Source organism: Alkalimonas sp., from assembly GCF_020831925.1.
Taxonomy (GTDB): Bacteria; Pseudomonadota; Gammaproteobacteria; order Enterobacterales; family Alteromonadaceae; genus Alkalimonas.
Genome location: NZ_JAFIFQ010000001.1, coordinates 1 through 115,343, shown reverse-complemented (window position 1 = coordinate 115,343; position 115,343 = coordinate 1). Strand labels below are relative to the sequence as shown.

Annotated in this window: 103 protein-coding genes (1 of these 103 running past the window's edge); 27 read left to right on the top strand and 76 right to left on the bottom strand. The window is 51.4% G+C overall.

Going from position 1 to position 115,343, the window contains the following annotated elements; genetic code table 11:
* Positions 1–222, bottom strand: the 5' portion of a protein-coding gene (locus JJU14_RS00515) for a methyltransferase domain-containing protein (protein ID WP_228610466.1). It extends 906 nt beyond the left edge of the window; 222 of the gene's 1,128 nt are visible here — the first part of the coding sequence; it begins with the start codon at positions 220–222; the stop codon falls past the left edge of the window.
* Between the two features lie 145 nt (positions 223–367).
* Here JJU14_RS00515 and gspG point away from each other — a divergent pair, with 145 nt between their 5' ends.
* A complete protein-coding gene (gene gspG / locus JJU14_RS00510) occupies positions 368–766 on the top strand; it encodes a type II secretion system major pseudopilin GspG (RefSeq protein ID WP_228610464.1) in 399 nt (132 codons plus the stop codon).
* 48 nt (positions 767–814) lie between these two features.
* On the opposite strand, the gene JJU14_RS00505 is transcribed toward gspG, so the two are convergent.
* From JJU14_RS00505 to JJU14_RS00330, 36 genes are all read right to left on the bottom strand, one after another.
* Positions 815–1,756, bottom strand: a complete 942-nt coding sequence (locus JJU14_RS00505; protein ID WP_228610462.1) for a glycerophosphodiester phosphodiesterase family protein — start codon at positions 1,754–1,756, stop codon at positions 815–817.
* Positions 1,757–1,892: 136 nt separating this feature from the next.
* Positions 1,893–2,072, bottom strand: a complete 180-nt coding sequence (locus tag JJU14_RS00500; protein ID WP_228610460.1) for a hypothetical protein — start codon at positions 2,070–2,072, stop codon at positions 1,893–1,895.
* Positions 2,038–2,640: a zeta toxin family protein gene (locus JJU14_RS00495; RefSeq protein WP_228610459.1), complete on the bottom strand. Its 603-nt coding sequence runs from the start codon at positions 2,638–2,640 to the stop codon at positions 2,038–2,040. Before JJU14_RS00495 ends, JJU14_RS00500 begins: the two co-directional genes overlap by 35 nt.
* A gap of 133 nt (positions 2,641–2,773) precedes the next feature.
* Positions 2,774–3,382: an adenylyl-sulfate kinase gene (gene cysC / locus JJU14_RS00490; RefSeq protein ID WP_228610457.1), complete on the bottom strand. Its 609-nt coding sequence runs from the start codon at positions 3,380–3,382 to the stop codon at positions 2,774–2,776.
* Between the two features lie 20 nt (positions 3,383–3,402).
* Positions 3,403–5,130: an SLC13 family permease gene (locus JJU14_RS00485; RefSeq protein WP_228610455.1), complete on the bottom strand. Its 1,728-nt coding sequence runs from the start codon at positions 5,128–5,130 to the stop codon at positions 3,403–3,405.
* Positions 5,131–5,134: 4 nt separating this feature from the next.
* Complete coding sequence (gene cysN / locus JJU14_RS00480) at positions 5,135–6,568, bottom strand: sulfate adenylyltransferase subunit CysN (protein WP_228610453.1); 1,434 nt, start codon at positions 6,566–6,568, stop codon at positions 5,135–5,137.
* Positions 6,569–6,582: 14 nt separating this feature from the next.
* The gene (gene cysD / locus JJU14_RS00475; RefSeq protein WP_228610451.1) at positions 6,583–7,482 is read right to left on the bottom strand and encodes a sulfate adenylyltransferase subunit CysD; all 900 of its coding nucleotides are present in this window, start codon (positions 7,480–7,482) and stop codon (positions 6,583–6,585) included.
* The gene (locus tag JJU14_RS00470) at positions 7,479–8,180 is read right to left on the bottom strand and encodes a hypothetical protein (protein ID WP_228610449.1); all 702 of its coding nucleotides are present in this window, start codon (positions 8,178–8,180) and stop codon (positions 7,479–7,481) included. Before JJU14_RS00470 ends, cysD begins: the two co-directional genes overlap by 4 nt.
* A gap of 141 nt (positions 8,181–8,321) precedes the next feature.
* Positions 8,322–9,917: a hypothetical protein gene (locus JJU14_RS00465; protein WP_228610447.1), complete on the bottom strand. Its 1,596-nt coding sequence runs from the start codon at positions 9,915–9,917 to the stop codon at positions 8,322–8,324.
* Positions 9,918–10,080: 163 nt separating this feature from the next.
* Positions 10,081–12,114: a secretin N-terminal domain-containing protein gene (locus tag JJU14_RS00460; RefSeq protein WP_228610445.1), complete on the bottom strand. Its 2,034-nt coding sequence runs from the start codon at positions 12,112–12,114 to the stop codon at positions 10,081–10,083.
* Positions 12,098–12,685: a hypothetical protein gene (locus tag JJU14_RS00455; RefSeq protein ID WP_228610442.1), complete on the bottom strand. Its 588-nt coding sequence runs from the start codon at positions 12,683–12,685 to the stop codon at positions 12,098–12,100. The genes JJU14_RS00460 and JJU14_RS00455 overlap by 17 nt, the downstream gene beginning before the upstream one ends.
* Positions 12,685–13,281 (bottom strand): hypothetical protein, encoded by a 597-nt coding sequence (locus JJU14_RS00450; RefSeq protein ID WP_228610440.1) that lies wholly within the window; start codon positions 13,279–13,281, stop codon positions 12,685–12,687. Before JJU14_RS00450 ends, JJU14_RS00455 begins: the two co-directional genes overlap by 1 nt.
* The gene (locus JJU14_RS00445; RefSeq protein ID WP_228610438.1) at positions 13,278–14,447 is read right to left on the bottom strand and encodes a hypothetical protein; all 1,170 of its coding nucleotides are present in this window, start codon (positions 14,445–14,447) and stop codon (positions 13,278–13,280) included. The genes JJU14_RS00450 and JJU14_RS00445 overlap by 4 nt, the downstream gene beginning before the upstream one ends.
* A 145-nt stretch (positions 14,448–14,592) precedes the next feature.
* Positions 14,593–15,474, bottom strand: a complete 882-nt coding sequence (locus JJU14_RS00440; protein ID WP_228610436.1) for a hypothetical protein — start codon at positions 15,472–15,474, stop codon at positions 14,593–14,595.
* Entirely contained in the window at positions 15,471–16,196 is a 726-nt protein-coding gene (locus JJU14_RS00435) for a prepilin-type N-terminal cleavage/methylation domain-containing protein (protein WP_228610434.1), read from the bottom strand. The genes JJU14_RS00440 and JJU14_RS00435 overlap by 4 nt, the downstream gene beginning before the upstream one ends.
* Positions 16,184–16,606: a type II secretion system protein J gene (locus JJU14_RS00430; protein WP_228610432.1), complete on the bottom strand. Its 423-nt coding sequence runs from the start codon at positions 16,604–16,606 to the stop codon at positions 16,184–16,186. Before JJU14_RS00430 ends, JJU14_RS00435 begins: the two co-directional genes overlap by 13 nt.
* Positions 16,603–17,049, bottom strand: coding sequence for a type II secretion system protein (locus JJU14_RS00425; protein ID WP_228610430.1), 447 nt, complete (start codon positions 17,047–17,049; stop codon positions 16,603–16,605). Before JJU14_RS00425 ends, JJU14_RS00430 begins: the two co-directional genes overlap by 4 nt.
* Positions 17,046–18,245, bottom strand: a complete 1,200-nt coding sequence (locus JJU14_RS00420; protein WP_228610428.1) for a type II secretion system F family protein — start codon at positions 18,243–18,245, stop codon at positions 17,046–17,048. The genes JJU14_RS00425 and JJU14_RS00420 overlap by 4 nt, the downstream gene beginning before the upstream one ends.
* On the bottom strand, positions 18,245–19,942 hold the full coding sequence (locus tag JJU14_RS00415) for a GspE/PulE family protein (protein WP_228610426.1): 1,698 nt from the start codon (positions 19,940–19,942) through the stop codon (positions 18,245–18,247). Before JJU14_RS00415 ends, JJU14_RS00420 begins: the two co-directional genes overlap by 1 nt.
* Before the next feature lie 39 nt (positions 19,943–19,981).
* Positions 19,982–20,809, bottom strand: a complete 828-nt coding sequence (locus JJU14_RS00410; RefSeq protein ID WP_228610424.1) for a polysaccharide pyruvyl transferase family protein — start codon at positions 20,807–20,809, stop codon at positions 19,982–19,984.
* Between the two features lie 2 nt (positions 20,810–20,811).
* Complete coding sequence (locus JJU14_RS00405; RefSeq protein ID WP_228610422.1) at positions 20,812–25,875, bottom strand: glycerophosphodiester phosphodiesterase family protein; 5,064 nt, start codon at positions 25,873–25,875, stop codon at positions 20,812–20,814.
* 14 nt (positions 25,876–25,889) lie between these two features.
* On the bottom strand, positions 25,890–29,717 hold the full coding sequence (locus JJU14_RS00400; RefSeq protein ID WP_228610420.1) for a CDP-glycerol glycerophosphotransferase family protein: 3,828 nt from the start codon (positions 29,715–29,717) through the stop codon (positions 25,890–25,892).
* A gap of 20 nt (positions 29,718–29,737) precedes the next feature.
* Entirely contained in the window at positions 29,738–30,193 is a 456-nt protein-coding gene (locus tag JJU14_RS00395; RefSeq protein WP_228610418.1) for an adenylyltransferase/cytidyltransferase family protein, read from the bottom strand.
* 117 nt (positions 30,194–30,310) lie between these two features.
* Positions 30,311–30,856: a dTDP-4-dehydrorhamnose 3,5-epimerase gene (gene rfbC, locus JJU14_RS00390; RefSeq protein WP_228610416.1), complete on the bottom strand. Its 546-nt coding sequence runs from the start codon at positions 30,854–30,856 to the stop codon at positions 30,311–30,313.
* Positions 30,857–30,868: 12 nt separating this feature from the next.
* Positions 30,869–31,780, bottom strand: a complete 912-nt coding sequence (gene galU / locus JJU14_RS00385) for a UTP--glucose-1-phosphate uridylyltransferase GalU (RefSeq protein WP_228610414.1) — start codon at positions 31,778–31,780, stop codon at positions 30,869–30,871.
* A 32-nt stretch (positions 31,781–31,812) separates the two neighbouring features.
* A complete protein-coding gene (gene rfbA, locus JJU14_RS00380) occupies positions 31,813–32,679 on the bottom strand; it encodes a glucose-1-phosphate thymidylyltransferase RfbA (protein ID WP_228610412.1) in 867 nt (288 codons plus the stop codon).
* Between the two features lie 111 nt (positions 32,680–32,790).
* Positions 32,791–33,966 carry a nucleotide sugar dehydrogenase gene (locus JJU14_RS00375; RefSeq protein ID WP_228610410.1) on the bottom strand — a complete coding sequence of 392 codons (1,176 nt, stop codon included), beginning with the start codon at positions 33,964–33,966 and terminating at the stop codon, positions 32,791–32,793.
* Between the two features lie 84 nt (positions 33,967–34,050).
* Positions 34,051–34,929 (bottom strand): dTDP-4-dehydrorhamnose reductase, encoded by an 879-nt coding sequence (gene rfbD, locus JJU14_RS00370; protein ID WP_228610408.1) that lies wholly within the window; start codon positions 34,927–34,929, stop codon positions 34,051–34,053.
* A gap of 31 nt (positions 34,930–34,960) precedes the next feature.
* A complete protein-coding gene (gene rfbB, locus JJU14_RS00365; RefSeq protein ID WP_228610406.1) occupies positions 34,961–36,013 on the bottom strand; it encodes a dTDP-glucose 4,6-dehydratase in 1,053 nt (350 codons plus the stop codon).
* A 5-nt stretch (positions 36,014–36,018) separates the two neighbouring features.
* A complete protein-coding gene (locus tag JJU14_RS00360) occupies positions 36,019–37,224 on the bottom strand; it encodes a glycosyltransferase family 4 protein (protein WP_228610404.1) in 1,206 nt (401 codons plus the stop codon).
* Positions 37,224–39,008: a capsular polysaccharide biosynthesis protein gene (locus JJU14_RS00355; protein ID WP_228610403.1), complete on the bottom strand. Its 1,785-nt coding sequence runs from the start codon at positions 39,006–39,008 to the stop codon at positions 37,224–37,226. Before JJU14_RS00355 ends, JJU14_RS00360 begins: the two co-directional genes overlap by 1 nt.
* Positions 39,009–39,021: 13 nt before the next feature.
* Complete coding sequence (locus tag JJU14_RS00350) at positions 39,022–40,104, bottom strand: chain-length determining protein (protein ID WP_228610401.1); 1,083 nt, start codon at positions 40,102–40,104, stop codon at positions 39,022–39,024.
* The gene (locus JJU14_RS00345) at positions 40,101–40,763 is read right to left on the bottom strand and encodes an ABC transporter ATP-binding protein (protein ID WP_228610395.1); all 663 of its coding nucleotides are present in this window, start codon (positions 40,761–40,763) and stop codon (positions 40,101–40,103) included. Before JJU14_RS00345 ends, JJU14_RS00350 begins: the two co-directional genes overlap by 4 nt.
* Entirely contained in the window at positions 40,760–41,545 is a 786-nt protein-coding gene (locus JJU14_RS00340; RefSeq protein WP_300976115.1) for an ABC transporter permease, read from the bottom strand. Before JJU14_RS00340 ends, JJU14_RS00345 begins: the two co-directional genes overlap by 4 nt.
* A 21-nt stretch (positions 41,546–41,566) precedes the next feature.
* Entirely contained in the window at positions 41,567–43,291 is a 1,725-nt protein-coding gene (locus JJU14_RS00335; protein WP_228610392.1) for a polysaccharide biosynthesis/export family protein, read from the bottom strand.
* 54 nt (positions 43,292–43,345) lie between these two features.
* Positions 43,346–43,714, bottom strand: a complete 369-nt coding sequence (locus JJU14_RS00330; RefSeq protein WP_228610390.1) for a DVU3141 family protein — start codon at positions 43,712–43,714, stop codon at positions 43,346–43,348.
* A gap of 272 nt (positions 43,715–43,986) precedes the next feature.
* On the opposite strand from JJU14_RS00330, the gene JJU14_RS00325 reads away from it, so the two are divergent.
* Entirely contained in the window at positions 43,987–44,292 is a 306-nt protein-coding gene (locus tag JJU14_RS00325; RefSeq protein WP_228610388.1) for a DUF6170 family protein, read from the top strand.
* 41 nt (positions 44,293–44,333) lie between these two features.
* Here JJU14_RS00325 and JJU14_RS00320 read toward each other — a convergent pair whose 3' ends face one another.
* The 8 genes from JJU14_RS00320 to JJU14_RS00285 all read right to left on the bottom strand — a co-directional run bounded on the left by JJU14_RS00320 (position 44,334) and on the right by JJU14_RS00285 (position 50,830).
* Positions 44,334–45,239 (bottom strand): aspartoacylase, encoded by a 906-nt coding sequence (locus JJU14_RS00320; RefSeq protein WP_228610387.1) that lies wholly within the window; start codon positions 45,237–45,239, stop codon positions 44,334–44,336.
* A gap of 126 nt (positions 45,240–45,365) precedes the next feature.
* Positions 45,366–45,572, bottom strand: a complete 207-nt coding sequence (locus JJU14_RS00315; RefSeq protein ID WP_228610386.1) for a bacterioferritin-associated ferredoxin — start codon at positions 45,570–45,572, stop codon at positions 45,366–45,368.
* Positions 45,573–45,653: 81 nt separating this feature from the next.
* Positions 45,654–46,856 (bottom strand): ABC transporter permease, encoded by a 1,203-nt coding sequence (locus JJU14_RS00310; protein ID WP_228610384.1) that lies wholly within the window; start codon positions 46,854–46,856, stop codon positions 45,654–45,656.
* A complete protein-coding gene (locus tag JJU14_RS00305) occupies positions 46,856–47,662 on the bottom strand; it encodes an ATP-binding cassette domain-containing protein (RefSeq protein WP_228610383.1) in 807 nt (268 codons plus the stop codon). The genes JJU14_RS00310 and JJU14_RS00305 overlap by 1 nt, the downstream gene beginning before the upstream one ends.
* 223 nt (positions 47,663–47,885) lie before the next feature.
* Entirely contained in the window at positions 47,886–48,350 is a 465-nt protein-coding gene (locus JJU14_RS00300; RefSeq protein ID WP_228610380.1) for a hypothetical protein, read from the bottom strand.
* A gap of 178 nt (positions 48,351–48,528) precedes the next feature.
* Positions 48,529–48,978 (bottom strand): hypothetical protein, encoded by a 450-nt coding sequence (locus tag JJU14_RS00295; protein ID WP_228610378.1) that lies wholly within the window; start codon positions 48,976–48,978, stop codon positions 48,529–48,531.
* Positions 48,979–49,102: 124 nt separating this feature from the next.
* Positions 49,103–49,777: a hypothetical protein gene (locus JJU14_RS00290; RefSeq protein WP_228610377.1), complete on the bottom strand. Its 675-nt coding sequence runs from the start codon at positions 49,775–49,777 to the stop codon at positions 49,103–49,105.
* Positions 49,778–50,008: 231 nt separating this feature from the next.
* Positions 50,009–50,830 (bottom strand): DUF3025 domain-containing protein, encoded by an 822-nt coding sequence (locus JJU14_RS00285; RefSeq protein WP_228610375.1) that lies wholly within the window; start codon positions 50,828–50,830, stop codon positions 50,009–50,011.
* 153 nt (positions 50,831–50,983) lie between these two features.
* Here JJU14_RS00285 and asnB point away from each other — a divergent pair, with 153 nt between their 5' ends.
* Positions 50,984–52,648, top strand: a complete 1,665-nt coding sequence (gene asnB / locus JJU14_RS00280) for an asparagine synthase B (RefSeq protein WP_228610373.1) — start codon at positions 50,984–50,986, stop codon at positions 52,646–52,648.
* Positions 52,649–52,722: 74 nt separating this feature from the next.
* Here the strand turns inward: asnB and JJU14_RS00275 are convergent, their stop codons facing one another.
* Together JJU14_RS00275 and JJU14_RS00270 are read right to left on the bottom strand one after the other, a co-directional pair.
* A complete protein-coding gene (locus JJU14_RS00275) occupies positions 52,723–54,756 on the bottom strand; it encodes a S9 family peptidase (RefSeq protein WP_228610370.1) in 2,034 nt (677 codons plus the stop codon).
* Between the two features lie 68 nt (positions 54,757–54,824).
* Positions 54,825–56,348 (bottom strand): fumarate hydratase, encoded by a 1,524-nt coding sequence (locus tag JJU14_RS00270; RefSeq protein ID WP_228610368.1) that lies wholly within the window; start codon positions 56,346–56,348, stop codon positions 54,825–54,827.
* A 129-nt stretch (positions 56,349–56,477) separates the two neighbouring features.
* Between JJU14_RS00270 and pabB the strand changes: the two genes are divergently transcribed.
* The 7 genes from pabB to JJU14_RS00235 all read left to right on the top strand — a co-directional run bounded on the left by pabB (position 56,478) and on the right by JJU14_RS00235 (position 62,648).
* Positions 56,478–57,836 (top strand): aminodeoxychorismate synthase component I, encoded by a 1,359-nt coding sequence (gene pabB / locus JJU14_RS00265; RefSeq protein WP_228610366.1) that lies wholly within the window; start codon positions 56,478–56,480, stop codon positions 57,834–57,836.
* Positions 57,837–57,924: 88 nt separating this feature from the next.
* The gene (locus JJU14_RS00260) at positions 57,925–58,206 is read left to right on the top strand and encodes a CopG family ribbon-helix-helix protein (protein WP_228610364.1); all 282 of its coding nucleotides are present in this window, start codon (positions 57,925–57,927) and stop codon (positions 58,204–58,206) included.
* Positions 58,206–58,481, top strand: coding sequence for a type II toxin-antitoxin system RelE/ParE family toxin (locus JJU14_RS00255; RefSeq protein ID WP_228610606.1), 276 nt, complete (start codon positions 58,206–58,208; stop codon positions 58,479–58,481). Before JJU14_RS00260 ends, JJU14_RS00255 begins: the two co-directional genes overlap by 1 nt.
* A 56-nt stretch (positions 58,482–58,537) precedes the next feature.
* Positions 58,538–59,116, top strand: coding sequence for a CoA pyrophosphatase (locus JJU14_RS00250; protein WP_228610362.1), 579 nt, complete (start codon positions 58,538–58,540; stop codon positions 59,114–59,116).
* 129 nt (positions 59,117–59,245) lie between these two features.
* Positions 59,246–59,722 carry a YqhA family protein gene (locus tag JJU14_RS00245; protein WP_228610360.1) on the top strand — a complete coding sequence of 159 codons (477 nt, stop codon included), beginning with the start codon at positions 59,246–59,248 and terminating at the stop codon, positions 59,720–59,722.
* 112 nt (positions 59,723–59,834) lie between these two features.
* Positions 59,835–61,055: a dipeptidase gene (locus JJU14_RS00240; RefSeq protein ID WP_228610358.1), complete on the top strand. Its 1,221-nt coding sequence runs from the start codon at positions 59,835–59,837 to the stop codon at positions 61,053–61,055.
* Between the two features lie 216 nt (positions 61,056–61,271).
* Positions 61,272–62,648 (top strand): L-serine ammonia-lyase, encoded by a 1,377-nt coding sequence (locus JJU14_RS00235; protein WP_228610604.1) that lies wholly within the window; start codon positions 61,272–61,274, stop codon positions 62,646–62,648.
* A 59-nt stretch (positions 62,649–62,707) separates the two neighbouring features.
* Here JJU14_RS00235 and JJU14_RS00230 read toward each other — a convergent pair whose 3' ends face one another.
* Together JJU14_RS00230 and JJU14_RS00225 are read right to left on the bottom strand one after the other, a co-directional pair.
* Positions 62,708–65,878: an efflux RND transporter permease subunit gene (locus JJU14_RS00230; protein ID WP_228610355.1), complete on the bottom strand. Its 3,171-nt coding sequence runs from the start codon at positions 65,876–65,878 to the stop codon at positions 62,708–62,710.
* Between the two features lie 3 nt (positions 65,879–65,881).
* Entirely contained in the window at positions 65,882–67,084 is a 1,203-nt protein-coding gene (locus tag JJU14_RS00225) for an efflux RND transporter periplasmic adaptor subunit (protein ID WP_228610353.1), read from the bottom strand.
* A gap of 257 nt (positions 67,085–67,341) precedes the next feature.
* On the opposite strand from JJU14_RS00225, the gene JJU14_RS00220 reads away from it, so the two are divergent.
* Positions 67,342–69,396 carry an ATP-binding protein gene (locus JJU14_RS00220; RefSeq protein ID WP_228610351.1) on the top strand — a complete coding sequence of 685 codons (2,055 nt, stop codon included), beginning with the start codon at positions 67,342–67,344 and terminating at the stop codon, positions 69,394–69,396.
* Here the strand turns inward: JJU14_RS00220 and JJU14_RS00215 are convergent.
* From JJU14_RS00215 to JJU14_RS00205, 3 genes are all read right to left on the bottom strand, one after another.
* Entirely contained in the window at positions 69,345–70,478 is a 1,134-nt protein-coding gene (locus JJU14_RS00215; RefSeq protein WP_228610349.1) for a beta-ketoacyl-ACP synthase III, read from the bottom strand. The two genes, JJU14_RS00220 and JJU14_RS00215, sit on opposite strands and share 52 nt — an antisense overlap.
* A gap of 152 nt (positions 70,479–70,630) precedes the next feature.
* Entirely contained in the window at positions 70,631–71,803 is a 1,173-nt protein-coding gene (locus tag JJU14_RS00210) for a VWA domain-containing protein (protein WP_228610347.1), read from the bottom strand.
* Positions 71,803–72,642 (bottom strand): MoxR family ATPase, encoded by an 840-nt coding sequence (locus tag JJU14_RS00205; protein ID WP_228610345.1) that lies wholly within the window; start codon positions 72,640–72,642, stop codon positions 71,803–71,805. Before JJU14_RS00205 ends, JJU14_RS00210 begins: the two co-directional genes overlap by 1 nt.
* A 189-nt stretch (positions 72,643–72,831) precedes the next feature.
* On the opposite strand from JJU14_RS00205, the gene cysK reads away from it, so the two are divergent.
* A complete protein-coding gene (gene cysK, locus JJU14_RS00200; protein ID WP_091340962.1) occupies positions 72,832–73,800 on the top strand; it encodes a cysteine synthase A in 969 nt (322 codons plus the stop codon).
* 125 nt (positions 73,801–73,925) lie between these two features.
* On the top strand, positions 73,926–74,375 hold the full coding sequence (locus JJU14_RS00195; RefSeq protein WP_228610343.1) for a hypothetical protein: 450 nt from the start codon (positions 73,926–73,928) through the stop codon (positions 74,373–74,375).
* A 28-nt stretch (positions 74,376–74,403) separates the two neighbouring features.
* On the opposite strand, the gene JJU14_RS00190 is transcribed toward JJU14_RS00195, so the two are convergent.
* The gene (locus JJU14_RS00190) at positions 74,404–75,147 is read right to left on the bottom strand and encodes an enoyl-CoA hydratase (protein ID WP_228610341.1); all 744 of its coding nucleotides are present in this window, start codon (positions 75,145–75,147) and stop codon (positions 74,404–74,406) included.
* 14 nt (positions 75,148–75,161) lie between these two features.
* Positions 75,162–76,901 (bottom strand): gamma-glutamyltransferase, encoded by a 1,740-nt coding sequence (ggt, locus tag JJU14_RS00185; RefSeq protein ID WP_228610339.1) that lies wholly within the window; start codon positions 76,899–76,901, stop codon positions 75,162–75,164.
* Positions 76,902–77,010: 109 nt separating this feature from the next.
* On the opposite strand from ggt, the gene rrtA reads away from it, so the two are divergent.
* A complete protein-coding gene (gene rrtA, locus JJU14_RS00180) occupies positions 77,011–77,607 on the top strand; it encodes a rhombosortase (protein WP_228610337.1) in 597 nt (198 codons plus the stop codon).
* A gap of 44 nt (positions 77,608–77,651) precedes the next feature.
* Here rrtA and JJU14_RS00175 read toward each other — a convergent pair whose 3' ends face one another.
* The 4 genes from JJU14_RS00175 to JJU14_RS00160 all read right to left on the bottom strand — a co-directional run bounded on the left by JJU14_RS00175 (position 77,652) and on the right by JJU14_RS00160 (position 83,146).
* Entirely contained in the window at positions 77,652–78,452 is an 801-nt protein-coding gene (locus JJU14_RS00175; protein WP_228610335.1) for an NF038132 family protein, read from the bottom strand.
* 173 nt (positions 78,453–78,625) lie between these two features.
* Positions 78,626–81,097 (bottom strand): prolyl oligopeptidase family serine peptidase, encoded by a 2,472-nt coding sequence (locus JJU14_RS00170; RefSeq protein WP_228610333.1) that lies wholly within the window; start codon positions 81,095–81,097, stop codon positions 78,626–78,628.
* A gap of 138 nt (positions 81,098–81,235) precedes the next feature.
* Positions 81,236–81,907 (bottom strand): RluA family pseudouridine synthase, encoded by a 672-nt coding sequence (locus JJU14_RS00165; protein ID WP_228610331.1) that lies wholly within the window; start codon positions 81,905–81,907, stop codon positions 81,236–81,238.
* A gap of 75 nt (positions 81,908–81,982) precedes the next feature.
* Entirely contained in the window at positions 81,983–83,146 is a 1,164-nt protein-coding gene (locus JJU14_RS00160; RefSeq protein ID WP_228610329.1) for a DcaP family trimeric outer membrane transporter, read from the bottom strand.
* Positions 83,147–83,403: 257 nt separating this feature from the next.
* On the opposite strand from JJU14_RS00160, the gene acs reads away from it, so the two are divergent.
* From acs to JJU14_RS00145, 3 genes are all read left to right on the top strand, one after another.
* Positions 83,404–85,356, top strand: a complete 1,953-nt coding sequence (gene acs / locus JJU14_RS00155; RefSeq protein WP_228610327.1) for an acetate--CoA ligase — start codon at positions 83,404–83,406, stop codon at positions 85,354–85,356.
* Positions 85,357–85,459: 103 nt separating this feature from the next.
* On the top strand, positions 85,460–86,140 hold the full coding sequence (locus JJU14_RS00150) for a response regulator transcription factor (RefSeq protein ID WP_228610325.1): 681 nt from the start codon (positions 85,460–85,462) through the stop codon (positions 86,138–86,140).
* Positions 86,127–86,378 (top strand): DUF1289 domain-containing protein, encoded by a 252-nt coding sequence (locus JJU14_RS00145; RefSeq protein ID WP_228610323.1) that lies wholly within the window; start codon positions 86,127–86,129, stop codon positions 86,376–86,378. The genes JJU14_RS00150 and JJU14_RS00145 overlap by 14 nt, the downstream gene beginning before the upstream one ends.
* A gap of 65 nt (positions 86,379–86,443) precedes the next feature.
* On the opposite strand, the gene fabF is transcribed toward JJU14_RS00145, so the two are convergent.
* The 8 genes from fabF to yceD form a co-directional block, all read right to left on the bottom strand.
* The gene (fabF, locus tag JJU14_RS00140) at positions 86,444–87,682 is read right to left on the bottom strand and encodes a beta-ketoacyl-ACP synthase II (RefSeq protein ID WP_228610322.1); all 1,239 of its coding nucleotides are present in this window, start codon (positions 87,680–87,682) and stop codon (positions 86,444–86,446) included.
* A gap of 167 nt (positions 87,683–87,849) precedes the next feature.
* Positions 87,850–88,086 carry an acyl carrier protein gene (gene acpP / locus JJU14_RS00135; protein ID WP_091340984.1) on the bottom strand — a complete coding sequence of 79 codons (237 nt, stop codon included), beginning with the start codon at positions 88,084–88,086 and terminating at the stop codon, positions 87,850–87,852.
* Between the two features lie 127 nt (positions 88,087–88,213).
* A complete protein-coding gene (gene fabG, locus JJU14_RS00130; RefSeq protein WP_228610320.1) occupies positions 88,214–88,960 on the bottom strand; it encodes a 3-oxoacyl-ACP reductase FabG in 747 nt (248 codons plus the stop codon).
* 18 nt (positions 88,961–88,978) lie between these two features.
* On the bottom strand, positions 88,979–89,914 hold the full coding sequence (gene fabD, locus JJU14_RS00125) for an ACP S-malonyltransferase (protein ID WP_228610318.1): 936 nt from the start codon (positions 89,912–89,914) through the stop codon (positions 88,979–88,981).
* 41 nt (positions 89,915–89,955) lie between these two features.
* The gene (locus JJU14_RS00120; protein WP_228610316.1) at positions 89,956–90,915 is read right to left on the bottom strand and encodes a beta-ketoacyl-ACP synthase III; all 960 of its coding nucleotides are present in this window, start codon (positions 90,913–90,915) and stop codon (positions 89,956–89,958) included.
* Positions 90,916–90,921: 6 nt separating this feature from the next.
* A complete protein-coding gene (plsX, locus tag JJU14_RS00115) occupies positions 90,922–91,953 on the bottom strand; it encodes a phosphate acyltransferase PlsX (protein WP_228610314.1) in 1,032 nt (343 codons plus the stop codon).
* Between the two features lie 15 nt (positions 91,954–91,968).
* Positions 91,969–92,133 (bottom strand): 50S ribosomal protein L32, encoded by a 165-nt coding sequence (gene rpmF, locus JJU14_RS00110; RefSeq protein ID WP_091340992.1) that lies wholly within the window; start codon positions 92,131–92,133, stop codon positions 91,969–91,971.
* Between the two features lie 17 nt (positions 92,134–92,150).
* Entirely contained in the window at positions 92,151–92,675 is a 525-nt protein-coding gene (yceD, locus tag JJU14_RS00105) for a 23S rRNA accumulation protein YceD (RefSeq protein WP_228610312.1), read from the bottom strand.
* Positions 92,676–92,810: 135 nt separating this feature from the next.
* Here yceD and JJU14_RS00100 point away from each other — a divergent pair, with 135 nt between their 5' ends.
* Complete coding sequence (locus JJU14_RS00100) at positions 92,811–93,407, top strand: Maf family protein (protein WP_228610310.1); 597 nt, start codon at positions 92,811–92,813, stop codon at positions 93,405–93,407.
* 9 nt (positions 93,408–93,416) lie between these two features.
* On the opposite strand, the gene JJU14_RS00095 is transcribed toward JJU14_RS00100, so the two are convergent.
* Complete coding sequence (locus tag JJU14_RS00095) at positions 93,417–94,100, bottom strand: HAD-IA family hydrolase (protein WP_228610308.1); 684 nt, start codon at positions 94,098–94,100, stop codon at positions 93,417–93,419.
* Position 94,101: 1 nt separating this feature from the next.
* On the bottom strand, positions 94,102–95,055 hold the full coding sequence (rluC, locus tag JJU14_RS00090; RefSeq protein ID WP_228610306.1) for a 23S rRNA pseudouridine(955/2504/2580) synthase RluC: 954 nt from the start codon (positions 95,053–95,055) through the stop codon (positions 94,102–94,104).
* A gap of 495 nt (positions 95,056–95,550) precedes the next feature.
* On the opposite strand from rluC, the gene rne reads away from it, so the two are divergent.
* Positions 95,551–98,847 (top strand): ribonuclease E, encoded by a 3,297-nt coding sequence (gene rne, locus JJU14_RS00085; protein WP_228610304.1) that lies wholly within the window; start codon positions 95,551–95,553, stop codon positions 98,845–98,847.
* 239 nt (positions 98,848–99,086) lie between these two features.
* On the opposite strand, the gene JJU14_RS00080 is transcribed toward rne, so the two are convergent.
* Positions 99,087–100,496 carry a sodium-dependent transporter gene (locus tag JJU14_RS00080; protein WP_228610302.1) on the bottom strand — a complete coding sequence of 470 codons (1,410 nt, stop codon included), beginning with the start codon at positions 100,494–100,496 and terminating at the stop codon, positions 99,087–99,089.
* Positions 100,497–100,652: 156 nt separating this feature from the next.
* Between JJU14_RS00080 and JJU14_RS00075 the strand changes: the two genes are divergently transcribed.
* Both JJU14_RS00075 and galE read left to right on the top strand, forming a co-directional pair.
* Complete coding sequence (locus JJU14_RS00075) at positions 100,653–100,952, top strand: YciI family protein (RefSeq protein WP_091341008.1); 300 nt, start codon at positions 100,653–100,655, stop codon at positions 100,950–100,952.
* Positions 100,953–100,961: 9 nt separating this feature from the next.
* Positions 100,962–101,978, top strand: a complete 1,017-nt coding sequence (gene galE / locus JJU14_RS00070; RefSeq protein WP_228610300.1) for a UDP-glucose 4-epimerase GalE — start codon at positions 100,962–100,964, stop codon at positions 101,976–101,978.
* 56 nt (positions 101,979–102,034) lie between these two features.
* On the opposite strand, the gene rluB is transcribed toward galE, so the two are convergent.
* From rluB to JJU14_RS00040, 6 genes are read right to left on the bottom strand one after another with little or no spacing between them, the layout of a single operon-like run.
* Entirely contained in the window at positions 102,035–102,994 is a 960-nt protein-coding gene (gene rluB / locus JJU14_RS00065; RefSeq protein ID WP_228610298.1) for a 23S rRNA pseudouridine(2605) synthase RluB, read from the bottom strand.
* The gene (gene scpB, locus JJU14_RS00060) at positions 102,991–103,608 is read right to left on the bottom strand and encodes an SMC-Scp complex subunit ScpB (protein ID WP_228610296.1); all 618 of its coding nucleotides are present in this window, start codon (positions 103,606–103,608) and stop codon (positions 102,991–102,993) included. The genes rluB and scpB overlap by 4 nt, the downstream gene beginning before the upstream one ends.
* Entirely contained in the window at positions 103,605–104,432 is an 828-nt protein-coding gene (locus tag JJU14_RS00055) for a segregation/condensation protein A (protein WP_228610294.1), read from the bottom strand. Before JJU14_RS00055 ends, scpB begins: the two co-directional genes overlap by 4 nt.
* An 8-nt stretch (positions 104,433–104,440) precedes the next feature.
* Positions 104,441–105,061, bottom strand: a complete 621-nt coding sequence (locus tag JJU14_RS00050; RefSeq protein ID WP_228610292.1) for an L-threonylcarbamoyladenylate synthase — start codon at positions 105,059–105,061, stop codon at positions 104,441–104,443.
* A gap of 49 nt (positions 105,062–105,110) precedes the next feature.
* Positions 105,111–105,971, bottom strand: a complete 861-nt coding sequence (locus JJU14_RS00045) for a PHP domain-containing protein (protein ID WP_228610290.1) — start codon at positions 105,969–105,971, stop codon at positions 105,111–105,113.
* A 60-nt stretch (positions 105,972–106,031) separates the two neighbouring features.
* Positions 106,032–106,604, bottom strand: coding sequence for a hypothetical protein (locus JJU14_RS00040; RefSeq protein ID WP_228610288.1), 573 nt, complete (start codon positions 106,602–106,604; stop codon positions 106,032–106,034).
* Between the two features lie 449 nt (positions 106,605–107,053).
* Here JJU14_RS00040 and JJU14_RS00035 point away from each other — a divergent pair, with 449 nt between their 5' ends.
* From JJU14_RS00035 to trpA, 6 genes are read left to right on the top strand one after another with little or no spacing between them, the layout of a single operon-like run.
* Positions 107,054–108,640 carry an anthranilate synthase component 1 gene (locus tag JJU14_RS00035; protein WP_228610286.1) on the top strand — a complete coding sequence of 529 codons (1,587 nt, stop codon included), beginning with the start codon at positions 107,054–107,056 and terminating at the stop codon, positions 108,638–108,640.
* The gene (locus JJU14_RS00030; protein ID WP_228610284.1) at positions 108,637–109,230 is read left to right on the top strand and encodes an aminodeoxychorismate/anthranilate synthase component II; all 594 of its coding nucleotides are present in this window, start codon (positions 108,637–108,639) and stop codon (positions 109,228–109,230) included. The genes JJU14_RS00035 and JJU14_RS00030 overlap by 4 nt, the downstream gene beginning before the upstream one ends.
* On the top strand, positions 109,227–110,237 hold the full coding sequence (gene trpD, locus JJU14_RS00025; RefSeq protein ID WP_228610282.1) for an anthranilate phosphoribosyltransferase: 1,011 nt from the start codon (positions 109,227–109,229) through the stop codon (positions 110,235–110,237). The genes JJU14_RS00030 and trpD overlap by 4 nt, the downstream gene beginning before the upstream one ends.
* The gene (trpCF, locus tag JJU14_RS00020; RefSeq protein ID WP_228610280.1) at positions 110,230–111,615 is read left to right on the top strand and encodes a bifunctional indole-3-glycerol-phosphate synthase TrpC/phosphoribosylanthranilate isomerase TrpF; all 1,386 of its coding nucleotides are present in this window, start codon (positions 110,230–110,232) and stop codon (positions 111,613–111,615) included. The genes trpD and trpCF overlap by 8 nt, the downstream gene beginning before the upstream one ends.
* Entirely contained in the window at positions 111,602–112,807 is a 1,206-nt protein-coding gene (gene trpB, locus JJU14_RS00015; RefSeq protein ID WP_228610278.1) for a tryptophan synthase subunit beta, read from the top strand. The genes trpCF and trpB overlap by 14 nt, the downstream gene beginning before the upstream one ends.
* Positions 112,804–113,610: a tryptophan synthase subunit alpha gene (gene trpA / locus JJU14_RS00010; protein ID WP_228610276.1), complete on the top strand. Its 807-nt coding sequence runs from the start codon at positions 112,804–112,806 to the stop codon at positions 113,608–113,610. The genes trpB and trpA overlap by 4 nt, the downstream gene beginning before the upstream one ends.
* Before the next feature lie 6 nt (positions 113,611–113,616).
* On the opposite strand, the gene JJU14_RS00005 is transcribed toward trpA, so the two are convergent.
* Positions 113,617–115,224 carry a serine hydrolase gene (locus tag JJU14_RS00005; RefSeq protein ID WP_228610274.1) on the bottom strand — a complete coding sequence of 536 codons (1,608 nt, stop codon included), beginning with the start codon at positions 115,222–115,224 and terminating at the stop codon, positions 113,617–113,619.
* Between the last annotated feature and the right edge of the window lie 119 nt (positions 115,225–115,343).

Sequence of the window (115,343 nt, the reverse complement as noted above, 5' to 3'; positions counted from 1 at the left end):
GGCGCGCGCCTTTGCAATCAGTTCCGACGAAGGATCGGTTCCCAGCACACGTGCAGCACCGGAAAAATGCGCAAAGCCACACAAAAGGCCATCACCGCACATCAGGTGCAGCACCCGCAAGCCTTTTAAATCAGGCAAATGCAACAATTCCATGCGCGGCAAGGAGATACCCGAGTGTACAAAATCGCTATCCGAAGCCACCAGTTCAGGATCCAAACTCAAAGCTACCTCAACAAAGAAAACTGCCCTGCAGTGAAAGCGTACAGGCTCAACTATCAAACAAACGAACACCAAGCCAAAGCGGGGGTTACGATACCACAGGATTCATGTAAAATACCCGTATTGATGTTGAGATAAGGTCTATTTTATGCGTAACCACGGTGTCCGTTCGGGTTTTACTCTGATTGAATTATTGATTGTGATGGTCATTTTGGGCTTGCTGGCATCACTGGTTGCACCCACTATGTTTTCCAAAGTGGACTCCTCCAAACGCAATACCGCTGAAACTCAAATGCAGATGCTAGCTACCTCACTGGATGCTTACCGGCTGGACGTTGGCCGCTACCCAGAACGGCTGGATGAATTACTTCGTTCCGATGCCCGTAACTGGGATGGTCCCTACCTGCCACGCGAAGTACCGCTGGATCCCTGGGATAACCCTTACGTGTATCAGCGCATCAGCAACAACCAGTACACGCTAAAAAGCCTTGGCGCCAATGGCCGTGAAGGTGGCGAAGGCGACGACGCCGATATTGTTTACCGCTGAGTAGTTACCACAATGCACTTGCCAAACTTTGTTTAAACTTCGGGGCGCTCAGCGCCCCGCAGCATTCACATCATCGCCACAAAAATAAGCCACACCCCATTGCTGCAAACGCATTATCGCGGGTTGTGGTACCTTGCCACCCGACCAGGCGCAGAGCAAAATTCCGGCCGCCTTGCAGGCAGCCACGGTGTCCTTATTCACATCGCTATAATGCATAAACCAACCGCGCCCTCCCTGTTTGGCAATCGCCGCAGCCAGCTGCTGCACCGCCTGACCTGATTGCCGGAGTGGATGATGCTGTTCTGGCCAAAGCCCACCACCAAGCCGGGCAGCTTCAGTCAGGATCTGTTGCCGCCGGCCCGAAGGCTCTGGGGTAAGCGGATTGGCAGGTGTCAATCCAAGCCAGGGCAAAGGATGGCTGGTGTACCAGCGTGGACAGCGGCTGTGCTGCCCAAGCCAGTTCAGCGCATCCCAATGAAAACTGCAAAACACAGTCTGCGCCTCAGCATTTAGCGCTGTCACCTCGGCCAGCGCTTGACGTGCCAGCGGCAACCATGCCAGCGCCTCACGCTCTGGCACTGGCGTTTTTAACTCGGCCACACACAAAAAATCCGGCCGCTGCAGGCACAGCGCCAGCAACTCACGAAAGCGTGGAATTGGCGCATCCTCGATATCGGCCCGGCCTGGATGCTCTTTTGCATAGAGACTGCCAGGCTTTTGCTGACCAATTCGGTACTGCTGCAATTCGGCATAGCTTAGCTGATGAATAGCCGGCGTTGGGCCCTGCTCAGGCAACCAATAGCCCTGAGCATGACGGCAAAAACCCCGGTTTAATCGCCCGTCGTGGTGCAGTACTACAGCGCCGTCTGCGGTTAAACGCAAATCGCATTCCACACCGACACACCCGGGCTGCTGCAGGGCAAACTGAAAAGCAGCCAGGCTGTTTTCCGGCATCAGTCCGGCAAAGCCACGGTGAGCGATAGACTGCATGTAAACTCCTGAATGCATTGCGGACGACTTGCTTAAATGATTTATACAAGCAGAAATGAAAGGCGGGGTTTTGTTCCCTTGTTCTTAGGGAATTACCCCCGAAGATTGTTACCCCGAAAGTTGTGAAGGTTGACCGTTATGGTTCTGGGTTTGTCGGTTCAGGTGCATCTTGGCCTTCTATGATGAGCCGATCGGCTTGCCACATGACACTGTAATGCCCAAGCTTTTTCTTACGCTCTAGTGCCTTTTTAACCGCATTACGCAAAGCAGTATGGGTTTCTTCAACCGTGTATTTTTTTATCTGCTGGCTCGTCATAAGTAGCTCCCTGAACTAAATTATCAAAAAGGGTTGGTTCTTTAATGAAACGAGCGGAACCTCGCTGTTCAAAAATCAGCAGAGGTTCGGCATCGGCATTCATATAGCATTGGCAGTGGTCTACCAAAGAAGAGTAATGTAAAAGCAGATTGGCTAAGCTCTGGGGAAACCGACGTTTAATATCATTAAGCGGTATGTTATGACCACCATGCTTCACGCGCTCAGCCACACGCAACTGCGATACCTTGCTGTTTGGTAAGGCCAGATAAATCAATTCCACTTGCCACCCTTCAGCTTGTAGTTTTTTAACTAACTTTAAATAAGCGCGGCCTGCAAGAGTGGTTTCAAATGCAAAAGATACTTTTGCTTGAATACGGTTTTGTATCTCAGTAAGAAATAACCTACTGGCATTAAACAATTCTTTTTCTGGTGCCAATGGCGACAGACCCGCAGCAATTAAGTCTGCATTAATAAAGTTATGGCATTTAGCGACTGCAGGCAAAAATTCCAAAGCAAATGTCGTTTTACCTGCACCATTCGGTCCGGCGATGATCCAGCAAGTTGGCATGGGTGCTCCAGTTAATTAAACGTGCTGAAACCATAATATACGCAAAAGATTATAGCGATGAATCGATGTTTAAACCAGCTTAAGGCTTCGCAGCAAGGAGTGAACGGGCGCAATAAGCTGCATGCACAAGGTCCTATTCGGTTTCAATGGCAGGAATAAGCTGATGCTGTTCCAGCCACTGCACCACTTTGCTGGCTGCCTCATCAATGGATAACGATGCTGTCTGCAGATGGATTTCTGGCGCAACGGGTGCTTCATAAGGTGCGCTGATGCCAGTAAAATCAGCAATTTCACCAGCCCGGGCCCGTCGGTACATCCCTTTAGGATCGCGCTGCTCACAAAGCGCCAGCGGCGTATCGACATAAATTTCGACAAAGTAACCTTTGGCCAAAGTGCGAACGCGTTGTCGCTCAGCCTGGTAAGGCGAAATGAATGCGCACCCCACTACCAACCCGGCATCCAACAGCAAAGCAGCCACTTCGCCTACCCGGCGAATATTCTCACTGCGAGAGCCTGGATCAAAGCCCAAATCTGCATTTAGGCCATGGCGCACATTATCACCATCCAACAGATAGGTCGCACAGCCGCGCTCAAACAACAGACGGTCTACCGCATTGGCAATGCTGGATTTACCAGACGCTGATAAGCCGGTATACCACAACAGACAAGGATGGTGACCATACAGAGCCCTGCGCTCCTGGCACTTTACCGCGCTTGGATGCCACACCAGATTCGTTTGCATACATGACCTCAAAAACCGGATTAAAAAGGAAACAGCTGTGGGATTAACAGCAAACAGACCAGCAAATAAGTCACTGCCACCGGCAAACCAGTCAGCACAAAATGCCGCAAACGGTAACATCCGACATTAAATACCATCAGATTGGTCTGATAACCATAAGGCGTAATAAAGCTGGCTGAAGCGGCAAAAGCAACAGCCATGGCCATCGGCATCACATCGATGCCCATGCCAAGGGCCAGATTGTAAGCCACCGGAAACATCAGAGCAGCCGCCGCATTATTGGTAATCAACTCCGTCAACGCATAGGTTAGCAGCAAGACACCGGCAAAGGCCAGCCAGGCAGAACCCTGCCCCAAATGTTGCGCAGCCAGTTCACTGATGCTGCTGGCCAACCCAGTGCCCGACAACGCAGAAGCCAAGCAGAGGGCCGCCGTAACAATCAACCAAATCTCAACCGGAAAGCGCCGTTTCAGTTCGGCAGCACTCAGACAGCCGCTCAGCAATAATACTGCCAACAGAATGAAAGCCGCGGTAAATAAAGGGATACCAAGCAAAGCTGTGGCAGCCACCATGGCAGCAAAGCCCCACCAGGCCAGTTGCTCGCGCCAGCCACTGAGTACCGAATGCGGGCGAACACCGGAAATAACAAAAAAGTTGCGCGACAAATTCTGCCGACGGGAAAAGTCCGGTCCGGTGGCCAGCAACAACACATCGCCCGCCTTAAGCTCAACCTCGCCAAGCCGCCCCTGCAATGCCACACCATCCCGGCGAATAGCCACCACAGCCGCATCAAAGCGGGCACGAAAATCGGCACGTTTTAAAGTATCACCGACAATGGCGGCCTCCTGTTTTACCATGACCTCCGTCATGGCATCGGCGGATAAGCCAGTCCGTTCAGCATACAATTCCAGGCCGGCAAATTGGGTCAGGCGCTGCACCTGCCGGACATCACCGCTAAAAATAAGCCGGTCACCATCGGCCAGCACATCGTGAGGAGCTACCGGGCAAATCCGCTCCTGAGCGCGGACAATCTCCAGCAAGAAAAGATCTTCAAGATGCCGTAAGCCCGCTTGCTCCACCGTTTTTCCTGCCAGCGGCGAGCCAGCGAGAAGATGGGCTTCCAGCAGGCTGGCAGGTGCAGCCTGCTTGGCGGGTGTCAAAGCAGGCAACCAGGAGGCCATGATAAAAAGCACCAGACCGCAGGCCAGCACCAGGGCCAGGCCAATCAAAGTAAAATCAAAAAAAGCAAAGCCAGCATGCCCTCTGTCCAGCAGCATGCTGTGGACAATCAGGTTGGTCGAGGTGCCAATCAGGGTCAGAGTGCCACCCAAAATAGCAGCGTAAGACATTGGCAGCAGCAACTTGCTGGCCGGTTGGCGGGTATTGGCCTGGATGGTACTCAGCATAGCCGCCACCACAGCGGTGTTATTGAGCATGGAAGACGACAACGCAGAAAAGCCCAACACCCGCGTCAGGGAGCCCTTGGCTGAGCGACTGATTAACCAACGGGAAAGCCGGCGCAGCACACTGGTTTTTTCCAGCGCCACCGCAATCAGCAACAGCAGCACCAGACTGGCCAGGCCAGGGTTGCTGGCGCTTTGTAACAGGGTGGTAGCATCAATCAGACCAGTGAGCAACAACAGCACCATGGCCACCCCAAAAGCCCTCACGGCCCGCTCGGGCCAGCGTATCAGGCTCGCGACCAACAACAGCATCAAGGCCAGCAGCCCAAAGGCCGGAATGGTCATAGGCTCAGGATTTATCCAACCCGGAAGTGGGCTTGCCGAGCTCCGGATAGTGCTTACGCAGCAACGCAATGAACTCCTGCTCGAACGGGGATAGCGCCACCAGCTTGGTTTGTTGCGTTGGCTCGGCCTGTGCTAACAGGGCCGACTCCACCATGCCCGCCCCCACCGTTTGGTTGGTGAGGCGGTCGATCACGATAAAAGCTCCGGTCTGCTTGTTGCTGGCATAGGCATCAAACACTACGGTTTCAGACAACTGCACATCCAGCAGACCAATTTCATTCAGCCCCAGCGTGCTGGCTGGTGTTTCCTGCAAGGTGTTCACATCCATCCGGTAATGCAGCGTTTCTACCTGGCCGGTGGTCAGTTTGCAGCCAAACTTAAACCAGTACTCACGATCCGGCTGCAACGCCTGCTGGTGCAACCACACCATGCGGGCACGCAAACGGCTGGCCTGATGCGGCAGAGCATCTTTCGCCACCAGCATGCAGCCGCGGCTCACATCCACTTCATCCGCCAGAGTGATGGTTACCGACTGCGGGGCTTCGGCCACGCTTTGCTCACCATCAAAGGTCAGAATGGATTGCACCCGGCTAACGGTGCCAGCGGGCAATACCCGCAGCGTATCCCCTACCTGCACCGAGCCCGACACAATACGGCCCTGAAAACCACGAAAATCAGCATGAGGCCGGCACACCAGCTGCACCGGAAAGCGAAAATCCTGCGGCGCAGCACTGCTGGTCACATCCAGCTGCTCCAGATACCCCATTAAGGTGGAACCACGAAACCACGCCAGCTCCTTACTGGGATGCACCACATTGTCGCCTTTAAGGGCGGAAATAGGCACAAAGCGAATATCCGGAATATCCAAAGCGCCTGCCAATTGCAGGTAGTCTTGCTGGATCTCTTTGTAACGAGCTTGCGAATACGCCACCAGATCCATTTTATTGATGGCCACGATAACATGCTTAATACCCAGCAACGAACAAATAAAACTGTGGCGGCGGGTCTGTACCTGCACGCCATGGCGGGCATCCACCAAAATAATGGCCAGATCGCAATTGGATGCGCCGGTCACCATGTTGCGGGTGTACTGCTCATGGCCCGGTGTGTCGGCAATAATAAACTTGCGCTTGTCGGTGGAAAAATAGCGGTAGGCCACATCAATGGTAATGCCCTGCTCGCGCTCCGCTTGCAAGCCATCTACCAGCAGCGCCAGATCCAGCGCATCGCCCTGGGTGCCGACTTTCTTGCTATCGGCGGTAATGGCTGCCAGCTGATCATCAAAAATCAGTTGGCTATCATGCAACAAACGGCCAATCAGCGTGCTTTTGCCATCATCCACACTGCCACAGGTAATAAAGCGCAACAGCTGTTTGCGTTCATGCTGCTGCAAATAACTTAAGATATCGTGTTCAATCAACGGGGATGCGTGGCTCATCGGTGCTTTGAGTACTAAAAGTACCCCTCCATTTTTTTCTTTTCCATGCTACCACTGCTATCGCGGTCTATTACCCGCCCTTGGCGCTCAGAGGTTTTGGTCAGCAACATTTCCTGGATAATGGCGGGCAGCGTATCGGCGTCGGATTCAATAGCGCCGGTCAGAGGGTAACAGCCCAGGGTGCGAAAGCGGACTTTTTTCAGCTGCGGCACTTCACCTGGTAGCAGTGGCATCCGGTCGTCATCCACCATGATCCAGCCACCATCACGGGCCACCACCGGCCGCTCTTTGGCAAAGTACAACTCCGGAATGGGGATCTGCTGCTGGTATATGTATTGCCAGATATCCAGCTCGGTCCAGTTGGATAAAGGAAACACCCGGATGCTCTCGCCTTTATCGACTTTGGCGTTGTAGATAGACCACAGTTCCGGCCGCTGATTTTTTGGGTCCCAGCGCTGCTGCTTATCACGAAAAGAAAACACTCGTTCCTTGGCGCGGGACTTTTCCTCATCCCGGCGCGCACCACCAAAAGCCGCATCGAAGCCATGCTGCTTTAGCGCCTGTTTCAGTGCCTGGGTTTTCATCACATCGGTGTGCTTGGCCGAACCATGGCTAAAAGGCCCAATGCCCTGCGCCAGCCCGTCCGGATTGGTATGCACCAGCAGCTGAAAACCAAGCTCACGCGCCATGCGATCGCGAAACGCTATCATCTGCTGAAACTTCCAGGTGGTATCGATATGCAGCAGCGGGAAGGGAATTTTTGCCGGATAAAAGGCTTTGCGCGCCAGATGCAGCAACACTGAGGAATCCTTGCCCACCGAGTACAACATCACAGGGTTATCAAATTCAGCCACCACCTCCCGAAAGATGTGGATGGCTTCGCTTTCCAGCACAGCAAGATGCGATAGATTCATACGCTGGCACTCAGGGTGCGATTAAGCTGAAACGCCTGCATGCTTGCACGCAGCTCCTCGTTAGCATCCAGTCCCAGCCAGTTTAAAAAAGACGGGATAATATCGCCCTGCTGCTGCATCTGGGCATCGTAATCGATGATGGTAATGGCATCACTGCCAAAAGCCGCCGTGTACGCCGCAACTAAAGCATCGAAATCGGTCAGCCAGGTATCGTCTTCGACATAAAGCGCCGACCAAAAATCCTTCGATGGACGCCGCTCCGGTTTTTTTGCCAGCTGTGCCCGGTACGATGCCAGATACTGCGCTTTATCACGCAGATAGAGCACAATTTTAATGTCCTTAGAGACAACAGCGAGCAAATCCTTCAGCAGCACCAGCTCATCTTCAAAGCGCAGCAACGACAACCCCTCGGTGCTGATTACCTTATCCAGCCCGGGCTGTTCCGCCGCAAAAGCGGCCAGCCGCTGTTTCACCTGGCTGTAGTAATCTACCGGAAACTGTTTGATGGCCTGGCGGGCAAAGGAGTCGCGGGTCGGCCGCATGGTGGCCAGGTAACACTCAATGTGATTGTTCGGAAAATGCAGGCCACGGTAATAATGCCGCCCCTGCGCTGTTAACCAGCCACGCTGTGAATTCAGCCAGCGCTGCAGCGAGGTAGAACCGGTTTTATGGCTGCCAATGTGCAGATACAGCGTCATGCAAGAACCCCGGAAACAAAAACACTATTGTACGGTGCTTTGCCTAATTTTTACAGGCCTAAGGCCCGGCTATCGGACATAGCATAAGCGAACAGGCATAAAAAAAACGCCCCGCAGGGCGTTTTTATCACAACTTTGAAATTAAGGGTTCAAAGCGTCAATTTTAGCTTCTAATGCAGATAAATCTGCAGTCGCGCCGTTAGAATCGTTCACAACAACCAGACGGTCGCCGTTGCCACGCTGGTAAGCAGAGTAAACGGTCACATCTTCAGCTTTAACGTTGGTGATCAAAGTCAGGCCAACAGCAAAGTTACCTGGTCCAGACAGGTTCACACCTTTAGCAACCATTGCATTGCGGATAGCAGCGTTTAGTGAAGTTACAGAACGAGCATTCGACACGCCAACTTTACCCAATTCAATAACTTGTCCGCCAACAACAGCAGAAGCACTGATGTCGCCAGTCTGGCTGCCTTTGTTGGTCAGCTGAATGGTTTGCTCAGCAGTTGGTCCGTACAGCATGTATGGGATGTATACAGAAGAACCATTCAGAGTCCAAGAACCTGCACCAGCAGTCAGAGTCTTAGTGCCTTTCTTGCTAGTAGGAATACCGTCATAAGCAACTACTGCAGACAGGCTGAAAGTAGTGGTTGGGATTACAGAAGCAGAACCTTCTGCAACATCAACGTCTACACTCAGATTTTGAATGCCATTACACTCAACTACTGCTGAAGCAGCAGTAACTGCCACAGACACAGGAGTAGCACCATTACACTCGAACGACAAAGCATCGGCCAGCAAGGAGCCTACTGGCGCGCCAGGAGCTGCAGTAGTACGCAGTGCCCAGCTGAAGTCGCCAGTCAGCGTGTAAGTAGTTTTGGTTGCTGTAACACCCTGATTAATAGCTACCGGGGCTGCAGGAGTACCTGTTTTCTGAGTCAGGATGTTGAAATGGCCAGTTACGGTGGTTGCATCATCAACGAAAGTTTCGCGATCAGCGCCAACATCAATCACTGCACTCAGGTTGTCGCCTGCACCAACTGGCTCAACAGTTGCGAACTGGTCGAACAAACGTACCAAAGTAGCTGTCCGCGCCAAGCCACCGCCAGTATCCAACGCCTGGCCATTAGCAGTTTCAGCAGAGAAAGTAGCTGTCAGGTTACCAGTCAGGTTGGCTGAAGTCAGCGCATTAGCAGTAGCACTAAATAAAGTCTCAGTACGCGCTGAGATGGTAGTTTCGTTGATTGTGGCGTTAGTAACACGGTACACAGCAACCAACTGACCATCCACTGTAGAAGTAGAAAGCAAGTTCAAGCGGGCATCAAGCTCAGTATTAGCATCACCTTCATCCCACACTGGCGGCTCTGCTGGATCCGTTTCTGTATTAGAGTAAAGACGGACTACTGATTTTAAGTTAGCCGCTTTAACCGAGTTGTTTGAAAAAGTAATACGGATGATATCATTATCAGCATAGTTAGCACCAGCAACAATACGCAGGTCAACTGCATTTACTGCATCCGATGCACCTACCAGCTCGTTTGCCACGTTGCTAGCAGTTGCTTGCAGAGTAGCCGCTTGAGCTGTACCAGCAAACGCCAGTACTGCAGAAGCGATTAATGTTTTTTTAAACATGTTCGTCATGTCTTTCTCCAATTTCATGAAATTTGAGATGTCAGGCTTCGTGCCCTTTTTCTCTTTAGTAAAAACAACCGCTCTAGAACGGTGCGAATTGATTATCATGAATGCTTTTTACTATGTCAATCAAATAAAAAGCATTTTTTTATTATAAAGCAACAAACCTTAAGTAACTGCCGAAATTACCAGCAAAAGTTACACAATGTTCTGTTTGCGCTATCCCAAATACAAATTACTGTCAAAAAAGCCGACAGTGGGCGTGCTCTTTTTAATCCGAAAGCCGGATGCTTGTCAAGCCTTCCGCTATGGTAGCACGAATATACTGCCAGTCGTCTACACTATCGATGACTCGGGGTGTAATAAAAATCACCAGTTCCGTTTTTTCCCGGCGTTGTTCAGCACCTTTGAATAGTTGGCCGATTAGCGGCACCCTTGATACACCTGGAACATGACTATTACCGTCGGTATTACTCTCAGAAATAAGACCACCTAGCAGCACGGTCTGGCCGCTTTGCGCCAAAACTTCTGTTTGAATGCTGCGTTCAAAAATACTCGGGCTACCGGCGACTTGAGGGCCTCCGCTGCTGGTATTGGAAATAGTTTGATCGATCTCCAGCACCACCAAGCCCTGGGCATTTATCGTAGGTGTAACAGTCAGGCTTACGCCTGTTTTACGATACACAACACTGGTACTTTGCGTCTCAGTCCCAGGGTTGATGGTAGTACTTCCAATGGTTGGGATATCATTTCCAACCGTTATATTGGCAGAGACGCCATCACGAACTACCAGAGTCGGATTGGATAAAATATTTACCAAGTTGCTGCTGGCAGATAAGCGTGCTAATAAGCTTGATACACCATCGGCCCAGTTTAGACGAAAACCACCCATTTCACTGACACCCAAAGCACCTAGTGTACCTCCGGTTAAGCGGCCACTGCGAAAGGCAAACTCAAAGCCTTGGGCAAATTCATCGGTTAAGGTAACCTCGGCAATGGTGGCATCCAGTAAAATTTGCTTGGGCAGCACATCCAACCGCTGAATAATCGGCAGCAGCGACTGATAAGCAGTGCCGGTGGTATAAAACAATAAGGTATTGGAGCGCTCATCCACGGTTAAACGCATATCGCCATCACCAGATACCGCGGCACTTGCACTGCTGCCTCTATCAGTTGCTTGCGCACTTTGCGTATCACGCCTACTACTGGCGGTACCAGAAATATTGACACCGATTAATGGTGCCACCGAATTGCCTAAATCAGACGCTCTGGCATAACGCGGGTGGTAGATAAAAAAGCGTTTATCGTTGCCACGGCCCGGCCGATCGATTTGGCTGGCCCAGTACTCGGCTCTGTCCAGCACAAAGGCATCGCCGGCAAACAACGCCATGGCACCTATTTGTTTTATGGGCACCATTAATAAGGCCGGACCAGTGGATGAACGAGTGCTGACATTAAAACCTTCCGCCTGCATCAGCTCAGTCAGTTGATTGCTAAACTCATCCGGTGTCAGGTAAGTTAGCTGCATCAGACCGACATAGCGACCACGGCTGGATGGGATATCCAGTAGTGACAATAAATCCAAAGCCCTAAGCACTTCCGTGCGACTACCCTGAATGAAGTAAGCATTTTGTTCGAAGTCCGCCGTAATTTGGGCGCTGGTTAAACTACGTAAGGTGCGCTCTACACTGGTTTTGATGCCATAACGCAGTGGCACCACTTGCAGCACCTGCTGAATGGTATCGGGTACATCGCTGGCGCGGCGGCCAAAGCCCAGTACCACATTGGCACTGCCACTGCGCTCTTTGGGATGAATGTAGAACACATCTTCGCGCTGTGAAATTTCCAGGTTTTGCTCATCCAGCAACTGACTGGTCAGTAAAAACAACCGGCGCGAGCTGATGGGCTCTTGCACATTCATATTCAGCCGCTTGCTGCTACTGGCCTGATCGGCAATGACATAATTAACTTTTAGCACCTCACCGAAAATATGCTGAATAAATTCCGGCAGTGGCAATTGGTTTAACGCCAGTTGATGCTGATCGCGGCTGGAAAACTGTTGCGCTAAATCCGTTTGTTGCTGCAGTGCAAAGCCATCGGTGGTTAACGGGGTTAAACGGGTAAAACCGCTGGTGGCCTGGATGGCATCGGACTCTGGCAACTCGTCGGCCTGATAGTCGGGGGCAGGCCCTGCCATCCGGGATGGATTGACCGGGTACTCCGAAGGCGGCGTGGCGCAGCCGGTAAGCACCAGCAGGCTAAAGCCTGCCAGTAACGAAAAACCTTGATTACTGATCGGATGCATTGTTGGATCCCTGTTGCAAAGTAGAAGCACCGGCGAAAACCGGAGCAATAATGGCGGCTTGCTCTGGCTTTGCCGGATCGGTAAAGCGCAGCTGATGCACGCCTATCTGCGTAAGTTGAAAGCGGCCAAACGTGTCCTGCTCGCGGGATGTGATAAGACGTGCAGGGGCATCGCCTTGCTGCAGCTCGATCAAAGCCAGCCGTTGATTCAGCGAGCGGGAAATAAAGGTAGCACGCACCAGCAGCCGCATATCATCCAGTTCGGTGGCGCCTGGCAGCGCAGCCTGGCTGCCACTGGCTTGTTCGGTTTGGTCGGTCTGTGCATTTTGCTGAGCCTGACTGGTGCTGGTTTGTGCCAACCAACGCTGCATGGGTTCACTTACCCCTTGTTCACTGGCAGCTGCTGGCAACTGCAGGACGCCAAAGCGCTGACTGCTGCTGTCCTCAATCGGCGTGTGCAGGCGGTTTAGGTAGTCGCTTGCCAGTAGCAGCAAGGTGATAGCCAGCACCACGGCGGTTTTGCCCGGTTGGGCCAGCAGGGTTTGCCAGGCATGTTTCAATACAGCACCCATCAGCTATCGTCTCCGTGCATGGCGGCTTCCAGGGCAGCTGGTTGCAATACAATGGCTTGCACCAGCAGGGTCAGGGTCGCTTCGGGCTGGCTACGCCGGCCGCTGGGGCTGGTTTGGCGAAGCTCTGCATGCTGCACTGTCATACCATTTTGACCACTGAACAACGCCAGATAGCCCTGCATCAGTTGCTCCGGCCGGCCGCTGACCACCAGCCGCGCCTGGTTAACCTCCAGCCCAAGTTGGTCATCGCTGCGCTGCCCTACCCAGTCAAATACGGTAAGCTGCAATTGATGACTGGCCAGTTGCTGTTGGAATTGTTGCTGCATGGTAAGCCGCACCTGCCCCATCGACTGACCGGCTTGCTGCTGTGGGTAGCGGCTGGCTAACTGCTGCTGCAAGGTTGGCAAGTCTGCCAGTGCCTGTTGCAGTTCGGCTTCACTGGCCACCATGGCCTGCACCCTGGCTAACTGCTGGCTCACCTGCATCAATTCCTGTTGCAGCTGATTTTGCTGCTTGATTTTAGGCACCACCACAAATTGCAACAATGCCAATACAGCAGCGATAGCCAGTAAGCTTTGTTGTTTACTGCTGGTCATGCTGCCTCCGCCGTTGTTGAGTCAGAGCCAGGCTCGGCAATCGATTCAGACGGCTGCTGTGGCAACGTTTTTAACTCCACTACGATGGTAAACTGTTCACGGCTCTGCGTATCCCGGCGCACCGGCGCGGTAAAGTCGGCACTTTGCACCACCTCGCTGCTAAGCAACAACTGCAGCCAATCGGTAGCACTTGGCGCATTGCCTTGCAAACGCAAGGCGTCACTGTCGCCTTCCACCAGGGTTAGGCTGACATTGTGCAACTGCGCCAGGGCGATGATGGTCCAAAGCCCTGTGCCAGCCAGGTGATCTTGCTGGTAACGGCTTAACGCCAGCAACAGCTCATCGGCCTGTTGCAGCGATGAGCGAGCATCCAGTACGCCCGCGACTTCGGCATTGAGCCGGTTTAACTGCTGCTGGCGGCTATCCAGCTGCTGCGATAACACCGCACTGCTGCCATAAAGATACAGCAGCGCCACTGCGGCACTTAAGCCGGCGAAAGGCAGCCAGGAGCGAGCCGACGGATTGTCGCTGCGGCTATTGCTGCAATCAAGCCAGCTGCTGGCCGGTAGCTTCAGCGCAAACTGCCAGAGCCTGGCCAGCTCTGGACCTGCCCAATGCTGTCTTGCTACTGCGCTGTGGCCGCCTAGCAGCTGCAAAGCGCGTTCTTCCGTTGCCACTAAAGCACTGGCTGGTAAGGAATTAAACTCGCGGTCGTTCTGATTAAGCTGATAAAAATGACCATCGGGCATGGCAAGGGTATGCAGCCCCAATTGGCGGCTGGCAAACACCAGCAGACTGATGGGCAGTACCAGCCTGGCCTGACGGCAGCTGTCGGCTAGCTCCGCTTTGGGGGTAATGCTGATGACCCGGCGCTGGCCATTGTGCAATTCACCAATCAGGTGGTAACACAGGCGGCCTTGCTCACGCTGCTGCAGAATTTTTTTCAGCGCACTGCGCGAGGCGATCTGAAAGCTTTCGTGCTGCTCGTCGTAGCCATGGCGCGATAGCACCAGCACAGGGGCAACCGGCTGCTGCACTGGCTGCAGCTGGCCTTGCAGCCAACCATAACGGCGGCCGTCGCGGGCCAGGTACTGCAACTTACGTTGTAGCCAGGCCGGGGCTTTCAGCAAATAGGCAGAGGGTGTCGCAGTCTGCGTTTCAGACATACTGGTTCCCGGTTACTAAGGTGCCATTTAAAATCACGGCTGGATCTCTCCTATTATCACTGATTGCTATGCTGTCACGCGGTCTTTTCAACACCGTACCTTTGCCTTGACAGGCCGTGCTTGCCTGAAAGACGAAAACCATGCTTTAGTCTGCCCGCTGCTGTTGGCGGATCAGCACAGGGAGCTCAGCATTGGCATCAATCCGCAGCTGCACCGACCATTGCTGCTGTGCAAACCGCAGCTGCATGATCAGTTCACGGCCGGGGAAAAAAGTCGCGCCTTCATCGGGCTCGATACCGGTAAGCTCGGTAAAACGAAAGCGATCGACACTCCCTTGTTGCCGCCACTGGCGGAGTATATCGAACTGGGCGGGTGGGAGCAACGCAGCCAGCAATGGATCCGGTGCTGTCAGGTAATTGAATTCATCGCCCTGTACCCGACTGAGTTGCCACAAGCTACTGCTATCAAGCTGAGACCAGCCTGGTACTGCCATCACCTCGCTCACATGCTGTAAATAAAAGCCAGGGGCTGCAAAGGGTAAACGCGCAGCAGACTCTGGTCGCTGTGCATCACCTAAGGTGTTTAGCATGGTATTGGCGCCCAGGCTGTCGATGCCTTGTTGCTGCAACCACTGTAGATGCAACTGGGATGGAAAACGCAAATCCAGCAAGCCGTTGATATCCTGCAGCCGGACTTCGATGAACTGCACGGCATCATCGGTCGTGCTCTCGTCGGCATCCAAGCCTGGCGGCAGTGCCCAGTCAAAAGGGTAGCCGTAAAAATTCCAGCCATAGAGCTGCTCGCCGCTGTCAGGGCCTTGCCACTCTTGGGTAAGCAAGGCAAAACTTAGCTGGTTCATGGCTGAATACAGCTGCAATTGCTGCTGACTGGCATCCAACAACCGTTGCACCTGCCGCTGGTTTTGCTGAACCCCGGCTACCATCACCAACAGCAGGATACTAAAAATCGCGGTCATCAGTAGCACCTGAAAGAGGGCCACTCCCTGCTGCGCGCTTGCCCTGCTCATAAACCGGCATCCAGTTGCGACAGCTGCTCATTGCCGCTGTGATCAAAGCGCTGCTGCCAGCGCCACTCATCACTGCTGATGAGCAACTGCTTGGGTTGCAGCAGGGTTTGCATGCCATCGTACTCACTGAGCCAGGGCAGCGCTGCAGGTGCTTCGGCAAAATCATCCTGCATGGCCAGTCGTTGCTGAAGGGACGCATAGCCGCGGTAGCTGAAATCAAGCTGGCTTTGACCGGTCAGCAGCACACGGCGAAACTCAAAAGGCAGTTCCTGCTCGGCATAGGCCAGCAGTTGCTGGCTTAATAAGGCCTCTTCGTACACCAGCTGCCAAAGACCGGGCTGCTCCGGGTCCGGCTCTTTGAACAAGCGGTACACAGCTGCACTGGCCGGGTTTTGCATGCTGCTGGCGCTGACGGCGGTGTAGCCGTTGTCCCGACCAAGAAAGTAAAATCCTGCTCCAGCGGGCTCACCACGCTGTTGCTGCAAGGATTGTTGCTGCACCAGCTTGGGGTAGGTGTTCACCAGCACATCGTACAGCAGTTGCCACTGCGTATAGTACTGATGGCTTCGTTGCTGGCTGGCTTGATTGCGCTGCCAGTTTTGCTGCATAAAATCGTAGGCTATGACAGCGGAGAGCATTAACAGGCTAAGTAAGGTGATGGCCAGCAAGACTTCGATCAGGGTAAAGCCACGGCTATGAGCCGGCTTTGTTAGTCGATCCATGTCAACTCCTGATAAGCAAAAGTACGGGCTTGCTGCTGGTAATACAGTTCCAGTTGAATACGGTGCAAACGAAAACGCGCTTTATTGGGCCCTGCACCTACCTCCAGCTCATCGGCGAAATCAGGCGTTCCTGTCAGCGGACCAGGCTGATTGTCAAACCGGTAAGCCACCGACAGCATCGTGCCCTCGCCCTGGCTTTGAGTTGGCTGGCTCAATAATTCACTGCGGATCTGTTGTTTGATAAAGGGCAACGCCGTCAGCATCACCCTGGTTTGGTTGGCGCGTTCGCCAGCATTTAACGCTGTTTGATAGGCAACAAAGCCAGTGGTGACAACGGTAAACAGAATGGTCATGGCCACCAGGATCTCTATCAGGGTAAAGCCAGTGCCTGAAGTCGGTTGCGATCTCATGGCTGCTCCCTGTGCCCGGCTGGCAACCGCTGCCCAGCCGGGCGGCTTACCAGCGTCTCAAACTGCACTGCAGCTGGGTTTAGTTCCAACACCCAGTGCTGCTCTTGCTCGGTCCAGTACAATGCTTGTTGCTGCCAGAAGCCATTGCCATTGACCAGCAGGCTCTGTGGCTCGAACTGCAGGTGCTCGAACACCCACTCTGTGCTTTGGTCTCCTGCAGCTAACACCACTTTGTGCTGCTCAAAACTGAGTTGTCTGCTGCTACGGGCTAGCAGCGCTTCAAACTCCACGTGTTCAATCAGACGGTACAGTTGCTCGCGCTCTTTCAAGCGCTGGGTGCGTTCGTACTGGGAAATCGTGACCGGACCAACCAAGCTGAGCATAACGGCGCCTATCACCATCACTATCAACAACTCGATCAGGGTAAAGCCGCGCTGCATCATAATGGCATGTCGGTCACAGCAGTAATACTAAGCATCATCACCACCACGATGCTGCCGACCACCAGGCCCATAAACATGATCAGCAAGGGCTCGAGCAGGTTGGTAAAACGGGTGACCCAGTCGTAAAACACTTTGCGCGAGCGCTCGGCGATTTCCGCAAACACCCCAGCCAGGGCACCACTTTCTTCACCGATGGCCAATAAGGCGGCGTAATACGGCGGGTACAAGCGGGTTTCGCTCAGGCTTTTGGCCAGGCCATTGCCGCGGCGAATATGCTCCTGAGCACTTTGGACTTCGTAGCGCAAGCTGCGGGTGCGCAAGGTTTGACAGGCAAAACGCAGCGCCCTATCGATGGCGACTCCGGATGCGAGCATGGTGCCAAGGGCGGCATTAAAACGAATGCGCTCGACCAGCAGATTGGCACTGGCAAAGACCGGGGCTTTCTCGCGCAGGCTATCCAGCAGTTGCTGTACCCAGGGCGACTGGCGCTGCTGCCACAGCAGATAGCCGCCCAAGACCACAGCTGCCAGTAAATACCACTGATAGCTTTGCATAAAATGGGTAATGCTAAGCAGCGCTTGGGTATAACCCGGTAGCTCTTGCCCTTCGCGGAACATGCTGCTGAGGTTAGGGATCACAAAATTAAAAATAAAGGCCAGCGCCAACAGGCACACCACCAGGATCACCGATGGATACACCAGCGCTTGCTTGATTTTACCACTCAGTTCTAACTGGTACTTCATTTCAGCAGACAGACGATCGAACACGCCAGCCAAATCACCGGTTTCCTCAGCAATCTTCACCAGGCCGACATAAAGGCTGTTAAAACCAGGCTCGCCGTCCAACGCAGACGACAGCTGTTCACCTTGTTTGAGCTTTTGCAGTACCCGGCTTAGTAAGTCGCGCAGGGCCGGTTTTTGCACATTCTGGCGCAAAATCGCCAGACCTTTGTCGAGCTTTAAGCCCGAACGGAGCAGCAAAGCCAGTTCGCTGGTAAAAAATTCAACGTCCTGGGTGCTTAACCGGCTGCTGCCAAGTATCGGTGAACCGGCACTGTTTTGTTGCAGGCTCAGTTCAGCAATCAGCAATTGATCGTCCAGCAGGCGCTGACGCGCCTCGGCTTCCGTCGCAGCTTCAAGCGTGCCTTGCTGTTTGACACCAGAGCGGTTGTAAGCGGTATAGGCAAAACGTTGCATCAGCCGGCCACCCTGAGCACTTCTTCCAGACTGGTTTGGCCGCGCATGGCTTTTAAGGCACCATCTTCGAGCAAATTGCGGTAGCCGCGTTCACGGTTTAACCGAGCCGCTTCGCTTAAAAAGTTGCTGTGACCCAGCAAGGCGCGTAGCTCATTGTCGCAGCGCAGGTACTCGATAATGGCGACCCGGCCACGGTAGCCAGTATGGTTGCAGTGCTCGCAACCATGCGCTTTGCGGTAGTCCGGGGTAATGCCTTGCTGCCCGGCAAGCCAGCCAAGCCCGAGATGCCCCGCTTTTTCGGCCGCTGTGGGATCAGGCACACTGCAATGCGAACACAGCTGGCGGACCAGCCGCTGCGCCAACACCACTTTGACGGCCGCACTTAATAAAAATGGTTCGACGCCTAAATCCAGCAAACGGGTATAGGCCGATGGGGCATCGTTGGTGTGCAGGGTACTGAACACCAGGTGGCCGGTTAAGGCCGATTGCAGCGCTATGCCGGCAGTCTCTTTGTCACGGATTTCCCCGACCATGATGATGTCCGGATCTTGCCGCACCACGCTGCGCAGTGCATTGGCAAAGGTAAAGCCAATTTCGGACTGCACATGCACCTGATTGATGCCATCGAGCTGGTATTCGACCGGATCTTCAATGGTGATAATTTTGACACCCGGTTCGTTGCGGCGCGATAAAAACGAGTACAGACTGGTGGTTTTACCTGAACCCGTTGGCCCGGTCATTAAAATCACGCCCGAAGTTGCTTGTAGGTCTTGCAGCAGCAACTGTTCGATATCGGGTTCAATGCCTAAGGTGCCTATGTCGTACGACAAGGCATCCTGCAACAGGAACCGCATCACCACACTTTCGCCTTCGCCCACCGGCAAAGCCGATACCCGGATATCGACGGTACGGCCATCGACCCGCATTTCGATTTTACCATCCTGCGGCCGGCGTTTTTCTGCGATGTCCATTTTGGACAACAGCTTTAAACGGGTGACTACCGGCAACAGCAAATTCATTGGAATGGTTTCCGCTTCCTGCAACACACCGTCGATGCGATAGCGCACCCTGCCACGGCCTTTCCAAGGTTCGATGTGCATGTCGGAGGCACGGCGACGCAGGCCTTTGGCGATGAGGTTATTCAGCAGGTTGACGGTAGGCGCTTCGCTGGCAAGTTCCCGCAGCCGGTCTTCTTCCAGCACACTAAGATCACCATCACTGCTTTGGCTGGGTTCATCCTGCAGCCGTTGTTGCAGCTGCAGACATTGCTCTTCGGTGGCAACCAAGATGGCGGGCAGTTCATCACCAAACAGCAGGCTTACACGCTCCAGACCATCGATTTCAGCCGGGCTGGCGCTTAACAGCATCAGCGCTGCATCATCGGCAAGGCTTTTTGCGCAAACCGGTAACCACTGTTTTTCCAGCAGTGCGTTCAGTTGCTGCTGCGACAACTGTTGGCGGGTTTGCGCCGGCCAGTCGTTATCATCCAGTAACTGCTGATATTGGCTGTCTGTCAACAGGGGCAATTGCAACAAGCGGGCATAATAAGCAGGCAGCAGCTCGGTAGAAAAAGCGCCCATCCGTACCAGGATTTGTTCCAGCCGGCCGCCATTGCGCTGCTGATATTGCAGCGCTTTTTGGACATCATCTGCCGGGATTTGAAAGCTTTCCATCAGTGTTGCCGTTAACTCAGACATGCGGGCTGTATCTCATAGCGTTGTTGGGTGATCCTGCGGTTACAGGCCAATATCTGCCAGTGTAAACCTTGGCTGCTGATCAAGGAAGTCAAAAAATTCCTGGTACACAGCCGGGTTCTCTTTGGCCCATTTAATGGCGTTATTCAGCTGTCTGGGACTGTCGCAAATCGGGATCGGTAAGTTCGACATGCTGACAAAACCAGAAATTTTGTGCGTATTGCTCTCCAGCGCTACAAAAGGCAGCCTGGCTTTGCAGGCAGCAAAAACGGCATGATGCCGACCGGTCACCAGCAGGCTGGCGGTTTGCAACGAATGCACCAGCTCACTCCAGCTGAACTTTTTCATATCAAGGTAAGGCGAACGGGCTTTGCCTGCTCCTCCGGCAGTGAACTTGACCCAGCCACCAAAATCTTTCGAATAAAAATCGGTGATCAGCTCGGCTCCGGCAAAGTCGGTGACTTTGGCGGTGTCGTCGACCAAAGCTGAGTAGGATAAATCCAGCCTTACCGTGCTTTCAATGCCGTGATTCAAGCGCAAATCGCGCTGACTGGCAGCTTCTCTGACCACAATATGGGGAATTTGTTGCAGCACTTTGTCGTAACTTTTGTTGTTGTTCTGCCAGACGCTATTGATCAGGAATGCCTGCTTGCCTGCTTGCTGGGCCGCTTTGATGGCATTGAGCTTGGTTTTGTGATCTTTGGCGTTGTCGTGCATGGAGCCTTCGCCATTGACCAAAAGAATGTCATAGTCTTCGTCGTCACCGACCCGTTGATAACGACTATCCAACAGCTGGTGCAAATACGCCATGACCGCTTTGCAGCCACAGTGCAGGTTGGAATGATCGCCTAAAATACGTACTTTATTCATGGTTACCCTTGTATTGCGTGGTCAAGTTGACGAAGGTAGTCGTTCAGCGACATGGAGAGGATTTGGCTCAGCACAGGATCGGCTTCTATGATGCCATTTTGCCATGCGTTTTGCATAAAAAGAAAGTTTGCCGCTGGATCATGCCAAATAAATCGGGACACCGTATTACGGGCATATCCGACATGGTACCCGGGGATCTCGGATTGGCTTAACCACAGGTTGGCGTTGAAAACTTTAATGCAGGCTGGCTGGTACAAACAAAGATCCAAAATGACCTTTTGAATGGCATTGACCACCCCTTTGGACAATGGATTAAAATCCCGGTAGGGGAAGTTAAAGCGACAGTTTGCTACTGTAAATTCCTTATCCTGATTGCTTTCAGTATCAAACACTACCCAATCGAGTTGTTGCATGGCCAGGCGAATACTCTCGCTGCTCCCTTCGCCCCTTATCACATCGTTGGCGTAATAACTGACCTGTGTTTTGCTGCCAGCGCCATTGCCGGTTAAAGGCTCTACACCACGGTAATTGAGCCGGATGACAACATCAAATGCATCAATTTCAGCATCTTGTTGCAAGCCCACATTCACCGGACCAACCACCGCAACACGTTTGCCATGCAAATAGCTGGCAAAATCCTGCTGTTGGTAGTCCGCAAATGCAGCAGCAAATTCAGCATGCTTGCCATGCACTGCAAGTAGCGGCAACAGTCGCTTTTGTTGGGTACCAGGTAGTGCCTCTAATGGCAAAGAGGCCGGGATAACAGTATCGGCATAGCAGGGCTCATCGGAAGCAACGCCTTGCTCAAACCTCAAGGCTTTGAAAGCAAGCTCCCGGGCCAGGCTGTAGCAGCGAATATCGAACACCAACAAAAAAATGTTGGCGAGTGTTTTCCAACCGTTGGAGGGGAGCAAATCCGCACGCATATCGGACAGGTTTACTAAGGCTGTCAGCTGTTGGGCTACCGCCTGGATTTGAGGGTGTTGCCAGGCGTCTCTCTTGCAGAGATTGCCGCTGGTATGCAGTGACAATGCTTGTAAAGGCTGCAATGCCTGCAACATGGTTGTCAACCAGCTTGCCTGGCCTGCCGAGTCCGTGTTTTGTCGTTGCTGCAACATAAAACACAGATCGGCAATATCCTGTGGCATCAGGCGTGTTGGCTTGTCACTGCAAAGATACGCATTGAGTTTGACTGGATCGGTCTGCATCCAGCGTTCCAGCTCAAGCTTGTTTAATTGCAATTGCCAGCCCCTGAGTACATAAAGGTACGGCAGCGCATTGCGTTCCAGGATCTTGGTTTCAGCTAAATTCGAAAGTCGCTGGCAGGCTGTGGTCAGGGATCCCGACTGAGCCAGGCTGAGTACATCGAACAGCAAGTAGCAACTCATAAAAGCCTGGTGCTCTATCGCCACAGGCAAAGCGCGTGCTAGCAGCGCTCGGTGCCAGTCTTCAGGTGGAGCGGACAACGCATGCATGACGATCGCTCGAGCGCACCGCTGATAACTGTGCAGCGAAAATGCACCACCAATGTGAAAGGCTTGCTGCCAGAACACCAGGGCTTTGGACCAATTCTCGCGCTGATTCTCCAACACCGCCAATTCAATGTAGAGGTTATGATGATTTGGAAATGCCTGTAAGCCAGCAAGCAAAACCTGCTCCGAAGCATCCTGCTCGTCCAGTTTGCGCAAGGCGATAGCAAGCTGATAATACACTTCAAAAGCGCAAGGCACAGCCGCTTGGTACCAAGGCAAATAATGTTCTTTCAGGCGTTGCCATTGATGGCTCTTTAGTAAAAGGTTGCCCTCTTGTACCCAGGCGCGCCCTTCTGGGCTTAACCTAATAAAATGAGAAGCAGGATAGTCATGGCACAGTGCGGTGATGCCAGCTCGCTTTAAAGTACTGATCCGCTGAGGATCACGAAGATTATCTGCCCAGACAGCCAAGGGTAGTCCGTCTGTCACCAGGTGAACCTGATGTTCTAGCAGATCGCTGTAATGGCAAAGCCAGCCATCGCCCCCCGCTTGACGGATGGCCTTGGGGATGTCTTGCAAGCTTTGAGGTTGATGCCCTGCATACCAGGCCGCCTTGCCACTTTGCCAGCTTTGCCGCAGATCTGCTAGCAAGCGCGTATCGACAGGCAGGGCTTGATGTTCACTATAAGACGCCTCTAACCAGCCAAAAGGATGGGTTGCAAACCAGACAACGGCATCCGGGTGAGCGGACTTGATATAACCTAATGCTCTCCAGTCAAGAGATGTGAACGAAACACGGGAAAGAAAGGCTTCTTCGTGCAATACTTTCAGCAGTTGTCTGGCCAATGGTTGCCACTGCTCAGGCTCTTTTGCCAAAACATCCGTTTTCAAATCAAGCAGCAATGTGGTATCGGAGCTTGTCGACTGCAGCAGTTGGATCACTTGCCGCAAGCTTGGGATCCTTTGTCCCGGCACAGCCATCAGCCTGCGACGGCTTGCTTTGTAGTCGCTGGCTGGATTTGGCTCACCTAGCTGATAGTGCTGTAATGCTTGCCAACTTAGATCGCCAATTGCCACAGCGTCTGCAGGCGTTAACCAGTCACCTTCAACTGTGCGGCTGTGTCGGTAGTCCAGCCAGGCTTCATCGTGGATGACCAGTTCACCGTCCTGGCTAAGCTGTACATCCAACTCCAGCACCTTGCAACCGAGGCGTACCGTCTGCTCAATGGCTGCCAGTGTATTGCCAACAGCATACCCTGCTCCGCCCTGTCTGGCCCACTGCGCTGGTTGTTTCAGGTGCTCGTCGTCATAGCCCTCCGCAATAAAAGCGACATAGCGCTGTGTTTTGTAGCGTTCCTGCGCAGTCAGGATGCATGTTACCAGCTCAGCAAGCCATGGCTGCGGAGCTGATAGCGCCTGCCAATAACCAAGACCGGTGGGACACTGCGCAGTTTTAGGGAACAAGGCTTCCAGCTGGTTGGTTTCTCGATTTACTGCCACCAAGAGCAGCCAACCTGGTAGTGCACTGTGCAGCTCGAAGGCCAGGCAGACATCACCCAGCTGGCAATCCAGTACACAAAGAAATGGATGCTTCCACCATGCCTTGATGTCCAGCCCATGATTTGTAAGCTGTTCAGCAAGCTTGGTGCACAAGGCTTCCGGTTGGATAAGCGCGGCAAGGGTTTCCGGCACTTTTGATACCTGGTTAGGTTTTTCGGTATCTTGCAAAGGCCATGGCCATTCATGAAATTTATCTGGCTGCTGCCAGCCAACCCCATAACGCTCAACTAAAAAAGCATCGGTTTGCGCCGGGCAAGGAAATTGATAGTGCTGAAATGTTATCTGGGCCAGAGGCAGGATGATGTCGGCTGGCAAACTTCTGCTTTTCATCTTATCCATCAATAAGTGAACACCGCGTTCGTCCTGCCAGCATGGAAAAATATCCAGCCGTTTCAAGCCTTTCTTCGTTACATGGACATTGCTAAAACGGCTGTTGTGGTGCACACGATAGCCATGCTGCTGCAAAGCCTCCAATAAGGTAGCAAACTCGGCCTGCATCGCCGCTTCATCCTGCGCATTGAGCATCACCGCCAGATCGACATCATCATCGTGGGCCAAAAAGGCATTTTCCCGGCGCGCACCAAGCAAGGTGCCATAGCAAAGAAACCCTTGGTACCCCAGGGTGATTAAGGTAGCTAAAAAAGCCTCTATCGATGCAAGGTAGCGCTCTGAGTCTGCGATCAAATTTGCTCTGACCAAGCCATGCTTGCTCACACCATAATGCCCGAGGCCCAGCGCTTCAGATACCTGATTGACAGCAGACTCCAGCAACTCGATGGCTTTGGTGGTTTGGAGCCTGGCTGCCATTACCTTTAAACGGCTTTGCCCATGCTTTTTTGCAGTTATAGCGTAGGCCGCCAAAATGATGGCTTCATCCGGATGCAAAGGTTCAGCATCGTTCCATATATCCAGATAATTTAGCAGCGCACACCAATCCAGCGCAAAAATATCCACGATATCGCTTCGGATAGCATGCGCCATCAACGCCAGAGCAAGCTGTGGTGCGAGTGTCGACTGTTGCTGAAAGTAGTGCTCGCAAAACGAAGGGGCAATATCCGTTTTGTACACCAGGAGTTGACCTTGTGCGTCCTGGATGTGACAAACCAGGCCACTATTACGTCGTGCGTAGGTATCGTTACGGTTGATAAGCCGGATGGCATCAAGTCTGGTTGGGCTGGCAAACTCCAGCTTCCAGTAAGGCCGGACATCCTGCATGGTGTGAATACGTTTTTGCTTAAGCAGACGTTCCGGGCCTCGCTTTTTATGCACACTGCTTTGACTGACTCGCTGGTTGTCTGGCTCGGGTTTATACAACTGACTGTCTTGCCACAACTCTATGCCATCCAAACTTAAAAAGCGTGGCGCTTCATCATCAAATGTCAGCTCAATGGACACAACGTCCATCGACAGTTGTATATGGGCAGCGGTTTGTTGGCTATGGCCAAAATATCGCGATCCGCAGTAATGCGTCTGGTAATCCAGACCACTGCAACCGGCAGTCTTACTGTGCTGAATAAACTGCCACAAAGCGTCTTCGCGCTGCGGTTTGGATGAAGCAAGCCAGCTTTGACGGACAATAGCAGCCAGCGATTGTTGCGGCGTAAATCGTACTGGAATCCGCTCACCCGTTTCTGTCTCGTAATGGACACAAAGCGCGGCATTTCTTTTGGCAAACGCATCATGCCGGTTGAACAACCAGACTTCACTGAGATAAACCGGACGCACAAAGCGAATGCGCCAGAATGGAGCCAGCTCGCGCTGCGTATGAATTCGCTTTTTCTGTAACAAAAACTCCGGGCCGCGCTCACGATCCACCGAGCTCTGTTCAAGTTGGTAACTTGCCTGGCTAAATGCTACTTTCTCTCCTGCAGCATAAAATTCGATCCCATCCAGTGACAGATAGCGTGGCTTATCACTGGGCAAACACAATGTCAGGGAGCTTACTCTATCGCCGATCTTTACTTTGGCACAATCGAATGAGCTTGCGCCAAAGTAACCTGAACAACCTTGTTCTGGCGCCACTTGTTTATCCATGTAAAAACCCTTTATTATCCCTTTAGTTGACAGACTTTCTCATAAAACATGGCCAACGATTCACGTTGATAGCTACTAATATCATACTCGGACGTTTCTAACTGACCGACACAGAAACGCTGCATGGCAACCGTAAGCCCTTGCACCGAGTTCTCTACCAGACAACCTGATCGGCCTTCAATCGCACTACGCGAGCCAACAATATCGGTAGAAATGATAGGTTTTTTCAGGATCATGGCCTCAAAAAGTACCATTGGCTGACCTTCGTGATTGGATGACAGCACAAAGCAATCCGCCGCCTGCAAGAGTGGGAATGGATTCGTGCGCTGCCCAAGCAAATGCACGGCATGGCTGAGATTCAGACTTTGTACCAACTGATTCAGTTGTACTTTTAACGGACCATCTCCCAGGATCAACAGCTGGGTTGACGGATTGGCTTTCTGCAGCTGAGCAAAAGCACGAATCAACTTGCTGTGATCTTTTTCTATCGACAAACGCCCCATGGTGATAAAGGTTGTTTTGTTCTGTTGGAATAATTCCTGATCCGCTGCCAGCAAAGGCTCCGCCGCACGGCTTTGCACATCAGCCGGATTTTGCAAGTTGTTGCAAAAAATAAAGCGATCATCGGGCAACTGATAGCGTGGTGCCAAATTGTTCTTATTGAGTTCAGACGTAAGCTCAGAGACTGACACCAGTTGATCATACTTATGGTACAAGCTGAAGTTGACCTGCAAAAAAGGAAAACGCTCGGTGTGCTCGGCATAAAGATCATTGTGCAAGTAGATGCTTTTTTGCGTATTAGCAACACTGGCAAACACCTTGGTCCAGAATTCGTCATAACCAGAAAAGTGCACAATCCGATCAATTCGTGCATGCCCGAGTAACCGCAAGTACTCACGCGCATACATCCGGTCAAGTACCTCGTGTTGCTCTGGTGAAATGTCGTGATAGCGTCGCTGATCCGCATAAGAACGGATAGCTCGTTCTTCCAGTGTCATCAACACATTGCCAAAACGAGGCACAAAGTCATGCTGATAGCCAATACGATCGAACTGCTCGCGGCAATCCGCATTGAACTCAATGTTTCCTGGCGAAAAAATAATGACCGGATGTATCTTTTCAGATGAGAGGGCCCGAATTAAATTAATAAATGAGGTGGTGATACCATTGGGTATCATACCACCCGGAAAAATGAGCATATTCCCAATGGACTGGTCGGTATTTGGTGCAACAACATAGCTGTTGTCATCGTCTAAAAATAGCTGCAACACACGAGCACTGGCCTTGCCATCGTCGTGATGATTAAAGCGTTGCATCGCCGCTTCTGCACCATGCAACCCTGTTGTTTGGGCACTGAGACAAGCCATCAACTCAGCCTGAACCTCATCCATGGTACTGCAAACCCGCCCTGGCATCTGTGTCATCTCGAAGTACAGACCTCGCTCCGTCTGATACTCTTCCAAGTCGTAGGCGTAATAGATAATCGGCCGTTTGAGAGGGATAAAATCAAAGAAGATGCTGGAGTAATCTGTAATTAGAATATCGACAACGGATAGCAGAGCATTACTATCAATGTGCGCCGGTACCACGGTACAGCCGAGTTTGACTTCCGCAAGGCACTGCTCCAACAAGCTGTGCCCCCGGAACAGCACATGGCCACCTAATGAGGCCATCCTGGCGATGTCTTGTTCGAGTCTGCGGGTATCAAACTCGACTTCTTGCAAAGTACCACGCCAGGTCGGGGCGTATAATACGATTGGACGTTCATCCAAAATACCCAAAGCTTTTTTGAGCTCAAGCACACTTTGCGGATTTTGGTTAAGTGTCAGGTCAATCCTGGGGTAACCGGTTTCAGCCAATTTTCCCTGGTAAATACGACGAATGTCATAGCTATCGAACAAAATGTCTGTCGTGTGTTTATTTGGACTGATGATATGGGTAGATTGCAAAAAATTGCGTTGAGTGCGCTTGTGATCAAAAAATTTGTATTTTTGCTCTTTGCCCAAAGTTTTCAGCGGAGTTCCATGCCAGGTAGCCAGATAGCGCTGGCCTTCTTTACGAACATAGTATGGTGGAAATCCACTGTTGTTCACCAGGTATGCGCTTTCGGCGATGGCTCTTAAATAGCGATCACTGCCCCGCTCAATAAAGCTGACATTGAGCTTGTTTCGTAAGTTCAATGGGACTTTGTCGATGGAATCAATGACCCAGATGAACTCCCAGGACTGGTAGCGTGGATCGGCCTGCATTTCAAGAAATAAGGCGTAAGGATTGCAAGAGATCGACTTACCACTGAAGCTTTCAAAGAGTATGGTGTTCGATTGCAGTGGCAGAGTCTCATAATATTCCGCATACCGTAGTTGCAGTGCTGCACTTCCATTCAACGGCTTTTCAGAAACACCATGCGCCTGCCGCACCGGATGGCTGTGCGAAAACGCATCCGCGGCTTGCTGGAAAAAACCCAGCTTATACCTCACAAAGCCTAAGCGGAAGTACCAGTTTGGATTGTACTGATTACACCTTTTCAGTGCTTGCTGATACGCATCTCTTGCATCCGACCAGGCCTGTTGATACTCGTAAGCATTGCCCAGTGCATACCAGTCATCAGCCAGTGTGCAGTCTTTTTTCAGCACTTTTTGTAAGCGCTTTTGTTCGTTTTGCCAATGGGTTTTCTGCAATGTCAGCAATCTATCATGCAGCGCCATAGCTGCTTCATCGGCCACAAACTCAGCACTTTGGAACAGTTCAGGAGCTACGGATACATTCAGAAATGCCTGACATGCCGCTTGATACTCACCGGCTTGCAATAAAACGTAACCACAACGGTAATGCCAGTAGGGTGTATGTCGTTGGCGGTTTTTGGCCGCAAATTGATAGGCAACGGCGGCTTGTGAGAATTTCTTTTGACGCTCCAGTACAAAACCAAGCCGGAAATACCAGTCGACGTTATCCATTTTGGCCAACGCTTGGCAGTAATAATCTTCTGCTTTGGCCCAGTTGTACAAACGGTCATAAGCATAACCCAAGCGGTAAAGAAGCTCCGCGTCTTTAGGACGCTGTGCTAAGCGGTCTTGATAGCAGGCAATCGCTTCTTGCCAGTTGGCCTGCTGCTGGTGAAATGCGCCAATGCCAAACTGATGGCTTTGCAATGTCTGATCCAGCTCCATGGCTTTTTGAAATGCCTGCTGCACAGTAAGGGTATCCGCTTGACTGCGTTGCAATGCAAAACCAAGCCGGAAAAACCACTCTGGCTGGGAAGGATCAAGCTCAGTCGCTTGTTGGTAGGCATCGGCAGACTCGTGAAACTTCTGCATGACATCCAGCGCCTGCCCCAAACGGTAATGACGCAGTGCACTCTGGCTGTCCAGTTTTAATGAAGCCTGCAGCGCTTGCACCTCTTGCCAATACTTTCCTTGCCGCTGTAATACAAGAGCCAACTCATCGAACAGATCCGGGTTGTTCGGATCCATGCTAATCTGCAATTGCAGTTGCTGCTCGACTTCTGCTAAAGATGTTCGCTGGCTTTGGTCTTGATTCGGTTGGCGCCCTTCGCGACTGCCAAAACGCAAGAAGTGGATCAATGGGTTTAGTGCACTGGTGGCAACATCCGGGTATTGTTGTAAGTAGAAAGCAGTATCAAAACGGGGACTAGGTTGACGTAGCTCGTTGGCTCCATATTTCAGAAAATGTTCCGCCGCATCAAGGCCTGCAGCAGCTACATCCGGATATTGCTCCAAATAAAAACTTGCATCGAAATAATCCGATTGTCGAATTAGCGCAAGCTGCTGCTGAAACTTCTTTTTTTGTTGTTGTTTTTTTAGCAGTTGTTTGATCACGCGCATAGCAGGGATCCCAGTTTTTGTTAATTTAAGTCGGCTTTTAGCATTTCCAGAATTTCAAAAGCGCGCATAAATTCTTCTTTGTTGATGCTGGAAAAAGCACTTAATGCTTTTTTCAACTGAGTGGTGGAAATGCCTTCAGTACGTGGCAAGTACACCACTTCGCAGTACTCTTTTAAAAAGTCGAACTTGCCTTGCCAATCATCGCCTATCACAAAAGTATCGATATCATAGGTTTGAATATCTTTAATTTTTTGCTCCCAGCTGCACTCTGGGATCGCTTGGTGGACATAGCGACAACCACGAACAATTTCGATGCGCTGGTCAAAGGGGATAATGGTTTTTTTCCCTTTGCCTTCATTAAACTCGTCGGTTGATACGGCAACCGTTAACTGGCCCATTTCGGAAAGACGTTTCAGCAGATTCAAGTGGCCAATATGAAAAAGGTCGAAGGTGCCGTAAGTAATGATGTTTTTCATGCCTGAGTTCCTGACTGCGATCCGAGTGCTCGTACTGACAATTGAAAAACCGGAATGAATTCCGGTTGACATCGGATTGTAACATAGCCCTGTTAAAGATACTGACTGATTTTTGCTTTATGGGTAATACTCAGCACCAGAAAAGCTTTTGGCCTGCAAGTCTTTAGCAGACAGTGCTGGCGTGGTGGCATACTGCCAATCGATGGCCAGTTCCGGGTCGTCCCAGCGAATGGCTCGCTCGAATTCCGGGGCATAATAATCCGTGGCCTTATAAACAAATTCAGCAGTATCACTGAGCACAATAAAGCCATGGGCAAAACCTTCCGGCACCCACATTTGCATTTTGTTTTCAGCCGTCAAGAGCGCACTTACCCAGTGACCGAATGTGGGCGATGAACGACGCAGATCCACGGCCACATCCAAAACCTCTCCCTGCACCACCCGTACCAGCTTACCCTGTGGCTGTTTAATCTGATAATGCAAACCGCGCAACACGCCGCGCCCCGATTTGGAGTGATTATCCTGCACGAAGGTAAGGTTGCGGCCTATGGCCTGTTCAAACTGACGTTGGTTATAGCTTTCCAAAAAAAAGCCGCGTTCATCTGCAAATACCTTGGGGGTGATGAGCAGTACGTCTGGGATGGCGGTTGCTGTAATCTGCATGCGTTCGCTTTCTTAGTTGTTCTGTGGCGGGTACTTGACCATTAGTTCATGCATGGCAGCCGTGAAATCCTTCCCAAGAACCTGACTACGCAGACCGAACTCCACAAAGGTTTTCATATAGCCCAGTTTATTACCACAATCATGGCTGCGACCTTTGATATGGTAAGCATTGACTGGTTGTTGCTTCATAAGGATCGCAATGCCATCCGTCAACTGAACTTCGTCTCCAGCCCCAATCGGCGTGTACTGCAAAGCTTCCCAAAGATCAGCAGAGAACACATAGCGTCCGACCACCGAAAGATTAGAAGGAGCATCTTCCACCGCCGGCTTTTCAACAATGGCCGTCATTTTTACCGATTCGCCGCTGTGCATCTGATGGCCTTCCACATCGGCTACCCCATAGCTGCTAACCTGTTCCATCGGTACCGGTTCGACCATCACCTGGCTCACACCATCGCTCTCGAACAGTTTGATCATTTCAGCCAGGTTATCCTGCTTAGGATTGCAGTCGTAATGATCAATCAACACATCCGGCAATACTACGGCAAAGGGGTTATCGCCAATTAATGGATAAGCGCAAAGTACCGCATGGCCCAGACCCTTGGCTTCACCCTGGCGAACATGCATGATGGTGACATCTTTCGGGCATATCGCCTGTACTTCATCGAGCAGCTGACGCTTAACCCGCTTCTCCAGCATGGATTCAAGCTCAAAGCTTTTATCAAAATGGTTTTCTATGGAGTTTTTGGATGAGTGAGTCACCAGCACAATCTCTTTGATGCCAGCTGCAATGCACTCATTCACCACGTACTGGATCAGCGGCTTATCCACCACCGGCAGCATCTCTTTCGGAATCGCTTTGGTGGCAGGCAACATACGGGTGCCAAGGCCGGCAACCGGAATAACAGCTTTGGTGACTTTCATACAAATTCCTTGGTTTCGTCCTGAAATAGGGGCTAATCGACCAAATGGCGTAAATAGGCGCCATAGCCGGTTTTGGCAAAGGCACGGGCCCGTTTAAGTAAATGTTTATCGTCTACCCAGCCCTGGCGCCAGGCAATTTCTTCCAAACAAGCCACTTTTAACCCCTGACGGTGCTCGATGGTTTGCACATAATGGGCGGCATCGAGCAGGCTGTCGTGGGTACCTGTATCCAACCACGCGAAACCACGACCAAAACGCTCAACCTGCAAGGTGCCTTGCTCCAGATAAAGGTTGTTCAGGCAGGTGATTTCCAACTCACCACGTTCGGATGGTTTGAGCTGCCTGGCCAGTTGACTAACGTTATCGTCGTAAAAATACAAACCGGTAACTGCATAATTGGATTTAGGCTGCTTGGGTTTTTCTTCAATCGACAGAACTTTGCCGTCATCATCAAACTCAACCACACCAAAGCATTCCGGATTTTTGACCTGGTAGCCAAAAATGGTAGCTCCTTGCTGCTGCAAACTGGCCGCTTTTAACTGTGCACTGAAACTTTGACCATGGAAAATATTATCACCCAGCACCATGCAGACAGGCTGTTGCTGTAAAAAGTCTTCAGCCAGGATAAAAGCCTGAGCCAAGCCTTCCGGTTTGGGCTGGATGCAGTACTCAAAACGCACGCCAAACTGTTCACCACTGCCAAGCAGTCGTTTGAAACCAGGTTGGTCGTCTGGGGTGGTTATGATTAAAATATCACGGATCCCGGCCAGCATGAGCACCGAGATCGGATAGTAAATCATGGGCTTGTCGTAAATGGGCAGCAATTGCTTGGAAATCCCAAGCGTAATGGGATGCAAGCGTGTACCAGAGCCTCCTGCCAGTACGATACCTTTGCGCAAAACTGTGTCCTCTGCCCAGGCAATATGCCAGTCTAAATTGAATGGGCATCTTAAGTTTTTTAAGGACAAAGAGCAAGTCGGTTAGCCAAGAGTGAGCGCTGGCAGTGCCAGCTAATCACTGCCAAACAAGTCACGGGTATAGACTTTCTCTTCTACATCCGCCAGTGCTTCGGTGCGGCGATTGGCAACAATGACATCCGACAGCTGCTTAAACTCTTGCAGATCCCTGATCACCCGTGAACGGAAAAAGTGCGACTCCTTCAACTCGGGTTCGAACACCACCACTTCAATGCCTTTGGCTTTAATGCGCTTCATAATACCCTGAATGGCAGAAGCTCTAAAATTATCGGAGCCTGACTTCATAACTAAGCGGTAAATGCCAACCACCTTAGGGTTCTTATTGACAATCGAGGTGGCAATGAAGTCTTTACGAGTTTGATTGGCATCGACAATGGCTTGAATGATGTTGTTAGGTACATTCTGATAGTTGGCCAGCAGTTGCTTGGTATCTTTAGGTAAGCAATAGCCGCCATAGCCAAAACTGGGGTTGTTGTAATGATTGCCGATACGGGGATCCAGCCCTACCCCTTCAATGATTTGCCGACTATCAAGGCCATGACTTTCGGCATAGGAATCCAGCTCATTAAAAAACGCCACCCGCATGGCTAGGTAGGTATTGGAGAACAGCTTAATGGCCTCGGCTTCGGTGCTGTCGGTAAAAAGTACCGGAATATCCTGTTTAATGGCGCCTTGTTGTAACATGGACGCAAAAATTTCCGCCCGCCCTGAGCGCTCCCCCACAATGATTCTGGATGGATACAAGTTATCGTACAAGGCCTTACCCTCGCGCAGAAACTCGGGGGAAAATAGTAAATTATCAAGCTTTAGTCGTTGCTTGGTTGCTGCGGTATAGCCGACCGGCACGGTGGACTTAATAACCATCACTGCGTTGGGGTTAATTGCCATCACGTCGGCTATGACGGCTTCGACACTGCTGGTATTAAAGTAATTATTTTCAGGGTCATAGTCCGTTGGGGTGGCAATCACGACAAAATCAGCGTGTTGATAGGCCTGGTTTTTGTCGGTCGTGGCCGTAAAATTGAGTGCTTTATTGGTAAGAAACTCAGTAATCTCTTTGTCTTCAATCGGTGACTTACCGTCATTTAGTAAAGCGACTTTTTCCGGAAGAATATCCAAGGCAACAACCTGGTGGTGTTGTGCCAGTAGCATGGCGTTGGATAAGCCTACATAGCCGGTTCCGGCAATGGCAATTTTGTATTCCGACATAGCGTTCATTCCCTGAGTTTGACGTGCGGCTTTATGATACTTGCTGAGAGCTGAAGATGCTAGTGACCGCCGTGAAACGGCAGGTTACTGCTCGCTTCGCAAGTTATGAAACGCCTCCTGCCACTCGGGCATGCGAATGCCAAGGGCCTGCTCCAGTTTATCCACATGAAGCCGTGAATTCAGCGGCCGCCTGGCCGGGGTTGGGTAATCGCTGCTGGGTATGGGCTGAATCGACTCTGGTGACAGTGCCAGTGACTGCCCTTCTGCTATGGCCTGGCTCACAATAACTTTGGCAAAATCGTACCAACTGCAGCTGCCGCGCGGGGCCAGGTGATAGACGCCACCGGCGATGGCTGTACCAGCTTGCCAGCGCGACAGCGCTTGATGGCTGATGGCGGCAATCAGGCTGGCGGGTGTAGGAGCGCCGATTTGATCGGCCACGATACGCAGTTCGGTTTTCTCTTTCGCCAGCCGCAAGATAGTCTGCACAAAATTTTTGCCCTGCCGGGCATAAACCCAACTGGTACGAAAAATCAGCGCCGTCGGGCAGTGTTGTTGCACCGCTAGATCACCTTGCAACTTGCTGTGACCATACACATTCAGCGGGCCGGTGACACTGTCTTCCTGCCAGGGGGTGGTGCCGGTACCCGGATAGACGTAATCGGTGGAGTAATGCATCAGATAGGCCCCGCTAGCAGCGCAATAACGCGACAGCAACTCTGGTAGCTGGGCATTGAGCGCCAGAGCTGCTGCCTGCTCGGTTTCGGCCAAATCGACCGCCGTATAAGCAGCCGCATTGATAATGACTGCTGGATGATGCTGCGCTAAATAGGCCTGTACAGCAGATGCATCGGCTAAATCCAGCTCGGCTCGGGTTGGTGTTAGCAGCTCGGCCTGCCTTAGCAGTTGTTGTTTGAGCTCAGTGCCAACCTGGCCTGAGCTGCCGGTAATGAGTAGTTTCATTCAATGTCCACGTTACCGCCCGCTATGCGAGCTAGTTACTGCCGTTTTGTGCTAAAGGCCCCCACCAGCCTTCGTTGGCCAGGTACCATTGCACGGTTTTACGTAACCCGCTTTCGAACGTTTCCCGCGGTGTCCAGCCAAGTTCACGCTCTATCTTGCTGGCATCGATGGCGTAACGTTGGTCGTGGCCGGGGCGATCCTGTACGAAAGTTAGTAAACTTTCGTAGTGTTGAATGTTGAGTTTTGAATGTTGAATGGGGGCCAATTCTTCCAGAATTGTACAGATGGATCTGACGACTTCGATGTTCTGTTTTTCGTTGTGGCCGCCGATGTTGTAAGTTTCCCCAATCTTACCCTGCGTTGCCACACAGAGCAGCGCCCTGGCATGGTCGTCTACATAGAGCCAGTCGCGGATTTGCTGGCCATTGCCATAGACAGGCAACGGCTTGCCTGCCAGTGCATTTAAAATGGTGAGCGGTATCAGCTTTTCCGGGAAGTGGTACGGGCCATAATTGTTGGAGCAATTGGTAATAAGCGTTGGCAGACCATAGGTACGCTGCCAGGCCCGCACCAGGTGATCGGAGCTGGCTTTACTGGCCGAATAGGGTGAACTGGGCGCGTACGGCGTCTGTTCGGTAAAGAATGCATCGCTTTGCGATAGATCGCCATACACCTCATCGGTAGAAATATGGTGAAAGCGGAAGCGCGCTTGAGCGGCTGATTCCAATCCCTGCCAATAGCTTCGTGCCGCTTCCAGCAGAGTATAGGTACCGACAATATTGGTCTGGATAAAGGCTGCCGGACCATCAATGGAGCGATCAACATGACTTTCAGCGGCCAGATGCATAATGATGTCTGGCTGAAACTGCTGCAACAACTGCTGCATCCGGGCTTGATCGCAAATGTCGGCCTGCACAAACTGATAGCGTGGATGAGCAGCAATTGATTGTAGGGATGCCAGATTACCGGCATAAGTGAGTTTATCAACATTCAACACCTGATAAGATGTGTTGTTGATCAGATGGCGCACCAGCGCCGAACCAATAAAACCAGCACCGCCGGTTACCAAAATGCGTCCACTCATGCTTGTTAACTTTCTACCTTTGTTGGCTCTGCGACCGGTATGGTATTTAGATTCAGTGCAGTCATAATCTGTTTATTAATCTTAACCACATCAAACTTTTGCTCAGCCAGTTGTCGGCTGTGCCTTCCCATCCCATCAATCTGCTGAGGATTGTCAATAAAGTACCGCATTTGCTCTATCAAGGCATCGACATTGTGCGGTGGAATCAAGAAGCCGTTTTTTCCCTGCTCGACCGTTTCCCGACAGCCAGGCATATCGGTGGTAATGACCGGCAAGCCCACAGCCATAGCTTCTTGAGTACTTCGAGGAACCCCTTCACGGTAATAGGAAGGCAATACAAAAACGCTGGATTGCGCCAACCAATCCACCACATTGCTGACCAAACCCGGGTAAACAATCAAGCCACTGGCGACACAATCATCCAACTCTTGCTGGCTAATAGAGCCTTTAGCAGTATCTGGTTGGCCAACCACCACAAACTCTACTCCTGGGTATTGGGCTTTGATCATTGCAGCGGCTTGCAAAAAATATCGGATCCCCTTCTCCTGCAACAAGCGACCAACAAAGATAAAGCGGATAGGATCTAATTGCGGTGGATGATACGGATAGCGATGCAAGCAGGTACCAATACCGCTCAGCAGTGTCAGCCTGGGAATAGATATCTGATAATGATGAATCAGATCCTGATAATCATCCGGATTAAGCAAAAAAACTTGGTGCGTTTTCGGTAGCACGAAGCGGTACAAGCCGACCTGGACACGTCGGATCAGACGACATCGCAACCCCGCCCCTTGCGGTGGTTCAATGAAGGCACGGCCCAAGCCTTCTATTTTCGCGACACGAAAGGGTACCTTGGCCAGCCAGGCTGCCAGGGTGCCGAAAATAACGGGTTTGACGAAATAACAAAAGCTGATATCAATACGTAGTTGCTTAAACAAACGGTAGAGTTGCCAGCTGGTCCATAAATCACTGATTGGATTGTAGCTAAAACGGTTCAGCTTATAGGGCACCGGAATAGCACCAAGCTCTCGCACTGCCGCTTGGCTCTGTTCACAATAATCGGTGGCAAAGGCATAGACCTGGTGTCCAGCAGCCACCAGTTCACAAATTAAATCACTGCGAAAATTCAGCATGGCTTGGGTTAAAGAACCCACGACGGCGATACGCTTGCCATGGTTGCCAATGGGTTGGTTGTTGTCGCTTTGCTGCATTATTTTTTCCCAAACAACAGATTTAGCACCCATCGTAGGCATCTACGCACCAGCAGCATGGCCTTATCAATCGTGGTGGGCGTTTGCTGCCGCCGCTGCTCAATTTCCATTAAAACTTGTTCCGCCGAACTAAAGCCACCAGTTACATCGCTGATATAGCGCGGATACGCAATTAAAGTGGCATACACCAGGGTCGCCAAATCCAGCTGCCGGCCACGTCGTGGCGCTGGTAAGGTATCTTCGGTTAAGCCCCAGCCTGCGTAAAAGGGCCAGCCATAGCACACCACCTTCTTACCCCGCAGCAATGCTTCAAAACCAGTGAGTGACGTGATCAGATGCACCTCATCAACCTGTTCCAACAGCACAGCCATGCTGACATCCAGCACCAACTCATCACAATATGCGCTGGCTTCATCCTCGCCCGCCCCTTGCGCTCTGGCACCGGAATACACATCCGGATGTGGTTTGTAAATCACCCAGGCATCCGGGTTTTTCTCGCGTACCTGCATCAGCAATTGCAAATTACTGCGCACCTGGTTGGCTCCATATTCAATGGAGGCGTCGGTTTCTACCTGGCCAGGTACCAGTACAATTGTTTTGCTGGTATCTGGACGCTGCCACCTGGCCTGACCAACATTGTATTTGGTGACGCCTTGCGCGCATATACGCTCACGCAGCGCTTCTGCTCGTGTGCGCTGTTTATCAGTAAGTGTCAGCTCTTGCAATAGCTGCTCAAGATCCGAGGGCTGAGTGGCATCAAAATACAAACCACGCTGATCGAAAATCCAAGACATCGGCTGAGCAAACTCGGCACCGAGCCCAACTGAACGAATAAAACCATCTTCTAACCGAATAAGCCTTAAGCCAGCCTGAACAGCAGGCAAAGCTCTGCGGCCCCACACCAATAAGGTGCCCTGCGAAGGCAATGCGGCACCTTTTCTTAAAAAAGTAATCGAACTGCCTTGAGTAAAGCGCTGCAGTGTTTTGCGCCAGAAGCGGGAAAAGCCATACGCATAAATGTGCTTAGGCAAAGCCATTCGCATCCTGTGCTGTAACCCGGCCCAGCACAATAACTCTTCGACCGTGCAGGGCTGTTGCCGCTCAGGATGTAATGCGTGTTCCCCTGCTAAAATGGCATGATATATAAAAGCTGCCAGTTCGACTTTAGCCGTCACTGGTTGACTAAAAGGCCCTTGACTGTGCTCACAACTCACAAAAGGAGAGTCTTGCATGCAATGCAAAGGCTTTTGCCAAAGTAAAGCCTCGAGCGCCAAGAGCGATCGACTGCAAAACACCCGATAGGCTGTTCGCATTAAGTTAGCCGTATGACAAGCAAACTGAAAGTGCAGCCGGTCTTGACTTGCAGTAGCGGCGGCAAAATTCATCGCCTGCTGTTGCAATTGTTGTAAACGCTGTTGGTCCTCAGGCTCTGCTGATGCCAAACAAAGTATCAGCTCCGGATACTCCGCAGCCTGTTGCAGCATCTGACAAAACAGCTGATCACTGCATTGACTATCGACAAGAATCAACTGATAAGCTGCTAGGGGCTGTGTCGAAGGTCTTAAAAAATTACTGGCTGCCAACTCCAGTTGCTGCCATTGCTTAATAAAAATCAGACTAAGGCTATGCTGGCTTGGCGATAACGGTACTGAGACTTGCTGCCGCCAGCATAATAATGGTTCCGCCTGCCCAGATAAAGCGTGGCTAAAAACAGGCGCAGCAGTCAGTAAAGTCCAGCCTGCTCGACTGGTTTTTTCCTGCAAAACGGCAGTGGGTTTGCTCAATGAAAGTCTACCGCTAATCTAAATGGTCACGGATAATGGCACGCGTTAATTGCACAATAGCAGCCAGCAGGATAGCAAAAAAACAAACCACAGCGAAATTATAACTCCGACGCGGTTCCACCGAGTATTGCGGCATCGTTGGGTATTGCAGTACCGAGACTTGTTTTAGCTTGCGGGCGGCCTCAACCCGGGTCGTTTCGAGCATTAATAAGGAGTTCGAATACAGCTCAAGTGCGAATTGCGCCTGCAAGGCCAGTGTTTCAAACTCCGCAGAAATACGATTTAGTGCATCCCCATCAGCTGTCGCCAGCTTATTTCGCTCTTGTTGAATTTGGGTGTTCAACGCTTGGATTTGGCTGTCCAATCGCTGCATCTCTGGCGAGTTAGGGCTTTGAAAGCTACTGCTTGCTTTACGCTGTGCTTCCATCAGTGCTTTTTGTGCTTCCAACTGTGCGACGATCATCATGATGCTTTCTACCGATCCTGTTGGTGATACCAGTCCATGGGTATTTTGAAACGTCAGCAGCGCCTCACGAGCACGGTAAAGTCGTTGCTCCAGCACCTCTACCTGACCTTCAATAAAAGCAACTTGTTCTTCTGCCAGGCGCTGTCCCATACGATTCATGTGCAGCTCACCTTCCTGCAAGAGAGTTTGCGCAATTTTTTGTGCCATTTCAGGATTATAAGCCTGCACTCTCAGCCGAAGCACATTGGCGTAATCATCAAAGTGAACATCAATCCGCTTTAGCATATAGCGGTGAAATTTTTCTATGGGTGCATCCACACGGCTAAGGCGCGACCAACGATCAATGTCACTGCTGGCAAAGTGCTGGCGAATTTGCAGTCGCTCCTCCAATACATTCAGCATATCAACCGACAACATATGATCCCGCAACAGCAGCAGATCACCAGCACCGGAAGTACCAGACAATATCGATGAAAAGTTCAGACTTGCTGGTGATATTTCCGGACTTTTCAGCACAATATTGGCTTCTGAAACATAGCGATCGGTCGCCAACAGCATCCAGTAAAAAAATGATATCAGAATGACTGCCAGCGCAACGCCCCATTGTGGGTGCTGTCGGATTTTATTCATGTATTGGTACTCTCATTGTATGCTGCTATTGCGTCGTCCAGTTGGTCAAACCAAATCGCCTGACCTTGATGCAACCAGATACCGGCCTGACACAAATCCTGCAAGATGCCTACGCTGTGCGACACCATAATCAGACTGGATTTACCGATCCGGTCACGAAATGCTTTCTTCGCTTTCTTTTTAAAAGCCGTATCACCTACGGCGGTCGCTTCATCAGATATATACACATCAAAATCAAAGGCTAAAGATAAACCAAAAGCCAGCCGGCTACGCATACCGCTGGAGTACGTTTTCATTGGTTGATCAAAGGCTTTGCCTATTTCAGCGAAATCTTCCACATAGTCAATAATCTGCTGCATTCGATCTTCACCACCATGAATGCGGGCGACAAACTTCACATTTTGTCGACCGGTCATGCTCCCCTGAAAGCCACCTTTTAGGCCAATGGGCCAGGAAATCTTGCTGTTGGTGATAATTTCGCCTTTATCAGGTGTATCCATCCGTGCTAGCAGCTTTAATAGGGTAGACTTACCTGCACCATTGCGACCAATCAAGCCAACACTTACACCTTGCGGAATGACAAAGTTCACATCCTTTAGCACCCAGTCGCCACCAAAGGGACCATGGTATCGCTTGTAGAGATTACGAACGTCGATCATTGTGCCATCAACTTGGTTTTAAGACGGACTTGTAGCATCAAGCCTAACAGAATCATGCCAAGCGATAATGCCATCGGATACATCAATTCTATGCCATGGATACTGCGATAGGCAGGGAAAAACCCATAACGCATGCTTTCGAGGGCGTGCAAAATAGGGTTGTAAATAAGCACCTGCTGAACACTGTGCGGCATGAGCTGGACGGGAATAATGACACCCGATAAGAAGTACAGAGGAAACATCATCATACGAATGATTTTTTCGGACTCTTGTACAAGGGTAACCGCAATGGAGAACACAAGACCAAAACCCAGGCCGAGTAACCAAAGTGTCAACCAGGCAATAATAACCCTCAAAGGATCCATTGGCACAATATTCAGGCCAATGAATACCGCACCAACTACCAGCAACATAAAAACAATGGTTTTAAGAACGCCCTCTAGTGCTGCTCGAACAATAACGGTATCAACAGGATGAAGCTGCCTGTATGCGAATAAACCGCTGTTTGCATTAATTGCCGACATAGAGCGCGTTGCTGCATCCCGGAAGATGAAAAAACCCATCAAACCAACGATCAGGTAAGGAATAAAATCGGCTCCGGGAATAAAGCGGATCCGTCCCATAAATTCACGCACAGCAATCATCAACATAATGTGCGCGACTGGTTCCAGCAGCATCCAGGTCCAGCCAAAACGATCACCCGACATCCTGGCCATAGCTTCACGCATAAAGAGCGCATACCATACATGCAAGGTGACCTGTAATGAGCTGCGCTCTTTCATCCGTTTGCCGCCCTACTACCCTTAGATATCCAATGCCACTTTCGCAGCAATGGCAATTTGATAAATGATCTGAGTAAGCGTGGATGCAAGTTGCAGATTCTTGGTCGTTACTGCAGGCAACACCAGGATTTCATCCCCCGGACGCAGCTCGACATCGCGTGCATTTCTTACTTCGCCATTTTGACGCACAATCAGAATGCGGCGTTTATCAGCATGTTGGCTAAAACCGCCAGCGGCTTCAATGTAATCCCATGCACTCATACCAGGCACAAAAATCGAAGCTTGTGGAATGTACACTTCACCGCTGACTAAGATGGAGTCCGATTTTTCAGGAATAGTAATGACATCACCATCTTGCAGCCGTAAATCAAGCAATTGATCGCGATGGCTGACCACCAGTCGGCCATTAGGCTCCACTTCACGAGCCCGAGCTACAAAAGCACTGATTAGTTCAGCCTCGCGAACTCGGATAGCGGATTCTTCAGCAGTTGATGAGGAGGCTCCCAGGTAAGTGGTTTCCAAACGGCGCAAGGATTCCAATAGCGACTCGCGCTGCCGTTCGGCCACACTTACCCGCCGAATTGAAATACTGCGGGTTTCCGCAATCACCTGGTCAACCGGGATATTATCCAGCAGCTGATGCAAGGTCGCGTTTTTTGGCAAAATAAAGAATGATGGACCGTAATAGCTGCCTTCCAATTGAACGACGATGGTATCGGAATGTCGATCGGCAACAAAAACCACTTCATCACCGTTGGCAATAGCAAGATCCGCAAAAGACTCTAAAGCCTGATAATTGGCATATGGGCCACTAGCTCGCTGGCCTCGCACCAGAGCATGCGATACACCTGCATCCAACTGCGCTAGTTGCATCAATGTCGAACCATAAAGTACGTCATCGTTTAGTTCATAGAAATAAGCACGGCCAACCTCACCATGCACAGCAATTTGCGGGCCGCGTCGCTCCACCAGAATGGTATCGCCATTTTGCAGCTGGGCATGATGCAATTTGCCTTCAAGCAAAAAATCATACAAATCCATTTCTGCCAGGGTTTCTCCGTTTCGCAGTAAACGGATACGGCGGTAACTGCCTTGCTCCTCATCTATGCCGCTGGCTTGATCCAGAAAATACAACACAGAGTCATTTGGTACTCCGGCATAACGGCCGGGTTTATTGACAAAACCAGTCACAAAAACCGCAACTGGCTGAACGCCTTGCAAGTTGGTATACACATAGACGTTGTCTGGATACACCCTGCGAACAGCATTGCGTACTATGCCATCCAATTGGCTGTGACTCACACCCTGAACTTTAACCGGCCCTATGCCAGGAATAAAAATATTACCCTGCGCATCCACCGGTAAAATACGATCAATATCGATGGCTCCCCACACTCTCAAGGTAATCTGATCACCAGGCAGAATAAGGTAATCGGGGTTTAGACCATCGGCTCTGATGCCGCGAAAGCCACCGCTGAATAATTCAGCGCCAAAGGGGCGTATATCTTTGCTTACGCCCTGCTCCATCGAAGGAATAGGACCATAGCCGCCTTGCTGCCAATTGACGTTGGATTTAGGCTCTTGCAAAGCAGCTTGCTGTTGAGCCTGAACCGCTCTGGCTTGTTGCGTCTGAACCAGCTGCGATTGTTCTGTAAAGGGGTTCGCCAGTGCCGTCGTAGCACAGCACAGCAGACCAAACAAGGCCGTTGCCAATTTTCGACCCTGGCACATGGAATTTCGCTTCATTATTTCATCCGTCTTGTACATGGCCCAGTGCGGGCGAATTCATTCGTTGTCTGCTTAAAAAGCCAACGCCCGCCCCTGATACCATTGCCGGGCTTCGTTTTGACAGACCAATGCTGACTGGTTGAGCTGATCAGGCGCAACTTGCAAGGCCAAACACAACCGATTGCTGGCTGAAACATAACGATCTTTCACCCTGACTTGAATCGGGCTTCCCCATGGGGACTCAACTAACTGCACCAGATCGCCACTGTTGGCCATCGCCAGCGAATCGAAACTACTGACTGGCAACAATGGCACGGGCATGATCGAATCGGCAGCAAGGATCGACTGATTATGTTGATTGGTGCTGACACAGGCGCTGCTTAAAATCGCAGCTGAAGCTAGCAACAGCAGATGAAGAAAGTTGATTCGGGCGTTGAGCATAAAGTCCATCTTCTTTAGGCAGCGGCACTGCCGCGCTTGAGCCGCAGTCGTTGCTTGTTTTGGTGTTAATCTGATGTCCAGAACAGTGCAAAAATAGTATCACTTCAACCTGAGTGACGCCAGTATCAAATCCAGTACAAGGGCGTGTTTATCTCTACTGATTAGGTTTTGTTCGCTCTGGCGGCGTTTGGCTGGCATTTCTACTACGTTAGAGCTTGCTTCATGTAGAATAACTATTATTCTACCAGCAACAAATTCTGAAGAGGTCCCCTATGTTTTTCAACAGCCAACGCATCCCCGAGCTTGAAGGGCTGAATTTTGCCGAACGTATGCAAGTAATGCGTACTGCGGCCGACCGCCTGCCCGTGCCCAAAAAGTTTTTGCTGAACATCATCAAACTGGTGATTCTGTTTGTGTTCTTTTTGATGATGGCGCAAGCCAACGATTGGCGCATCATTCCCTACGCCATTGCATTGATTATTGTCTACCCTGCCGTGACCCGGCCATTGACGTATTTGTTGTGCCGGCCAGATTTACCGGCAATCCGCAAAGAGCTGGAGCCAGGTAGCAAGGAGTAACCATCACGCTGAAAGCGTTTGGCACTGCTTGCCACTGACAATTAATCTGTCGCCACAGGTGTTACCCGCAACGTGATTTTTTCATTCAACGACATGGCCAGATTGTTGTCGTAATAAGCGGCTTCGTTAATAAAGCTCGGGTAAACGACATCTGGGCCGTCGTAACAGATTTCTCCACCGTTAAACAGTTTAAAAATAGGATCGCCCGGATGGATGGGCTTGAAGTCTTTATCCTGCACATGGTTGTGCACCATACCAAGGCGCTCACCCTGCTCATTCACTGGCAGTTTAATGCTGTGCAGATAGCGATAGGCTTCTACTTCTTTCGGTAACTCTGGCAGCTGCCTAAGGTTGTATAAATCGGCAAAATCCAGAATGTGCTGGGTCATGCTGTGCATTTGTTCCAGCACATCTTGCCGGAGCACCGATTGCGGTTGTGGCCCCACTTCGACAATGACACCATAACGGCCTGTGGTGCAGAGCAGCTTATGCTCTTCGGCGGGCAGATGGTCTTCATCACAACTAATCACCGCTTCTGGCATCTTCATTTTGACGTAACCGGCCAGCTGATTGTAAAAATCCCCTGCCTGCGTCAGGATCAGAACCGGCCCCATATTGCTGGTGGTGTTGTGCAAGTCAATCACTAAGTCCACCTTCGGGTTGCCTTTAGGCCCAAGCACTGCGTCAATCACTTTAGCGCGGCTTTGCTCGTAATTGCTATGGCTGGGGTTATCCAAATCTTCGCGGCGGAACTGGCGGTTTAAATCAGCATCCAGGTAGCGCTTGTTGGCGCTATGCGCTTGTGGATTGGCAAACAGTGTCCAGGCATGAAAGCTCTGCCGCTGCAAAAGTTCAGGTTGACGCTGGTACTGACGGATTAAATAAATACCGGAAAACTCATTACCATGAGTACCACCAACGATGGCCACTTGCTGGATGGGCTGCATAAGAAACTCCGCTTTACTAAGATGTTATGCAGTATGCCGTAAAAGCCTTGGCTTGAGAACCAGCGCAAAAAGAAAAGAATAAAAATGCAGAAAAAAAGAATTTAAAAGCAGTTGGGATCTGTATTACTAGGCAACTTCGTGAGCTAAGTCAAAATCTTGCTGTGAGTGCAGCAAGGTTTCATTATGCAAAATTTGACTGGCTTGGCAGGTACACTGACCGCACTGGCTGCCTAAACCGCTGCAAGCACGCAGTTCACGCATGGAGCGCACACCATTGGCAACATGCTGCTTAATGGCTTTGTCGGTTACAGCTTTGCACAGACAAACGTACATAGGATCACCTCATCAGTTGATAGGGTGATCCTAATCTAATTAATAACTATTATCAATAGTATTTAGCGATTAAAGTTCTACCTAGCGAAACAACACCTTCTCTTGCTGGAACCAGTGCACGCAAAAAGCGACTAAAGCACCGGCCAGTACGACAGTGGATGCAAAGATCATCATCAGCAAACCATAATCAACAGTCCCTTTAATCAGCTCTTTGATAGCTAGCGCCACATTGGTCAGTGGGATCATGGCTGTGGTAGTGGTCAGATTGACACCTGGCAAAATAGCAGCCACCAATGGCATTAACACGATAAAGGACAAGGGACTCATGTAATTTTGTGCTTCTTTAAAGGTTTTGGCATAGATGGAAATCGCCAGCAATAAAGAAGCAAAAATAGCCGAGATGGGCAGCAGCATCAGGAAGATCAGCAGCAAATCGGTGATAGAGATACTCGACATCACATTAGCCACTACATCCAGACCAGCAAAAGAACTTATCACCGCTGTCCATACACCCAAACTGACGACTGTAATCAAGGTCGTCGCTAGACCTGTGGTCAATACCGTCAAAAACTTACCCAGCACAATGGCCGTTCGGCTAACCGGACAGATCAATAAGGTTTCCAGGGTACCGCGTTCTTTTTCGCCAGCGCCCATGTCAATCGCCGGATAGGATGCACCCATCAAGCAAATCGGGATCAGAATATAGGCAATAAAGGCGCCAATTTTCTCACCGATATTCTCCCGGGTATCCGCGGTATCAATGCGGCGCACTTCGACCGGCTTTAAAATAGCTTGTAACCGCTCCGGATCCACCCCAAGTTGACTTAGGTTGGTCATTTGCAGATCTTCAGTAAATTTACGCATCAGCTCATTAAAGTACTGGAACATAAAGTCCAGCTGCGAGGATTGATTGTAAATCAACTGCCACTCGCTTTGCTCAATCGCAGACTGACGCTGTTTGAAATCAGCCGGGATCACCAGTGCCATATCGAAATCACCGGCCCGGATCGCAGCAACCAGCTGGTCGGTTTCCGTCAGGTCGGAGTCTATCCGGCGAAAGTTTTTATGGTAAAACAAAGCTTCAGCAAACTGCGGTGCCTGATCGGCATTGACGATCACATAGCGGTGCTCTTCCTGCATCGCCTTACTGGTGGTGGTGCTCAGCACCAAACCCATAATACCAAACAGCACCGGGAAGATCAGGATAGGCAGCAGAATGACAAAAATCAGTGTTTTTTTGTCGCGCATCAACTCGGTCAACTCTTTAAAATAGACTTGCCACATCAGGCTGCTCCTTGTGCCGTTACGGTTTCCGGCTGATTAATCACAGATAAAAAGGCTTCGCGCAAATCGCCACTGTCGGTGCACTGCCGGAAGGCTTCGATGCTGCCGGAAAACGTGCTAATGCCTTTATCAATCACCACCACCCGATCGCACAGGGCAGCCACTTCGTCCAAGTGATGGGTAGAGAAAATGACCGGTGTTTTTAATACTTTGAGTGACTGAATAAAATCCAGTACCGTTTGCACCGTCATAATATCGAGGCCGGTGGTCGGCTCATCCAGAATCACCACCTTGGGGCTGTGCACCACTGCCCGCGCAATGGCAGTTTTTTGTTTCATGCCTGTCGACATGTTATCGGCCCGGCGATTGGCAAAGTCGTGCATATTGAGCAAAGTGAATAGCTCATCGATTCGCTGACGCAATTCGGCATCTTTCATGCCATGCAAGCGGCCAAAATAGGCAATGTTTTCAAAAGCCGTTAACTTGCCATAAAGGCCAGTATCGGCGGATAAGAAACCAATTTGCTGACGCGCTTTTAACGGTTGCTTTAATACATCGACGCCATTGATCAGCACAGTACCAGCATCCGGTTTTAACGCGGTAGATAGCATGCGCAAGGTGGTGGTTTTACCGGCCCCATTGGGTCCAAGCAAACCAAGCACTTCGCCCTGCTCGCAGTGAAAGCTGACATCACGCACAGAATGAAAAGCCGTCTTACTGTAGCGCACATCTTGCTTTTCACTTTCAGACAGTTTGGAGCCCTTGCCAAGCGCAAAGGCCTTGGCCAGGTGGTTTATTTCGATCATCCTCGAGTCCTTCTGGGGTGTGAAGTCATGAGCAGGGAGCAATGATGGCTGGTTTTCGCAACAACCTTGCTCGTTCTCAATGTAAAACAGCTCTGTATTATTCAAGAGAGACGCCGGAATAGCAATTTGCTTTGGATGTTTTCCACCTGCAAAAATGTAAGCAGATTTTAGAGGCTGCCTTTACTGGAGTTAAAAAGGTTTTGCTCTGACAATGCAGTCCTGCTTATCTGGTCCAGAGAATGGTGTTAATTTGCCAGTTTCCATCACCATCGTAATCAAAAAAAGTACAGCTGGGAGACGACCGGCTCAGAGGATTGTTGATGCTGTGCGCCTCATAACTTAGGGTTGCATAGCGTTTTGCATTATGTTGGCTGTATACTTTTGGAATTTCATCGGTATCGTAAAAGCGAACTTGAGCCAGCTGATAACTGATATCGCCATGACTTTGCCTGGCCCGCTCAAAGATCACTGCACGATCGGCAAGGAATAGCTCAGTCGTCTCTGCTTTTCGCTCTTCAGGCCAATCATCGGGTAAATAATCCCGCCATAAAGGAGCAATCAAGCTGATATCCTGCGTATGGTATGCAGTCCAGCCAATTTCGCACATGGCTTCCAGTTTCGCCTGTTCATCAGCCAACACTGACGTGGCAACGCCTAGCAGCATGGTTGCGTAGATACTATTTTTCACGTTGTTCCCTTGTTCCAAAATAAATAAACCTAAATCACAGGATCAACTGGCAATAGCCAGATGCTGTGCGCGCAAAGCCACAACGGATGCCAATATGCCCCTTCTCGTAGGTATACGACATTCACGTTGGCGATATGCTCCAGAGTGACGCCTGGCTTGGACAATGCAATTGAACGCGTTAATCGGAGGACGTGAGCGGGCAGGACACATCCGTACCGTTTTTCAGGGTTGCTAATAACGCCTGCTGACTGTCGACAAACCAGGCATCCGTCTCTTTGTCTTTTACTTTGGCACCGTGCAGCGTTTTGAGCCATTCACCAGACACCGGATCAAAGAGTGCATTCAAGTAGCTATCACCAGTAGAAATGGCGGTATTGATTCGCTTTTGGATCACCAGCACCAGCACTTCCTGATGGCAGATTTGACTGTAAAATGCCTCCGACAGCGTGGCGACCTCCCGGCCGGGGTGCTGGCCAATCCAGCTATCCACTTTAGCACCCGCCCTGTTTTGCAACCGCACATAAATATCCGTTTCATCGCCCTGGATAAAAAGCTCCGCTTTTTGCAAAGCCGATTCCGTAAGTTTGGGTGCTTGCTCGTAGGCATTGAAGACAAGAACCTCTGGCATAGCCTTATCGTGCAAGAAGGAGGAGGATACGAATGCGGATACCCTCATGCTCCAAAGTAAAATAACCAGATAAAACCAAATAGAAGGTGTCATCAGCATATCGTCTTATGAGTCCCGTATGACATTACATCTGCTGTATCGGATTATCCTGATAGCGACCCGTCCAATGCGTATTGGGTAATGCGATGCACCACTGCCAAAAGGCATCGTATAAAGCATCAAGCCGTCCATTGCTGTCTAAGCTGAAGTTGGGCGCCAAGGCTATGTAATACAGATGCAGATCATTCTCTAACGATTGTCCTTTGTTGGGAGCATACTTGTTTAGGTAAGCTTGATAGAGCTGGTGCCCATACTGCCTGACGGCTTCATCGTCAGCATCCTTCGAACCATGCAAATATGTGCTGGCCATTACTCCATCCGATTGCATCGTCGTTGTATGGCAGAGTTTTATTTGTTCAATCACATTCGTATTGGTTGTGAGGCTATTTAGACGCTGAAGCGACATCCGGGCCAACTGCATCGGGTCTGTGGTATTGAAAGAATCAAGTGGGAAATACAACATGTGGCGGCGATGGATATCATGTTGCTGTACTAACTGCTGAGCCGATGGTCCTGCTGCATCAGCTACCACCACGGTATCATCTGGACGACCATCAAGTTCCCAATGGTACTCATCATCAATAAAAGCGGATGTTTCGTTGTCCGGCTCGTAGTTGTCAAAAGTGGCATCGCTGCAACCAATCAAGATGAAGCCGGTACAAGCCCCCAACAGCATCATTACAGGAGTTGATAAAGACATGTTTGTATTCATTTTTGAACTCTGTCAGAGGTAATATGGATTTATTTGCGCAGTCTCAGTAAGGAAGTGGCTCCCTTTCACGCAAAAACTCCCTTCAAGCCGCAAAACGGCAACTATTAACAAGAACAGTAAATGCTATTACAAATGCAGCATTTAAGCAAAAAATTTATTGCTATGGACCAGTTGCAGTAGCCTGTGAAAGGGGCTTCGACACCTGCCGCTGGTATTGCGCTAGGGATGCCTTTTCGGGCGAAAATAATCGGTATTGCTGTAAAATGCCAGCTGCTGATTGTCCGCATGCCAGCCAGGCACGCCAAGCAATGGCAGTGGTGTCAATTGGGTCTTTTGCAGTAAGCACTCGGATTGCTGACTGATTTGCTGGCACAGTTGCTGATCCAAAAATGCATAACTTTTGCAAAGCGGTCTGTTAAAAAAGTCTTCCGGCACCTCAATAAACCAGCACTTGGCAGTGAGGCCGATAAACGGCTGCGTTGCCATTTCATAGATAGCATGGCCAAAAATCACCGGCCGTATTTGCTGCCACCAGAGCGGACGCTGGTGCCAGAACACCTGCTGCCATTGGTGCTGTTGCACCTGCTGCACCATGCTTTTCTGGGCCGGGGTATAAGCGATGAGCACCCCGCACTCATCCAGCAAAGTGATTTTGTTGCGCAGTACCGTGCGAGGGCTAAGCCCTGCCCGCGCTATCTCTTCAATATGCAGCTGATTGAGCAAAGCCTTGGTGTTTGGAAACAAGCACCAGATAAAGGCACCGAATAGATCGTGCCAGTTTTCTGCCCGGGTAGGAATTTGCTGCGTTGCATAAATATAGTCTTCGTAGTAACGGCCATCTTGCTCCAACAGCTCATTACCGACAAAGCAAAAGTCAGTTTGACTGCGCAACCTATTCAGCCAATCCGGTGAAGGCCAGCTGCTGCAACTGCCAGGCTGAAACAGCTGCTGCAGATCGTGGAAAATTGGGTTGCTTTGAAACAGCTCCGCCTGCCAATGAGCTGGTGGGCTAAAACGGGGTTTTATTCGGGTCGGTTGCATAAGCTCACTTTGTTGTCGTTTGCTTTGAAAGTTTACCATGAAACAAAGCTGCAAAAAGCACTTGCATTTTCTACTGGGCATGGCACATTCAAGGGGTACGGATAGCCGTACATACTGCCAAACGAAAATTCAATTAATTCTACAGAGGTGAACATGTGTTCGATATTTGGGGTGCTTGACATCAAAACTGATGTAAAAGCATTGCGCCAGCAGGCGCTGCAGTTATCTAAGTTGTTACGTCATCGCGGTCCGGACTGGTCTGGGATCTGGAATGACAATAATGCCATCCTTGCGCACGAGCGCCTGGCCATCGTAGATACTGAAAATGGTGCCCAACCTCTGATTAATGAGCAACGAAATCACATTCTGGCAGTGAATGGTGAGATCTATAATCATAAGCAGTTGGAAAAAGAGCTGGTATCGCCTTACCACTTCAAAACCAAATCGGATTGTGAAGTGATCCTGCCATTGTACTTAGAGCATGGTGTAAATTTTGTCGATAAGCTACACGGCATGTTTGCTTTTGTGCTGTACGATGCTGAGCAAGAGCGTTACCTGATTGCCCGCGATCACATCGGTATTATTCCGCTGTATTACGGCTACGATGAGCATGGCCAGTTGTTTGTCGCATCCGAGCTAAAAGCTTTGGTGCCGGTCTGTAAACAGATTAAAGAATTCCCGCCAGGGCATATTTTTGATAGCAAGGTGGGCAAGCTGGAGTCTTACTACCAGCGTGACTGGCAAAGCTTTGATGCGGTAAAAGACAACCCTGCCAATGAGGCTGAGCTGCGCAAAGCTCTGGAACAAAGCGTGAAAAGCCACCTTATGTCCGATGTGCCTTATGGCGTGCTGTTATCAGGCGGCCTGGATTCCTCGCTGATTTCTGCGATTGCCCAGCAATTTGCCAAGCGCCGGGTGGAAGATGACGATCAAACCGAGGCCTGGTGGCCACGACTGCACTCTTTTGCAGTCGGCCTGCCTGGTTCGCCTGACTTAGTCGCGGCACAAAAAGTGGCCGATGCCATTGGCACCGTGCACCACAATGTGCATTTCACGGTGCAAGAAGGCATGGATGCAATCCGCGATGTGATTTATTTCCTGGAAACCTACGATGTCACCACCATCCGGGCTTCAACTCCGATGTACCTGATGGCCCGTAAGATCAAGGCCATGGGCATTAAGATGGTACTGTCCGGTGAAGGCTCAGATGAAATCTTTGGCGGCTACCTGTATTTCCATAAGGCACCGAATGCCAAAGAGTTCCATGAAGAGACTTTGCGCAAAATCAGCCGCTTGCATATGTTTGACTGCAACCGCGCCAATAAGGCAATGTCGGCCTGGGGTATTGAAGCCCGGGTGCCGTTTTTGGACAAAACCTTTATGGATGTGGCGATGCGGTTAAACCCACAAGCCAAGATGTGTGGTAAAGGCAAAATGGAAAAACACATTTTGCGCCAGGCGTTTGATGGTCTGCTGCCAAATGAAATTTTGTGGCGGCAAAAAGAGCAGTTCTCTGATGGCGTAGGCTACAGCTGGATTGACAGCTTAAAAGCCCATGCTGAGCGCGAAATCAGCGATCAGCAAATGGCGACTGCCAGCTTCCGCTTCCCGGTCAATACGCCGGATACCAAAGAAGGTTACTACTACCGGGTGATCTTTGAAGAGCACTTCCCGCATGCCGGCGCCATTGCCTGTGTGCCAGGCGGTAAATCGGTGGCCTGCTCTACGCCAGAAGCCCTGGCCTGGGATGCTAAAATGGCCGAAATGACCGATCCATCCGGCCGCGCCGTGCGCGATGTGCATACCGAAGCCTATTAACACCAGGCATCGATAAATAGATAAAGTAAGGGCGCTGCATGCAGCGCCCTTTTTATTTTCTCGCGTGGTACAGTTTATTCCGCCGTAAAGCGCTTCATCCAGTCGAATACTTCGTTGTACCAACGTACCCGGTTTTCTGGCTTTTGGATCCAGTGGTTCTCGTCCGGGAAAATCACCAGCCGTGACTCAATGCCTTTACGCTGCAGGTTGGTAAAAGCACCCAGGCCCTGCGCATAAGGCACCCGGTAGTCTTTCAAGCCGTGGATCACCAGCATCGGTGTTTGCCAATTATCGGCGTAGGCCGCCGGGTTAAATTTGGCATAATCCGAGTCTTCATCCCAGGCGGTGCCGCCTAAATCGAACTCTGGGAAAAACAGCTCTTCGGTGCTGCCGTAAAAGCTTGGCATATCGTACAGGCCAGCATGATTAACCAGACAACGGAAAGCATCCGGCCATTTACCGGCAAACCAGTTCATCATGTAGCCGCCGTAGGAGGCACCCAACGCACAGGCCCGCTTGCCATCAATCCACGGGTAAGCGCTTTGCACGTACTCGAAGCCTTTTTGCAAATCAACCAGCGGCTTACCACCCCAGTCACGGCTGATGGAATCGGTAAAGGCCTGGCCATAGCCGGTGGAGCCATGAAAATCGACCATCACCACGGCATAGCCCTGCGCTGCCCACAGCTGCGCATTCCAGCGGTAATGAAACATATTGCCAAAGCTACCCTGGGGCCCACCATGCACCAGATAAGCCATGGGGTAACGCTGGTTGGCATTAAAGTTGACCGGTTTTACCAGGTAACCGTAAACAGTATTGCCGTCCCAGCCAGAGAAACTGAACTGCTCAAAATCCCCAAAGGCAATGTTTTCGAGCAGAGGGCCGTTGACATTAGTCAGCTGCTGCAGCCGGTTGCCATCGGTCTGAATTTGATAGATTTCGGTCGGCTGATTCAGCCGGTGATTGCTAAACACAATGCGCTCACCAGCCACATTCAGGTGACCAGCTGTACCATCGCCATAGACTTTGCGCACATCACCAAAGCTGGTGTTGATGGCATAAATGCTGACCTGCCCGACATCCTGGGTGGTGACATAAATAGTGCGATTATCAGAGCCAAACTGATAAGAATAGATAGAGCGATCCCAGTCTTCGGTTAGCACAGTGCGCTGATTGGTGACCTGATCGAGCAGCACCAACCGGCGGCGATCGGACTCGGCCTGCGGTGTTTGCATCGCCAGGTAGGCCATAAAGCGGCCATCCGGCGAGAACGATGGATGCGAATCCCAGGCCGAGTTGTCGGCCGTGAGGTTTTTCTTCTCACCACCTTCGATGCTGACTTCAAAAATATCAAAGTTGGTGTGCCAGCTTTCGTCCACGCCCGGCATTTTAGCGCTGAACACCAGATGCTGCTGATCCGGCGTAAAAGCCACTTCGTTGATCCCGGCAATATCGCTGTTCCAATCCGGCATCAGGTTCAGAGCCGAGGTAACTGGCGTGTCGCCAAGCGTGGCAACAAACAAATGGCTGCGATAGCCATCCAGCCAGCGATCCCAGTGACGTACCATTAACTGATCGTACACCATGGCGGTATCTTTGCGGGCGGCATCGTCCGCTTTGGCTTTGAGCGTGCAGGTAATATCACCACAGCCCGGTTTGTGTTGTAGCGCCAGTGCCAGTTTTTGGCCATTGCGCGATACCTGAAAGCCCTGCACCGGCAATGGCAAATCGGTGATCTGCATGGCTTCGCCACCACTAAGATTCAAGCGCCACACCTGATTGGAACCGGTTCTGTCGGCCAGAAAGTAAATGGCATTGCCATCGGCCGACCAACGCACCTGATGTTCACGGCTGCAGCTTTGGGTGAGCCGACGAATGGTGTTGTTGTTGGTTAAATCCATTAAGTACAGATCATGGCTGCTATCGGCGGGCTGAACACCACCATTTTTTTGCGCAAACACCAGGTGATTGCCATTGGGTGCCAATACGATGTCGCTCAGTTGATTCAACTGGGCCAAATGCTCCACCTGCAGCGGAGTTTTCGCCGCCACACTCAGGCTGAAGCTGGCCAGCATAAACGTGGGTACAAACAAAGACCAATGTTTCATAGTTGCTTCCCTTAATGGTAAAAAAACCTGCAAGGGCCACTTGCAGGTTTTGTCGGGGTGAAGACGGCTTACTGCGCGGTTGCCATTTCTTCGATTTTTACTTTCCAGATGGCCGGGCCCTGTTTATGGACGTTATTGCCCTGGCTATCGACTGCCACCGTGACGGGCATGTCTTCCACTTCGAACTCGTAGATGGCTTCCATCCCCAGGTCCTCAAATGCCACCACCCGGGCCTTTTTGATGGCTTTGGATACCAGATAGGCCGCACCACCGACCGCCATTAAATACACCGCTTTGTGCTGTTTAATGCTTTCCACGGTAGCATCGCCACGCTCGGATTTGCCAATCATGCCAAGCAAACCGGTTTGCGACAGCATCATCTCGGTGAATTTGTCCATCCGGGTTGCGGTGGTTGGGCCAGCCGGGCCGACCACTTCGTCGCCAACCGCATCAACAGGGCCAACGTAGTAGATAAACTTGTTTTTCAAGTCAACGCCTTCCGGCAGGCCTTCGCCTTTATTTAAGCGATCGGCAATGCGCTTGTGGGCAGCATCGCGGCCGGTTAGCATCTTGCCGCTCAGCAGCACGGTTTCGCCGGCTTGCCAGCTTTGAACCTCTTCAGGTGTTACGGTATCCAGGTTGACCCGGCGCACATTGCTGCCAAGCTCCCAGGTCACCTCTGGCCAGTCTTCCAGTTTTGGTGGCTTGATATCAGCAGGGCCTGAGCCATCCAGGTGGAAATGCACATGGCGGGTGGCAGCGCAGTTGGGGATCATCACCACTGGTAAGGAGGCAGCATGGGTTGGCACACTTTTGATTTTGATATCGACCACCGTGGTCAGGCCGCCCAACCCTTGGGCACCTATGCCCAGATTGTTCACTTTCTCGTACAGCTCCAGCCGCAGTTTCTCTTCGGCTGTTTCCGCGCCTTTATCAATCAGCTGCTGAATATCAACCGGATCCATCAAAGACTCTTTAGCCAGTACCGCCGCTTTTTCCGCGGTGCCGCCAATGCCGATGCCGAGCATGCCCGGTGGACACCAGCCGGCACCCATTTTGGGCAGAGATTCCAGCACCCAGTCGACGATGGAATCGGATGGGTTTAGCATCGCCATCTTGGTTTTGTTCTCAGAGCCACCGCCTTTGGCGGCTATCATCACTTCCACTTCCGCACCTGGCACCAGGTCAATATGCACCACGGCCGGGGTATTATCGCGGGTGTTTTTACGGGCACCGGCCGGATCGGCCACAATGGACGCACGCAATGGGTTATCCGGGTTGTTGTATGCACGACGAGTGCCTTCATCCACCATCTGCTGTACCGTCAGGTCGGTTTTGTCCCACTTTACATCCATACCCACTTTGACAAAGCAGGTGACAATGCCGGTATCCTGGCAAATAGGCCGGTGGCCTTCAGCCGACATCCGCGAGTTGATCAGAATTTGCGCGATGGCATCTTTGGCCGCCTTATTTTGCTCTTTGTGGTAGGCTTTTTCCAACGCCTGAATAAAATCCAGCGGATGGTAATAGGAGATGTACTGCAGCGCATCTTCGATGCTGTCGATAAAGTCTTGCTGGCGGATCACGGTCATCTGAAATCTGTCCTCTGTCGTAATCAATGCATCATTCAATCTTTGTTGTCCGGCTGGTATCATACAACGCATCAAAAACAGCGGCCAGAGTTTCATGCATCTTCCCTGATCGCAATCCTGGATATTTACATGCAGCATTACCATATTATTGGCGACGCCCCATCGGATTTACTGGAGTTCTTTGCGCCACTGGCAGAGCAGCCCTGGGCCATTTTGCTGGACTCGGCCGGACCGGTAGCTAAGAACAACCGTTTTGATGTATTGGCAGCAGAACCAGTCTGCACCATTGAAGCGAAAGATGGCCATACGGTTTTGACCAATGACAAAGGCAGCCATCACTACCAGCAGCATCCACTTGCGGTAGTAAAGGCGGCGCTGCGCTGCTATTTCCCAGAGCCGGCTCCCAAACTTGATTTGCCGTTTCAAGGCGGTGCTTTGGGCTATTTGGGCTATGATCTTGGCCGCTACAGCGAGCAGATACCGGATGTAGCAACCAAGGATTTGCCATTGCCGGATATGGCCATCGGTATTTATCTGTGGGCCTTGGTGCTGGATAAAGAAAAGCAGCAACTGTGGTACCTGGATTATCGTGGTGATGCCGAGCAGAACTGGAACAAGCTCAGTAGCCGCCTTGGTCTGCACCAACAAGAATCTGAACCCTTTGCTCTGACCAGCGACTGGCAAGCCAATATGGACAAAGCTGGCTACCAAGCCCGTTTTGATCAGGTGCATGAACATTTGTTGGCGGGTGACTGCTACCAGATCAATCTGGCGCAGCGCTTTAGTGCCAGCTACCAGGGCAGTGAATGGCAAGCCTATCTGAAACTGCGCACTGCCAATGCCGCGCCTTTTTCTGCCTTTATGCGCTTGCCCGAAGGCGCTGTGCTGAGTATTTCGCCGGAGCGTTTTTTGCAGCTGCATGGCCGGGAGGTGGAAACCAAGCCGATTAAAGGCACCAAAGCACGGCACAGCGATGCTAAGCTGGATGCCGAAACTGCTGAGGCGCTGCGTAACTCGCCGAAAGATCGCGCCGAAAACGTGATGATTGTCGATTTGCTGCGCAATGATTTAGGTCGGGTGGCCGAGCCTGGCAGTGTGCGGGTACCCGATTTGTTTGCCATTGAAAGCTACCCGGCGGTGCATCATCTGGTGAGTACCGTCACCGCCACCTTGCGAGCCGACCTCGATGCCACCGACTTATTGCAAGCGGCTTTTCCGGGCGGCTCTATTACCGGCGCACCAAAAATCAGCGCCATGACCATTATTGAGCAGCTGGAGCCCCACCGTCGTTCGGTGTACTGCGGTTCCATCGGTTACATCGACCAAAGCGGCGATATGGATACCAACATTGCTATCCGCACCTTAGTCGCCTGCCACGGCCAACTGCACTGCTGGGCCGGCGGCGGCATTGTCGCCGACTCCGAAGTCAACAGCGAATACCAGGAAACGCTGGATAAAGTGTCCAAAATACTTCCCAACTTACGGTGAGATTGTTTTTTGCAGGACGTATTGAACAACAGCAAATGAATCACTATGATTAATTTTGAATCAAAACTAATCGGCAGGGGCCTGACTTATGAAAAGCAATAGCTCACCATCAGAAACCAAGGTGCTGACTGCGCATGTGCCCTTATCGCTGGCCGAGAAAGTCGATCAACTGGCAAACCGGCTGGAGCGTTCGCGCGGTTGGATCATCAAACAAGCGTTGGCAGCCTGGGTCGCTCAGGAAGAAGAGCATGATCGTCTGACACGCGAGGCACTGACAGATGTAGATGCTGGCCGGGTGATTGACCATCAGGCTGTGCAAGCCTGGGCTGAAAGCCTTGCTACTGAGCAACCTTTACCTCTGCCCCGATGATGGAGCTGAAGTGGACCAGTAAGGCGCTGTCTGATGTGGTGCGGCTGTATGACTTTCTGGCGCAAACCAATCCGCTTGCTGCGGCACGAGCAGTTCAGTCATTGACTGAAGCTCCCACTTGTTTACGAACCAACCCCCGCCTTGGCGAGCAGCTTTTTCAGTTCGAGCCTCGCGAAATCAGGCGAATTTTTGTGGCAGAGTACGAGGTTCGCTACGAAATCCAGGATGCAACCATTTACCTACTCAGGCTATGGCATACTAGGGAGCATCGCTAAATGATGTTGCTGACCATGCAAGTCGCCACAACAGCCAGCTTCTACAAAATCAGCCCATGATCTACTCACCCGACTGGCTGCTAGCCCGCTTTAACACCCAGTTGCCAGCACCGGCGGCGCGAACCTTGCAAAACCAGAGCGGAGCACAACGCGCTGCGGTGCTGCTGCCTTTTTTGCAAGGTCCTCAGGGGTTGGAGCTGGTGCTGACTAAGCGTGCCGAGCATTTAAAGCATCACCCCGGCCAAATCAGTTTCCCCGGTGGCCGTATTGAAAGCGGTGAAAGCAGCAAAATGGCGGCGCTGCGTGAAGCCGAAGAAGAAGTGGGGTTATCGCCTTACGATGTGACCATTGTGGGCCAGATGCCGCCGCAAGCTACCAGCACCGGCTTTGTCATAGAGCCCTGGCTGGGGCTGGTGCATACCCCACCCCGCTGGCAATTGCAGCTGGATGAAGTGGCCGATATCTTTCATGCCCCATTAGCAGAGCTATGGCAAGAAGATCGCTGGCAGCAATGGAACTGGCAGTATCAGGGCCGGCAGTATCCGGTGTATTTTTTGCATTGGCGCCAGCAACTGATTTGGGGGGCCACTGCCGCCATTTTGCATCGGTTAAAGCTGCAGCTTGGCAAACCTTAAGCTGACAATGCCAGGTCCGCTTACACTGAGCCTGGCAAACCAAAGCAATGATCGAACTGTACAAGGAACCAAGTTGTGTTGGCACGTTCAAATCTGGCAGCTTATCCATCCTTTACCTGAGGAAATAGCATGGAAAAATTACTGCAAAGTAGTCGCATTCTGGTGATTCTGACCATTATCGTCTGCGCAGCCTCGGCTTGCCTGCTCTATGCCGCCAGCGTCTCCATTGTCTATGGCATCATTGTCGATACCGTATTGGCGATTCCGGTAAAAGCAGATGAAGGCAAACGCCTGGCCGTGAAGTTACTCAAGGTACTGGATACCCTGTTAATCGCCCTGACCTTTCAGATCATTGCTTCTGCTTTGTACCGGTTGTTTCTTACCAGGACAGTTGAGCGGGATAAAGGCCTGTTAAAAGCGCTGGATATCAAAAGTTTTCATGACTTAAAAATCACCCTGATGCAGGTAGCGTCGGTGATTCTGGTGATTTTGTTTCTGGAGCAAGCGGTGGAAGTGGGCGCCACGCTGGAAACGCTTTACTTTGGCCTTGCTATCGGCTTTGTAGTGCTTGCCTCCATGATAGCCGCCCGCTTGATGAACCATTAACGCATGCTGTTAATGCCCTGTTTCTGAGGATAAAGAGGATAGCGCTTTAGGCTCAGGGCCGTTATCCTGTGGGCGCACTTATACTAAAAAACCTCAGGAACAGGAGCATTCTATGTCGAAACTCTTCAGCGCCTTAGCAGCCAGTTCATTGCTGCTGATGGGCTCAGCCCTGGCCGAGCGCCAGCCGCGCGATGTCAGCGAACGTGAGGCCTGGGAGCTGCACTCCCGGGTACTGACTTTGGATACCCATGTTGATATCGGCCGTGGATACGCCACTTATCAGCTGGATCCAGGCGTGATGACGCGCGCTCAGGTCGATTTGCCCAAAATGCGTGCCGGTGGCCTGGATGCGGCCTTTTTCATTGTTTATGTCGGCCAGGGCTCGATGACCGAGCAAGGCTATGCCACTGCCCGCCAGCGCGCTGAAGAAAGCTACCAGGCCATTAAACGCATGACCCGGGCGTACCGCGATCAAATTGGCTTGGCCCGTACCGCCGATGAAGTAGAAGCCCTGCATGCACAAGGCAAGCTGGTAGCGCTGATTGGCATGGAAAACGCCTACCCGCTGGGGACCAGTGTGGAGGAAATCCCACTGTGGGCCGAGCGCGGGGTGCGCTATGTTGGCCTAACCCATATGGGCAATAACCAGTTTGGTGGCAGCTCCAACCCACGCTTGGATCAGGGCGATAAACCCGATCAGGGTTTAACCGATTTGGGCCGGCAACTGGTTAAGAAACTGAATGATTACGGCATTATGGTGGATATTTCGCATGTTGGTAAGCGCAGTTCGCTGGAAGCCATGGCTCTATCGCGCGCCCCGGTGATTGCCTCGCACTCTGGTGTTTCCGGTGTGCATCCAAACCTGCGTAACCTGGATGATGAACAGTTGGATGCGATTAAAGCCAATGGCGGTGTCGCCCAGATGGTGGCGTTTCGCAGTTATGTTGCCACGGTCGATCCTCGCATTCAACGCGGCCAGGATGAATTGCGTCAGCAGTATCTGTCGGCTGGTTGGGGTGGTGCTACCGATGCCGAGGTGAAAGCCTATATGGACGGCCTGGACAAGCTGCGTCGTACCTATCAGGATGTGACCTTAGCGCAGTTCATCGATCACATTGATTATGCCGTGAATCGTATTGGCATCGAGCATGTTGGCATTGTCTCGGATTTTGATGGCGGCGGCGGTGTGGAAGGCTGGGATGACGCCACCGAAACCATCAATGTGACCTGGGAGCTGATGCGCCGTGGTTATAGTGAAGACGAAATACGTGCGCTGTGGTCTGATAATGTGCTGCGTGTAATGCGGGCCGTGGAAGCAGCCGCTAAGTACTAACCGGGTCCGTATCGTAGGAACTGCCGTGCCAGTCATCGCCCGATGGGGCAGCACGGCAGTATTTTCCCTTAGAAAATTTCATGTAAATATTCAGATACAGCACTCACAAGGGCCGTAGCTGTAACCAGACCTGACCAGTTACTACCGCACTTACAGCCTGCCCTGCTTTGGTATACAATCCATCTATCTTGGTTTAATCAGTTTATTTAACTTATGATTATCAGCGCATTTGATATGTTCAGCATCGGCATAGGCCCCTCCAGCTCACATACTGTCGGGCCAATGCGGGCAGCCCACCAGTTTACCGAACAGCTGAAACAACGAGGTAAACTTGAATCCGTCAATCGTATTAAGGTCGAGCTCTATGGCTCGCTTGGGCAAACCGGCATTGGCCACGGTACCGGCAAAGCGGTGATCCTGGGGCTGAGCGGCTATCTGCCGGAAAACATCGATCCAGATCTAATCCCAGAACTGCTGCATCAGGTCCATACCGAGCAGAGCCTGCTGCTGGCAAAACAGCAGCCCGTGAAATTCCCGCGAGAAGGTGCCATTACCTTTCATCGGCGCAAAACCTTAAAAGAGCATTCCAATGGCATGGAGTTAGTAGCCTGGGATGGTGACAACGAACTGCTGCGTGAAGTGTATTTTTCCATCGGCGGTGGCTTTATTGTCAAAGCCGAAGATTTTGCCAAAGAAAAAGAAGCCGCCAGCCAGTTTGCCGCCGATAACCCACCGCCCTTCCCATTTGAAAGCGCCGCTGAACTGCTGGCGCTTTGCAAAGAGCATGGCTTATCGATTTCCAGCCTGATGCTGGAAAATGAGAAAGTCCTGCGTAAACCAGAGCAAATCAAAGATGAACTGTTTCATATCTGGCAGACCATGCGGGATTGCGTCGAGCGTGGCATCCGTACCGAAGGTATCTTGCCCGGTGGATTAAAAGTTAGACGACGGGCTCCTTCGCTGTATCGTCGCCTGAGTGTCGAAAAAAGTTCGGATCCTTTGCAGGTGATAGACTGGGTGAATTTATTTGCTCTGGCAGTCAACGAAGAGAATGCCGCTGGTGGCCGGGTGGTGACTGCCCCAACCAATGGCGCGGCCGGCATCATCCCGGCAGTATTGATGTACTACGACAAGTTCATTCAGCCGGTCACGCCGGAAATCGCCATGCGCTATCTGCTTTGTGCCGCCGCCATTGGCATTTTGTACAAAAAGAATGCCTCTATCTCGGGTGCCGAAGTCGGTTGTCAGGGCGAAGTGGGTGTCGCCTGCTCAATGGCCGCTGGAGCCTTAACCGAGATCCTGGGGGGTACCGTCAGTCATGTGGAAAATGCGGCTGAAATTGGTATGGAGCATAACCTGGGACTCACCTGCGATCCAGTCGGTGGCCTGGTTCAGGTTCCCTGCATTGAACGCAATGCTATGGGCTCGGTAAAAGCCATCAATGCCTCACGGTTGGCGCTGCGCGGCAGTGGCGATCACAAGGTTTCTCTGGATAAGGTGATTAAAACCATGTGGGACACCGGCAAGGATATGCAGACCAAGTACAAGGAAACTTCACGCGGTGGTTTGGCTGTGAATATTATTGAGTGTTAGGCCAACACGACCTAGCGCAAAAGCCCCTGAAGTCAGGGGCTTTTTTGTACTTGCTGTAGTTAGTTAAGTTCACCCAACCGGGTGTCTATTTTTTGTTCTTTGCTACGAAATAAGTTCTTCACGTCTTCCAGGATGACATAAAGCGCTGGGATCAGGATCAGGGTGATCACGGTAGCAAACAAAATACCAAAGGCCAGCGACACCGCCATCGGCACCACAATTTGCGCTTGCAGGCTGCGCTCCAACACAATCGGCGTTAAGCCAAGGAAGGTGGTCATCGAGGTCAGTACGATGGCACGAAAACGCATAGTACCGGCCTCTTCCACCGCCTGGCGAATGCTGTGCCCTGCAGCTCTGGCTTTATTGACAAAGTCCACCATAATCAGACTGTCGTTCACCACCACCCCGGCCAGGGCAATCAAACCAAACACCGACATAATGCTCATGCTAAGCCCCAGGACCATATGGCCGACCACAGCACCAATCAGACCAAAGGGAATCACACTCATTATTATCAGCGGCTGGCTGTAGGATTTTAGTGGAATGGCCATTAAGGCATAAATCAGAAACAGCGCCAGCACGGCTGCCTTTAGCATATCGCGCTGCGCATCCATTTCATCCTGTGAGCTGCCTTCCAGTGCTGTGGTTACCCCAGGGTAACGTTGTGGCAATTCTTTCATTATGCCCTGACGCACCTCACGCACCACCCGGCCGGGCTCGATGCGATCTTTATCGGCAGCTGCAGTAATAGTGACCGCCCGTTCGCCATTGACCCGATTGATGGCATTAAAAGCCGGCTGCAGCTGGTAACTGGCTACCATGCTAAAGGGCACCTCGCCACCGTCGGCCGTGCGGATCCGCATCTGCTCCAGATTACCCAGTGAGTTACGCTCCTCTTTCGGGTAGCGCACCATGACTTTGACTTCTTCGCCATCACGCTGCACCCGCTGCGCTTCAGCACCGTAAAAACCATAGCGCACCTGGCGTGCCACATCGGCCAGCGTCAGCCCCAGTAAATCCGCTTCGGGTTTTAGTGTCAGCACCACCTCATCATTGCCGCCACTTAAGTTATCCTGGATATCGTACACGCCTTCGTATTGTTCCAGCGCACGTTTCAACTCTTCGGCTGCAGCTTCCAGCATAGCCAGATTATCGCCGCGAATTTGCAGTGCAATGTCGGAGCCACCACCACCAGCGCCGGTCGAGGCATTGATGTTAAATGAGCGCAAACCAGCAATCTCTGGCATTTCTTCACGCCAGATACGGGCAATTTCAAAGCCATCAATTTCACGGCCTTCGCTTTTTTCCAGCTCCAGTACCATCTGCCCCCGGGTATCGCTGTTTAAAAATACCAAGCGGTGTTGAATCACATCGGCATTGTATTCAGATTTCAGCCGCTCATTGGCGCGCATTAAAGCGGCTTCCATTTCATCCAGCGCTTGTTGGGTTTGCTGACTGGATGAGCCCTCTTCCATCAAAATACTGGCCTGAATAAAGTCGCTTGGTATATCGGGAAAGAATACCCAACGGACAAAGCCTCCACCAAGCAAGCCGATCATCAACAGCATCAGCGAGAAAAAGCTAACCAGCGTCAGGTAGCGGAACTCAATGCAGCGTCGAATAAAAGGCCGGTAGTGCTGATGGATCAAATGCTGGAGTTTGCCGGCCACCCACTCACGGATGCCGCGTAAAAAGTTACTGGCCCCACGCCCACTGGCATAGAACAAGCCGCGTCGGTTTGGGTCCCAAGGCTTCATATCGATATGGGCAATGTGGGTAGGCAGAATCAGCTTGGACTCGACGATAGAAAAAGCCAGACACAGGATCACAACCCAGGCAATGGACTCCCAAATCGGCCCCATGGAGCCACCCACCATCAGCATGGGGAGAAATGCGGCGATGGTAGTCAGAACGCCAAAAGTAGCTGGCATGGCCACTTTCTTGGCACCGGCAATCACCGAATCCATCGACTTGCCTTTTTTCTCGATTTCACTAAAAGCGCTTTCGCCAATGATAATGGCATCATCCACCACAATACCAAGCACCAGAATAAAGCCAAACAAGCTGATCATGTTGATGGAAACACCAAACATCGGCAATGGCATCAGCGCCAGGGCCCCGAGGAAGCAAACAGGGATCCCCACCATGACCCAAAACGCAATGCGAAACTCCAGGAACAAGGTCAAGGCCAGCAGCACCAACAAGACGCCATACAGCAAATTGCTGGTCATCAGCTCAATGCGGCCCTGCAGGTAGTAACTGCTGTCACCCCAGTGATCAAGGTAAATACCGGCCGGCAAGATCTCACGCTGTTCTTCCACGTAGCGTTTCACATTCTCTGAAATTTGCAGGCTGTTATCGTCACCAACTGCATCGACCCGAATGGATATTGAAGGCATGCCATCAAAGGTGGCTTCGCCATCGCGCTCAATAAAACCATCGTTGATACTGGCAATATCGCCTAAACGTAAACGGGTGCCATCATTAAAACGCAGCAGAATAATGTCGGCAAACTCATGGCCCCGGTAAGCCTGGCCCTTGGTACGCAGCAATATATTGCCCGAGTCAGAACGGATAGAGCCGCCCGGAATATCGACCGAGCTGCCGCGAATTGCCTGTACTACCTGATCGAAGGTCAGTTGATACTCTCGTAGCACCGCTTCGGATAACTCAATGGAAATTTCATAATCGCGGGCACCAACCACCTCCACCTGACTGATGCTGTAGCGCTTTTTCAAGTCATCGCGAATCTGCTTGGCCAGCTCTTTCATGCTGCGCTCATCAGCATTGCCATAGAGCGACAACCAAATCACATTGCTCTGAAACCGCTGTCGATAGACCACAGGACGCTCAGCCTGCTCTGGGAAGGTAGCAATAGCCGCCACCTGGGTTTTGATTTCGTCCATCACTTCCATGATGTTGTAACTTGACGAAATCTCAGCACGTACAGTACCTAACCCTTCCACTGCGGTAGAGCGGATGCGCTTGATGCCATTGATCGAGCGCAGTCGCTCTTCAATTTTATCGATCACCGCGCTTTCTACTTCCTGCGGCGCAGCACCAAGGTAAGGCACCCGAATGGTCACTTCATCCAGCGCAATTTCCGGGAAAATCTGTTTCTTGATGGTCATCAAAGAGGCGGCGCCGGCAATAATCAGCACCACCATTAGTAAATTGGCAGCAACGCTGTTACGGGCAAACCAGGCAATTATGCCTTTATGTGTATCCATGCCTTAGTCTCCCGCCATGTCACTGCCAGCTGCAGCCGGACTTTCCAGCCATTCACCATTCACTCTGCCAAGGCGGACCTGCATGCCTGCTAAAGGATTGGGTAACGCAGATACAGCCAAATGATCGCCAGCGTTAAGCCCAGCGACAACATAGGCATAACGCTCATCGGTACGCTGTACCTGAACCGTACGAAATTCCAGCTGCTTGTCGCTGTTTACCAGCAAAATTTGATTGCCTGGTCGTAGCAAGTTGCGAGGCACCGGGATCACTTGCTCAGAAGATATGCCATCAATACTGGCATGAACAAAGCGGCCAAAACGCAGAGGCTGCTGGCCATCGGTCTGCAGGCGATAGGGATCATCTACCTGCACTACGGCATAAATCACCCGGCTACGCTCGTCCAGCACGCCTTCCGTGCGCACCAGCTTGCCTTGCCATTGTTGTTGCTGGCCGGCAACCAAAGCGCTCAATTCAACGGCCGGAAACTGTGGTTGCTCACCAGAGGGCAGATGCATAAAAGCCAAATCATTATCACTGAGCGGTAACCGAACCTCAGCCAGATCGGTACCAAAAATACTGCCCAGCACAGTGCCACGGCTGATAAACTGCCCCAGATTCACCGCTCTGCTTTGCAGCAAACCGGCATAAGGAGCTCGAATTTCAGTCCGGCTTAGATCCCGGGCTGCCCGCTCCAAATCGGCTTCTGCAGAGCGAACATTAGCCAACTCACGCGCCAGTTGCGGTCGACGCAAACCCAGCTCAGGCGCATCCCCTTCGGTAAAAGATGCCCACTCTTCTTCGGCAACGCGGACCCGGGCCAGCTCTTCCTGCAGTGCTGCTGTAGCACGGGCCAGGTTGGCTTCGGCCGCTTTCACGGCGGTGAGGTAGTCATCTTGTTCTACCGTTACCAGCACTTCACCGGCAGCGAAAAAGCCCCCCTCAACAAAGTTGGGAGAAACCTCAATAATGCGACCATTCACTTCAGAGACCAGGCTGGTCATTAGTTTCGGCCGGACCGTGCCCTGGGAGCCAATCCGGTAGATCAGCGTTTCTGGTTGGGCCGTAATGGTATCAACCAGAACCCCAACAGGTAAGTCTTCTCGCTGCTCCGCTGGCTGACGCCCTTTCATCAGTACCAGCATTAAGGCCATGGCCACTAACAGGATCAGAACCGGCAAGATAATTTTTAGTTTTTGCTTTGCCATCAAACACTCTACAGCTTGTTTTATCAGTAGTTTCTATAGTAACGAAAAATAAGCCGGATTGGATGTGCTAAATGTTACAGCCTAAATGGAAAGCCGCCGCATCGTATAAATTAGTAATAAATAAAAATCTTTAATTTCATAGCTTTAATAAGCCAACTTAGGTTTAGCATCGCTCGCAACTGGAGAAAACCTACGGCAGCAGACATACTTTGTTACAAAGCAATCAGTTGCTCGGGCAATTTAGGGCCTCTCCTGCCATGCTCAGAAATATGGTCATGTTCTTGCTGTGCTTTCCTATAGCGACCTTTTTGCTGGCGTCTGAGCAGGATTGGTACGGCGAATTGATGCAGCAAAGCCGGCTCCATCCACAGTCGGCTTACCTTCATACCCAGGCGTTGCTTAAACAAACAGCAGCCTCAGACTGGGAGCGGCGGTATCATCTAACCAATGCATTAGGCTATCAATTGCTGATTTTATCCAATATCGATCAGGGCGAAGCTCTGATCCGTGAATGGCTGGTGCAGGTACCAGCAGAGCACACACAGTGGCATATTCGTAGCTATGAGTTGCTAGGTATGTTTGCTTTTCGTCGCAGTGAGTTTGGGGTAGCGCAGCATTATTTGCAGCACGCTTATCACCTTGCACAGCAGCATCAGGATTACAATCGCATTGCTTCAATTACTATCAACAGCGCCCTGCTAGTTCGGGGCATTGGTTTGTATGAGGAAGCCAGTTCGCTGCTGCAACAGGCAGAGCAACTTGCAGAACTCCATGACTTACCTGCTTTCACAAAAGCGATTATCCGGAACAATCAATCCTCCATACTCGTAGCGATGCAGCAGTATGAAACAGCGATAACTCACTTGAATGAGTCTTTGCAACTGGATTATTTTCAGCAAGATGATATTGCCTTTGTGCAGCGCACTCTGGCAAGCAGTCACCTGGCACTGCAACAATACGATGCCGCTGCTGACTATACCAGCAAGGCTCTTACCTACTACCTGCAACGCAATGATCCTTACTCCATCAGCCAGCTCTATCTGATACAGGCCGAGCTAGCGTTACTTCGGCAGCAATCCTCTGAAGCAGAACAAAAGCTGGCGAAAGTCTGGCAACGATTATCAGTGCATACTCTGCCCGAGATTGAACTGCAGGCGACTCTGTTGCAAAGCCAGCTGTATCAGCAGCAACGACGGTATGAAGCGGCCTTGCAAGCCATGCGGCAATACAGCCAGTTGTACAGTCAAAGCTTGAATGAACAATCGCGCCGTCAGGTGCTCGGGCTGCGCGATCAGTTGCAGTTCCAACAGCAACAACAAGCCATCACTGAGCTTGAGAATCAGTTATTGGTGACAGAACTGAAATCTAACCATCAGCACAAACAAAATATCACCATCATTAGCTCACTCAGTGCGATGAGTTTGCTGCTGATCTTTTTCTTTTGGCAACAACAGAAAAAGCGGATTCAGGCTGAACAATTAAGCCGGCAGTTGCGTCAGTCGCTGCAACAATTGCAGCAAACACAGCAACAACTGATTGAGTCTGAGAAGATGGCTTCACTTGGGTCTTTGGTGACGGGCCTTGCGCACGAAATGAATACCCCTCTTGGGATCCTGACCACCGCCATCTCCATGCTGGATGAGCAACTTGCTTCATTCGCTGCTTCTGCTCAGAGTAAACAGTTAACCCAGCAAAAGTTTGTGTCCTTCTGTGAAAAGTCAGCTGAAACTCTGACGCTTTGTCAGCAGACAGTGCAGCGCAGCTCCAACTTGGTGGTTAATATTAAAAAGTTAGCTATAACACAAGAACAGCAATCCGAAGTCAATCTGTCGGCTTTGATTGCCAGTGTCCGCACATTACTCAGTGAGCAGCTGCACATGGTGGAAGTTATAGAAAAAGGCACAGCTATACTGTTGCATTGCAGTAGCCAACAACTGCAAATGATGCTGCTGGAGTTATTTCAAAACTCCCTACAACATGGTCTGACTCAGGTTGAAACACCACAAATCCGCTTGGAAGCAGAACAGCAGCCAACACAGTTGCTGTTACGTTATATCGATAATGGCTGTGGTATTGCCGCGAAAGAACGCGAGCATGTATTTGAACCTTTTTACACAACAGCACGAGGCAAAGGGCAAACAGGACTTGGCTTAAACCTGGTGTATAACCTAATGACTCACGCTTTTGGCGGCAGTGTTGAGCTCACTGCCACCCAGACTGGTTTTGAGTTAGTGCTGCACTTCCCGAGTTCAATACTGTGTTATGCGCCAGAAGCAGGCAGTTGCTCCAGCACCAGGCAACCAATGGAGTAACCAGCCCCAAAGGAGCACAGAATAGCTTTATCGCCCGTTTGCAAGCCTGCCTTATGCTGGTGAAAGGCAATGATGGAGCCAGCGGATGCTGTGTTGGCATAGCGATCCAATACCAAGGGCGCTTCTTCGGGCAACGGATCCCTGCCAAGAATTTTTTTAGCGGCAAAGATATTCATATTGATATTGGCCTGATGCAGCCATAGGCGCTTTAACTGAGCCGGCGTCACTTGCTGTGCTGCCATTTCAGTAGCAATCACATCGGCGACCAGTGGCAGTAGCTCTTTAAAGACTTTACGGCCCTGCTGGCGGAAGAAAGCGATTTCTGGCTCTGGCGTCGCAAAACAATGCTCGGTGTAGCCTATATCACAGCGGATGTTGTTGGAAAACTCGGTTTTTAGCCGCATGCCCAGTATCCGAAACGCCAATGGTGAGCGACAAGTGTCTTCGGCTTCAATAATGGTGGCCGTACAAACATCACCAAAAATAAAGTGACTATCACGGCTGCGGTAATTGACCTGTGGAGAGGCAAATTCCGGGTTCACCACCAGCACCACTTTGGCGGTGCCACCGCGAATGGCATTAACGGCATTGCTGATGGCAAAGGTAGCGGATGAACAGGCTACATTCATATCAAAAGCATAACCAGCTGCGCCCAGCTGCTGCTGCAGCTCGACCGACAAAGCAGGATAAGGCCGCTGCATATTGGAGGCTGCGCAGATGATCAAATCAATATCGCTGGCAGTTTTACCGGCCTCGGCCATGGCTTCTTTGGCTGCGTTCAATGCCATTTCCACCATTTCCGGTACCTGATCTTCACCACGGCGAGGAAATACCGGGTGCATCACAGCCGGATCCAATATACCTTCTTTATAAAGCACATGGCGTGACTTAATACCGGAAGCTTTTTCGATAAACTCGCAGCTGGAGTGCCCCAGAGCTTCCAACTCACCGCGCTCAATTTCAGCAGCATACTGCTGATTAAAGTTATCCACATACTGGTTAAAGCTGGCAACCAGCTCTTCGTTGGAAATACTATCGGCTGGTGTAAAAACACCTGAGCCACTAATCACAACTTTTTTCATAGCCTAACCTTGTCTGGTCGATCTGTGCAGTCAGATCTGCTCGTTATATACCGATTATAGCGCTGTCAGCAAAAGCTGACACGACAAATCTTGTGTTCATTCATGCTCGTGCTGCCATCAAACGGAATCGCCAGAAAAGGCAGCTCATAGCACTAATTAAGTAAAGTGCGCATGGCTTGCTGTAAACCATCCAGTGTCAGTGGATACATGCGCTTGGCCATAATCTGTTGGATCTGGCCAATCGACTGATAGTGCGGCCACCAGGCCTCGGGTTGCGGATTCAGCCACACGGCTTTCGGATACTGTGCCAGCAAGCGCTTTAACCAGACTTCACCAGCCTCTTCGTTGTAATGCTCGACACTACCACCCGGCCAGGCAATTTCATAAGGTCCCATGGTGGCATCGCCGACAAAGATCATTTTGTAATCAGAACCATAGGTATGGATTAGATCCAGCACCTTGGTTTGTTGCTCACGCCGGCGTTGATTGTGTCTCCAGACACCTTCGTACACGCAATTGTGGAAATAAAAAAACTCCAGCTGTTTAAACTCGGCCCGGGCAGCGGAAAACAGTTGCTCGCACTCCTGAATGTAATCATCCATTGAGCCACCTACATCAAAAAATAACAGCACCTTGATGGCATTGTGTCGCTCGGGCTGCCATTGCAAGTCGAGCCAGCCGCCCTGCTGTGAGGTAGCGCGAATGGTCTCTGGTAAATCCAGCTCCTGACTGGCACCACTTCGGGCAAAACGGCGTAACTGCCTAAGCGCCAGCTTCATGGAGCGATTATTGAGCTCGGCATCCCCATCCAGATCACGAAACTCACGTTTGTCCCAAACTTTCACGGCCCGTCGGGCCCCCGAGCCTTCCTGACCAAGGCGGATCCCCTCTGGATTAAAACCATAGGCACCAAAAGGTGAGGTACCGCCGGTACCTATCCACTTGTTGCCGCCAGCGTGTCGTTTTTGCTGCTCTGCAAGACGCTCTTTAAATTGCTTCAGCAGCTCATCCAGACTGCCTAACCCTTTCAGGGCTTGTTTTTGCGCATCGGTAAGCTGGCGGATCACATCGGGTTTCAACCAGTCATCAGGGATCCGACTGGCGATATCCACGGCAGCAACGCCTTCGAAATACTCAGCAAAGGCCCGGTCAAACTTGTCGTAGTTGCGCTCATCTTTCACCAATACCAGCCGGGCCAAATAATAAAAGGCTTCGGTATCAGCAAAAACTACCTGCTTTTGCAATGCAGCCAGCAGATCCAGTAGCTCCGTAAGACTCACCGCCAGGCCGTGCTTGCGCAGGGTTTGAAAGAACTGGATCAGCATCAGCGGCGTCGGGCCATAAAGGCCAGCTTCTCTACCAGGGCCACATCCTGCTCATTTTTCAGCAAGGCGCCGAACATCGGCATTAAGCCACCTTTTTGCTGTTTGTCTTGCAGTACTTCGGCCGGAATATCTTCTGCCAACAGCAACTTTAACCAATCCAACAACTCCGAGGTGGACGGTTTCTTTTTCAGGTTGGGCAGCTCACGCAGTTCAAAGAAAACTTCCAGAGCCGTACTCAGCAGCTGCTGTTGAATGTTTGGGAAATGCACACCGACAATCTCGGTCAGCAGGGCGGCATCCGGAAAGCGAATGTAGTGGAAAAAACAACGCCGCAAAAATGCATCCGGCAGTTCTTTCTCGTTATTCGAGGTAATGATTACGATGGGTCTTTGTTTAGCAGCTACCTCCTCACCGGTCTCATGCACATAAAACGCCATCCGATCCAGCTCGTACAAGAGGTCATTGGGAAACTCAATATCGGCTTTGTCGATTTCATCAATCAACAATACCGGCCGCTGCTCTGCGGTAAAGGCCTGCCACAACTTGCCGGGCCGAATATAGTTGCTGATATCGTGCACCTTGTCGCTACCGAGCTGGCTGTCACGTAGCCGTGAAACAGCATCGTACTCGTACAGGCCATGCTGGGCCTTGGTGGTGGATTTAATCGGCCAGCTGATAAGCTCAGCGCCAAGGGCTGCGGCCAACTCTTCCGCCAACCGGGTTTTACCCGTGCCGGGTTCGCCCTTTATCAGCAAAGGTTTTTCCAGGGTGACGGCCGCATTGACTGCCAAGGCCAGTTCATCGGAAACGATATAGTGTTCGGTACTTTGAAACGACATGATCTGTCCTGCTTTGATTGCTTATGCCTACTTTACCGTGTTGACGCTGGTCGTGCCAGTGTGTCTGTTCGAATCACTACCAGGGATTGCACGTAAACAGGGAATAACTTATAGCAAAACGCTTCTTTGCTTTTGGCCGTCCAGGCGTTAATTTAGCTCAAATTCTGCTAGGAAACTGGAGTCTGCGTAATGGCAAACATTTTTGATGACAATACATTGTCGATTGGCCGTACCCCACTGATCAAACTGAATCGCGTAACTGGTGGCAAGGTGTTCGCCAAAATTGAAGCGCGCAACCCAAGCTTTAGTGTGAAATGCCGTATTGGCGCTGCCATGATTTGGGATGCCGAGAAAAAAGGTCTGCTGACCGAGGGCAAAGAGCTGATTGAGCCAACCTCAGGCAACACCGGCATTGCCCTTGCTTTTGTTGCCGCCAGCCGTGGTTACAAACTGACGCTGACCATGCCTGCGACCATGAGCCTGGAGCGCCGGAAGCTTTTAAAAGCGCTGGGCGCTAACCTGGTACTGACTGAAGGCCCTAAAGGCATGAAAGGTGCCATTGAAAAGGCAAAAGAAATTCAGGCCTCGAACCCGGAAAAATACGTGTTGCTGCAGCAATTTGACAACCCAGCCAACCCGCAAATTCACTTTGAAACCACAGGTCCGGAAATCTGGAACGATACCGATGGCAAGATTGATGTGTTTGTTGCCGGTGTTGGCACCGGTGGAACCATCACCGGGGTGAGCCGCTTTATTAAGTTGGAGAAAAAGCACCCACTGATTAGCGTTGCGGTAGAGCCAACCGACTCCCCGGTTATCAGTCAGCAACGTGCCGGTGAAGAGCTGAAGCCTGGCCCACATAAGATTCAGGGCATCGGCGCTGGCTTTATCCCTGGCAACCTGGACCTGGAAATGATCGATCGGGTAGAGCTGGTCAGCAACGATGAGGCCATTGCTATGGCGCACCGCTTGATGAAAGAAGAAGGCATTCTGGCTGGGATTTCGTCCGGAGCAGCGGTGGTGGCAGCCAAGCGCCTGGCAGAACTGCCTGAATTTGCCGATAAAAACATCGTGGTGATTTTACCAAGCTCCGCAGAGCGTTATCTGTCAAGCCCGCTGTTTGCCGATGTCTTTACCGAGCAAGAGCTGCAGGCATAAGGACACCACTGTTCTTTATCCAAAAGGTCGCCGCGGCGACCTTTTTTGTTACCCGTTTGACTTTACAGAATGAATTTCAAAGCCCAAACTTGGGGTCTGAATGCTTTTTAAAAGTCTTACCAACGATGCTGATACGCTTACTGCTTGCTCCATTGCTGTTACTTTTGTTGAGTGCTTGCTCTGATCCAAATGAAGCCTTGTCGGGAACTTTCCATGCGCCTGAACACGCCGCGGCTGAGTTTTTTGATGCCATTTACAACAAAAACGATCTGAAACTTGCCAAAAGTTTGAGTACGCCTGAACTAGCCGAGCTGATCGCACATTACGGTACCCCACGCCAGGTTGCTCGCACCTTAATTAATATGTCGTACGATGAAGTCACCATCAATGTGAACCGGGCCGGCCAAAACCTGCGCGAGCAATACGGCAATGAAACCGATGTGATGCTGGTTTTTACCGGGCCTTTTGACGGCCGTATCGTTAATGAAATGAGGGTGGTACGGATGGTTCGGGTACGGGGACGCTGGCTGGTTGCCGAAATAAAAAACGATCCCTTTAGCCGGGGCCACAGCTAACCGCTGCAGCCTTGCTCAGCTGTCGTTGTTATTTCTTTAGGAAAAATTGCTGTACAGCCTGCTGGCAGGCCTCGCTTTGCAGCAGTTGCTGGAACTCATTAAGCTCTTCGCGCAAGGTATAATGCAAGGCTTCCTGCTGAGTTGCTTTGAGTAAACGCTTGCTGCTTTGGATGGCCTGAGTTGGCATCGCCGCCAACTGACGGGCTTTTTGCCCGGCGAAGGCCAACAGCTCATCCTGTGGTAGCAAACGATTGACCAACCCCATCCGCTCAGCAGTAACCCCATCGAATGGCTCTGCCAACAGCAGGTATTCGCAGGCACGGTGATAACCAATTAACTGCGGTAATAACAAGCTGGATGCCGCCTCCGGGCAGAGCCCCAGCTTCGTGAAAGGCAACTGAAAGCGGGTATCCGCGGTGGCATACACCAGTTCACAATGCAGCAAAGCGGTGGTGCCAATCCCAATGGCCAGGCCCGCCACAGCAGCCACAATGGGCTTCGGAAATTCAGCCAACTGATAGAGGAACCGTACCGTCGGATGTTGCTGATTCAATTCACCACCATCAATGAAATCCTGCAGGTCATTGCCAGCGGTAAAACAATCATCCTGCCCTTGCAGCAGCACCACTTTGACCTGCTCATCCTGTGCTGCTTGCTTCAACGCATCGGCCAGTTGCTGGTACATCTGTTGGTTCAGTGCATTCTTTTTGTCCGGACGCTGCAAAGTTAAGCTAAGAACGCCTTCTTGCAGTTGCTGCTGCACACCACTCATGATTGTTCCTTTTATTAATGTCCAAGGACCTGGCCTTCACGGCGCGGATCAGCCCCACCCTGCAAGCCTGTATCAAGCAAGACAATACCATGCAAACCACTGTTTAAATCGATCACCCGCACTTGATGGCCCATTTTCTCTAAAACCGATTGATGCTGTGCAATGGCAGTGCCTTTTTCCAGTGCAAGAAAGTCGTTACGGTGCGTTACCCGGGGTAAGTTAATGGCGGCCTGAATGTCCAGCTGCCAGTCTATCAACGCAACCAGCGTCTGGGCTACATAGTTAATAATGCGACTGCCGCCAGGAGATCCCAACACAATGCGCAGCTTGCCATCCCCATCAAACACCATCACAGGTGACATCGATGAACGAGGTCGTTTACCGCCTTGCACCCGATTTGCTACCAGGTGACCATTCAGTTCGGGCGACAATGAAAAATCGGTCAACTGGTTATTCAGCAAGTAGCCATTCACCATCAAGCCGGAACCAAACACATTTTCTATACTGGAAGTCATGCTTACCGCATTACCATCGGCATCGACGATGGAAAAGTGGGTGGTGTTGCTAAGCTCCGGGCTCGGGCTGCTTAACCGGACCAGCTCTTCAGCTGGCTGACCCGGGCTTACTTCAGCCAGAGCTTTATCGGTTCGCATCAATGCACTGCGTGCCGCCAGGTAAGCAGGATCGATCAATTGCTGGGTTGGCACCTCAACAAAGTCACTGTCGGCGACATAATGATCGCGATCGGCAAAAGCCAGTTGTGATGCCATGCCAAATAAGTGAATGGCATCCACACTGTCTGGAGCTAACTGATTCAGCTCAAAGCGTTCCAGTAAACCAAGAATTTGCACCACAGCGATACCACCTGAGCTTGGCGGCGGCATGCCACAGATGGTGTAACTGCGATAACTGCCACAGACCGGGTCGCGTTCCACCGCCTGATAGGTTGCTAAGTCGGTTAAGGCCAAAGAGCCGGCGTTGACTCTGGCTTGCTGCACCGTCTTGACCATAGCAGCAGCATTTTCCCCCTGATAAAAGGCAACCGGCCCCTGCTCAGCAACCTGGTGTAAAATGTCGGCATAAGCCTGATTGGTAATCACAGCGCCCGCTTGCAGCGGCTTACCATCCGGATAAAAATAACTGCTCGCTTCCGGGCTGTGCTGAATACCCTGATTCCAGCCGACGTCCAACTGCCGGGCCATGCGATCAGACACCGGGAAGCCCTCACTGGCCAGCCTGATCGCATCGTCAAACAACTGCGCCCAGGCAAGCTTGCCATAGCGCTGATGGGCCTGATGCATGGCCGCAAAAAGACCGGGCACTCCAACAGACTTCCCCCCTACATAGGCTTCTCGCCAAGGCATGGCACTGTCCCCTTGCATAAATAGCTGCTCATTGGCTGCTTTGGGTGCTGTTTCGCGGCCATCAAAAGTCGTCATCTGCTGCTTTGCCTGATCCCAGTGTAGGATAAAGGCGCCACCACCAATGCCTGAGCTTTGCGCCTCCACCAGCCCCAGCACCAACTGCACTGCAATCGCCGCATCCATGGCACTGCCGCCTTGCTCCAGAACACGTATCCCGGCTTGCGAAGCAAGCGGATGCGCTGCGGACACCATAAAGCGTTCAGCATGAACCAGTTGCTGCTGGTAGTAACCCGTTGCCGCTTCAGGCTCACGATCGGCCTGCACCGGCACGGCTGCCAGTGCCAACTGTGAACTGCACAAAAGATAAAGCGATGGAAGAAGAAACTTCATAAGCACCTGCTACTGCAACTTGTACCGAACTTTACCCTACCCAGAAGCGCGCCAAAGATCAATCCAGATTCTTCATGACAGAACAAAAGACTCTGGCTAGACTAGCCAGATGAAACGATCACTACGATACAACCAGCATCCTCCATGGCAGGCATGGCTCACGGCCGGAACTTTGCTTCTCGGTCTGACACTGCTGCTATGGCTGCCGGATAGCTGGGTCAACCGGCTGAATTATCAACCGACAGCTGTATTGAGTGGTGAATGGTGGCGTTTATTGACAGCCAACCTGCTGCATACCAATCACTGGCACCTGTTACTGAACCTTGCAGGGCTTAGCGTGCTTTGGCTGCTGCATCAACGACATTTCAACACCAATCGCTATTTGCTATGGCTATTGCTGGCCGGAAGCCTGACCAATCTGCTGCTGTTGCTGACCATGCCTCAGCTGGATCGGATGGTGGGTTTGTCGGGCGCTTTGCATGCTATGGTGCTGCTGGGCGCACTGGCGGATATCCGGCACAAAGACAGCACGGGCTGGCTGTTGCTTGCGCTGGTGCTTGCTAAAGTTGCTTATGAACAAATCCGTGGCCCGGATAACGGGTTAGCCGAATTAATAGCCGCTCAGGTGGCGGTAGATGCACACCTTGCTGGAGCAATAGCCGGTGCAATGTTATTTCCACTCTGGTGGTACCTGCACAAAAAATAAGGGCAGACACTGCTGCCTGCCCTCGCTCACTGCAATCGATAGACTTACTTTTTACGGCGAGCCAAACGGGCACCCAGCAAGCCCAGGCCTAACAAGCCAAGGGTAGCTGGTGCAGGTACTGGCGACGGTTCACCAATAGGCGTTCCACCAACAGTGATGCCATCAAAGGCCATACCAGATTGAAACGCTGTATCAGACCAGTTCACCACGCCAAACTCTAGAAAATAGTTACCGGTAGCCGCTATGTTATAGCTTGAACTGATCCAGCCTGTGTAACCACAGCCATTTGCATAGCAAGTATTGGAACTAGCACCCAAAGCAGACCAAGAAGGTGCTCCTGGATTCATCAATACTTCATCCGGATTTAATGTGGCCGTTGGATCAGGCATATCAAAACCTGGCACGATACTGCCACTTGGCGTGGTACGGGCGGTGAATAAAATCGCTACTTCGTTGTTTAACTCATCCAACAAACGAGCCCAGGCGTAGTCAGCAAAACCAGCACCATCGGATGAAATGTAATTAAAGAAGAAGTTCAGTTCATCACCTGCCTGCGCTGAAAACAGAGCCGAAGTCAGAGTAGAACCCGTAGTAGCGCCTGAAGTTAACCCCGGAAGGCCCACTCCAGTTACGCCATTGCTCGTAGTCACATACCCATATTGCGCAGAACCGGTTGGCGCTAAAGTGACATCACCATCAGCCCCCATAGCGTCGCAAGCACCGACACAATTCCAGTTAGCCGGCACGCCAGCATCAAACAGTGAAGCACTGGCCGTTGTGCTAAATGCTAATGCGCCTAGTAAAGCGCTGCTATACATCATTGTTTTTACTTTTCTTGTTAACATGACATGTCCTTATCATATCTAAATTGTCAGCCTCATTAAGCAAAGAGCGTGCCATAAAATAAAAAATATTAAAATCAATTAGTTAAATAAATTTATCATATTTTTATCCGCTTACTGTTAATTTTCCTGACAAAAAAAACCAGCCTGAGCTGGTTTTTTTTTATTTGTACCTATTAATGACTTAAATGTTGCCACCAATCAGGCTGATCTTTTAAGTGCTTATCAAACCATGCCAACAGATGATCCCACCAGACATAGCGTTTTTCACGATCAATGATGTGGTGATCTTCGCCCGGGATCTCGACCAGAGCCACCTCACGCCCTAACAGCTTTAATGCAGTGAACATCTGTTGTGACTCTCCTGCCGGCACATTAACATCCGAGTCTCCGGTAATCAGCAACAAAGGCGTATTGATCTTATCCGCCATATACAAGGGGCTTTGACCAACATAGAGTTCATGGTTGTTCCAGGGGAAGCTATCTCGACTGGCGATACCAGAGTAGAGGAAACCCCACCAACCCTGCCCCCAGTAAGAGCTAAGCGCGCTAATACCTGCATGCGAGGTAGAGGCAGCAAAAAGATCGGTTTGGGTGGCCAGATACATGGTCATAAAACCACCGTACGAGGCGCCAATATTGCCAAGCCGCTTGCCGTCGACAAACTCATGCTCGGCTACAAAGCGCTCTGTTGCATAGATAATGTCGTCAGCGGTGTATTTTCCCCACGCATTGACATGCAGCGCCGAAAAGCGCTGGCCATAGCCAATAGTACCACGTGGTTGCACTACATACACGATGTAACCATTGGCTGCCCAGTGGTGAAACGGATAGCGACCAGTGAACTGACGATTGACCGTGGTGGTGCCACCATAGTAATAGACGATGGTTGGGTATTTTTTGCTGGCATCAAAATCCGGTGGCAGGTAATAACGACCTTCAATGCGATCGCCATGCGGATTCTCGACATGAAAATCGCGCACCTCACCAAGCTGGATATGCTGATACAAAGCTGCACTGCTATGCAGTACTGAGGAACGGCGCTGGCCTGGCCGAACCATTTCTAATTGCTGCGGCGTTGCCACACCAGAGCCAACCGCCAACACGGTAGCACCACGGTCATTGGCCAGTTCAAACCGCTCAATCACATCGAGTGTTAGCGCCAGCTTCTGGAAACGTTGCCGGTTGGTATCAACGCTATACAGAGCGGAGCGATCGCCCTCGCTTACTTGTGCAATCACCTGACCACGAGCATTAACTGCAACCGAACTAATGGCAGGATGAAAGTCCTTTGATAAGGGCTGAATATGCTCGCCATTTTTATCCATCAGATACAGCTGGCCATCGTAGTCGTTAGCAATGTAATCATCCGATGGCAGGTTTACCCCGGCACCACCGGCAAAATTAGGACCGGCAACAACCAGCAATTGATCCCGGTGATACAGCACCTGATTCAGATGTGCAAAAGTACCAATTTCACGGCTTTGCAAGGTGTTTAAATCCAGCTCAAACAAGGCTGAGCTGGCATGCGGCGGTGATGAGCGATCATTAACACGTTGGGTGTAGAGTAAGGCATTGCCATCCGGCCGGATATCGCTTAGTGAGCTACTGTGCTTATCCGTGGTCAGTACACGCACCAGTCCACTGGTAATATCGAGCTGAAACAAACGGCTGATATCTCGGTAACCACGCCAGCGATCTTCCAGTGACCGGTACATTTTTGCTTTGCTTTGCGACAGGCTGGTATCCGCTTCCGTCCATTGCAGCACGATGCTGTTGCTATCAGGAGCCCAGCGGTAGCTACCCAGCCCGGTTTGATTCTCCAATAGTGAGCGTAACTCACCGGTATTCAGGTTCAGCAGCCATAGTGTGTTATTGGCGATGTAACTCAGCCACTGGTTATCCGGGCTAAAAGCTGCACGACTCAGCACCTGCCCACTCCAGCTGCGCTGCACCTGATTACGGCTGACATCGCGCAGCTCGGTGCGCTGCAACTGGGTATCGCTGACATCGGAGCGACCGCTGAAACTGAGCAGCATCCAGTTCGTATCCGGCGATAACGTTAGCTGGGTGATGGTTTCTGCATTGGTTAGCAACCGATTGTTGACCGGCTCTGTTGCCGCTAAACGAAAGGCTGCGGGCACCTCATTGCCACTGGTAACTTGCAATCGCACGTCTTCATCATCGTTGCGGCCATCGCTAAAAATTAGCAGTTGCTGCCAACCTGTCGCCAAAGCCAGCTCGGTACTGCTGCCATTTTTCGCTTGGAAATTGAGATACAGCTGTGGTGCTTTAACACCGATAACTTCCAGTTTTCCCTTGAAAAAAGCATCCTGTTGCAGCTGTAAAAACCAGACACCAGCACCAGCATCAGCAGCTTCGGTTGGTGTCAGCTGACGCCATTGCAGGCGCTGTCCAAACAGTTCGACGGTGCGGCCGGCTACCGGAACAGGCTGTCGCTCCAATAAACGCAGCAGTTGCTGACGCTGCTCTTTGGCTTTGCCGCTTTGTTGCAGTGATTCAGAGGCAAAAGCCGGTAAAGGACCAAGAAACAGTACCTGCTCAGCTTGAACTGGAGCCGCCGGGCTCTGAGCAAAGCTCGGCAGTGCAAACAGCAGTAAGGTGATAGTAACGAAAACTCGGATCATCGGGGTGCTCTCATTTTAAGTAACACAATGCAAAGCTATGCTAACAAGCTCTTGTGCTTGCGACAATGCCGTGAAGGCCAAAGGCTTATTCTGTGCGACTAGCAGGCTTCATGACCAGTAGCTTTCGAACAGTATCGATTAAAAATCTGCCGCCGCTTCAAAGGTTAAGGGGTGTTCGCTTAACGGATGCAGGAAGGCCAGGGTCGCGGCATGCAACAACAAACGAGCACTTTGTGCCTGCACCGCCTTCGGGGCATAAAATGGATCGCCTAAGATCGGATGCCCAAATGCTGCGGTATGCAGCCGCAATTGATGGGAGCGTCCAGTCACGGGTTTCAGCCGGATGCGACTGGTATCTGACTTCGCATCATACGCCAGCAATTCAAAATCAGTGACCGATGCCTTGCCTTGCGGGCAAATTTTATAACGCGGCCGGTTGTCTGCATCCGGTGCTATAGCTAAATCAATCCGGCCACGAGACTGCGGCCACTGGCCTGCGACTACCGCCAGATAGCTCTTTGTCACAGTCCGAGCCTGAAACTGCTTACTGATGGCCGATAAAGCTGCTGAGGTCAGTGGCAATACCAAAAGACCACTGGTGTCGTAATCCAGCCGATGTACCACCGAAGCCGAAGGAAACTGTTGCTGCACCCGTTTGATTAAACAATCCTGATTGTCCGGATGCCGGCCAGGAACCGTGAGCAAATGGCAGGGTTTGTTCACCACCAACAGATGGTCATCCTGAAACAACACCTGGTAGGTTTGATTGGTGGCAGGCAAGACAGCAAGTTCGGTGACAGCAGTCGTCATAAGGCATCATCAAAATAATAGCGGCATCAGCCGCTATTATTGCAAAAATCAAGCACGTTGAGAAATCATCGTGTTTTAAAAGTCGTATTTGGCCATAAACTGCAGCCGGTTTAAATCACCATCAGTGCCAGATTCCAGTTTACGGGTGGCATGACGAAACTCCAAACCAAACTGCAGGTGCCTTGAAGCCTGATAAATCATATTAGCCGCCAAGCTCTCGGTACTTTTCGTTACCGCGATACCGGTCAATGCTGTGTCGTTATCAACCCGCAAGGTGGCGTAGATCAGGTTGGTGCGCCAGTGTGCGTCCCAGACATGACGATAGGCCGCCGTAAAGCCAGTCGACTTGATCGCATGCAGCTCGCCATTGGCATCCAGCACAGCCCCATTAGAGGTGTTTAAGCCAATGTAGCGGCCTAAACCTTTACCGGTATTGAACGTAAAACGAATGTCATTGGTTTCAGACACCATTACTTTACCGGTCACCGACACCGCATAGCCCATTACGCTGTCATCGATTTGCAGTGCCCGGTCTTCATAAGCCAATTGACGGACTAAACCTGACACCGACAAACTGCCCCAATCCGCTTTATGGTTATAGCGCGCCACCAGATCCGGCATGGTGTTGTCATCGCTGACCACCCGACCGCCGGTTGGTCCAGGTGTAATGGTGCTTTCCGGGTTCTCAATGGCAAACTGGAAGTTACCATTGGTGTAGCGAATCTGTGGTTGACGTACGAAAATCTGGCCATCGGTGTTACCAACAAAGTCCACACTCTCTGGTAAAGAGGTCAAGTCCATAAAGGTGGACCAAGTCTGGCCAAACAACCATTTGTCATAGGTGAAAAACGCATGACGAATGCCCGGGGAATAGCCATTGGAAATGCGTTGATCCCCACCTGGGGTGGACATCATGTCAAACTCAAAGCGACCTGCCAGGGTTTTACCATTTTCCAGTTGGGTACTGGTGGTAAAAAAGAATCGTGACTGACGGGCATGCATATCAAACTTGGTACTTTCACCATCACCGCCCACCGGAGTTAACGATGGAACATAAAAATCCCGGCCAATACCGGTAGCCAGATTGCCATCCGGTGTATCGTTCAGCATGACATCCAACTTAATAAAGCCGCCAAAACTGATGTCCGTGTTGCCAACGGTAAAGGATGCCTGGGCTTGATTCAGGCCGAGCGTCATACTTGCTGCGAGTAAGGTACAGGCAAATGGTAGTTGTTTCATGCAGTGCTCCCTGGTTTTCTTGTTGTGCGATCTCTGGTTATTTTCTGAGCTGCTATCACCGACAAGGTTGGTTCAGGCGCCCACTTTGTGCAATTAGCCTTTAGTCGCATCAACTGCTACAGTCATTTCACCGGATTCAAGCAACTGTTTTAACCCAATAAAGCTTACAGGCTAGACAATGGTCTAATTTCTTTCCAGTCTGCAATTGGTTAGAACATAACTACTTTATTTAAATTGAAACCTATGGGGACACAGTGATGACACAGCCAGGCCTTTACCCGGTTCCAGCTGCCGCCGAAGCGCGCTGTTTGATTGATAACGAAGCCTACCAACGTATGTATCAGCAGTCGGTGCAGGATCCTCAGTCTTTTTGGGCAGAGCACGGCAAACGCATTGACTGGTTTACTCCCTACACCCAGGTGAAAAATACCAGTTACCAGCCAGGCAATATCAACATCAAGTGGTTTGAAGATGGCGTGCTCAATGCCAGCTACAACTGTTTGGATCGTCATCTGCCACACAAGGCCAATGACATCGCTTACTATTGGGAAGGCGATGAACCTGGTGTGCAGAAGAATGTGACCTATCAAGAACTGTATGAGCAGGTTTGTCAGCTTGCCAATGGCATGAAGTCATTGGGCGTAGGTAAAGGTGATCGGGTCACCATTTATTTGCCGATGATCCCAGAAGCGGTTATTTCCATTTTGGCTTGTGCCCGAATTGGCGCTGTGCATTCCGTGGTATTTGCCGGTTTCTCACCGGATGCTCTAGGTAGCCGGGTGCAGGACTGTGACTCTAAATTGATCATCACCGCTGATCAGGCACCGCGCGGCAGTCGATTAACCGCATTGAAAGACAACACTGACTTGGCGCTTGGTCACTTAGGCAAAAACAGCCCGGTACAGCACGTGATTGTGGTGAAACATGTCGGTGAGAATGTCGACGAACACCCAGGCCGCGATGTCTGGTACCACGAGCTACTGGCCAAGCAACCGAAAAGTTGCGAGCCGGAGCCAATGAATGCGGAAGATCCGCTCTTTATCCTGTATACCTCTGGCTCGACCGGCAAACCTAAAGGTGTGTTGCACAGCACCGGTGGTTACATGGTCTGGGCCTCGATGACCCATCAGTATGTGTTCGATTACCATCCGGGCGACATTTACTGGTGCGCGGCAGATGTTGGCTGGGTGACCGGCCATACCTACATTGTCTATGGGCCTTTAGCCAATGGTGCCTGCAGCGTGCTGTTTGAAGGGGTGCCTACCTATCCTTCGGTCAAACGAATGGCGCAAATCATCGATAAGTATCAGGTCAATATCCTATACACAGCACCAACCGCAATACGGGCGCTGATGGCGCACGGAGAAGCTCCGGTTGAAGGTAGCAAGCTGAACTCCCTGCGTACCTTGGGTAGTGTGGGTGAGCCTATCAACCCAGAGGCCTGGAGTTGGTATCATGAAAAATTTGGCCATGGCAATTGCCCCATTGTGGATACCTGGTGGCAAACCGAGACAGGCGGTATTCTGATTACGCCACTGCCGGGTGCTACAGCCCTAAAGCCTGGCTCTGCCACCCGGCCATTCTTTGGCGTCAAACCGGCCATCGTCGATAACGACGGCAAGTTGCAAGAAGGCGCAGCTGAGGGCAATCTGGTCATCCTTGATAGCTGGCCAGGGCAGATGAGGACTGTGTTTGGCGATCACGAGCGCTTTGAGCAAACCTATTTCAGTACCTACCAAGGTACCTACTTCACTGGTGATGGAGCTCGTCGCGATGAAGATGGTTACTATTGGCTGACCGGCCGGGTCGATGATGTGTTGAATATCTCTGGGCATCGTTTGGGTACTGCAGAAATCGAAAGTTGCCTGGTGGCGCATGATGCCATCGCCGAAGCAGCTGTGGTGGGCTATCCGCACGATATCAAAGGCCAGGGAATTTATGTCTACGTCACCCCAAGGGTGGGCGTAGAACCCTCAGATGAACTTACCAAGGCCGTGCGTGCCTGGGTACGACAAGAGATTTCTCCGATAGCATCCCCTGATATTATTCAGTGGGCACCGCAAGGACTACCAAAAACCCGTTCAGGAAAAATCATGCGCCGTATTCTGCGCAAAATTGCAGCCAATGAACACGACCAACTCGGTGATATTTCTACCCTGGCCGACCCATCAGTGGTTGATCAATTGATTGAAAACAGGTTAAATCGCTAACAGGGACAGTTCATTGTCTCACGCTGTATACATCAAGGCCGCATTTTGCGGCCTTTGGTTCTATACTAAGCCGAAGAAAATAAAATAATAAAGACGAGGAACCATGGCCAAATTGATCGTAGCAGACGACCACCCTCTGTTTCGCAATGCGCTGATCAATGCCATCAGCAATACCTTTAGCACCAAGGCCACCATCGAAACCGATTCGTTTGAATCAACTTGTCAGGCGCTGGAGCAACATCCAGACACAGATTTGCTGCTGCTTGACTTACACATGCCAGGCAACTGTGGTTTTTTAGGCTTAATTCAGCTACGAAAAAATTACCCCAGTTTGCCAATTGTGGTGATTTCAGCCAGTGAAGAGCTGGATGTAGTCAAGCGGGTGATCTCCTTTGGTGCTTCGGCCTATATCCCTAAGTCGGCCAACCCAGCGCAAATCAGTGAAGCCTTAAAAGAGGTATTGGCTGGCGAGCTCTGGGTACCCGCCTCGATGCAAAAAGCGCTGCAAGAGCAAGCAAGTCAGGAGGAAGACCTGGATTTGGCAGCCCGGGTGGCACAACTTACTAATCAGCAGTACAAGGTACTTTATTACCTGACCGAAGGTTGGCTGAATAAACAGATTGCCTACGATCTACATATCTCTGAGGCTACGGTAAAAGCGCATATCACGGCTATTTTCCGCAAACTGGGTTGCACAAACCGAACCCAGGTGGTAATCCAGGCTCAGCGCTTAACATTGGAACCACCGGTTAATAAAGCTTTGTCTGGCCATGAGCAGGATTGACTCTCCCTGTATTGCCTGCTGTAAGTTGGATCAGCAAAAAATCTGTATTGGCTGTTATCGGCATATCAGTGAAATTGCCAACTGGAACCGAAAAACCGATGCCGAGCTCAATGCTATTATGCGGCAGGTAGCGATACGCAAAGAGCAGTATGCCAATATAAACCATCACAGCATTGAAACCAGTCCTATTACGCAGGCCGAGTGGCAGGCCGCCAAAATCAAAGCCCGCTTAAGTTAGCCTTACAAAGCATTCAAATACGACAAAGCCCGCATTGAGCGGGCTTTGTATCAGCAAGACCGGTTTTACACTTTCTTGAACAGGATAGAACCGTTGGTACCACCGAAGCCAAAAGAGTTGCACAGCGCATATTCCAGCTTGGCATCACGGGCCGTATGCGGCACATAATCCAGATCACAACCTTCATCCGGGTTATCCAGATTGATGGTTGGCGTTACCAATTGGTCGCGCAGCGATAAAATAGTGATGATGGACTCAACCGCACCAGCTGCTCCAAGCAAGTGGCCGATCATCGACTTGGACGAGCTCACCATAATGCTGTCTTTATTGGTAGCAAACACCGACTTAATCGCGCAGGTTTCAGCCAAGTCGCCCGCATTGGTTGAAGTACCATGCGCATTAATGTAGCCAACCTGCTCAGGATTCACACCAGCATCATTCAGCGCATTTTGCATGGCCATAGCACCACCACGGCCATTCTCCGGTGGTGATGTCATATGGAAGGCATCCCCGCTCATGCCAAAACCAGCCAGCTCGGCATAAATCTTGGCGCCGCGAGCTTTGGCATGCTCATACTCTTCCAACACCACCACACCAGCACCATCCCCTAGTACAAAACCATCACGGTCTTTATCCCAGGGCCGGCTGGCCTGCTCAGGAGCATCATTTCGGGTCGAAAGTGCTCTGGCCGCGCCAAAGCCACCCATACCCAATGGTGTGGAGCCTTTCTCAGCACCACCGGCCAGCATCACATCGGCATCGCCATAGGCAATCATCCGCGCAGCCTGACCAATGTTGTGCACGCCAGTGGTGCAAGCTGTAACGATGCTGATATTAGGCCCTTGCAAGCCCAGCATGATAGATAGCTGCCCAGAAATCATGTTGATAATGGTAGACGGCACAAAAAATGGCGACAGACGACGTGGGCCGCTGTTTAATAATTTGGTGTGATTTTCTTCAATCAGACCAAGGCCACCAATACCTGAGCCAATGGCAGCGCCAATACGGCCAGCATTTTGTTCGGTGACTTCGATACCCGCATCACGAAATGCCTGTATCCCTGCTGCAACGCCGTACTGGATAAACAAATCCATTTTCTTGGCTTCTTTCGCCGGGAAATAAGGATCGACATCAAAGTCTTTGACCATAGCAGCAAATTTCGTGCTGTAGGCTTCGGTATCAAAGTGCTGAATCAAGCCAGCACCACTTTTACCTTGTTGCAGGGCTTGCCAGCTGGTGGTTACATCATTCCCAACCGGGGTGAGCAAACCCAGCCCCGTCACTACGACTCGACGTTTAGACACTGCATCCTCCAATGGAGCTGATGAAAATAAATTCTACTGCAGCATCGAATCTCGATGCTGCAGTAGAATTTATTTTGGACCGGTACTTACCTTGATGCAAGAGTAGCCGGATTGAAGCACCCAACAAAAAACGGGTAGCCAGGCTACCCGTTTTGAGCCAGAACGGCTTATTCTGCGTTGGCTTTTACGTAGTCAATAGCAGATTGTACCGTGGTGATTTTTTCTGCTTCTTCATCAGGGATTTCAGTATCGAATTCCTCTTCCAAAGCCATCACCAGCTCTACTGTATCCAGAGAGTCTGCACCCAGGTCATCAACAAAGGAAGCTTCTGGCTTAACTTCTTCCTCTTTAACACCCAGCTGTTCAATAATAATTTTCTTAACGCGTTCTTCGATGTTGCTCATCTTTTCTTCCTTTTTTCATTTAAATCGCAACAGTTCGTGCAATTTTATGTGGCGCTAGTTTATGCGTAAGCCTGCGTTGTTGCAAGTCGTCGTACCGGCATTTTTTTGCTGGTCTGACATGCAGGCCTTACACCATGTACATACCGCCGTTGACATGAATCGTTTCGCCCGTAATGTAGGCTGCTGGTTCTGATGCCAAAAAAGCAACAGTAGCAGCAATTTCAGCCGGCTGCCCTAAGCGGTTGGCAGGCACCTGGCCAAAAATAGCTTCTTTTTGGTCATCCGATAACTCTTTGGTCATGTCCGTATCAATAAACCCCGGAGCCACAGCATTCACCGTCACACCGCGGGAGGCGACTTCGCGCGCCAGTGATTTGGTAAAGCCTAACACACCTGCCTTAGCGGCTGCATAGTTGGTTTGACCCGCATTACCCATACTGCCCACCACCGAGCCTATGGTGATGATACGACCATAACGCTTTTTCATCATGCTGCGCAACACAGCCTTGCTCAGGCGAAATACCGAGGTCAGATTGGTTTGCATGATATCAAACCATTCTTCGTCTTTCATGCGCATCAACAGATTATCTCGGGTAATACCGGCATTATTGACCAGAATATCAATATCACCAAAATTATTTTTAATACTGGCGAGGCAAGCTTCGATTGAATCGGTATCGGTAACGTTCAACACCAAGCCTGCGTTCGGTTGGCCAAGATACTCAGCAATAGCAGCGGCCCCTTTTTCACTGGTCGCAGTACCGACTACAATAGCACCCTGCGCTTTTAACTGCTCAGCAATAGCACGGCCAATACCACGACTTGCACCAGTGACCAGTGCAACCTTGCCTTCTAAAGAAAATAAAGCTGTCATAAAAAAACCTTTGTTGTGTTATTCACCAGCCAGTGCCTGTGCAAGCGATGCACTGTCATTGACTGAGCTAGCAGAAAGGGATTTATCAATACGTTTGACAAGGCCCGCTAATACTTTACCAGGGCCCAGTTCGATCACATCCGTCACACCTTGCTGTACCAGCCATTCAACGGTCTCTGTCCAACGCACCGGGCTATAAAGCTGACGTACCAATGCATCCTGAATCCCAGCGGCATCGTGACAAACCGCGACATCCACGTTATTGACAACAGCCAACCCTGGGGGCTGAAATGAAATCGCTGCCATATCACGAGCCAAACTAGCCGCTGCGGGCTTCATCAATGCGCAGTGCGAGGGCACGCTAACGGACAGTGGAAGTGCACGTTTTGCACCGGCTGTTTTGCAGACTTCAGCCGCGCGCTCTACCGCAGCTTTGTGACCTGCAATCACCACCTGACCAGGCGAGTTGTAATTCACCGGTGCCACCACTTCATCATTGGCAACCTGAGCACAGCACTCAGCCACACTCTGATCGTCCAGGCCGATAATGGCATACATGGCACCAGTGCCAGCAGGCACAGCTTGCTGCATGTAACGGCCACGATTGGCAACCAGCACCACCGCATCGGCCAGTGTTAATACACCAGCACAAACCAAAGCCGAATACTCACCCAAGGAGTGGCCAGCCAAATAGGCTGGAGCCAGCCCACCTTGCTGCTGCCACAAACGCCAGCACGCGACCGAGCTGGTCAATAACGCTGGTTGAGTTTTATCGGTCTCGTTCAGTTGAGCTTCCGGCCCTTCAGCGATAAGCTGCCATACGTCGTAGCCCAAAGCAGCCGAAGCCTCGGAAAAAGTATCGCGTACCACGTCATGGGCAGCATAGAGTTCACTGAGCATCCCAAGGCTTTGTGACCCCTGCCCAGGAAAAACAATAGCTATTTTCTTTGTCATCGTGTGGATCCTGTTTAAAAACCGGCGCTTGGCTGGAAAGTCTAGTACTTTACCAGTGCTGAAGCCCAGGCAAAACCACCGCCAAAGGCTTCTAATAACAAGGTTTGTCCCCGCTTAATCCTACCGTCTCGAATAGCTTCATCCAGCGCAGTCGGTACCGTTGCGGCAGAGGTATTACCATAGCGATCAAGATTGATCACCACCTGCTCCATCGGCAGGTTCAATTTACGGGCCACAGCAGCGATAATACGCAGATTGGCTTGGTGCGGGACCAGCCAGTCAATTTCGGATTTATCCATCTTGTTTGCTGCCAGGGTTTGCTCAACCACTTCCGAGAGCTTAGTGACGGCAACTTTAAATACGTCGTTCCCCTTCATCGAGCCCCAGGAGTTATGAACGGACTCCACATCGCCGCGGATCGGATTATCAACATACAGTAATTCAGAGTATTTACCATCAGCATGAATGTGGGTGGATAAAATACCAGGCTGCTCTGAGGCTTCTAAAATCACAGCGCCAGCAGCATCACCAAACAGGATCACCATGCTGCGATCTTCCGGACTCACCAACTGCGACAAGCAGTCCGAGCCAATCACCAGAATGCGTTTCGCCATACCGCTTTTAATGTATTGATCGGCCACGCTGAGCGCATAGCAAAAACCGGCACAGGCAGCAGCCACATCAAACGCTGGGATGGCTGGAATATCCAGCTCACGTTGTACCTCGCAGGCAGAGCTTGGCAAAGAGCGTGCTCCACTGGTAGTGGCGACAATGATCATATCCAAAGTGTTTTTATCGATATCCGCGGCTTCAATAGCCTGACGGGCCGCAGCAGCTCCCATCGTGGCAACACTTTCGTCTTTACCTATGATACGACGTTCACGAATACCGGTGCGTTCGATGATCCACTCATCGGTGGTTTCGACCATGGTTTCCAGATCGGTGTTGGTTCTTACTTGAGACGGGAAATAACTTCCGGTTCCGATAATGCGAGAATACATGGCAACCTACGCTTTTCCAATTAATACCTGTTCCAGCCGATCTTTGATTTTGGCCGGGACCTGACGTTCAACTTCTCGAACAGCTTGCCGGATGGCACTAAAAAAAGCTTCTTTGGAAGCATTTCCATGACTTTTCACGACAATTCCGCGCAATCCTATCAGACTTGCGCCATTATACTGGTCGGGGTTCACCCCTTTGACCATGCTTTTCAGCCAGGGTTGCGCGACTTTGCCGACAATTCGTCCAACCAGGCTACTGAGCAGTGTGGTCCGAATCTGATTGATGATGAGTTTAGCCACGCCCTCACAGGTCTTCAGCGCCACATTGCCAACAAAACCATCGCAGATAATCACATCGGCTTTGCCGGAAAAAATATCGTTGCCTTCGATAAAACCGATGTAGTTCAGTTCTTCGCACTCACTGAGTAGTACTGCTGCCTGTTTGATTTGATCGGTGCCTTTGATCTCTTCTTCGCCCATATTAAGTAATGCCAGTCGCGGAGCCTGCAAACCTTCGACTTCTTCCGCCATTACCGAGCCCATCACAGCAAACTGAAATAAAGTATCTGCATCGCAATTGACGGTAGCACCTAGATCAAGCATGTATACAGGCTGAGCTGCAGTCGAAGGCAAGGTACTAATGAGGGCCGGGCGTTCGACACCAGACAGCATTTTCAGCACAAAATGCGCCATGGCAATAAGCGCACCGGTATTGCCGGCACTAACGCAGGCGGACGCCTGGCCCTGCTCCACCAGCTCCAAAGCAACCCGCATCGACGAATCGCGTTTATTGCGTAGGGCTGAGCTGGGCTTTTCGCACATGCTGACTTGTTGGGAACAAGGCTGAATACGTAAACGTGGATGATTGCCACAACCAGCCTGGCTAAGCTCGCGTTGCAACACAGCAGCATCACCGCAAAGAGTCAGCAGTAGATTGGGGATTTCCTGCACGGCCTGAATGGCAGCAGGTAAAGTAATAAGGGGGCCGTGATCGCCCCCCATCATATCTAACGCGATATGTATTTGTGTTGGTTGCACCAGGTGCACCCGGACTTACTTGACTTTACGGCCTTTGAAGAAGCCGCTATCAGTCATGTGGTGACGACGATGCGTTTCACCGGTAGTTGCGTCGACAGACAGCGTAGGGCCTGTCAGAGCATCGTGTGAGCGACGCATATCACGCCGTGAACGAGATTTTTTGTTTTGCTGAACAGCCATGGCTTTCTCCTAATAAATCACTTTTTCTTTAATTCTTGCAATACTGCAAAAGGGTTTGGTTTTTCCGGTTCATCAATCACCACACCAAAGCTGTTAAGCTGATCAGGTGCAGAACAAAAGCTTTCATCATGCACCGGATACATCGGCAGGGTCAGGATTAACTCATCCTCCACCATTTGCTGCAAATTCACTTCACCGTGTTCGTCAGGGACGACCACGTCATAGCGCTCAGGAATATGATCCAGCGCTGTATTATCGCTGCGAACCGGCGTAAACGCAAACTGACAATGCAAAGACAGGCTCATCGGTTGCTGACAACGTTCGCAGCTTACCTGCACGTCGCAATGCGCTTCACCTGATAGCACGACCAATTTTTGCTCGTCGATATCGCAATCAATCCGAACAGTTACCTCACTACTGGTATCCAGCAGCTGTTCTGACAACCGGCTTAAATTCTTAAGCGGGACCACGCCATCGTAAGATGAACGTTTCTGGGCCGCCCGAGCCGGGTCTAAGGTAACAGGAATTTTTACTTTTTGCATAAGGCGCGCATCATATAGATCCACTGCAAAGCTGTCAAAGGATTCTGCATGCTTTTCGGCTATTTTATCGCATTTGTGAGGCCAGATCCGTATAGTGGCCGCTGAAGAAGATGTTGTTTCGTTCAGGATAGATGTATGACTATAACCCCTCAAGCTGAGCTATGGCTGGCCTCTACCTCGCCCTACCGTCAGCAATTACTGCAAAAAACAGGGTTGCCATTTCAAGTAGCCGCCCCAGATATTGATGAAACCCCTTGGGTCGGTGAAGCACCAGAGGCGCTGGTGCAACGACTGGCTCTGGCCAAAGCCAGCAAAGTGGCAAGTTCACTAAACCATGGACTGGTCATTGGCTCGGATCAGGTCGCGGTTTTTAATGGGGACATTCTAGGTAAGCCGCACACAGCTGAACGAGCCATCGCACAGCTGCAGGCTTTCAGTGGCAATACCGTCACCTTTTTAACCGGGCTTGCTCTGTTCGATGCGGCTACTGGCCAAAGCCAGCTCTGCTGCGAGCCATTTAAGGTACATTTTCGCCAGTTAACCCCTGATGAAATTGCCGGCTATGTAACACTTGAACAGCCGCTTGATTGCGCTGGGAGCTTTAAAAGCGAAGGCCTTGGTATCAGCTTGTTTGAAAAGCTCGAAGGTGCCGATCCAAATGCGCTGGTGGGTTTGCCGCTGATACGCTTGCTTGAGATGCTGCGCCAGCATGGCATCAACCCATTGCTTTAATAAGCTGGTTCAGGCCGGCATCGTCACCGGCCTGCCAGACAGTAAATTCTGCAACTGAGCTAAATCATCGACGATTGCCAACGGCTGAAACTGCTGCAGTACCTCGGCACCATGCACGCCGTGAGTAACACCAATCCGCGCTATACCAGCCTGTTGTGCCATCAGCATATCGTGGCTGGTATCACCGACCATCAGCGCCTGCTCTGGAGCCAGCCGAGTTTCAGTTAGAATTTGCAACAACATATCCGGATCGGGTTTGGATTTTGCATCATCAGCGCAGCGCGTGATAGCGAAATAATGGGCCAGGCCGGTTTCGGCAAAAATTCGGTCCAGTCCTTTACGTGCCTTGCCGGTTGCAACTGCCAAGCGCTTTTGTTGCGCGCGTAATTGCAAAAACAGTGCTTCAGCACCAGCAAACATTGGCGTTGGCGTTGGATCGCGCTCAACGTACTGCTCGCGGTAGAGCTCAAACAGTCGCTGATGCTGTGCTACTGTCATGGTTGGGAATAAGGTAGTAAACGCCAAATCCAAACTGAGACCAATGATCTGTTTCACAGCATGAGCTGATGGCACGGGCAATTCTGCCAACTGCGCTGCGGTTTGCATGGCAGAGACAATGCGCCCCACCGAGTCCATCACGGTGCCATCCCAATCAAAAATCACCAATTCGATGCGTTCAATTTCAAGCGACATACTAAACCCTCTGCAACTGCCCAAGCAGCATGGCCAAATCATCATCCAGTGGTGCTTCAATGCTTAAGGTCGTTTCGGTGATCGGATGCATCACGCGTAAACTGAAGGCATGCAAAAACAAACGTGACAGCCCCAATGCCTTCATCTGATGGGTAAAGTCACTATCGCCGTATTTATCATCACAGGCAATCGGATGGCCTTTGCAGGCTGTGTGTACCCGAATTTGGTGAGTACGACCGGTCACCGGGAAAGCTTCAACTAAAGTTCCCTGTTGGTAACGCTGTAAAATCCGAAAGCGGGTTTCGGACTCTTTGCCTTCCAGTGGATCGACCCGCACCACCCGCTCACCGGATTGCAAGGTGTTTTTACGCAGCGGCTCTGTCACTTTACGCAACTTGGCCGGCCAATCACCGGCTACCAGGGCCTGGTATTTTTTTTCCACGGTTTTATCACGCAGCTGTTGATGCAAGTGACGAAGCACCGAGCGCTTTTTTGCAATCATCAGGCAGCCCGACGTATCCCGGTCCAATCGATGTACCAACTCCAGATGGCGGGCATCGGGGCGCAGTGCTCGCAGTGCTTCAATCACACCAAAATTAAGACCACTACCGCCATGCACCGCCATACCAGAAGGTTTATTTATGATCAGCAGATGCTCATCTTCAAACAAAATTTTGTGTTCCAGTTGCTTTACCACCGCCAACTGAGTAGACACGGCATCGGGCTCTTTACGTACCGAGATCGGTGGGATACGCAACAAATCACCAGCTTGTAATTTGTACTCAGGTTTCACCCGTTTTTTGTTAATTCGAACCTCACCTTTGCGTAACACCCGATAAATCACACTTTTAGGGACGCCTTTCAGCCTGGCAATCAGGAAATTATCTACCCGCTGACCAGAAAATTCTGATTCGATTTCAACAATTTGCACACCTAATTTAATGTCTTCTGTCATGAAGGCTTTGAACTCTGCTAAAATTACAATTTAGTTGCTATTGCCGGTTGATTAGTGGGATAATGCCCAGGCTAATTCAGCCAGAATGATGGCAATTAGGGCGCTCTGAGCGACATAAGAGATGCTGTGCGGCACCGCTACCTGGGCGGATCATACCGAAATCGTGGTGAAAACCAACGTTTTTCCACCCCCAGCGCAAATTAATCGCCATTTTGTCTGAGGTAATGTTGAGTAATTTATTGCCAACACCGACAAAACACAGGATCCGGTCAGCAGAGCAAAAATTGAATAAGAAATGCTATAACGCAGCGCAGCGAAATGCGGTGTGTTTCAGATTTGATGAATTACAGCGATAACTGTCAATTTTTACAATAGGTTTCCTCAAGCATTCCAGTCGTGAGACTGCACCATTCGATGTTTGAAAGCGTCTGAGCACCCGTTGATCGGAGTCCTTGCGTTGTGGCTTGAATACAGAGTCACTACACAATGAAAAGAATGCTAATTAATGCAACGCAGGAAGAAGAAATCCGCGTTGCGCTGGTCGATGGCCAGCGTTTGTTTGATCTGGATATTGAAAGCCCGGGTCATGAACAAAAGAAAGCCAATATCTACAAAGGCAAAATCACCCGGGTTGAACCCAGCCTGGAAGCCGCTTTTGTTGATTATGGTGCAGATCGTCATGGCTTCCTGCCACTTAAAGAAATCTCCCGTGAATACTTCCCTAATGGCTATAAATTCGATGGCCGCCCCAACATTAAAGAAGTGGTCAAAGAAGGCCAGGAAGTCATTATTCAAATCGACAAAGAAGAACGTGGCCAAAAGGGCGCAGCCTTAACTACGTTCGTTAGCCTTGCCGGTTCTTACCTGGTGTTGATGCCAAATAACCCACGCGCTGGTGGTATTTCCCGTCGCATTGAAGGCGACGAGCGGCAGGATTTAAAAGATGCGTTAAGCCAGCTGACCATGCCAGATGGTATGGGCCTGATTGTTCGCACCGCCGGTGTCGGCAAATCTTTCGAAGAGCTGGATTACGATTTAAAATCCTTGCTGAAACACTGGTCTGCTATCAGCGATGCAGCCGCCAACCGCCCGGCCCCGTTTTTAATTCACCAGGAAAGCAATGTGGTGTTTCGCGCCATCCGCGATTACCTGCGTCGTGACATTGGCGAGATCCTGATCGACAGCCAGAAAATTTTCGACGAAGCACGTTTGTATATTCAGCAGTTCCGGCCGGACTTTGCCCATAGAGTCAAATTGTACACCGGTGACGTGCCACTCTTTATGCACTTTCAGATTGAAAACCAGATTGAGTCTGCTTTCCACCGTGAAGTACGTCTGCCTTCCGGCGGCTCCATTGTTATCGACAGCACCGAAGCCCTCACTGCCATTGATATCAACTCGGCCAAAGCCACCAAGGGTGGTGATATCGAAGAAACCGCCTTCAATACCAACTTAGAAGCGGCCGATGAAATTGCCCGTCAACTGCGCTTGCGCGATTTGGGCGGTTTGATTGTTATCGACTTCATCGACATGACGCCAGTGCGGCACCAGCGTGAAGTGGAAAATCGCTTAAAAGACGCAGTGAAACAGGATCGGGCCCGGGTTCAGATTGGCCGGATTTCGCGTTTTGGCTTGTTGGAAATGTCCCGTCAGCGCCTGCGTCCATCGCTGGGCGAGTCTGCAGGCCATCTGTGTCCACGTTGTCACGGCCGCGGTACCATTCGCAGCACCGAATCCTCTGCGTTGTCCATTTTGCGTCTAATCGAAGAAGAGTCAATCAAAGACAACACCAGCCAGATTCAGGCTCAGGTGCCTATTTCAGTGGCAACCTACCTGATGAATGAAAAGCGTGATGCTGTGCGCCGTATTGAAAAACGCCATGGCATCGATGTATTCATTATTCCAAATGAGCACATGGAAACGCCACACTTTGAAGTAATCCGGGTTCGGATTGATGAAGAGCTGGATGAAAGCAGCTATCAGATGGTGAAAACACCGGATCTGAGTAAAGATCTATATCAGCCACTGACTCAGGAAAGCATCACCAGAGAAAAGCCTGCCCTGGCGGCCATTAGTATTCTGGACTCTGCCGCGCCAGCACCCGCACCAACAGCCGCTCCTGTGGCTCAACCAGCAGCCGTTAAAACAGAAGCCGCACCTGGCTTGCTGGAACGCCTGTCCAGCTGGTTTAGCCAACTGTTTGGCAGCAGCGATAGCAAGGAAACCAAACCAGCTGAAAAACCAGCAGCCGAGCAGCGCAGCGAGCAAAATCGCCGCCCGAACCAAAACAGCAACCGCCGTCGCAATAACAACCGTCGCCGTGGTGGTCAAGATGGACGTGCTCGTTCTGGTGAGCAAGAGCAAACTCAGCAAGCAGCACCGCAGCAAAAGCAAGCTAGCAAGCCAAGCAAAGCTGCAGAGCAACCGAGAAAACAAGAGCCGAAAGCAGAAGCGAAGCAAGATGCCAAGCCGGATACCAAAGTCGCTACCGAGCGTACTGAAGAAAAGCCTGCTCAGCCACGTAAAGCTGCCGAACGTCGCCAGCGTCGTCAACTGCAAAAGTCTGTCCGCATGGAAAAAGCAGTCGCTGATACCCAAGCCAGCACTGCAACGACCCAGGAGACGGCTAAAGCTGCTGTGCCTGCAAAATCAGAAGCTCCGGCAGAGCCAGCAGCCAAGCCAGTTTTAGCCAACAGCGCAGTAACGGATGCAGCACAAGCACCGCAAGACGCGGCAGCTGAAGCGATACCGCAGCAGCCAGTGGCAAGCAAAGAGTCACAGCAAGCTGCTGAGCAAAGCAGCCAGGTAAATACTGCGAACGAGACCGACGCCAAAGCGACCGAGAAAACGCAACCGGTTAGCGAGACAGCCGATGCTGAACAGGCAAAAAGCAGCGACACGGTCGACAGTGATGCGGAAGACAAAGAGCAAAGCGATCAGCGCAAACGCGCTCGCCGCTCACCACGCCACTTGCGTGCAGCCGGTCAAAAACGCAAGAAAGAACAAAGCGGCGATGCAGATGAAGTAGCAGCTGAACCTGCCACCGAACAACTCGACTTGCTGGCCAACCCTCAGACGGATGCAGCGGATACAGCAGTGTCTGCCGAGCCGGCTGAAGCGGTACAAAACGCTGAAACGACCGTCAGCAATGAAGTAAGCACTGAACAGCCTGCCAAGCCAGCAGTCTCGAAAGAAGAGACCACTGTCACCACGGTAGATGCTGAAGCTACAGAAGCAGTGACTAAGCCGCAAGACGATGCGCCGGTGAAAAAGCCACGCAAACGTGCCCCTGCTCGTAAAGCCAAAGCAAAACCAACAGAAACTGCCGAAGCGACTGAGTCAAAAGCGGAAAATGCTGCGACTGAACAAGCTGATGCTGAAACAGCACCCGTGAAAACCACAGAAACTGCAGTAAAAGCTGAGAAAGCTGAGAAAGCTGAGCAGGTTGAACAAGCTGAAACGACCAAGCCAGTCGCAGCTAAAGCGGCGCCAGAAAGCAAAGCCGCCACTAAAGTGACCGAAGCTGCTGTTGCAGCGCCAGCAGCAGAGCAAGCAGCTCCGGCTGCCAGCACCCCTGCCCCAACAGCTCCAGCCCGCGCGAATCGCTACCAGCAAATGGTGGTATCGCAAATGACTAAGCCGGTCAAGGTCTCTGATGAGCCTACTGCTGAGCTACCTACAGCGATGCCAGCGGAAGCACGCCCGGCAGTACAAAGCTCTGAGCGCAAAGCAGGTACCGGCTCTGCCCGGCAGGCAGCAACAGCCCCAATGAGTAAAACCAAGGCCGATTAAGCCTGGTACGCTTCTCTATACAGAAAAGGTGTCCTGAAGGACACCTTTTTTATTGTCGTATATCCTCTTACTCCTGTTGTACCTGTTCCTTTAGCAATTACTTCTCGGCTTCCCTGTTAGTACTTCTAACGGCTTACCAGCCGGATACGATCACGCTTAGATGCGGGAAAAACAAAAAGCTAGCCACATAAAAAACCCCGTCGCCAGGCCGGGGTTCGGAGTGGTGAGGCTGTTGTGGCTTAAAACACCTGCACGCCAAAGAAGCGACCCAGCACATTTAGCAGGAAGATCACCGCCAGGATAGCCGGAATAAAGGTACCCAGCGAGACATCGATGTATTTCTGCATTAGGCTGCCCTCAAAGCCAGGGTTGCCTTCTCGCATCTCGGCATGCAGCTTTACTTTCTTCCAGCGGTAAATGACAAACAAACACAATAACAAGCCATTAAGTGGCAGGATGCTGTAGTAAAACACATCCATAATCACATCAAAGAAGGATTTATCCGCTCCGCCGTAACTTAAGAAGCTGGTGAGCCAATCAACCCGGCCAAAGGACAAGGCCGACAGCACTGAAAGGGCAATCATCACCACGCCAAGCGTAATCAGCGAGCGACGGCGAGAAATGCCTTTGGTATCCATCAGGCTGGCTACCGGCACTTCAATGATTGATATCAATGAAGTCATGGCGGCGAAGAACACCAGCAAAAAGAAGAAGGAAGCAACAAAAGAGGCACCAAAAAAGCCGATATCCTGCTGCAGTGCCAGGAAGATTTTTGGCAGCACCATAAAGATCATGCCAATGCTGGAGTCCGTCAGCTCGGATGGATCAATGGATGGATTCGACCAAAATACCGCTGGCAAAATCAACAAACCAGCACAACAGGCTACCAGCAAGGATAAACCCGCGACCATCTTACCGGCCCCGACGATGTCATTATTTTTCTGAATGTAAGAGCCGTAGGTAATCAAAATACCCATGGCCAGGGATAGGGAGAAAAAGGCCTGCGCCAAAGAGTCGGTAAGCACCTGCACATTGATTTTGCTAAAATCAGGGATCAAAAAGAACTGTACCCCCAGCATGGCGTTGTCTAACGTCAACACATAGCCCACTAGCAGCAGTAGCATCACGAAGAGCGCAGGCATTAAGTAAGTGGCCGCCCGCTCGATCCCCTGCTTCACACCACTTTGCAAAATTAAGAACGTCAGGCTAATCACCACAGCCATATAGACATAGAGCTCATTGCTATTGATAAACACACCGAAAGCACCATCCTGCGCCAAGGTATCTAACTGCCCCATCACGGCTTTGGCTAAATAACCAAAAATCCAGACCGTAATCACCAGATAAAATACCCCGATCATAAAGGGCGTTATCACAGCCAGCCAACCCACCCCATTCCAGAATGGGGTTTGTCCGATTTTACTGTAAGCGCCATGAGGGTTCTGCCGGGTATGGCGGCCCAGACTCATTTCTGCCAACATCACCGGCAAACAGATAAAAAACACAAAAAAAGCGTACATGATTAAAAAAGCGGCGCCACCATTCTGGCTGGCCATCACCGGAAAGGCGACCAGATTACCTATACCGACGGCAGAACCTGCTGCCGCCAGAATAAAGCCGATCTTAGAACTAAACAGCTCGCGTTTCATTTTGGTTGGGACTCCCTGACATTTATTGTTAGAATTGTTTTTCGTTTTTTCAGCATGCTAACAGGGCCCGTACTGAAATCCTAGCTTTTCGGTCGCTGCATGCAGGCAGCCATCGTTTTTTCAAACGCAAACCGACTTATTACTCAAGGAAAGACCATGTTCTATATGATTTACTCGGAAGACGTTCAGGCTAGCCTGAGCAAGCGGCTGGCGAGCCGCCCTGCCCATCTGGCACGGTTGGAAGCGCTTAAGGCAGAAGGCAGACTTTTGCTGGCCGGCCCACTACCCGCCATCGACAGCCTGGAACCAGGTGAAGCTGGTTTTACCGGCTCTTTGGTAGTGGCTGAATTTGAATCTTTAGCAGACGCCCAAGCCTGGGCTGATGCGGATCCTTATCTGGCAGCTGGCGTATACGCACGCTCGACGGTAAAACCATTTAAAAAAGTGTTGCCCTAAGGAGCCAGCATGAGCGCAATTTTATTGACCGGTGGCGCCGGCTACATCGGCAGCCATACCGCGCTGGCCCTGCTACGGGCAGGCTTTGATGTGATAAGCATTGATAATTACAGCAACAGCAATGATGAGGCACTAAAGCGGGTGCAGAAGCTGGCCGGGCGCAACTTGCAAAGCTTGCAAATGGATATCCGTGATGAGCCAGCTTTAACCGCGTTGTTCAAGCAACACCGAATTTCCGCTGTGGTGCATTTTGCCGGTTTAAAAGCCGTAGGCGAGTCAACCGAGCAACCCCTGGCCTACTACGATAATAACGTAGCCGGTACCATTACCCTGTGCCGGGTGATGCAGCAAGCCCATGTCAAACGCCTGGTATTTAGTTCCTCTGCCACCGTGTACGGCGATGCTAAAACCATGCCCATTGCTGAAAGCGCACCCCGCTCAGCGACCAACCCCTATGGCCAGAGCAAGTTGATGATTGAGCACATACTGGAAGACCTGGCAGCGTCCGATCCTGCCTGGTCCATTGCCTTGCTGCGGTATTTTAATCCGGTCGGCGCAGATAAGAGCGGCCAGATAGGCGAAGATCCCAATGGCATTCCCAACAACCTGATGCCATTTATCAGCCAGGTGGCGGTGGGTAAACGAACCGAGCTCAGTGTCTTTGGCAACGATTACCCTACCAAAGATGGCACCGGGGTAAGGGACTATATCCATGTGGTCGATTTAGCCGATGGGCATTTAAAAGCGTTGGAATACGTGCAGCAACACACAGGCATCGATGCTTTTAACCTGGGCACGGGTGTTGGTTACAGTGTGCTGGATATGGTGCAGGCCTTTGCCGATAAAAATAAAGTGCCGGTACCCTACCGCATCGTGGCCCGTCGCCCTGGCGATATTGCCAGCTGCTATGCTGATCCAGGCAAAGCCAGCCAGCTGCTGCGCTGGCAAGCAAAACTGACGCTGGATGATATGGTGCAAGATAGTTGGCGATGGCAGCAACAAAACCCACACGGCTACCAAGAGTAGCCTGGCCAGGCACCAAAATACCGATCACGGCTTTTTGGTGCAAAGCGCTTTAAGCGTTAACCCCGACCAGCACGGCTTGGCTTTTTATTCACTGGCTTTGCTGCCGGGCGCTTAGCCGGTTTCTCTTCCTTTGCTTTCGGCTTTGGCTTGGCTTTTGTTTCAGTGGTACGCCCAGGTGTTTTTTCGGCAATCTGATGTTTGCGCACGGCCCGGCGCATACCGGCTATACGGCGGCGACGCTCACTGCGATCTTCGGCTTTGATCAGGCTCTGAGTTTCAGCCGGTAATTTCACCAGCTCCCGCAGATAATTGACTTCGTCCAGACTGCACTCAGCATACCCACCGGCAGGTATGTGCTTGGGCAAATGCAAATCACCGTAACGCACCCGTATTAAACGATTGACCACAGTGCCCTGCGACTCCCACATCCGGCGTACTTCGCGATTGCGCCCTTCAGTCAGCATTACATGGAACCAACGGTTTAAACCTTCACCAGGCAGTACTTTGATTTTCTTGAAGTTGGCCTGGCCATCTTCCAGCATCACGCCGGTGCGTAATTTCTGAATAATGGCATCGGTCACTTCGCCAAATACCCGTACCGCATACTCACGCTCTACTTCAAACTTTGGGTGCATTAACCGGTTGGCCAGCTCGCCGTCGGTGGTAAAGAGTAAAAGACCCGACGTATTAATATCCAGTCGACCAATGGCGATCCAACGCGAGCCCTGCAACTTAGGTAAGCGGTCAAACACCGTTGGCCGCCCTTCCGGATCGTGGCGCGAACAAATCTCACCTTCGGGCTTGTGATACGCCAGTACCCGGCAGATTTGCGCATCTTCACTGATGGTTTTCACCACATGGCCATCGACCCGGATCACTTGCTGCGGTTCGACCCGATCGCCTAAGTAAGCCACCTTACCATCGACCGAGACCCGGCCGGCACTGATCATAGTTTCCATTTCGCGGCGTGAACCTACGCCGGCGCGGGCCAATACTTTCTGTAACTTTTCACTCATTCGATGCTCTCCTGTCGTCCCGACGGTGGTGTGCTGCCAGTGCCGTTTTCGGCAGCTGACTCATTTTCTGCTAGTGATAGTTGCCGAAAAGCGGTCAGCTCCGGCAACTGGCTTAAACTTTGTAAACCAAAGTAGTCTAAAAACTGTGCTGTGGTGGCATAAAGTCCCGGGCGGCCCGGCACCTCTTTGTGCCCAACCACTTTAACCCAGCCCCGATCCAGCAAGGTACGCATGATCTGCGAGCTGACACTGACCCCCCGGATATCTTCAATCTCACCACGGGTGATGGGCTGACGATAGGCAATCAGCGCCAATGTCTCCAGCACTGCCCGTGAATAACGGGGCGAACGCTCAGGCCAAAGCTTCGCCAAGTACTCGCTGAGCTCTGGTCGGCTTTGAAAATGATAACCTGAAGCGGTTTCCAGCAATTGTACACCACGGCCGGCATAATCCTGAGTAATTTGCGCCAGAATCGCCTGCAATTTCTTCTTGCTGGGGGCAAAGTCTTCCAGTACCGTGCTTTGCAAATCCTGCAGCGACAAGGGTTGTTCAGCCGTAAAAATAGCTGCTTCGACCAATTGCAGCAATTGACTGTCGGAAATTGCCCGCTTCATGCTTCGGCTCCTGTGGCAACTTTCAGGTGGATAGGACCAAACAGCGCCACTTGAGTCAGCGTAATCAGTTTTTCTTTACTTAACTCCAGGATTGCCAGAAAACTCACCACCACGCCTTCACGGCCTTCTTCCAGTTGGAAACAATCTTCAAACGCTAGATAGTCATTTTCCTGCAACAGCGCCAGGATCCGGCTCATCCGCTCGCGGGTCGACATCTGCTCGCGTTTGATATGATGGTGCTGAAAATCCTTGGCCCGCTTCATAATATCTTTTAGTGCCAACACCAGATCTTCCACCGCTACCTCCGGCAGGATCACCAGCGGCTGAAAGTTATCGGCAAGCTTGGCCTGACCGCTGAAATAATCCCGCTCCTGGCGGGGTAATTCATCCAGATCACTGGCTGCTTGTTTGAATACTTCGTATTCTTGCAGCCGGCGAATCAGCTCAGCTCTGGGATCTGCCTCATCATCATCGGATTCCTGATGCCTTGGTAACAATAAACGGGACTTGATCTCAGCCAACATGGCTGCCATCACCAAGTACTCGGCTGCCAGTTCAAAGTTCATTTCCTGCATCAGCTCGATGTATTCCATGTACTGCTGGGTAATTTCCAGCACCGGCAACTGCACAATGTCGAACTTGTGTTTGCGGATCAGGTAAAGCAGAAAGTCGAGCGGCCCTTCGAAAGCATCCAACAGCACCTCGAGCGCATCGGGTGGGATGTATAAATCTTCCGGTCGCTCCAGCACCGCCTCGCCACGGACAAAAGCCAGTGGCAAAGGGTGCTGCATGGTTAACGGTTCTGGCAGTGTCTGCTCATCCATTGCAGTACTTAACGAAAGGGGCTGGGATCACCCATGCCTTCACGCACTATCACAGGATCGCCATCCGACAAATCCACCACTGTGGTTGGTGCTTCTGCAATAACGCCACCGTGTAGAATCAAATCGACTTGCTTTTCCAGCTGCGGTCGCATTTCATCCGGGTCGGCTTCAGCAAACTGCTGGCCCGGCAGTAACAGTGAGGTGGACATCAAAGGTTCGCCCAACTCTTCCAGCAGCGCCAGGGCAATACGGTTTTCCGGGATCCTTAAACCAATGGTTTTCTTCTTTTCGTTCAAAAAGCGCCGCGGCACTTCCTTGGTCCCTTTCAGGATAAACGTATAAGCGCCCGGGGTATTGTTTTTAATCAGTCGAAAAGCGGTATTGTCCACTTTGGCAAACAGGGATAATTCCGACAAATCACGACACATCAAAGTAAAATGGTGATCGCCACTGATTTGCCGGATGCGCAAAATGCGATCATGCGCGGTTTTATCGCCCAGGTGGCAGGCCAGTGCATAACCACTGTCGGTCGGATACACCACCACACCACCACGCTGAATAATCTGCACCGCTTGTTTGATCAAGCGCTGCTGGGGTGTATCGGGATGAATATGAAAAAACTGACTCATGCTTGTTCTTCTTATTGTTGGTAAAACGACATCATCGCTGTCGACACGACTAAAGCGGCAATGTCTGTTGCCCTGCCAGCGGCCAGTTGGCCCAGACTGGGGTCATCTCTTCGGTTAAATATAGATTTTTTCCAAGCTCATTCCAAGGCGTTGGTTGATGAAAATCAGAGCCAACCGATGCCAACAAACCATACTGTTGGCACAAAGCCCATAATTCAGCGCGTTGCTGCGGGGTTTGTTGTGGCGACACGACTTCCATGCCATCCCCGCCAGCAGTAGCAAAATCCACCACCAGACGACGCAGCCATTTGCCGGATAACTTGTATTTTAACGGATGCGCCAGCACGGCCTGCCCACCGGCTTGCTGGATCCAGCCGATAGCCTCGGCCAGTTCCACCCAGCTGGGCGGCACATAACCGGGCTTACCGCGTCCAAGATACTTATCAAAGGCCTTGCCCATGTGTTCAACCATGCCTTGCTGCACCAGATAACGCGCCACATGAGCCCGGGTTAAGGCGGCACCATTGGCCATGGCTTCGACCCCGGGATAAATATCCGGCAGCTTACAACGACGGCTAAGCCGTTCAGCAATAGCTGCCACCCGCTCAGTCCGCTTTTGCAATTGCTGCTGCAAGCGGTCTTGCAATACAGCACAGTCCGGGTCGATGTTTAAGCCTACCACATGAATTTCAAAACTTTGCCAGCTGGTAGAAAGCTCTACCCCGGCAATCAGTTGCAAGCCAGTTCCTTGCTCTGCCAGATACTGGCGAGCCTCTGGAATGGCTGCAACGGTGTCATGATCGGTAATGGCCAGCACATCCACACCACGCAGCTCAGCTCGTTGCAGCAGCTCCCGGGGCGTTAGCAGGCCATCAGAATGGCGGGTGTGGCTATGCAAATCGATTTTCATACAAACTCCTGATTGAGCTGTATTATCGCATAATTTGCCGGTAATAACGATTGCGATGCCTTAAAACATCAGGCTGAGTCGAAGCCCCAAAGCCCACTCTGTGGTGCGCTCAAAGTTGCCGCGACGCTCCTGATCAAACCAGGTTTCCGTTGGATCATAGGGTCTGCGAGTTTCAAACGAATACATAGCCCCGTACGCGTCTACTCGTAGCATGGCAGACGGATCCTGCCAACTCAAACCTGCCTGGGCATGCAAGTCGAGGCGCATGTCGCCTGAATCAAATAGCCATTGCAGTGGGTTCGCGCCAATCATGCCGTAAGGACTGATAGGTTGATTCATCGTAAAGCGCACCGTCATAAAATAGCGGGTTTTACCCTGCACATCAGCGCCATCCCGAGGCAGTCGCTGCCCCAAGACCCCAATCTCAGTAAAGTAATCGCTAAACCGTGCTTGAGCAGCCAGATAAACACCGGGGTAGGGTGCATCATCTATCCAATCCGAATGCACCCCAATCACCCAGTGGAAGCGATCTTTATTTCTTGATGATGGGCTTCGGCGCTGATAATAAGGCGTGATTGCATCCGATTGATTGACACGTAAGAGCTCACTCCCCGGTACAGACTGCCTTGGCAAGAGCTCTGCATACTCAGCAGAAAAAACAACAGGTACTAAAAGGCAACAGCTCAGGGCGAACGTGCGAGTCACAGCAAGCATAACAACATTTTCCATACAATTGTAAAAAAAGCACCTTAATTTGCAGATACTGAATGGAATCTGAACATACCTTCAAAACATAATAGCCATCCAGACATTTATAGGTTTATAATGCTGCATACAGAAAATGAACCGTTTTTTTCTGCAGAACTATTGACCTGAACTGCAAATCGCGGTTTGATAGCACAAACGATAATCAAGAACGTGATTAAAGCTAATGCAACTTCTCAATGTTTGTTCATTCACTGCAATCAACTGGTGGTGGCACACTCCCAACGGGCGTGTGTTGTAGGCGTTGTTTTAGCTTTAATAACCTGAGCCCGTTTCGATGAAACGGGCTTTTTTTTGCTTCAAATTCAGAGAATATTATGATTTTCAGTCACATAACAGAACAAGCCGGGGAAGTCGCCAGCATCGCCATGGCCATCGACTACCAACAGGATCCGTTGGCCTGTTACCAGCAGCTGGCGGCCATCAATCCATGCTCTTTGCTGCTCGAGTCGGCTGAAATCGACAGCAAAGACAATCTGAAGAGCTTGCTGCTGATTGATGCAGCCCTGCGGATTGAATGCAATGCCGATACTGTGCTCATCGAAGCACTCAGTGCCAATGGCGTCACTTTGTTGCCCTTTTTAGCCGAAAAGTTGCAGGCCGAAGCCGAGGTGGTGCAGCAGCCAGAGCAGTTAACCGTTCGTTATGCCAAAGCAGATCCCTTGCTGGATGAAGTGAACCGCTTGCAGGTTGCCAATCCCTTTAGTGTGCTACGCTGCATTCAATCGCAATTGAACAATCAGAGCGATGAACAATTCGCTATTTTCTTAGGTGGCGCTATTGGCTACGACATGATTGCCAATGTCGAACAATTGCCAGAGGTGGCCGCCGGTGATAACCAATGCCCGGACTATTTGTTTTATCTGGCCGAAACCCTGCTGATCACCGATCATCAAAGTCGCAGCAGCAAACTGATTGGTAACGTGTTTTGTGGTGAGCAAGCCGCTGCCAACTGCTTTGCCATTGGTAAACGTCTGGAGCAACTCAAACAACTGACACAACAACAGCGGCCCTTTCAACGGGTAGCCGCAGAGGCCAGCGCTGACGAAGTGCAAGTGAGTGTATCCGATGAGGACTTCAAAGCTGAGGTCACACGGTTAAAGCAACACATCGTCTGTGGTGATATTTTTCAGGTGGTACCCTCACGCTGTTTCCAGCTGCCCTGCCCTGAGCCATTGGCCGCTTATGCCCGGCTGAAACAACTGAACCCCAGCCCTTACATGTTTTACATGCAGGATCGTACCTTCAGCCTGTTTGGCGCCTCGCCTGAGTCGGCGCTTAAATTCGATGCCAGCAATCGCCAGGTCGAAATTTACCCGATTGCCGGCACCCGCCGCCGTGGTTTTCATGCCGATGGCAGCATTGATGCCGATCTGGATAGCCGCATTGAGCTGGAGCTGCGCCAGGATGAAAAGGAAAAAGCCGAACACCTGATGCTGGTAGACTTAGCCCGCAACGACGTAGCGCGAATTTCCGTACCAGGCACCCGCTATGTCAAAGAGCTGCTGAAAGTGGATCGGTATTCCTACGTCATGCACCTGGTTTCACGGGTCATCGGTACGCTGAAACCTGAACTGGATGCCTTGCATGCCTATCAGGCGTGCATGAATATGGGCACTTTGGTAGGAGCGCCGAAAGTCAAAGCTGCCGAGCTGATCCGACTGGTAGAACAAAAACGCCGTGGCAGTTATGGTGGCGCTGTTGGCTACCTGAGCGGTGATGGTAGCTTTGATAGTTGCATCGTGATCCGCTCCGCCTACGTGCAGGACGGGATGGCCTCGATTCAGGCCGGTGCCGGAGTCGTGTTTGATTCCGATCCGCAGGCCGAAGCCGATGAAACCCGGAACAAAGCCCAGGCCGTGATCCGCGCCATTCAGACAGCCGCTCAGCAGGAGGCGCTATGACCACTTTGTATATGCTCGATAATGTCGACTCCTTTACCTACAATCTGGTGGATGAGTTTGAACAACTGGGTTATCAGCTAAAACTGTACCGCAATACCGTGCCGGCTGACTTTATTATGCAACAAATTAACGGCGAGACAGGCCCCACTGCCCTGGTGCTCTCCCCTGGCCCGGGTGCTCCTGAACATGCCGGCTGCATGCCGGAACTGATTCGTCAGGCTGCCGGCAAAGTGCCTCTGCTTGGCATCTGTCTTGGTCACCAGGCACTGGTCGAACATTTTGGCGGCGTGGTGGGTCAGGCCGGTGAAACCGTGCATGGTAAAACTTCGGCGATTGCCCTGAGCGACCACCCGGTTTTTGCCGGCCTGCCTCAGCCCTTCCCGGTGGCACGCTATCACTCGCTGATTGCCACCACGGTGCCGGACTCTTTGCAGGTCATTGCCCGCTTTCACACCATACCGATGGCCATCGCGCACCGCAGCCTGCCGATCCTCGGTTTTCAGTTTCATCCCGAATCCATCCTGACCACGCTTGGCAAACCCTTGCTAAAGCAGGGTCTGGACTATCTGATGTCAAGGAGCCCTGTATGATTGCAGAACTGGTGCAAAAGCGCCTGAACGGCGGCCATTTCACGCAGCAAGAAGCCCAGCAATTCTTTGCTGCTGTGGTCGCCGGAGACGTCGATCCCATTGATCTGACCGCAGTACTGGTTGCCGGCAAGCTGCAAGGCATTCAGGCAGACGAAGTGGCCGGAGCGGCTCAAGCTCTGCGCGCTGCTGCCACACCCTTTCCAATAGCAGCACGCAACAGCATCGATTGTTGTGGCACCGGCGGAGATGGCAGCAATACCATCAATATTTCCACCACAGCAGCTATTGTCGCCGCCGCTGCCGGGCTTTCGGTTGCCAAGCACGGCAATCGCAGTGTTTCCAGCAAGTCCGGCTCGGCCGATTTGCTGGAAAGCCTGGGGGTGAATATTCAGCTATCACCCGAACAAGCCGCACAGAGCTTGCAGCAGGCTGGTTGTGCCTTTTTATTCGCCCCCCTGTATCATGCCGGTATCCGTTTTGCGATGCCGGTGCGCCAACAACTGAAAACCCGCACCCTGTTTAATGTGCTGGGCCCATTGCTAAATCCAGCCGCTCCAGGTTTTCAGCTGCTCGGTGTCTATGATCCGGCGTTAGGCCCTGTCATGGCACAGGCTCTGGCCAAGCTGGATGTGAACACAGCCTGGGTAGTGCATGGCAGTGGCTGCGATGAAATTGCGCTGCATGGCCCGACACAAGTGACTGAGCTGCGTGATGGTGCCATCCGCCAGTTCACGCTAACACCCGCCGACTTTGGCTTGCCAGAACGGGCTCTGCATGAACTGGCTGGTGGCAACCCAACTGAGAATGCCGCCGCCAGCCTGGCGATTCTGCAGGGCAAAGGCCTTGCTGCCCATCAGGATGCCATTGCTGCCAATGTCGCTGCCATGATGGCAATTACCGGGGTAAATGCTGATCTTAAAGACAATGTGGCGCATATAAAACAACTGCTTAGCACTGACGAGGGGTATCGCACCCTGCAATTGATGAAGGAGGCGTCCCATGGCTGATATTTTAAACAAGATCATTGATTTCAAGCGTCAGGAAGTGGCCCGGTTTAAAACCGAGCGCCCACTGGAAAGCTTTTTACCCCAGGTAAAACCAAGCAGCCGCCACTTTTTGGCGGCACTGCAGCAAGCCGGGCCTCGTTTTATTTTAGAGTGCAAAAAGGCCTCCCCTTCTAAAGGACTGATCCGGCCAGACTTTCGGCTGGATGAGCTGGCAGAAGTCTATGGCCAATACGCGGACTGTATCTCGGTACTGACCGATGCCGAGTTTTTCCAGGGCAGCTACGATAACCTGAGTCAGATCCGCGCTCAGGTCGAGCAGCCGTTGCTGCATAAAGACTTTATTATCGATAGCTATCAGATTTACCTCGGCCGCCTTAGCGGCGCGGATGCCGTTTTGCTGATGCTGTCGGTACTGACCAATGACGAATACCAAGAGCTGCATCAGGTCGCCGATGCGCTCGCCATGACGGTATTAACGGAAGTCAGTAATGAAGAAGAAACCCAGCGGGCTGTTGACCTTGGCGCTAAGCTGATTGGCATCAACAACCGCGATTTGCGTGATTTATCCACCGACCTGAACACCAGCTTCAGGCTGAGCCAGCTGTTGCCGGCCGATGTGACGGTGTTATCGGAGTCTGGTATCTACACCAATCAACAGGTACGCCAGCTCAGCCAGGTTGCTGATGCCTTTTTGGTAGGCAGCTCTTTAATGGCGCAGAGCGACTTAGCGCTGGCTTGCAAACGCCTGACCCGGGGTGAACACAAAGTCTGCGGCCTGACCCGCCCTGAAGATGTACAGGCCGTGGAGCAAGCAGGCGCCTGTTACGCTGGCTTGATTTTTTACAGCAAGTCGCCGCGCTCTGTCAGCCTGGCCGAGGCCAAAACCCTGGTTCAGCAAGCGGCTTTAGAGTTTGTCGGGGTTTTTGTCAATGAAAGTGAGCAGCAAGTGGCTGCCATCGCTACCGAGCTGTCACTTGCCGCGGTGCAGCTGCATGGCGACGAAGACGATGCATACATGGAGCGCCTGCGGCCCTTGCTGCCTGCCGGGACCGAGATCTGGCGGGCCTATCGGATAGCCGATAGCTTGCCCAACTTTACCAGCAAAGCCGACCGTCTGCTGCTTGATACCTATCAGCCAGGCGTTGCTGGCGGTACCGGCGAGCGCTTTAACTGGCAACTGCTTAGCAAATTGCAAAGTAAGATCCCGATCATGCTGGCGGGTGGTTTAAACCCGGACAATATTACCGACGCCCTGGCCTTGCCAGTTGCCGGCCTGGATATCAACTCCGGCATTGAACAGGCACCTGGCATCAAGGATCACGACCAATTATTTACTGCTTTTAACCGGATCAGAGAGTTTTCTTATGACAAAGCGTAGTTTACCTGCCTATTTTGGCGATTATGGCGGCATGTTTGTCCCAGAGTTACTGGTACCAGCCTTAAAGCAACTGGAGCAGGCTTTTATCGATGCCCAGGAAGATCCTGAGTTTCATGCCGAGTTCCAACATCTGCTCTCCAGCTATGCTGGCCGACCCACACCGTTAACACTGTGCCGCAACATTTCCCCCAACCCCAAGGTTAAGATTTACCTGAAACGTGAAGACTTACTGCATGGTGGCGCTCATAAAACCAATCAAGTATTGGGTCAGGCGCTGCTTGCCAAGCGAATGGGCAAACACGACATCATTGCCGAAACCGGGGCCGGTCAACATGGTGTTGCTACGGCTCTGGCCTGCGCCTTACTGGGCTTAAAATGCCGTATTTACATGGGTGCTAAAGACATTGAACGACAACAACCCAATGTGTTTCGCATGAAATTAATGGGCGCTACCGTGATCCCGGTCACTTCGGGCTCCGGCACCTTAAAAGATGCAGTCAATGAAGCCATGCGCGACTGGTCTGCCAGCTACGATAAGAGTCATTATCTGCTGGGTACTGCCGCAGGCCCACACCCCTTCCCGACCATCGTACGTGAGTTCCAGCGCATGATTGGCGAAGAAGCCAAACAGCAGATCCTGGCCGAAGAAGGCCGGCTGCCGGATGCGGTGATCGCCTGTGTCGGTGGTGGCTCCAATGCCATTGGCATGTTTGCTGATTTTATTGATGAGCCATCGGTGCAACTGATTGGCGTTGAACCCGGCGGGATGGGCATCAATACACATCAGCACGGTGCAGCGCTCAGCACCGGCAGCTACGGCATCCTGCATGGCGCCTACACCGCCATTATGCAAACAGCCGATGGTCAGATTGAAGAGTCTTACTCGGTTTCCGCCGGCCTCGATTACCCGGCTGTAGGGCCACAGCATACCCATTTGCAACAATCCGGCCGGGCCAGTTACGTCGCTATCAACGATGACGAAGCACTGGCCGCCTTTCAGTCGCTGGCCAGAAACGAAGGCATTATTCCGGCACTGGAAAGCTCGCATGCACTGGCCTATGCCATCAAGCTGGCTCAGCAAGCCGATAAGGAGCAAATCCTGTTGGTCAATTTATCCGGTCGGGGCGATAAAGACTTAACCCATGTACACAGCATTTTAACTGCACAAAGCGCACAGGAGGAGCAGGCATGAGCCGTTATCAGCAGATGTTCAACCGCCTGGAGCAGCAAAAACAAGGCGCCTTTGTCCCTTTCGTAACCATAGGGGATCCAAATCTTGAGCTGTCGTATCAGATCATTGAAGCACTGATCGCAGGTGGCGCCGATGCGCTGGAGCTGGGCATTCCATTTTCTGATCCGGTGGCCGATGGCCCCACCATTCAGGGTGCTAATATCCGTGCTCTGGCCGCAGGGGTAACCCCAGGCAGTGCGCTGGGATTGATCAGCCAACTGCGCGCCAAATACCCGGACTTACCCATTGGCCTGTTGCTGTACAGCAATCTGGTGATGGCCAAAGGCATTGATGCCTTTTACCAGCAGGCAGCCGCTGCCGGTGTCGATTCAGTACTGATTGCCGATGTGCCGCTGCATGAAAGCAAACGTTTTCGCCAGGCCGCCATGCAGCATGGGGTAGCGCCAATCTTTATAGTGCCACCGAACTGCGATGATGACAGCTTGCGTCAGGTTGCCTCGTACGGTCGTGGTTACACTTACCTGCTCAGCCGGGCCGGTGTCACTGGCACTGAAACCAAAGCAGCAGCCCCGGCCCATCATTTGATTGAGAAACTGGCCGAGTACCATGCAGCGCCAACCTTACTTGGCTTTGGCATCTCGGCACCAGAGCATGTCAAAGATGCATTGGATAGTGGTGCCGCAGGCGCTATTTCAGGTTCAGCCATCGTGCAGCGGATTGAAAAGCTGCAACAGCAGCCAGAGGCGCTGCTTCAAGAACTCACTGATTTCGTCCGGCAAATGAAAGCGGCGACTCAGCGTTAACCTAGCTTAGTCATCCCCGGCAGCCTCAACGGTTGCCGGGGCTGAATCCGCTACTTTGCTAAAAGCCATATCACGGTACGCATGGCGGCTGCCGACCTGCACCCGATGCGGCATCAGTTCAAAGCCAGTCACCTGGCGCTTTGCATCCAGTTGAAATTGAATGAGCGTATCCGCAGCTACATTGGGATCATGCCAGCGAATGACAAAACTATGATCGGCAAAGGGCTCCATGCTGCCCACTTTATTCACCATCCGCTCAGAACGAAAGCTCAGGCCTTCAGGACTATGCAGGATCTCAATGCCACCAAACCAGCGATCGGCGAAATAACCGGCATAAGCACTCAGTGGCAACAACACCTCCCCAGTCCCCACCGGTAAATCCGGCGTCCTGCGAGCTGCTCTTTGTTCACGCTCTTCGCGTTCTTGTTGTAAAAAAGCAATCCAGTTTTGCGGCTCAGGTACTGCCAGATAGCTATCCAAAATGGACTGCACCACAGCCGTCCTGGCGCCACTGTCCGAGCCATTATTCAGTACCACCACCCCAAGCTGCAGCTCCGGAACCAAAGCAACATAGGCCTGATAGCCGGATAAGGTGCCGGTATGATGCACCACCTTATAGCCATGCATATCCTGCATCCGCCAACCGAGGCCATACGCACTGAAATTGGTTTGATGCAGCTGGCGGGTACGATTGGTCACCGCCATCAGCGTATTGGGTGACCACATTTCATCCAGTTGCTGCTGGCTAAACACCCTATAGGCTGCGTTTGGTGCCTGATACTGCTCCAGCAAATACTGCAGCCACTTGGTCATCTCAGCAGCGCTACACACCAGCCCCCCTGCAGCAGCTGACATCAGGCCTTTACCATCAATGCCATTACGCGGAATACTAAAATAATCACCATTGCGGCGGCCATAGCCAACCGCACTGTTGGCAACCGCTGTATCCGGTACATCGCCGGCATAGCAAGCCATGCCAAGCGGCTGGAAAATACGTTCTGCCACAAAGTCTTCCCAGGGTTGCTGCGCCACACGGGCAACCAGCTCCGCAGCTGTTATGTAAAACACATTACTGTAACCGTAATTGTTGCGAAAGCTAAACTCTGGCGTCAGATAACGCAGATTGTGGATCACCTCCTGGCGGCTAAAACCGGATGGTTCAGGCCAAATCATACTATCGCCGGCACCACCGACCAAACCACTGCGATGCGACAGCAAATCACGAATGGTAAACTCACTGGTGACCCAGGGGTCCTGCAGCCGAAACTCTGGCAAGTGATCAATTACCTTATCATCCCAGCTCAGCTTGCCCTCATCCACCAATATGGCCACACTGGCCGCCGTAAAGGCTTTGCTGGCAGAAGCCAGCCGGAAGTAGCTGTCGGCAGCAACCGGTAACTGGTTTTCCAAATCCCGGTAGCCATAGCCAGCCAGATGCTCGACTTCCCCCTGATGCACCACAGCGATTGACATACCTGGGGTATCAAACGCTTGAATAGATTGTGTCACTAAGTCAGAGATCGACAGCTCGGCGGCAGGTTCAGCTTGGCTAACACTGCACGACAACCAAACAGCAGTAGTAACCAGCTTTAAACTAGGAATTAAATATTTCATGGCAGGAATAAATTATTACGAATGATTCCAGCTTATCACAGCGAAGCTGATCATATCCAGCGCCGTCAGGCGCTTCAACGCAAAAAGCCCTACACATCGTGTAGGGCTTTTCTATTGAA

Bases quoted from the DNA above. Each gene is read 5' to 3' on its own strand.
- rfbB (WP_228610406.1), bottom strand. From the start codon at position 36,013: ATGAGTGGACGCATTTTGGTAACCGGCGGTGCTGGTTTTATTGGTTCG.
- JJU14_RS00055 (WP_228610294.1), bottom strand. From the start codon at position 104,432: ATGGATGAGCAGACACTGCCAGAACCGTTAACCATGCAGCACCCTTTG.
- JJU14_RS00450 (WP_228610440.1), bottom strand. From the start codon at position 13,281: ATGACCAGCAGTAAACAACAAAGCTTACTGGCTATCGCTGCTGTATTG.
- trpD (WP_228610282.1), top strand. From the start codon at position 109,227: ATGATTGCAGAACTGGTGCAAAAGCGCCTGAACGGCGGCCATTTCACG.
- JJU14_RS00425 (WP_228610430.1), bottom strand. From the start codon at position 17,049: ATGATGCAGCGCGGCTTTACCCTGATCGAGTTGTTGATAGTGATGGTG.
- JJU14_RS00250 (WP_228610362.1), top strand. From the start codon at position 58,538: ATGATCTACTCACCCGACTGGCTGCTAGCCCGCTTTAACACCCAGTTG.
- rfbC (WP_228610416.1), bottom strand. From the start codon at position 30,856: ATGCAGATTACAGCAACCGCCATCCCAGACGTACTGCTCATCACCCCC.
- JJU14_RS00420 (WP_228610428.1), bottom strand. From the start codon at position 18,245: ATGCAACGTTTTGCCTATACCGCTTACAACCGCTCTGGTGTCAAACAG.
- JJU14_RS00335 (WP_228610392.1), bottom strand. From the start codon at position 43,291: ATGAAGCGAAATTCCATGTGCCAGGGTCGAAAATTGGCAACGGCCTTG.
- JJU14_RS00285 (WP_228610375.1), bottom strand. From the start codon at position 50,830: ATGCAACCGACCCGAATAAAACCCCGTTTTAGCCCACCAGCTCATTGG.
- cysD (WP_228610451.1), bottom strand. From the start codon at position 7,482: ATGAATCTATCGCATCTTGCTGTGCTGGAAAGCGAAGCCATCCACATC.
- acs (WP_228610327.1), top strand. From the start codon at position 83,404: ATGACACAGCCAGGCCTTTACCCGGTTCCAGCTGCCGCCGAAGCGCGC.
- rrtA (WP_228610337.1), top strand. From the start codon at position 77,011: ATGAAACGATCACTACGATACAACCAGCATCCTCCATGGCAGGCATGG.
- rne (WP_228610304.1), top strand. From the start codon at position 95,551: ATGCTAATTAATGCAACGCAGGAAGAAGAAATCCGCGTTGCGCTGGTC.
- JJU14_RS00415 (WP_228610426.1), bottom strand. From the start codon at position 19,942: ATGTCTGAGTTAACGGCAACACTGATGGAAAGCTTTCAAATCCCGGCA.
- JJU14_RS00205 (WP_228610345.1), bottom strand. From the start codon at position 72,642: ATGTCGTTTCAAAGTACCGAACACTATATCGTTTCCGATGAACTGGCC.
- JJU14_RS00175 (WP_228610335.1), bottom strand. From the start codon at position 78,452: ATGTTAACAAGAAAAGTAAAAACAATGATGTATAGCAGCGCTTTACTA.
- JJU14_RS00465 (WP_228610447.1), bottom strand. From the start codon at position 9,917: ATGATAATCAATTCGCACCGTTCTAGAGCGGTTGTTTTTACTAAAGAG.
- JJU14_RS00100 (WP_228610310.1), top strand. From the start codon at position 92,811: ATGACTATAACCCCTCAAGCTGAGCTATGGCTGGCCTCTACCTCGCCC.
- JJU14_RS00375 (WP_228610410.1), bottom strand. From the start codon at position 33,966: ATGTCGGAATACAAAATTGCCATTGCCGGAACCGGCTATGTAGGCTTA.
- cysK (WP_091340962.1), top strand. From the start codon at position 72,832: ATGGCAAACATTTTTGATGACAATACATTGTCGATTGGCCGTACCCCA.
- JJU14_RS00330 (WP_228610390.1), bottom strand. From the start codon at position 43,714: ATGCTCAACGCCCGAATCAACTTTCTTCATCTGCTGTTGCTAGCTTCA.
- galU (WP_228610414.1), bottom strand. From the start codon at position 31,780: ATGAAAGTCACCAAAGCTGTTATTCCGGTTGCCGGCCTTGGCACCCGT.
- JJU14_RS00290 (WP_228610377.1), bottom strand. From the start codon at position 49,777: ATGTCTTTATCAACTCCTGTAATGATGCTGTTGGGGGCTTGTACCGGC.
- JJU14_RS00215 (WP_228610349.1), bottom strand. From the start codon at position 70,478: ATGAAAAAAGTTGTGATTAGTGGCTCAGGTGTTTTTACACCAGCCGAT.
- JJU14_RS00410 (WP_228610424.1), bottom strand. From the start codon at position 20,809: ATGAATAAAGTACGTATTTTAGGCGATCATTCCAACCTGCACTGTGGC.
- JJU14_RS00440 (WP_228610436.1), bottom strand. From the start codon at position 15,474: ATGAGCAGGGCAAGCGCGCAGCAGGGAGTGGCCCTCTTTCAGGTGCTA.
- JJU14_RS00245 (WP_228610360.1), top strand. From the start codon at position 59,246: ATGGAAAAATTACTGCAAAGTAGTCGCATTCTGGTGATTCTGACCATT.
- JJU14_RS00485 (WP_228610455.1), bottom strand. From the start codon at position 5,130: ATGACCATTCCGGCCTTTGGGCTGCTGGCCTTGATGCTGTTGTTGGTC.
- fabD (WP_228610318.1), bottom strand. From the start codon at position 89,914: ATGACAAAGAAAATAGCTATTGTTTTTCCTGGGCAGGGGTCACAAAGC.
- JJU14_RS00325 (WP_228610388.1), top strand. From the start codon at position 43,987: ATGTTTTTCAACAGCCAACGCATCCCCGAGCTTGAAGGGCTGAATTTT.
- JJU14_RS00460 (WP_228610445.1), bottom strand. From the start codon at position 12,114: ATGCATCCGATCAGTAATCAAGGTTTTTCGTTACTGGCAGGCTTTAGC.
- JJU14_RS00500 (WP_228610460.1), bottom strand. From the start codon at position 2,072: ATGACGAGCCAGCAGATAAAAAAATACACGGTTGAAGAAACCCATACT.
- JJU14_RS00275 (WP_228610370.1), bottom strand. From the start codon at position 54,756: ATGAAACATTGGTCTTTGTTTGTACCCACGTTTATGCTGGCCAGCTTC.
- acpP (WP_091340984.1), bottom strand. From the start codon at position 88,086: ATGAGCAACATCGAAGAACGCGTTAAGAAAATTATTATTGAACAGCTG.
- JJU14_RS00225 (WP_228610353.1), bottom strand. From the start codon at position 67,084: ATGGCAAAGCAAAAACTAAAAATTATCTTGCCGGTTCTGATCCTGTTA.
- JJU14_RS00080 (WP_228610302.1), bottom strand. From the start codon at position 100,496: ATGAAACGCGAGCTGTTTAGTTCTAAGATCGGCTTTATTCTGGCGGCA.
- galE (WP_228610300.1), top strand. From the start codon at position 100,962: ATGAGCGCAATTTTATTGACCGGTGGCGCCGGCTACATCGGCAGCCAT.
- JJU14_RS00305 (WP_228610383.1), bottom strand. From the start codon at position 47,662: ATGATCGAAATAAACCACCTGGCCAAGGCCTTTGCGCTTGGCAAGGGC.
- JJU14_RS00170 (WP_228610333.1), bottom strand. From the start codon at position 81,097: ATGATCCGAGTTTTCGTTACTATCACCTTACTGCTGTTTGCACTGCCG.
- JJU14_RS00340 (WP_300976115.1), bottom strand. From the start codon at position 41,545: ATGAAAGAGCGCAGCTCATTACAGGTCACCTTGCATGTATGGTATGCG.
- JJU14_RS00405 (WP_228610422.1), bottom strand. From the start codon at position 25,875: ATGGATAAACAAGTGGCGCCAGAACAAGGTTGTTCAGGTTACTTTGGC.
- JJU14_RS00190 (WP_228610341.1), bottom strand. From the start codon at position 75,147: ATGAGTGGTGTGCAGCAGCAACTGCAAGAAGGCGTTCTTAGCTTAACT.
- JJU14_RS00145 (WP_228610323.1), top strand. From the start codon at position 86,127: ATGAGCAGGATTGACTCTCCCTGTATTGCCTGCTGTAAGTTGGATCAG.
- JJU14_RS00150 (WP_228610325.1), top strand. From the start codon at position 85,460: ATGGCCAAATTGATCGTAGCAGACGACCACCCTCTGTTTCGCAATGCG.
- JJU14_RS00505 (WP_228610462.1), bottom strand. From the start codon at position 1,756: ATGCAGTCTATCGCTCACCGTGGCTTTGCCGGACTGATGCCGGAAAAC.
- JJU14_RS00260 (WP_228610364.1), top strand. From the start codon at position 57,925: ATGAAAAGCAATAGCTCACCATCAGAAACCAAGGTGCTGACTGCGCAT.
- JJU14_RS00350 (WP_228610401.1), bottom strand. From the start codon at position 40,104: ATGAATAAAATCCGACAGCACCCACAATGGGGCGTTGCGCTGGCAGTC.
- yceD (WP_228610312.1), bottom strand. From the start codon at position 92,675: ATGCAAAAAGTAAAAATTCCTGTTACCTTAGACCCGGCTCGGGCGGCC.
- JJU14_RS00050 (WP_228610292.1), bottom strand. From the start codon at position 105,061: ATGAGTCAGTTTTTTCATATTCATCCCGATACACCCCAGCAGCGCTTG.
- JJU14_RS00470 (WP_228610449.1), bottom strand. From the start codon at position 8,180: ATGACGCTGTATCTGCACATTGGCAGCCATAAAACCGGTTCTACCTCG.
- rluC (WP_228610306.1), bottom strand. From the start codon at position 95,055: ATGACAGAAGACATTAAATTAGGTGTGCAAATTGTTGAAATCGAATCA.
- JJU14_RS00095 (WP_228610308.1), bottom strand. From the start codon at position 94,100: ATGTCGCTTGAAATTGAACGCATCGAATTGGTGATTTTTGATTGGGAT.
- JJU14_RS00360 (WP_228610404.1), bottom strand. From the start codon at position 37,224: ATGCAGCAAAGCGACAACAACCAACCCATTGGCAACCATGGCAAGCGT.
- scpB (WP_228610296.1), bottom strand. From the start codon at position 103,608: ATGAAGCGGGCAATTTCCGACAGTCAATTGCTGCAATTGGTCGAAGCA.
- JJU14_RS00030 (WP_228610284.1), top strand. From the start codon at position 108,637: ATGACCACTTTGTATATGCTCGATAATGTCGACTCCTTTACCTACAAT.
- JJU14_RS00210 (WP_228610347.1), bottom strand. From the start codon at position 71,803: ATGCTGATCCAGTTCTTTCAAACCCTGCGCAAGCACGGCCTGGCGGTG.
- JJU14_RS00345 (WP_228610395.1), bottom strand. From the start codon at position 40,763: ATGATCGACGTTCGTAATCTCTACAAGCGATACCATGGTCCCTTTGGT.
- JJU14_RS00320 (WP_228610387.1), bottom strand. From the start codon at position 45,239: ATGCAGCCCATCCAGCAAGTGGCCATCGTTGGTGGTACTCATGGTAAT.
- rpmF (WP_091340992.1), bottom strand. From the start codon at position 92,133: ATGGCTGTTCAGCAAAACAAAAAATCTCGTTCACGGCGTGATATGCGT.
- trpCF (WP_228610280.1), top strand. From the start codon at position 110,230: ATGGCTGATATTTTAAACAAGATCATTGATTTCAAGCGTCAGGAAGTG.
- ggt (WP_228610339.1), bottom strand. From the start codon at position 76,901: ATGAAGTTTCTTCTTCCATCGCTTTATCTTTTGTGCAGTTCACAGTTG.
- JJU14_RS00315 (WP_228610386.1), bottom strand. From the start codon at position 45,572: ATGTACGTTTGTCTGTGCAAAGCTGTAACCGACAAAGCCATTAAGCAG.
- JJU14_RS00035 (WP_228610286.1), top strand. From the start codon at position 107,054: ATGATTTTCAGTCACATAACAGAACAAGCCGGGGAAGTCGCCAGCATC.
- cysC (WP_228610457.1), bottom strand. From the start codon at position 3,382: ATGCAAACGAATCTGGTGTGGCATCCAAGCGCGGTAAAGTGCCAGGAG.
- JJU14_RS00120 (WP_228610316.1), bottom strand. From the start codon at position 90,915: ATGTATTCTCGCATTATCGGAACCGGAAGTTATTTCCCGTCTCAAGTA.
- JJU14_RS00045 (WP_228610290.1), bottom strand. From the start codon at position 105,971: ATGAAAATCGATTTGCATAGCCACACCCGCCATTCTGATGGCCTGCTA.
- JJU14_RS00430 (WP_228610432.1), bottom strand. From the start codon at position 16,606: ATGAGATCGCAACCGACTTCAGGCACTGGCTTTACCCTGATAGAGATC.
- rluB (WP_228610298.1), bottom strand. From the start codon at position 102,994: ATGAGTGAAAAGTTACAGAAAGTATTGGCCCGCGCCGGCGTAGGTTCA.
- JJU14_RS00240 (WP_228610358.1), top strand. From the start codon at position 59,835: ATGTCGAAACTCTTCAGCGCCTTAGCAGCCAGTTCATTGCTGCTGATG.
- JJU14_RS00005 (WP_228610274.1), bottom strand. From the start codon at position 115,224: ATGAAATATTTAATTCCTAGTTTAAAGCTGGTTACTACTGCTGTTTGG.
- JJU14_RS00495 (WP_228610459.1), bottom strand. From the start codon at position 2,640: ATGCCAACTTGCTGGATCATCGCCGGACCGAATGGTGCAGGTAAAACG.
- rfbD (WP_228610408.1), bottom strand. From the start codon at position 34,929: ATGAAACTACTCATTACCGGCAGCTCAGGCCAGGTTGGCACTGAGCTC.
- fabG (WP_228610320.1), bottom strand. From the start codon at position 88,960: ATGACAGCTTTATTTTCTTTAGAAGGCAAGGTTGCACTGGTCACTGGT.
- JJU14_RS00400 (WP_228610420.1), bottom strand. From the start codon at position 29,717: ATGCGCGTGATCAAACAACTGCTAAAAAAACAACAACAAAAAAAGAAG.
- JJU14_RS00255 (WP_228610606.1), top strand. From the start codon at position 58,206: ATGGAGCTGAAGTGGACCAGTAAGGCGCTGTCTGATGTGGTGCGGCTG.
- asnB (WP_228610373.1), top strand. From the start codon at position 50,984: ATGTGTTCGATATTTGGGGTGCTTGACATCAAAACTGATGTAAAAGCA.
- JJU14_RS00395 (WP_228610418.1), bottom strand. From the start codon at position 30,193: ATGAAAAACATCATTACTTACGGCACCTTCGACCTTTTTCATATTGGC.
- JJU14_RS00310 (WP_228610384.1), bottom strand. From the start codon at position 46,856: ATGTGGCAAGTCTATTTTAAAGAGTTGACCGAGTTGATGCGCGACAAA.
- JJU14_RS00270 (WP_228610368.1), bottom strand. From the start codon at position 56,348: ATGACCGTGATCCGCCAGCAAGACTTTATCGACAGCATCGAAGATGCG.
- JJU14_RS00220 (WP_228610351.1), top strand. From the start codon at position 67,342: ATGCTCAGAAATATGGTCATGTTCTTGCTGTGCTTTCCTATAGCGACC.
- JJU14_RS00230 (WP_228610355.1), bottom strand. From the start codon at position 65,878: ATGGATACACATAAAGGCATAATTGCCTGGTTTGCCCGTAACAGCGTT.
- JJU14_RS00455 (WP_228610442.1), bottom strand. From the start codon at position 12,685: ATGGGTGCTGTATTGAAACATGCCTGGCAAACCCTGCTGGCCCAACCG.
- JJU14_RS00075 (WP_091341008.1), top strand. From the start codon at position 100,653: ATGTTCTATATGATTTACTCGGAAGACGTTCAGGCTAGCCTGAGCAAG.
- JJU14_RS00295 (WP_228610378.1), bottom strand. From the start codon at position 48,978: ATGCCAGAGGTTCTTGTCTTCAATGCCTACGAGCAAGCACCCAAACTT.
- trpA (WP_228610276.1), top strand. From the start codon at position 112,804: ATGAGCCGTTATCAGCAGATGTTCAACCGCCTGGAGCAGCAAAAACAA.
- gspG (WP_228610464.1), top strand. From the start codon at position 368: ATGCGTAACCACGGTGTCCGTTCGGGTTTTACTCTGATTGAATTATTG.
- JJU14_RS00165 (WP_228610331.1), bottom strand. From the start codon at position 81,907: ATGACGACTGCTGTCACCGAACTTGCTGTCTTGCCTGCCACCAATCAA.
- trpB (WP_228610278.1), top strand. From the start codon at position 111,602: ATGACAAAGCGTAGTTTACCTGCCTATTTTGGCGATTATGGCGGCATG.
- pabB (WP_228610366.1), top strand. From the start codon at position 56,478: ATGCAGCATTACCATATTATTGGCGACGCCCCATCGGATTTACTGGAG.
- JJU14_RS00160 (WP_228610329.1), bottom strand. From the start codon at position 83,146: ATGAAACAACTACCATTTGCCTGTACCTTACTCGCAGCAAGTATGACG.
- JJU14_RS00195 (WP_228610343.1), top strand. From the start codon at position 73,926: ATGCTGATACGCTTACTGCTTGCTCCATTGCTGTTACTTTTGTTGAGT.
- JJU14_RS00435 (WP_228610434.1), bottom strand. From the start codon at position 16,196: ATGGATCGACTAACAAAGCCGGCTCATAGCCGTGGCTTTACCCTGATC.
- cysN (WP_228610453.1), bottom strand. From the start codon at position 6,568: ATGAGCCACGCATCCCCGTTGATTGAACACGATATCTTAAGTTATTTG.
- JJU14_RS00445 (WP_228610438.1), bottom strand. From the start codon at position 14,447: ATGTCTGAAACGCAGACTGCGACACCCTCTGCCTATTTGCTGAAAGCC.